This window comes from Brachybacterium phenoliresistens (assembly GCF_000576425.1).
GTDB lineage: Bacteria > Actinomycetota > Actinomycetes > Actinomycetales > Dermabacteraceae > Brachybacterium > Brachybacterium phenoliresistens.
This window is the reverse complement of record NZ_KK069995.1, coordinates 1-109,367: the sequence shown is the minus strand read 5'-3', so window position 1 is coordinate 109,367 and position 109,367 is coordinate 1. Positions and strand designations below refer to the sequence as shown.

The following is a 109,367-nucleotide window of genomic DNA, read 5'->3' as shown; positions in this document are numbered from 1 at the left end:
CGGCGCTGAAGGCGGGGGCGAAGTCCGAGGTGCGGCCGCTGGTCAGCGGGCGCACCGCCGTCTCCGCATCGGCCTCCGTGTCCAGCAGCATCAGCCGGCCCAGCTGCCAGCTGTTGGGCTCGGTCCACACCAGGTGGCGGCCGTCCGGCGACCAGGCCAGGTGGCGGATCTCGCCGCCCTCGCTGCGCGAGACCTCGCGCACGGAGGCGAGCACCGGAGGCGTCGGCTCTGCGGTGCCCGGCGCGGGCGCGGTGTCCGCCGCCGGCGCGCCCGACGTCTCCGCGGCCGATGCTCCGGACGCCGATGCTCCGGACGCCGATGTCCCGGACCCCGATGCCCCGGAGTCCGGCGCCCCGGCTGTCGTCGTTCCGGCGGCCGATGCCCCGGCGGGGTCGGCCACGCCGGTGAGCTCGGCGAGCCAGAGACGGTTGTCGTGCGTGGACAGGGCGACCCGGGACCCGTCGGGGGAGGGCACGGCATGCAGGATCCGGCCGATCCCGCCGTCGGCGAGATCGGCGATGCCGAGAGCGATCTCCTCGCCGCCGGCGTCCAGGCGCCGCACGTGCAGGTCATCGGAGCCGACGCCGCCGTCGGTGCGATCGGACTGCGCCGCCGCATCGGAGACCAGCAGGGCGAAGGGCGACCGGCCCAGCGGGCGCACCTCGCGGATGCGCAGGCCGGAGCGCCCGGCCAGCAGCCGCGCCGGGCCCCCGCGGTGGGTCAGCAGGTGCGCGGTGCCGCGCCATTCGACGAGGCTCGCCCGGGCGTCGTGCGTGGGCCGCATCGCCAGCAGCGTGTCCGAGGGGTCGATGCGGCGCGGCCGGCGGTGGGCGGCGACGCCGGCGGTGCGCACCTCGACCTCGCGGGGAGCGGCGTCCAGGGAGTCCATCGCGAAGAGCCGGCCGCGGGAGGTGAACACGATGGTGCGGCCATCGGTCGCGGGCTCGCGCAGGTAGCCCTGCGCGCTGGTGAGGTCGGTGTGCCGGCGCAGGTCGGTGCCGGAGGCGTCGACCGACCACAGGTTCCCGCTCGCGCGGTCGGTGCGCTCCGCGCCGGGGCCGGGGGTGTCGGAGGCGAAGATCAGGCGGTCCCCGTACCAGGCCACGCGGGTCTTCCCGGCGAGGATCTCGTCCAGCAGCGGCTCCCAGCGGCGCGCGGCGTGCTGCTCGCGCGGGGCGTCCAGGGCCAGCGGCTCGCGGGAGATCCACAGCTTGGGGGCGGTGCCGCCCTGGTAATGCTTCCAGGCCGCGGGCTCGCGGCGCCACATCGTCACCACCACGGTGGTGCCGTCCTCGTGGATCGCGGCCTCGCTCGAGCGGCCCAGGGGCAGCAGCTCCGCGGTGCCCTCGAGGTCGATCGCCCACAGCTGGGCGTCGCGCAGGGACAGCGGGGCGCCGTGCGGGGTGGTCACCAGCACCCGGCCGTCGTCCAGCCAGCCGGCGACGCGGGTGTTGCGGTTGCCGGTGACGGTCAGCCGCACGGGGGAGCCGGAGCCGTCGGTGCGCACGACGAACACCTCCGGGCTGCCGGTGCTCAGCGAGACGTAGGCGACGTGCTCGCCGTCGGGGGAGAAGCGCGGGTAGCGGACGGGGGCGCCGTCGTCCGTGAGGCGCCAGCCCTGGCCGCCGGCCAGCGGGGCGAGCCAGATGTCGTCCGCGGCGGTGAACACCACCAGGTCGCCGTGCACGTCGGGGTGGCGCAGGTAGCTGAGGGCCGGGGCGGTTGCAGGGGTCGCGGAAGGCAGCGATGTCATGCGCCTCACCCTAGGACGTGAGGCGGACAGCGCTCACCCGCTTTTCCCAGAAGGCGGCCGATGCTCAGGAGCGCATCAGCTCTCAGGAGCGCAGCAGCCCTCAGGAGCGCAGCAGCTCCTGCATCGCGTGCAGCGCCACCGCGAGCTCGGCGCGGGTCGTGCCGCGCTGGGGGACGAGCAGGTTCTCGCCCGGGCCCGTCGCGTCGGCCAGCGCCGTGCCGTCGGCGGCGACGGTGCTGCGCTCCAGCGCCCCGGCGGCGGTGGCCCAGCGCAGCGGGACGGTCGAGGCGGCCGCGTCGTCGACGTCGGAGAACGGCGTCGAGGCCGCCGGCTGCACGGCGCGGCCGGTGGCGGCCAGGCCCCCCGCGAAGGCGGCCATCAGCGCGGCGGCCAGGTCCGAGCGGGTGAGCGGGGCCCCCGCTCGCACGGCCATGTCCCCGTCGCCCCACAGGATCCCTCGGGCCCCGGCCCACTGCAGGGCGGCGGCGAGGTCCGCGTCCCCGGGCAGGTCGGTGAAGACGGGGGAGTCCGTCGCGGTCTCGGGCGCGCCGGCGTAGCGGTGCAGGGCCAGCGCGAACCCGCCGCGGGACATGGTCTCGTCCGGGCCGAAGGTGCCGTCCTCACGGCCGGGGAGCACCCCGGCCCCGGCCGCCCATTCGACCGCGTCGCGGGCGGGGTGGGCGGCGCCGACGTCGGAGAACATCGGCGGATCGGGCGTGGGCACCGGGGAGGACGCCGCCGGGGCGGCCGAGGGCGCCCGGCCGGTGCTCGGCGCGGCGTCGGGGGCGCGGGAGGTGCCGTTCAGGGCGGCGGCGACCATGCCGCCCAGGGGCACGAGCGCCACCGCGCCGATGCCGGCGGCGGCCACGCGGCGGCTGATGCGGCGTCCGCCGCGCCCCGTGCTGCGGACGGCCGGGGCGGCGGCATCGGCCGCGATGCCGCGGGCGCCCGGGACGGCATCGGCCGCGATGCCGCGGGGGCCCGGGCCGCGGACGCCGGGGATCCGCGGCGGGACGGGCCGGCGCATCACAGCCACCTCAGCTCCTTCATCCGCTGCAGCAGCAGGTCCAGCACGAACAGGTTCCCCCACCCGTTGAGGTGGATGTCGTCGGAGCCCATCAGCTCCGGGGGCGCGATGCCCTGGGCGATGGCGTCGTGCGTGCCGCCCTGCTCCATGAGCCGCAGCGCGGCGACGGGGCCGCGGGAGAGGGCCTCCGGATCGGCCAGGGCGCCGGCGATGTCGAGGAAGCGGTCGCCGTAGCGGGAGGCCTGCTCCGCGTTGACCGCGCGCAGGGCGTCGCCGGTGTCCGAGCCGTGCGGGTCCGAGGGGGTGGGCCACTGGCCGAGGACCAGCGTGTCCTCCGCCGGGGAGTCGGCCGCGTCCCACATGGCCTGGGTGTGGGCGAGGACGCCCTGCACGTCGCGGATGTTGTTCTTGCCGATCCACAGCAGGTGGCGGCTGCCGGCGGATTCCGCCCCGAGGTGCGAGGTGAGGATGCCGGTCGGCGTGGCGGCCGCGGGATCCTCCGGGGTGAAGGACCAGGCCGATGCCGAGCAGGTGACGCGCCCGGCGACACCGGCGATGTCCGCCGGGAACTCGATGCCCGCGCGCGGCGGGATCTCGGGGTCCAGGGCGATGCGCACGGTGCCGGCCCCGCTGCTGGCCGGCGTGGCCGTCGGCGTCTCCAGGCCGCGCTGCAGCAGGGAGTGGATGCTCAGCGTGGCGCCCACGGCGTGGTTGGCCACCGGCGCGGGGGCGAGGGCCAGGGCGAGGCGGTCCGAGAGGCGCGCTGTCAGCGGCGTGCCCTCGTCGGCGCGGCCGAAGGCCATCGAGGAGGAGCCCCAGCAGGTCAGGGCGCGGGTGTCGCGCGGGAGGGAGAAGAAGTCCGATGCCGCCGAGGTCCCGATCGAGGTGCCGCCCTCCGAGGGGACGGGACCCGCGGGGTTGGGCGGCATGCTCTTCCTTCGACGTGGGGAGGGGCGGGGCGGGAGCGCCGGGGTGCGGCGTCTCGACGGTGCCACCGTACGGAATCGGCCCCCGCCGATCGCGGTGCCACGCCGCATCCACCGGGAAGTTCACCGAGATCACACGCCTGCGTCGCTCTCGCGCCGCCCGGCCCTGCGGGCTCAGGCGCCGCGGCTCCGCGAGCTCCGGCGGATCGGGCCCGGGCGGGCGCGGGTCGCTGCCGACCGCGGGCTCAGGCGCCCAGCAGGCGTCGCAGCAGCCGAGCCACCTCCGCGGCGTCCAGGGGGACGGGCTCGGCCTGGGCCAGGGCCCATTCGTCCAGGCCCCGCAGCAGGCCCATCGCCGCGGCCGCCTGGACCGCCGGGTCGGGCCGATCCTCCACGGCGCCGGCCCGGCGGCCCGCCGCGATGACCGCGGCGATCCATCGGCCCACGTCGTCGAGGACCGCGGAGCGGGCGTCGTCGCCCTCCGCGGCGGGCAGGTAGAGGATCCGACCCAGCAGCGCGGCCTCCCGCGAGCCCGCCACGAGGCCGGCGAAGCCCTCCAGCGCGTCCTGGACCTGCTGCCAGAAGTCGCCGTCGGCGAAGCTCTCCGCGGGAGGCGGGGACCACTGCGCCCGGATCTCGTCGACGAGCGCGCGGACCACGACGTCCAGGAGCTCGGCCTTCGAGCCCGCCGCGTGGTAGAAGCTGCTCTTGCTGATCCCCGCGGCCCGGATGATCCGGTTCAGCGACGCGCCCTGATAGCCGGCGGCCGCGAACTCCTCGACGGTCGCCTCGAGGAGCGCCTGGCGATGGGGGCCGGCGAGGTCGCGGGATGTCATGGACCGACTCTACTGGACCAGGTGGTCCACACGGCGTACGGTGGAGTGGACCAGGTGGTCCACTCCGGAGGTTCCCATGATCCACGACGTCCCGCTCGACACCCAGCTCGCCGACCAGGCCGAGGATCGCCTGCGCGTCCTCGTGGTGGGGGCCGGGATCGCGGGGCTCACCATCGCCCAGATGCTGCGACGCGACGGACTGCACCCCGTGCTCATCGACCGCTCGCCGATCCAGGAGCATCCCGGCTACATGCTCGCGCTGATGCCCGCCGTCGACCAGGCCTTCGAGGACCTCGGGGTGCGCGCGCAGTACCGCGCCGCCGGCGTCCCGCTGACGCGCTTCCGGTTCCGCTCCCACCGCGGGGCGGTGCTGCGCACCGACGACGTGGGCGAGCTGATGCGCGTGCACGGCGACTACCAGGGCATCTCCCGCGGAGCGCTGATGGACGTGCTCGCCGCGCCGGGCTGCCCGATGACCACCGGGCTGACCGTCGCCGCGGTGGCCCGCACCGCCACCGGCTCCCGGGTCGAGCTGGTGACCCGGGACGGCGAGGCGGTCGCCCAGGAGACCTTCGACCTGGTCATCGGGGCCGACGGCATCGGCTCGCGGATGCGCGGCCTCCTGGATGCGCCGCAGGCGCAGACCCTCCGCACCGGGTGGTCGGGCTGGGTGGCCTGGGCGCCCCTGCACGGCGACCCGGGCCTGGCCGAGGAGACCTGGGGAGACGGGTTCTTCCTGGGCGCCTACCCCGTCCGGGACCGGCTCGGCGTCTTCCTCGGCGGGCCCGATGCGGATCTCGACCGCGGGCGCGAGGAGTTCTGCCGCACGGTGCGCGCGCGACTGCCCCGGATCGACGCGCGGCTGACCGGCGCCCTCGACGCCATCGCCGCGCAGGAGGACCCCTACCGGTGGCGGCTGGACGATGCCCGCTGCCCCCGCTGGGTGATGCCGGCCGGGATCCTGCTGGGCGACGCCGCCGCCGGATTCTTGCCCACGGCCGGCATCGGCGCGGGCATGGCCCTCGAATCCGCGTGGATGCTGGGGCGGATCCTCGCCCACGCCGACCGGGAGGAGCTGCCCGCGCTGCTGGAGGCGTGGGAGGCCGTCCAGCGCCCCCGCGTCGAGGCCGCGCACCGCAACTCCCGATCCCTGGCCCGCCTGATGTTCCGGCGCAGCCGGCTGGTGGCCCTGGCGCGCGAGGAGATCACCCGGAGGCTGAGCATGCGCGCGGCGCTCGGGCCGATCCTGGGCCTGCTGGAATCGCGCCCGGATCCGGACGAGGTCGCCCGTGCGGCCCTCGCGCGCCGGGACCTGCCTGCGGCCCGCCCTTGACCTCAAGCTCACCTGAGGTCCTAGCCTCAGCGCCATGACCCTCGATCCTGCCGGACCTCCGGAGCAGACCCCCGGCGCCGCCGTGCGCACCGATCCCTCCCGGGCCGCGGAGCCCACCGGCAGCTGGCGCGAGCTGCTGGGCCCCGAGCACCTGGCCGCCTCCCTCGTCCTCGCCGGCGGCGTCGCCGTCTACGCCATGAGCGCCTTCGTGACGGCGGCGCTGCTGCCCTCGGTGATCGCGGACATCGGCGGCGGCGCCTACTTCGCGTGGGTGACCACCTCCTACATGGTCGCCAGCGTGCTGACCTCGACGCTGGTCGCCCGCACGGCCGCGCTGCTGGGCCCCTCCCGCGCCTACCTGCTGGCGTTCCTCCTGTTCGCCGCCGGATCCGTCGGCGCGGCGATGGCGCCGTCGATGACGGCCCTGCTGGGCGGCCGCGTGATCCAGGGGATGGGCGGTGGCCTGCTGGCGGGACTGGGCTACGCGGTGATCCGCGACGCCCTGCCGACGCACCTGTGGACCCGCGCCACCGGGCTCGTCTCGGCGATGTGGGGCGTGAGCACCCTCATCGGCCCCGTCCTCGGCGGGGCCTTCGCGCAGCTGCAGATGTGGCGCGGGGCGTTCTGGCTGCTCGCCCTCGTGGCCCTCGCCCTGGGCCTGACGTCCCTGCGCAGCCTCCCCGGGCGCGGTGATCGCACGCGCGGCGTCGGCCCGCTCCCGGTGCCGTCCCTGATCACGATCGTCCTGGCCGCCGCGGCGTTCAGCATCGCCGCGGTGGCGCCGTCGGGCGGGCCGATGCTGCTGTGGCTGCTGGCCGGGGCGCTGCTGCTGGTCGGCTTCGTCGTGGTGGAGCGGGCGGCGCCCTCCTCCGTGCTGCCGCGCATGACCTACCGGCGCGGCAACCCCCTGAAGTGGCTGTACATCCTGCTGGGGATCCTCAGCGCCACCGCGATGGTCGAGATCTTCCTGCCCCGCTTCGGCCAGGAGCTCGCGGGGATGACGCCGCTGCTGGCCGGGATCTTCGGCGCCACCGTGTCCATCGGCTGGAGCTTCTCGCAGATCTTCAGCGTCGGCGCGGAGCGCGAGCGCAGCCGGCGGATCCTCATGATCCTCGGGCCGGTGCTGGTGACCGGCGGGCTGCTCGTGTTCACCGCGACCCAGCACGCCGCGCCCGCGGGATGGGCGATCGGCCTGTGGGTGGTGGGCCTGGTGCTGGCCGGCACCGGCGTGGGGCTCGCCTTCCCCCACCTCAGCGTCGCCGCGATGCGCAGCAGCGACGACCCGGTCGAGGGGGCCAAGGCCGCGGCCGGCGTGAACACCGCCGAGCTGATCGCCACCACGATCGCCTCCGCGCTCGTGGGGCTGCTGGTCGCCGTCGGCGGCTCGGCGCTGATGGGTGCGGGCATCGCGGCGCTCGGCGCGGTGGGCATCGGCGTCGCCGTGCTCGCCCTGCGACGCCGGCGGTCGTGAGGACGGGATGCCGGGGTCATGGGATGGTCCTCAGGTCCCGGTGCGTGGGGGCGGGAGTCCCGCCCGTGGTCCTCAGGTCCCGAAGAATGCCCGAGAAGCTCGTTTCTCCGTGGAATTCTTCCTCGATCGTGCCGATGCTCACGACCTCTATGGCTTCAGCCCGCGGCTCGTCGTCGACGACGGCGGGTCCATCTCGAGAGTCCCCCTGCCCCCGATCCTCGTCGGGTACATGGACATGTCGATGGACGTCGCGCGTCGAATCCTGGATCGTCGATAGTCCGGCCGATGAACCGCGCAGAGATCACCATCGGAAACCGCAGCACGACCGTGGGAGATAGGCACATATGGTCACAGAGGGAGCAGGAGAGGTCAGGGACGGGGAGCGTGGATCGCCACCGCCCGGGTGGGCGGTCCAGGCGAACCGATCGACGCCCTGGCTACTCATCATGCTCGGCGTATGGATGATCGTGACGAACTTCCTCAGCGCCGGGTCCCGGTTCGAGCCGAGCGCGATCATCCCCTTCCTCCTCAGCGCGGGACTGTATGCGGCGTCTGCCGTCGTACTGCGCCGACATCGAGGAGAGCGGCCGGGCTGACGCGATCCGGCCTCTCCGGCGGCCCGCACCCGTGGAGGGACCGCATCGATGACCGCTGGGGCGGTCATCCCCAGTCGTAGTCGACGACCACCGGCGCATGATCCGACAGCCGCTGCCCGCGGAACTCCCGGTCCACCTCGGCGCGCACGGCGGTGCGTGCGAGGCGGGGCGTGGCGAGGTGGTAGTCCAGGCGCCATCCCGCGTCCTTGGCGAAGGCCTGCCCCAGCCACGACCACCACGAGTAGGGGCCGTCCAGATCGGGGTGCAGGTGCCGCACCACGTCCACGAGCGTGCGCGGGGAGAGCTGCTGCCCGAACCATTCGCGCTCCTCGGGCAGGAAGCCGTCGCTGCCCTGGTTGCGGCGCCATGCCGCGAGGTCCTGGCGCGTATGGGCGATGTTGAGGTCGCCCATCAGCAGGTACTCTCGGCCGGCCGCCGCGGCGGCCCGGCGGGTGCGGGTGAGGTAGCGGGAGAACGCCGCCATGAACGCCATCTTCCGCAGGTACCGGGCGCCGCCGTCGGGTGCCTCGCGCATCCGCTCGGGGCGCTGCATCTCCGCCGGCAGGCCGCCCTTGGGCAGGTAGAGGCAGGCGATGGTCAGCGGAGCCTCGGCGAGGTCGACCTCGAGATAGCGGCCCTGGGCGGCGAAGGGCCCCAGGCCCCGCGCGAGAGGGATCCGATCGGGCGCCGGGACCGCGGCGAGCTCGCCGGCACCCGGCAGGCCCGTCGCCTCGGGCGGGCCGCCCACCAGCGCCGTCCCGCTCCACGTGCGCACCGCGGCGGGCGGCGTGCGGGTCAGCACCGCGACGCCGTTGCGCCCGGGGAGGGTGCCGGTGTCCAGGGCGACGTGCAGGTGCCCGAAGGCGCCCTCGGGGAGCTTGTCCGCCTGCGCCCGCACCTCCTGCAGCGCGACCACGTCCGCGTCGCGCCCCGCGAGCCAGTCGCCGAAGCCCCGGCGGTGCGCGGCGCGGATCCCGTTGACGTTCGCGGTGGCGATGCGGAGCATGCCCTGAGGTTATGCCCTCGCGCCGCCGATCGGGTCCGGGCCCTCTCCCGGGGCGGGACGGCTCAGGCGCGGATCTCGAGATGCAGGAGCGGATAGGGGCGGCCGTCCCCGTCGAGCGCGCTCCGGCCCACCTGCACGAACCCGCGGCGGAGGTAGAAGCCGAGCGCAGCCGGATTCTGCTCGTTGACATCCACCCGGGTCACGCCGTGCCGGGTGACGGCCTCCTCGAGCAGCGCCGTCCCCACGCCGGTGCCGCGGGCCGCGTCCGCGACGAAGAGCATCTCCAGGCACCCCTCGGCGACCCCCGCGAAGCCCACCGGTTCTCCCCGGCTCTCGGCGACGAGCATCGAGACGGCCGGGAAGTACACGGGGATCAGGCTGGCCTCGATGCGCTCGAGATCGGACTCCTCGAGGAAGTCGTGGGTCGCGTGCACGGCGCTGCGCCAGATCTCGACGAGCTGCGGATGCTCCGCCGCGCCGCCCGATGGACGGATGACGACAGAAGGAGCAGGCTTGTTCACCGGTCCATCATCGCATCGCGCTCAGGAGACCGGCTGCCCTGCGACCGGCCCTTCCGTGTTCGGCTTCCAGCCCAGGGCCGGGGCGACGTGCTCGGCCACGTTCTGCAGGATGCGCAGGTTCAGCTCGACGCCCATCTGCGAGGGGATCGTGAGCATGACCGTGTCCGCGGCCTGCACGGCGGCATCGGCCTGCAGCTGGGCGATGAGCTCGTCGGGCTCGCCGGTGTAGGTGCGGCCGAAGGTCGAGCGGAGCCCGTCGATGATGCCGATCTGGTCCGAGCCCTCGCCGGGGCGCATGCCGAACAGCATGCGGTCCTCGCCCGTGACCACGGGGAAGATGCTGCGGGAGACCGAGACGCGCGGCGCACCGGTGTGGCCGGCCTCGCGGTAGGCGGCGCGGAAGCGGTCGATCTGCTCGCGCTGGAGGTCGCCGAAGGACTCGCCGGTGGCCTCGGTGAGCAGGGTCGAGCTCATGAGGTTCAGGCCCTGGCGGCCCACCGACTCCGCGCTCTCGCGCGAGCCGGCGCCCCACCAGATCCGGTCGATGAGGCCGGGGGAGTGCGGCTCCACCCGCAGGCCGGCGCCGGGGGCGACCGGAGCGCCGTAGGGGGACTGCGCCGCCCGGGCCATCGGCCGGCCCCGGACCGCGTCGAGGAAGATCTCGAACTTCTCGCGGGCGATGTCCGCGCCGCGCGGGTCGGTCGAGCCGGTGTACCCGAAGGCCTCCCAGCCGCGCTCGGCGGGCTCGGGGCTGCCCCGGGAGACGCCGAGCGCCACCCGGCCGTCGGCGATGAGGTCCAGTGCGGCGGCCTCCTCGGCGAGGTAGAGGGGGTTCTCGTAGCGCATGTCGATGACGCCGGTGCCGACCTCGATGTGCCGGGTGCGGGCGGCGACGGCCGCGAGCAGGGGCATCGGCGAGGCGGACTGGGTGGCGAAGTGGTGGACGCGGAAGTAGGCGCCGTTGACACCGAGGTCGTCCGCCCCCTGGGCGATGTCGATGGCGTCGTGCAGCATGCGGCGGGCGTCGACGCCGTGCACGCCGCCGCCGTTGCCGTAATGGCCGAAGCTGAGGAATCCGAAGGCTCTCATGATGGGTCCAACCCTAGCCGGTCGTTGAATATTCCACCAGTGACTGCGGCGGAGTCGGCGCGCGGAGCCGAAGTGTGGCCGATGCCCGAGAGGACGCGGCCCCGCGCCCACACGATGTCGTCCCGGCCGGCGCGCTCCCGGCTGGTGCCCGCGGCACGGATCTCGCCGGGCAGATGGTCCGCGACGCCGAAGGCGGTCATGGAGGTGGCCTCCCAATGGGTCGGGACGGCGAACTCCGCCTCGATCGCCTGCCGGTCGAAGGCACGGAACTGGTGCGCTTCCAGGCCGATGGACAGTCCCTGCACGGTCATGTGCGCGACGGCCTGGCCCAGGTCGTAGCGGGCGAACTCCGAGTACTCCCATTCCGGCTCCCCCTCGACCTGGACCTGGGCGAGGTTCACCATCAGCAGCGAGGCCGACGGCGCCCACTGCGAGGAGCTGCGGGCGAGGTGCGGCAGGAGCCGTGCGTGGACATCGTCGCCGCGGATGCCGGCGATGAACATCCACGGCTGGGAACTGCCGGCCGAGGGTGCCCTCCGTGCCGCCTCCAGGAGCGTGTCGACATGCTCGGAGGTCACCGCCGCTTCGAGGTCGAAGCGGACCGGGCTGAATCTGCGCTCCAGGGCGGGATGCAGCTCGGGCACGGCAGGAACCTCGCAGGTCGACATGGGCTCACCATAGATCCCGCAGGAGATCGCGAGAATCGCTCCAGGGGGCGCGGTGCCTGCCCCTTGACGCGTGCCCCGGCCCGCCGGATAGTCGAGGTGCGCGCTGGGCGCGACGCGCCGCCGCGGCCGCGGCAGGCGCCCCGATCGGGAGAGGCCGCCCCATGGGACTTCTGACCTTCAGCATCAACGTCACCCTGGACGGATGCGTCGACCACCGGGAGGGCGTCGCCGATGACGAGTCGCACGCCTTCTACACCCGCCTGATCGAGGCGGCCGGCGCGATGCTCTGGGGTCGCGTGACCTACGAGATGATGGAGAGCTACTGGCCCCTGGTCGCCCGCGGCGAGGTCGAGGCCCCGCAGGCGATGCGCGACTGGGCGCTGACGCTCGAGGACATGCCGAAGTACGTCGTCTCCTCGACGCGGTCCGACTTCCCGTGGACCGGGAGCCACCACCTCCAGGGGGACCTGCGCACGGCGGTGCAGGAGCTCAAGGACCGCACGCCGGAGGGCGTGCTCCTGGGCAGCGGGGCGCTGGCGACGCAGCTGGACCGGATGGACCTCATCGACGAGTACCGGCTCATGGTCCACCCGATGATCGCCGGCCACGGCCCCACCCTGTACGGCGCCGGGCTGCCCTCGACGCGGCGCCTGGAGCTGATCTCGGCGCAGCCGCTGAGCAGCGGGGCGGTCGCCCTGCACTACCGACGGGCGCGGTGACCGGAGCGGCGGGCCCCGCAGGATCACCCGTCGATCGGTGAGAAGCCGTGCCCGGCGTCCGTGCCGCCGGCGATGCGGGCGGCGACCTCCGCCGCGCGGTCCAGGCTCTCCGGGTCGCCGCCGATCGCCGCGCACATCTGCGCCCCCTCGTACAGCTGATGGACCAGCTCGCCGCGCCGCGCATCCCCGGCGAGGGCGACGAACAGGCGGCGCATCCACGCCTTCTCCGCCTGCACGACCTGCGCGGCCTCACCCGGCAGCGCGCTGACCTCCGCCCACGCGCCCAGGAAGGTGCAGCCGCGCCGCGGATCCCGCGTCCACTCCCGGGCCGCGGCGAACACGAGACGCACGGCCTGGTCGGGAGGCACGGCCGGGGCGGCGTCGAGCTCCTCGAGGAGGTGGACCTGCCAGTCGTGCGCCCGCTGCGCCAGGCAGGCCGCGACGAGCGCCTCCTTCGCCCCGAAGCGCTGGTACAGGGTCCGCTTCGTGATCCCGGCGTGCTGGGCGATGAGGTCGACCCCGGTCGCCGTGATCCCGCGCTGGGCGAACAGGGACGAGGCCGCCTCCAGCAGCGCCGCGCCGGCCGGGGTGGTGCGCGGGGCGGGCAGCGGCATCAGGTCCTCGAGAGCAGCGGGCATCGCGCTCCTGCCTTCCCAGTCCTTACGCCGGTATACCGATCGGTGAGTATACGTCAGATGGGACGCAAGGGTGCAGGTCAGCGCACGACGAGCGCCCCATGTCCCGAGCGTCGGGACATGGGGCGCTGCGATGCGGGCCGATGGGGCCCGGGACGGCTCAGGCCTCCTGGCCGGGCGCGCCCTCCGGGCCGGAGCCGCCGACGACGAGGGCCCAGAGCACGCCGTAGCGGTCCTTGACCTGGCCGTAGTGGTCGCCCCAGGGGGCGAGCTCGAAGGGCATGGCCACCTCGGCGCCGGAGGAGGTCATCGCCTCGATGAGGGCCTCGGCCTGCTCGACCGTGTCCAGACCGATGAGGTAGGAGTACACGTCGCTCTCCAGGCCCGGCAGCGCCTGGCCCTCCATGGCCATGCCGTCACCGCCGGCGAGCGTGACCAGCCCGCCGTGCAGCTGGGCGTGGGCCACCGATCCGGGCGGCGGGGTGAAGGGGAACCCGGACATGTCGGGGAAGTCGTCGTACTTCGAGAGCTCGAGCTCGCCGCCGAAGATCTCGGCGTAGTAGGCGAAGGCCTCAGCGGCGTTGCCGGGGAAGCTGATGTAGGGGCTGAACTGCGGAGCGGGCATGGTCGTCTCCCTCGGGATCGGTGCAGGGTCCCGGGCCTGTCCCCGGGGTCGGCACCTCGTCGCACGCGGCGGGTCGCCGCGCGCCCAGTGTGGCACGGGCCACCCCCGGACGGAACCGTCCCCCGAGGATCTCCCGGGGCGGCGGGGCCCGGAGCCGCGCGCCGCTCCGGGCCCGGCCCGCGACGGATCAGGCCTCGTGCAGGCCCGGCTCCCCGGCGGGCACGAGGTAGCTGCGGTCGATGCTCACCTCCGCATCGGGAACGGTCACCGCGGAGACGGTCTTGTAGTCCACGCGCAGCGCGTCGGTCGAGTACTCCGAGAGGACGTAGCCGCGCCGACCGCGGATGTACCGGATGTGCGGGTTCTCGGCGTAGACCGTCTCCTCGCCGCGCACCACGTCGGAGCCGTCCCCGCCGGAGGTGATCGAGCTGGTCACCAGCTCGACGCCGACGGTGGGGGAGTCCGGCTCCCAGAAGTCGGCCTTGAGCTCGTTGGCGAAGTGGACGTGGACGTCGCCGGTGAGGACCACCGGGTTGGCGATGCCGCGCTCGCTCCAGGCGCTGACGAGGGCGTCCCGGGAGGCGCGGTAGCCGTCCCAGCCGTCGGAGCTGAGCGTCGTGGTCGGGCCGTCGGCGTTGTCCCGCTTGGCGAAGAAGACGCTCTGCGCGAGCAGCTGCCAGGTCGCCGAGGACTGCGTCATGCCGTCGATCAGCCACTGCTGCTGGGCCTGCCCCAGGAGCGTGCGGGACGGGTCGGCCTGCTCGGCGCAGTCCGTGAACCACCAGGTCTTCCCGCCGTCGTGGCAGGCCTGCAGGTCCCGGTACTGGCGGGTGTCCAGGACATGGAAGGTCGCCAGGTCGCCCCAGCTCAGGCGGCGGAACAGCTGGATGCTGCCGCCGGAGGGCGCACTGCTGCGGCGCAGCGGCATGTTCTCGTAGTAGGCCTGCTCCGCCGCGATCTTCCGGGCGACCCAGGCGTCGGTGGGCACGCCGTCCTTGGGGTACACGCCGGCCCAGTTGTCCTGGATCTCGTGGTCGTCCCAGGTGACGATCCACGGGGCGGTCGCGTGCAGCAGCTGCAGGTCGGGGTCGGTCTTGTAGGTCGCGTAGCGCAGCCGGTAGTCCTCGAGGGTCGTGCAGGTGGACCCGGGGTGCCGGCGCACGCGCCCGTCGACGCCGCGGCCCTCGTAGATGTAGTCGCCCAGCCCGAACACCAGGTCGGGCCGGTCCTCGGCGGCGCGGCGGTAGGCGGTGAAGTAGCCGCCCTCCCAGTGCGAGCAGGACACGTGGATCATGCGCAGGCTGCGGGTGTCGCCGTCGGCCGGGGTGGTCAGGGTGCGGCCGACGGCCGAGACGTGCTTGCCCGTGCGGAAGCGGTAGTACAGCTCGGTGCCCGCGGGCAGTCCCTCGAGCTCGACGTGGACGCTGTGCGCGGCCTCGGGCAGCGCCTGCTCGGTGCCGCGACGGAGGATCACCGCGAACCGCTCGTCGCGCGAGAGCTCCCAGTGCACGGGGATCACCTGGTCGGGCATGCCGCCGCGGCCGTCGGTCGCGTGCGGGTCCACGGCCAGACGCGTCCACAGCACCACGGAGCTGCTGGTCGGGTCGCCGGAGGCGATGCCGAGGGTGAAGGGGTCCTTCGCCTTCCAGGTGGCATCGGCCGCCGCGGGCAGGACGCCCAGCACGCCCGAGGCGGCGAGGGTGGTGAGGCCCGCGGCCGTGAAGTGCCGTCGGGTCAGGCGACGCTGCGCGGCGAGGTTCGCGCGGCGGTCGGGGGCGATGAAGCGGGTGGGCTCGTGCGGGTCGTGGCCGAGGAGGCCGCCGGAGAGGTCGCTCATGGGTGGGGTCCTGTCTGCGATGCGGGGGAGGGGGCGGGACCCCAGCCTGGACGCGACCGCGCCGTCGCGGGGTGCGCCGCCCGGCGCCGCCCGCGCATCGTCATCGGATGTTCACCCCGAGGTGGGGTGCTCCTCCCGCGCTCGTCATGGGCGTCCGGGCACGAGGAAGGGCCCCGGAACCGTCCGCACGGTTCCGGGGCCCTTCGCGATGGTGGGGGAGGTCAGTCCTCCTCGCCCTCCCCGCGGCTGCCGAGCTCGGCGTCGATCCGCAGGAGGCCGGAGCCGTCCTCGCCGACCAGCCGCAGGCGGCCGATGATCTCGGAGACGGTGGACTCCTCCTCGACCTGCTCGTCGACGAACCAGTTCAGCAGCGGGCGGGAGTCGTAGTCGCCCTCCTTGTCGGCGCTGCGGTACAGCTCGCGGATCGACTCGGAGACCTTCTGCTCGTGCGCGAGCGCGGCCTCGAAGATCTCGAGGACGGTCAGGCCCGGGGCGACGTGCGGGGCGTTGATGGTGCCGATCGCGGCGTGGTTGCCGCGGTCGATCACGTGCTGGATGAACTTGTCGGCGTGCTCGAGCTCCTCCGCCGCCTGGTTGCGCAGCCACGCGGCGATGCCGGTGAGGTCCTGCTCCTCCGCTTCGATGGCGAGCTGGCGGTAGGTCACGGAGGCCGCGTACTCGAGGGTGATCTGGTCCTGGAACTTCTTCTCAAGGTCGTTGCTGAGCTTCATGACCTCGACAGTAGACCCGCTTCCGCGCGCTGTCACCCATGGTGAGGCTTCCCTGGTTCTCGCAGGTCACGCAAGGAAAGCCTTCCCTGGGCGGGGCGCGGGGCGCGGGGCGCGGGGCGCGGTGAGGGGGATTCATTCCCCGGCGGCTCCCGGCTCCCCGCGGGCCCTGGTCTCCTCGCGGGCCCCGGTCTCCTCGGCGGCCTCCGGCTCCCCGGCGGCCTCCGGCTCCCCGGCGCTCCCGGCGGCCTCCGGGTCTCCGGCGGCCTCCGGGTCTCGGGCGGCCTCCGGCCCTCCGGCGGGGATCGACTGGCGCACGCCCGCGTAGTGGGCCGAGAGCCGGCGGTACTGCGGGGAGGCGAAGGCGACCAGCACCGCCCCGAGCATCACCACCGAGCCGCCCAGGAAGATCAGCGCGATGCCGCGGGCGGAGCCCTCGCCCAGCAGCCAGCCGAGGGTCTCCTGCCCGGAGCCCTCGCGCATCCACGGGATCACCCAGAACTCCGCGAGCGGGGCGACGACGAAGGCGGAGACCGGTGTCGCCGCGGATTCGATGCTCTGCGCGAAGCCGAACACGCGGCCCTGCCGGGAGAAGGGGACCACGCGCTGGAGGATCGTCTGCTCGGCGGCCTCCGCGGCGGGCATCATCGTCATGAACACGAGGATGCCCACCGCGAACAGGACCCACGACTCGCGGATCGCGAAGGTCCCGCCGATCACGGCCACCCCCACGTTCACCAGCAGCAGGGTGCGCACGGGATTGCGGCCCAGGCCCGTCCTCGCGATGATCGCGCCGCCGATGAGGAATCCCGTGCTCGTCACCCCCAGGACGATGCCCCAGGCCTGCGGGCTCAGCAGCTCCAGGCCGTAGGGGTCCATCAGCGCCATGTAGATGCCGCCGACCAGGTTGTTGAAGCAGGTGAAGGCGATCAGGGCGGTCAGCCCGGGCACGCTGCGCACCACCGCGACCGACCCGGCCAGGTCCACGCGGCCGCGCAGGGCCGCGAGCATCGAGACCTGCGCGGGCGCCGCGGCCGCGGCCTCCGCGCCGACCGGCGCCCCCGGAGCCGCAGGCGTCCCGCCGGCACCCGGAGCCGCGGGCGTCCCGCCGGCACCCGGAGCCGCGGGCGTCCCGCCGGCCGCCGGGGCCGCGGCGCCGTGGGGCTGCTCGGCGGCGGCGGCGACCCGGTCCTCGGGGATGCGCACCGAGGTCAGGTGGATCAGCGCCCCGCCGGTGGCGAGGATCGCGATGAGCAGCGTCGGCCCCATGCCCAGCAGGCCGATCGCGAGCCCCGAGAACACGGAGGTCACCATGAAGGCGATGCCCTGCACCGCGCCGACCAGGCCGTTGGCTCGGTCGCGCTCGCCGTCGGGCACCAGCAGCGTGACCGTGGTCGACAGCGCGATGTTGCGCATGTTCTCGACCACGCTGCCGCCGAGGATCACCAGGATGAACAGCCAGAAGGCGGGGGAGTCCACGCGCAGCAGCGACTCGCGGGGCAGGGCGACGAAGATCCCGCCCGCCAGCAGGTAGGCGCCGAAGGTGATGACGGAGCTCAGCATCATCACGTTCTTCTTGCGCATGTGGTCGACCACCACGCCGAAGCCCAGCGAGCAAAGCGCGACCAGCGCCATGTACGAGCCGCCGATGATGCCGGTGGCCAGCACCGAGCGCGTCTCGATGTAGATCCAGAAGGTCAGTGCGAACCACAGGAAGCTCGTGGTCACGTTGGCGAGGAGAGTGTTGACAAGGACGTGATGGAAGGACTTCACGGCGGCCTCGGCTGTCGGGTCGGAGGGGTCCGATGCGCCCGCCCCGGGATGACGGTGCGGACGGACAGTGTCCCGCGAGATGCGGACGGATCCCGTCCGCAGGGCGAGGGGTGGAGGCGGCCGATCGCGCGGCCGCCGGACGCTCAGGGCGGCGGCGCGTCCCAGGCGCGGGCGACGAGCTCGCGCAGGACGGTCTCGTCGACGTCCTTCAGGCCGTTGACGTAGACGCAGCCCGCGCCGAGGCGATGCTTCCCCAGCCTCGCGAGCAGCTCCCCTGCGGCGGGGGAGTCCTGCAGGCCGTAGAAGGAGAGGGCGGCCCTGCGCGGGCTGAAGCCGACGCGGAACCAGGTGCCGCCGTGGCCGGAGGCGTACCGGTACTCCTGGCTGCCGTAGCCGATCATGCTGGGTCCCCACATCACGGGCGCCTCGCCGGTGACCTCGCCGAACAGGGCCAGCAGCCGCGCTCCCTCCTCGCGCCGGCGGGCGGTGGGCAGGGCGGCGCAGTACGCGGCCGGGTCCTCCCCGGTGGGGGCGGTCTTCACCTCGTGGGCCATGGCAGGAGCCTACGGCGCCGGGTCCCGCGCGTCACCGTCGATTAATCCCTTGCCCCGGCCGCGGGGACGGTCCTAGCGTGGAGGCACACAGAGAGGAGGTGATCCGAGGAGTGATTTCCCATCGGACGCGTGAGGTGGCTCGCCGCTGAGGCGACCATCGGTTCTGAAGAATCGACGGACGCGCAGCGAATACCACCGAGCTGCCCGGACCCGCAGGCGTCGGCCTCGTCCTCCGACACGCGCATCGCGCAGCCTGCGGGTCTGCCCATGCCCGGGCCCCGGTCCTGCGCGGTCAGGCGGTGCCGAGGGTGCGCCCGGGCACGAAGGTCCCCGCGTGCAGCGCGTGGCGCACCGGCAGCGGCGCCGGGGCCGCGAGGATCTCGCCCATCCGCCCCATGGCATCGGCCGCGAGCGCGGCCACGGGAAGGCGCACGGTCGCCAGGCCGATGATGTCCAGGCCGTCGGCCAGCCCGTCGAAGCTCACCACGCTCACGTCCTCGCCGATGTCGGTCCCGCGCACGGCCGCGGCCCGCAGCAGGTCCAGCGCCACGAAGTCCACCGGGCAGACGATGCAGGTCAGGCCCTGGTCCCAGGCCGCGTCGAGCGCGCGGACCACTCCCTCCTCCACCGGCAGCAGGTCCAGCGGCACGGCATGGACGCTCCGCTCCCGGGCCCGCTCGAGCACCGCGCGCGAGCGCAGGTCGAACACCCGCGAATACAGCAGGGGCGCGGTGAGCACCCCGATCCGGCGGTGGCCGCGCGCGGCGACCTCGTCGAGGACCATCCGCCCGTGGGCGCGCTCGTCGTAGCTGACCGACTCCAGGCGCGGATCCTCGTTGGGGCGGCCCAGGACCATGGTGGGCACGGCCGCGGTGGCGCGGTGCAGATCCTCCGGGCCGGTCACGCCGGTGCCCACGAACACGCCGCCCACCCGCAGGCCGATCAGCCGGCGCAGCCCCTCGACCTCCGCGCTGCCGTACTCGTGGCGGAACGCGGTGACCGAGACCAGGGTGCGCCCCGAGCGGGTCGCGGCGCGGTGCATCTCGGCGTGGAGGTGCCCGTAGGCCGGGTTGGTGGCGTCGCGGATCAGCAGGCCCAGCTGCTGGCGGCTGCCGCCGGCGAGGCCGGAGGCGACGAGGTTGGGGACGTATCCCAGGGAGGCGGCGGCCTCGCGCACGGCGATCTGCGCATCGGGGGAGACGCTCCCGCCGTCCTGGAACACGCGCGAGACCGTCGAGCGGGAGACGCCGGCGGCCCGCGCGACGTCCTCCATGGTGGGCTCGCGTGCGGCGACCATCGGACTCCTCTCCGCCTGCTGGTGCCGGAAGCATAGCCACCTGCGGCGCCCGCGCATGCCGAGGCATCCGAGGGCGGACGGCGGGTGACGTCGAGATGAATGTCCGATGCCGTATCGCGTCCGGGACCCGACGGGCCGGGCGAGCGGCCGATGAACGTCCCGGGGCGAGCTGGCGACGCCCGGGCGAACATCGGGTGGACCGGCCCCCGGAAACGGGGAGGACGGGCGGCGGGCCGCGACGTCGCGGCATGCTGGGAGCGCTCCCACCAGCGGGGTTCCGTGCTGTTCAACCCCCGTTCACTGAGCAGCGAGCGCGCTGGTCAGAGCCGGATCCCGGGCCTAGCGTGGGCTCCGGCCGCGGGCAGGACCCCGCGGCGGACCCATCGGAGGAGGCGAATGGCGTGCCCGTCACGATCACCCAGGACCCCGGGACCGCTCCCGGGGCCGTGAGCGCGAAGCCCGTCCCCGCGGCGGCCGCGACCCGGCCCCCGTCCCGGCCCGTCGTCACCGCCGAGCAGCGACGCCGCTCCCCGCAGCGCCGCCGCCGCGTGCGCCGGGACGCGATGCTGTTCCTCGCGCTGATCGCCCCGAACTTCCTGGCGATCCTCGTCTTCTCGTACTACCCGGCGCTGTACAACATCGGCCTCAGCTTCTTCGACTGGGACTTCGTGGCCCCGCGCCCCGAGTTCGTCGGGCTGGAGAACTACCTCAGCCTGCTCACGGACCCGAGCTTCGGCGAGGTCCTGCGGAACACGCTGGTCTTCTCCGGGGTGAGCGTGGTCGTCTCGATCGCCGGCGGCCTGCTCCTGGGCAGCCTGATGGCCACCAAGGTCCCGCTGACCGGCTTCGCGCAGACCATGGCCTTCGCCCCGCACATGCTGCCCGGCGCCGCCGTCGGCACCCTGTGGCTGTTCATGTTCGACCCCAACTACGGCCTCTCCCGCTGGCTGTTCTCGCAGCTGGGCCTGGCCTCCCCGGACTGGACCACCACCTCGGACTGGTCCCTGTGGGCGATCACCATCGCCTACACCTGGCAGCGCCTGGGCTTCGTCACGGTGATCTGCTACACCGCGATCCTCGACCTCCCGAAGGACCTCTACGAGGCCGCGGCCCTGGACGGCGCGCACGGCTGGAGCCTGTTCCGCCACATGACGCTGCCGCTGCTGAGCCCGATCACGTTCTTCCTCTCGATCACCGGGATCATCTCCGCCGCGCAGGCCTTCGACATCATCTCGATCATGACCAACGGCGGGCCCGGCACCTCCTCCTCGACCCTGAGCTGGATGGTCTACGAGGAGGCGTTCAAGACGTTCGACATCGGCACGGCGTCCTCCGCCGCGACGATCCTGCTGATCATCCTGCTGGTGATCACCTGGATCCAGGTCCGTGCCGGGGAGAGGACCGTGAACTACGCATGAGCACCCTGCCCGCCCCCGCCCCCTCCCCCTCCGCCGCGCCGGCCGCCGCCGAGGCGACCCCCGCCCCCGCCGCCCGCAACCGCGGCCGCGCCCGCGGCCCGCGCCGGCCCCTGTGGCGCACCGCCCTGCTCATGGCGGGCGTCCTCGCCACCATCGCCGTCTTCCTGGTGCCGATCTACTGGCTGTTCTCCTCCGCGCTGAAGCCGCGCCCGGACATCTACACCTGGCCGCTGCAGTGGATCCCCACCCGGCTGACCCTCGACAACTTCGTCGAGGCGTGGACCTCCGCCCCCTTCGGGCGCTTCTTCCTGAACTCGATCATCACCACCGGGGTCGGCACCGTCCTCGAGATCACCCTCGCGGTGATGTGCGCCTACGCCTTCGTCTTCGTCGACTTCCGGTACAAGAAGATCTTCTTCGGCCTCATCGTCGCCTCGCTCATGCTGCCCGGCCACGTGACGCTGATCGTCAACTACATGACCGTCGCCAACCTGGGCTGGCTGAACACCTACCAGGGCATCATCCTGCCGGGGATCGCCAGCGCCTTCGCGATGTTCCTGCTGTACCAGTTCATGCGCACCATCGACAAGGACATCCTGCAGGCCGCGGAGATCGACGGCGCGGGCCACCTGCGCCGCATGCTCACCATCGTGGTGCCGCTGTCCAGCCCGATGATCCTCACCTCCACGCTGATCGTCATGGTCGGCAAGTGGAACGAGTACGTGTGGCCGCTGATCGTCACCAGCACCGCCGACATGCGCACCCTGCCCATCGGCCTGCAGTTCCTGCGCCAGCAGGAGGGCATGTCGAACTGGGGCGCCATCATGGCCGGCGCCGTGTTCGTCTCCCTGCCGATGCTGATCCTGTTCTTCCTCGCCCAGAAGCGCATCATCGGCGGCCTCGCCGCCGGCGCCCTCAAGTGACCCGACCCCTCTGCAGCGGTCCCGCCCCGATCGGGGAGACCGCCGGGCACCCCTGCCCGAGACCTGCCGACCCTCCCACCACAAGGAGCATCACCATGACCCGCAGCCCCCTGGATCTCAGCGCCCTGGATCTCTCCCGACGCCGCGTCCTGGCCGGCCTCGGCCTCGGCGCCACCGCCGCGGGCCTGGCCGCCTGCGGCGCCCCCGCCGGAGGCGCCGGCGACGCCGGCAGCCCCGTGCGCGACGGCTTCTCCCAGGCCGACCTCAAGATCCCCTCCGGCTACGAGGGCCGCACCCCCGTGCTGTTCTGGGCCCCGTGGACCGCGGAGCTCTTCGCGGCGCTGCAGGGCCTGATCACCGAGTTCAACGAGTCCCAGGAGGACATCGTCGTGGTCGCCGAGTCGGTGGGCGGCTACGCGGACCTCAACCAGAAGTTCACCGCCGCGCTGCAGGCCCGCGCCGTCCCGGACATCGTCTGCTTCCCCGAGATGCAGTGGCTCCAGTTCTACTTCTCCGACGCGCTCGCCCCGCTGGACGACTACTTCGACGACTCCTGGAACCTGGACGTCTACCTGCAGAACTACGTCGCCGAGGGCAAGGCCGCCGGGAAGACCTTCGTCGTCCCCTTCGCCCGCTCCAACCCGCTGTTCTACTACAACAAGACCCGCTACCTCGAGGCCGGTCTGCCCGAGGAGGGACCCTCCACCTGGGAGGACCTCGCCTCCTTCGCGCCGGAGCTCGCCAAGATCCAGGTCGACGGCCGGCCGCTGGCGGCGATGGCCTTCGGCTCCGACGACGCCTGGTTCGCGCAGGCCGACATCTGGGGCTTCGGCGGCGCGAACTCCAACGCGGACTTCGAGGTCACCATCAACGAGGCGCCCGGCGTCGAGTGGCTCGAGTTCCAGCGGAAGTTCATCCACGACGACAAGTTCGGCTACCTGGCCCAGTCCGCCGGCACTGACTTCACCTCCGGCATCACCGCCGGCATGCGCGGCTCCACCGCCAGCCTGACGGGCCTGACCGCCGCCTCCGAGGGCGTGTTCGAGGTCGGCGCCGCGTTCATGCTCGCCAAGGAGGGCCAGGAGAAGGCCGTCCCCACCGGCGGCTCCGGCCTGTCCATCGTCCGCGCGGACTCGAAGGACCGCCAGGACGCGGCCGCCGCCTTCTTCCGCTTCCTCGCCGGTCCGGAGCAGTCCGCGACCTGGCACGCCGCCACCGGCTACGTGCCGATCGTCCAGGCGGCCGCCGAGACGAAGACGGTCACCGACCTCGTCGCCGCGAACCCGAACTACGGCGTCGCCCTCGCGCAGCTCGACAACGCCCGCACGGCCGACTACACCAACTGGAACCAGGGCTCGGTCACCCAGATCGGCGCCGCCCAGGCGACCGTCTACGGCGACAACACCCCGGCCCAGGAGGCCCTGGACGCTCTCGCCCCGAAGCTGCAGGAGGCCCTGGACGACAACCGGGAGGACTACGAGTCGGTGCAGTTCGAGGGCTGGAAGTGACCTCGACCCCGCCGAGGCCCCCGCGCTCCGCGATGCCCGACCGGCCCCTGGTGGTCGGGCATCGCGGGGCCGCCGCGGTGGCCCCCGAGAACACCCTCGCCTCCTTCCGCCGCGGCGTGGCCGACGGCGCCCAGCTGCTCGAGTGCGATGTCCATCTGAGCGCCGACGGGCACGACGTGGTCATCCACGACGGCACCCTGGACCGGACCGCGCAGGCGGACTCCCCGCTGCGCACCGGCGCCGTCTCCACCTTCTCCCGCGCCTCCCTGGACACCGTGCTGGTGGGCGAGGGGGAGGGCATCCCCGACCTCTCCGGGGTGCTGGACGCCGCGGTCCGCGAGGACGGGACCCGCATCCCGCTGCTGGTCGAGGTCAAGGCCGCCGCGGCCGCGGCAGTCGTCGCGCAGGTGCTGCGCGAGCGCTTCGGGGCCGATGCCCTGGCCGACGAGCAGACCTCCCCGGCCTGGGTCATCTCCTTCGACGCGGAGGCGCTGCGCACCGTCCGGGAGCTCCTGCCCGAGGTCCCGCTGCTGCTCACCTGCACCCGCACCACCCCGGAGCTGTTCGCCGCGGCCGAGGAGCTGGGCGTCGCCCAGATCGGCATCGGCATCGCCGAGGCCCGCCAGGCCGATGTCGCGCGCTGCCTCGCCCTGGGCGTGCAGCTGAACCTGTGGACGGCGCGCTCCGAGGTCGAGCTGGACCGGGCCCTGGAGCTGGGCTGCGACACCCTCACCGTCGACGATCCGGCCTGGGCCCTCGCCCAGCTGGACGCCCGCCGCTGAGCGCCCTCCCCGCACCGGTCCCCCGCCCTCCCCGAACCGCTCCGCGCCGGCACCGCCGGCCGCTAGCCTGACCGGACGACCCCATCCCAGGAGAATCGATGTCCCAGGTCCTCGCCCCGCCGACCGCCCGCCCCCGTATCGTCGGCCACCGCGGCGCCGCCACCCACGCCCCGGAGAACACCCTGGCCTCCTTCCGCCGGGCGATCGCCGACGGCGCCCAGCTGCTCGAGTGCGACGTGCACCTGAGCGCCGACGGCCATGTGGTGGTGCTCCACGACGAGACCGTCGACCGCACCGCGCAGCCGGACTCGCCGCGGCGCGGCGGCGCCGTCGCCGAGCTCACCCGGGCCGAGCTGGACGACGTCCTCGTCGGCGACGGCGAGCGGATCCCCTCCCTCGAGGAGCTGCTCGAGCTCACCACGGTGCCGGTGTTCATCGAGGTCAAGGCCGCCGCGGCGGCGGAGGCCGTGGCCGCGCAGCTCGCGGCGCTGCCGGAGGGCTCCCCGGCGAAGGCCTCCAGCGTGATCACCTTCCACCCCGAGGCGATCGCGCCGATCCGCCGCCTGTCCCCGTCCACGCCGATCTCCTACCTCGTCACGCGCGTGGACGAGGACGCGCTGCGCACGGCGGCGGAGCTCGGCGCCGTCGGCATCGGGCCCTGGATCGGCGGGCTGTCCCTCGCGGCCGCGAGGGCGGTCCGGGAGGCCGGCCTCGCGCTGAACCCCTGGACCATCAACCGGGCCGATGAGCTCGCCGTGGCCCTGGCCTGCGGCGCGGACACCATCACCACCGACGACCCGGCCTGGGTCGCCGCGCAGCTCGACGCCCGCGGCCTCTGAGGCCGTCCCCGTCCTCCGGCGCGGCCGCGGACGCGGGCGGTCGCGGCCGGGGACGTCACCCGGCCGTCGGGGGAGCAGCCCGACGGGAGGTCACCCGGCCGCGGGGACGGCGGCCTGACGGGAGGTCACCCGGCGGCGGGGACGGCGGCCTGACGGGCGGCGCGGGCCTCGGACATCACGAGGTCCGCGTTGATCTGCGCCCCGGCCATGCCGCCCGCGGCCGATGCCGGGGCGACCTGCGCCATCGGATTGGTGAGGTTGCCCGCCGCCCAGACGCCGGGGACCGCGGTCGCCCCGGTCATCGGATCCGCGGCGAGGTACGTGCCCATGCCGGAGGGGTGCTCCTCCAGCGCCAGGCCCAGGCCCGGAAGGATCGCCTCGCCCATGGCCGGCAGCGGGGCCAGGCGCGTCTGCACGGCCAGAGCCGTGCGGGGCAGCACGCGCCCGTCCTCGAGCTCGACGCCGGTGATCGCATCAACGGCCGTGAGCACGCGCCGCACCCGGCCCGGCTCGACCCGCACGCCCCGGGCCGTCAGCAGCGCGAGGCCCTCCGCGTCCAGCCCCTCGTAGCCGTTCTCCAGCAGCACGACGTCGGCGCTCAGCTGGCGGAACATGAGGGCGGAGTGGACGGCCATGGGGGAGGAGGCGATCACGCCGATGGCCTGGTCGCGCACCTCGTAGCCGTGGCAGTAGGGGCAGTGGACGACGTCCCGGCCGAAGCGCTCGGCGAGCCCGTCGATCGCGGGCAGCTCGTCGCGCACCCCGGAGGCCAGCAGCAGGCGGCGCGCCCGGTGCTCGGCGCCGGAGGCGGCGGTGACGGTGAAGGTGCCGTCCTCCTCGCGGCGGGCGGCGACCGCCGGATCCTCGAGGACGCGGCCGCCGTAGCGGCGCACGTCCTCGCGGCCGCGGGCCAGCAGCTCCGCCGGGGCGATCCCGTCCAGGGCGAGCAGGGCGTGGACGCCGGGGGAGGGGGCGTTGCGCGGGGCGCCGGCGTCGAGCACGAGGACGTCGCGGCGGGAGCGGGCGAGCATCAGCGCGCCGGCCAGGCCCGCGGCGCCGCCGCCGATCACGAGGGCGTCCAGCACGGGGGCAGAGGCGGAGGCGGAGACGGCGGTGGGGGCTGAGGTGTCGGTCATCGGGAGTCCTTCCGAGAGAGGCGGGAGCATCCCGAGTGTGCGCCGCATCCCCGGTACTGGCAAGCATGCTTGCAGCTATGGCAAACTGCCGGCATGACACCGCGCAGCACCGACCACGCCGGCCACGCCCCGCGGCGGCGCACCCCGGCACCGCCCTTCCCGGCGACCGCGACCGCGGCGACGGCCGCAGTGGCCGGCGACGGGGACCCCCTGGCCGCCCTCGGCCCGCATCTGCGCGCCCTGCGCACCCGCCGCGAGGCGACCCTGCGCGAGGTGTCCGAGGCGACCGGGATCTCCGTGAGCACGCTGTCCCGGCTCGAGTCCGGCGGGCGCCGCCCCAGCCTCGAGCTGCTCATGCCGCTGGCGAAGGTCTACGGAGTGAGCCTGGACGAGCTGGTGGACGCCCCCACCACCGGTGATCCGCGCATCCACATGCGCCCCGTGCGCCACGAGGGGATGACGATGATCCCGCTGACGCATCGGCCCGGCGGCATCCAGGCCGTGAAGATGATCTACGAGCCCGGCCCGGATCCCACCCCGGAGGACCTGCGCGTCCACGACGGGTACGAGTGGTTCTACGTGCTCAGCGGCTCGCTGCGGGTGATCCTCGGCGGGCACGACCTGGTGCTCGGCGCCGGGGAGGCGGCGGAGTTCGACTGCCGCACCCCGCACTGGTTCGGCGCCACGGGCGGCGAGAGCGTCGAGGTGCTCAGCCTGTTCGGCCCGCAGGGCGAGAAGGCGCATCTGCGGGCCCGCCCGCGCCGCGCCGGGGCGTGATCGGCGACGTCAAGGAATCTTGACTTTTCTGGTCAAGGACCCTTGACCTTCATGTCAAGGTCGCCTTACATTCGAGGCATGGACACCACGCAGCTCCCCACCGCTCCCGAGACCCGCACCCCTCCTGATGCCCCCCTCGTCCCCGTGCTCCGCGTCGTCAGCGTCCTGGCCGTCCGCCCCGTGCTGATCCTCGCCCTCGGGCTCGGCCTCCTGGCCGCGCACGCCTCGCTGCTGTACGCCAACGCCCTGGTGGTCCTCGTGGACCTGGCCGCGCTCGCCGTCCTCGCCGCGGCGCTGCGGGCCGAGGGTCGCAGCCTGCTGGACCTGCTGCGCCCGTGGCGCTGGGTCGATCTCGCCTGGGGTGCGCTGATGCTGGTCATCCTGCTGATCGGCTTCCTGGCCTCCAGCTTCGTCGCCAACCTCCTCGTGTACGGCGGTGCGCCGCCGATGCCGCGCAGCATGCCCGACATCCCGCTGTGGGTGGGACTGGTCGCCGTGCTCGTGGCGCCCCTGACCATCGCCGTCGCCGAGGAGGCCGTCTACCGCGGCTACGCCCAGCCCCGCCTCGCCCGCCGCACCGGGACCCTGCTGGCCGTCCTCGCCGTCGCCGTGGTCTTCGCCCTCCAGCACGCGGGCTTCGCCCTCACCTCCCCGGCCGATGTCGCCGCGAAGCTCCTGGCGACCCTCTTCGCCGGACTGATCCTCGGCGCCCTCATGCTGTGGACGCGGCGCATCGCCCCGCTGATCCTGGGCCACTGGGGCCTGGACCTCCTGCTGCTGGGCCTGCCGACCCTCGCCATCGCCCTGTCCTGACCCGTCCTGCCCCGAGCCGTCCCGTCCTGTCCCGATCCGGCCTGGCCCGTCCTGTCCTGTCCCGTCCCGTCCCGACCCGCCCTCTCCCGAGCCGCCCGGCGGCATCGTCTCCGAAAGGCACCCTCATGAGCACCGACCCCGCCCCCGACCGTCCGACCCGCCGCCGGCAGACGATGACGCCCGGCGCCCGCTACGGCATGCGCTTCGGCTGGGGGATGGGCCTGTACGCCGTGACCCTCGTGCTCGCGCTGATCCTGCGCAATCACGGCGTCGAGGGATGGCTGCCGATGCTGCTGACCCTCCCCTCGGTCGGCATCATCACCTGGGCGCTGGTGGCCTACTACCGGGAGTCCGACGAGTTCGCGCAGCGCAAGCTGGGGGAGTCCTTCGTCTTCGCCTTCGCCATCGGCGTGCCGATCCTGCTGGTCCTCGGGCTGCTGGAGGCCTTCGGCGGCCCGCACCTGAGCGGCATGATCGCCTTCGTGGTCATGATGGCCGCGTGGATGATCGGCTCCATCGTCTCCGCGATCCGCTACCGCTGAGGGGCCGAGCATGCGCAACGACATCAAGGCGCGCCGCACCGAGCTGCGCTGGTCTCAGGCCGAGCTCGCCGGCCGGCTCGGGGTCTCCCGGCAGACGGTCATCGCCATCGAGAACGGGAAGTACGACCCCTCGCTGCCGCTGGCCTTCAAGCTCGCCACCACCTTCGGCGTCCCCCTCGAGGAGCTGTTCCACCCCGACCCCGAGTGACCGCGGCGCCGCGGCCGCGGTCGACGGAGTGCGCCGGACGTGCAACGATGCGAGAGCCCCCACCGACCCCCGCAAGGAGTCGCCCGATGACCGCCCCGCGCCCCGACCGCCCGAACATCGTCCTCATCCAGGCCGACCAGATGGCCCCGCAGATGCTGGGCTGCTACGGCGACGCGGCGGCGCTCACCCCGCGCATCGATGCCCTCGCCGCCGGCGGCGCCGTCTTCGACCGGGCCTACTGCACCACCCCGCTGTGCGCCCCGTCCCGGGCCTCGATGATGACGGGCCGGATGCCCTCCGCGCTGGGCTGCGTCGACAACGGCGACGACTTCGCCGCCTCCACCCCCACCTTCGCGCACCGCCTGCGCATGGCGGGCTACCACACGGCGCTCGTGGGGCGGATGCACTTCATCGGCCCCGACCAGCATCACGGCTTCGAGCAGCGGCTGACCACGGACGTGTATCCCGCCGATCTCGACATGGTCCCCGACTGGGGTCGCGACCTGCACGACCGCCTGCAGTGGTACCACGATGCCGATGCCGTCCTCACGGCCGGGGTCTCCACGGCGACCGTGCAGCAGGACTTCGACGACGAGGTCGGGTTCCGCGCCCTGCGCCACCTCAACGACCGGGTCCGCGCCAACCGGGCGGCGGGGGAGGAGATCCCCTTCCTCATGGTCGCCTCCTTCATCCACCCCCACGACCCCTACGAGCCCCCGCGCGAGCACTGGGACCGGTTCGACGGGGTGGACATCCCGCCGCCCGCGCACCCCGAGGTGCCCGATCCGGCGCGGGACCCGCACTCCCATCGGCTGCGCGCCATGAGCGGCTTCGACCGCCGCGAGCCGACGGCCGAGCAGACCGCCCGCGCCCGCCGCGCCTACTACGCGGCCGTGAGCTACATCGACGACCACGTCGGGCGGATCCTCGACCGCCTCGAGCTGCTGGGCCTGGCCGAGAGCACCGTCGTGATCGTGACCAGCGACCACGGCGACATGCTCGGCGAGAAGGGCCTGTGGTACAAGATGTCGCCCTACGAGCAGTCCGCGCGGGTGCCCCTGATCCTGTCCGGCCCCGAGCACCTGGTGCCGCGCGGACGCTTCGCGAACCCGGTGTCCCTGCTGGACATCGCCCCGACGCTGTGCGACCTCGCCGGCGCTCCGGGCCCCGCCGCGGACGCCTCGGCCTCCGGGCCGACGGCCGAGGTCGAGGGTCTGTCCCTGCGCGAGAGCGCGGCGCGCGAACGCCGCGACGACGCCGCCCCGGAGGACCGCGACCTGTATCTCGAGTACCTCGCCGAGGGGACGTACCACCCGCAGGTCACGCTGGTGCGCGGCCGATGGAAGCTGGTGGTGTGCCCGGGCGACCCGGACCAGCTCTTCGACCTCGAGGCCGATCCGGACGAGCTGGTGAACCTCGCCCAGGACCCGGCCTGCGCCGAGCAGCTCGCCGCGCTGCGCGAGGCGGTCGATGCCCGGTACGACCTCGTGGCCCTCGAGCGCAGCGTCACCGACAGCCAGGCACGCCGGCGCCTGGTCGCCGGGGCCCTCGGCCGCGGCCGGCGCCGCCCCTGGGACCTCGTGCCCGAGGAGGAGCAGCGCTACGTGCGCGGAGACTTCTGGGGCGCCCTCGAGCACGGGAAGATCCCCGACCCCCAGCGCTGACACCGCCGGGCGCCTCCGCTCGGCGCGCCTCCGCTGGGCGCGCCTCCGCTGGGTGCGCTTCCGCTGGGCGCGGCGTGAGGCGGCCCGGCCGAGACGCACGGGACTAATACGGGGACATGGGCTCTATAGGGGCCTGTGTCCCCGTATTGGTCCCGCGAGCATCTGCGTGGCCCCGCGAGGGGAGCCTGCTGGACACGTCCCCCAGACGAACGCGGCCTGCAGCACCGGACGTCCCATCCCGCTCGGTACTCACTATTGCCAAGTACCGGTACTCAGTGTTACGGTCTAGCGGTAGTCAACGTCACCGAGTAGCGACCGCTGCTCGGGCCGGCCGCAGCGCACGCAGAGGAGGGCCGCCCATGCCCAGCCCCATGACCGAGATGCTCAAGGGCACGCTCGAAGGGATCGTGCTGGCGATCCTCGCCGCAGGCCCCGCCTACGGGTACGAGATCACCGCTCGCCTGCGGGAGCAGGGCTTCGAGGACCTCGCCGAGGGCACCATCTACGCCCTGCTGGTGCGCATCGAGCAGAAGGGCCTGGTGGACGTCGAGAAGGTCCCCTCCCAGAAGGGCCCGCCCCGCAAGGTCTTCACCCTCAACCCCCAGGGCTCCGCCTCGCTCGCGGAGTTCTGGACCACCTGGGACTTCCTCGCCGGCAGCATCGAGCGCCTGCGAGAGCCCGCCCCGGCCCCCATCGGTCCCGAGACCCCCCTCGGCTCCGAGACCGCCATCGGCCCCAAGGCCGCCCTCGGCGGGGCCTCCGAGAACCCGCAGGCCCCTCACCCCCGCGACGACAGGACACGATCATGACCGCCAAGTGGATCGAAGCGATCACCGGCTCCCTCGAGCAGAAGAAGCAGTACCGCCAGGACATGGCGCGCATCGCGGCCCTCCCGCCCGCCTATCGGGAGGCCGCCACGGCCGTCAACCGCTACCTCACCTACTCCAGCGGCTTCACCGACGGGGAGACGCTGGCCCGCATGGTCACCGACCACGCCGACCTGTGGGAGCGCGCCGCGCTGGACGGCACCCCCGTGCGCGACGTCGTGGGGGAGGACCCCGTGGCCTTCGCCGAGGACTTCGCCCGCGCCTACGCCGGCAAGGAGTGGATCGACAAGGAGCGCGCCCGCCTGCGCGCCGCCATCGACGACGCCTCCCGCAGGGACGGCGCGTCATGACCGCGGCGCCCGCCCTCGCGCCTGCGGCCCTCCGCGTGCGCGGGGTGACCAAGTCCTTCGGGGACCTCGCGGTGCTGCGCGGGGTCGACCTCGAGGTCGCCCGCGGCAGCATCCTCGCCCTGCTCGGCTCCAACGGCGCCGGCAAGACGACGCTGGTGCGGATCCTCGCCACCCTGCTCGCGGCCGATGCCGGCACCGCCGAGGTCGACGGCCACGACGTCGCGGCCGAGGCCCCGCAGGTGCGGGAGTCCCTCAGCCTGACCGGCCAGTTCGCCGCGGTCGACGAGGTGCTCACCGGGCGGGAGAACCTGATCCTCGTGGCGCGGCTGCGGCACCTGCCCCGCCCCGCAGCCGTGGCCGATGCGATGCTCGAGCGCTTCGCGCTGACCGCGGCGGGCCGGCGCCGCGCCGGCACCTACTCCGGCGGCATGCGGCGCCGGCTGGACATCGCCATGAGCCTGGTCGGCGACCCGCCGGTGATCGTCCTGGACGAGCCGACCACGGGACTGGACCCGCAGTCCCGCCTGGAGGTGTGGCGGACCATCCGCGAGCTCGCCACCGGCGGGACGACGGTGCTGCTGACCACCCAGCACCTCGACGAGGCCGAGCAGCTCGCCGACCGCATCGCGATCCTCCACGAGGGCCGCATCGTGCACACCGGCACCCTCGCCGAGCTGCGCGCCCTGCTCCCCGCCGCCCCCGTGGAGATGGTGCAGAAGCAGCCCTCCCTCGAGGACGTGTTCCTCGCCCTCATCGGCCATGACGGCCCGCCCGCCACGGCCCCGTCCGGCCCCACCGCGCAGGAGACCGCGTCATGACCGCCGCCGCCCATGCCCTCGCCGACACCCGCATCCTCACCGGCCGCTCGCTGAAGCACATCCTGCGCAGCCCCGACACCATCATCACCACCGCGATCACCCCGATCGCCCTGCTGCTGCTGTTCGTCTTCGTGCTCGGCGGCGCGATCGACACCGGGTCCGGCGGCTCGTACATCGCGTACATGCTCCCCGGGATCCTGCTGATCACCATCGCCTCCGGGATCGCCTACACGGCCTACCGGCTGTTCATGGACAAGCAGGGCGGCGTCTTCGAGCGGCTGCGCTCGATGCCCATCGCCCGCTCCTCGGTGCTGTGGGCGCACGTGCTCACCTCCGTCGTCGCGAACCTCGCCTCCGTCGCGGTGGTCCTCGCCGTGGCGCTGCTGCTGGGCTTCCGCAGCGGCGCGGGGATCGGGGCATGGCTCGCGGTCGCGGGGATCCTCGCCCTGTTCACCCTGGCCCTGACCTGGGTCGCCGTGATCGCCGGGCTCACCGCCGGCAGCGTCGAGGGGGCCAGCGCCTTCAGCTACCCGCTCATCTTCCTGCCGTTCATCAGCTCCGCCTTCGTGCCCACGCAGTCGATGCCCGGACCGGTCGCCTGGTTCGCGGAGCACCAGCCGGTGACCGCGATCGTCGACACGATCCGCGCGCTGCTGTCCCGGCAGAGCGTGGGCGGGGACATCTGGGTGGCCCTGGCCTGGATGGTGGGCGTGCTGGTCCTCGCCTGGATCGGCGCCGCCGCCGTCCAGCGCCGCGCGGCCCGCTGACGCGGCCGCGATCACCGGCCCGCGCGCCGCCCGCGACCCGGATCCGGCGCGCAGGCCGGCGATCGTCAGGCCCGCTCGGCAATGCCGGGCGATGGCCCGGCCGGTGGGGGAGCGGGGTCGCCGCCTCCCCGGCCGCCGCGCAGCAGCGCGATGCCGAGGCCGATGAACCCGACGTGCACGATCACCTCGAGCCAGAGAGGCGCCGCGTAGTCGCTCATGATGATCGTGAAGTCCGAGGCGGCATGGGTGAGCATGAGGGGCCAGATCCAGGAGAAGCGTGCCTGGTAGGCGGCCATCGCGAAGCCGGCGATCCCCGACAGCAGGACGTTGACCAGCACGTCGTCCACGGTGCGCGAGGTCGTCGCCAGGGCGGAGAGATGCTGCAGCCCGAACAGGGCCGCCGTGCCCAGCACCGCGCCGGTGCGGCCGAAGCCCCGGCGCAGCGTCCCCAGCACCGCGACCCGGCTGGTGAGCTCCTCGTTGATCCCCACCAGCAGCAGGGTCAGGCTCCACAGGCCCACGCCCGGCGGCGGCACCGCGAGCCCGCCCGGGATCAGCGCCCAGATCCCCGCCTCGGCCACGAAGGGGATCAGCCACAGCGCCGCCCAGGGCGAGCGCCACAGCCGGCCGATGCCCGAGGACGACCACATGCGCAGCGCCGTGACCAGGACGATCGCGAAGACGACGCAGGCGAGGTTCGCGAACAGCCCCAGGTACCAGCCGCTGATCCCCAGCAGCGGCCCCAGCGCCAGGGCGCCGAGGATCACGCCGAACCGGGCCGCATGGATCGCTGCGGCGATGGCCAGCGCAGCCGCGGGCGAGAGCGGCGCGGCGGGGTCTCGGGGCACGGCGGGGTGCGGGGATCGGCTCACGCCTCGACCGTAGATCCCGGCCGGCGGCGCCGGAATCGGGAAAACCCGAGAGGCGACCCCCTGCTACCGTCGCAGCCATGGCCACGATCTTCGAGCATCTGCGCAGCGACGACGGCGAGCACGTCGGCTACATCGAGATCACCGAGGACGACGCGTTCATCCCCTACGACCTGCTGCGACGCCGCCGCGGCGAGCCGATGGACCTCGACGAGGCGGAGGCGGTGCTGGACGCCATCGGCCTGCGGCTGCTCGCCGAGGACTGGCTGCTGCTGGTGCCCGGCGAGGGCGAGGTGCCCGTGCGCATCCAGGAGGTCACCCGGGACGCGGTGACGGTGGCCCGCACCCTCGACGGCGGCTCGATCCACGTCGCGAAGACCGTCGACCTCACCACGACCACCCGCCTGGACCTGCCGACGGACCGCCTGCAGCCGCGCCTCTGACGGGGGCCGCTGCAGGCTCGAGGCTCAGCGCCCGCGGTTTCGGGGGTGCTGGCGGGCCTGCCGCTCGTTGCCATGCCGGTAGTTCCCGGTCAGGCGCGCCATCAGCTCCTGCGGATCCTCGGTCTCGACGTCCTCGAGGAAGTCGGCGGCACGGCGCCCGCGCAGGGTGGTGGCGGGGCGGCCGTGATGGGTGATCACCACGGCGTCCCCGCGCTCGACGTACTCGAACCCCTCCGGCGATCGCATGGGGCGAGGCTAGCCCGGCCCTCCCGCCGCCGCACCCGGATTTCCGGGCGGGACCGGACCCTCGCTCGCGTCCGCCGGCTCGACCGGCTGAGCGGGCTCGACGGGGTCGGCCGGGTCGGTGCGGTCGGTGCGACGGGTGGAGTCGCCGGGGGCGGTGAGCTGGGTCGCCGCATTCACGTGCCCGAGCTTCTCGGGGCTCATCACCCAGTGGATCTGCGCGATCCCCTCCTCGGAGGCCGTCACCGTGACCAGGGTCGTCACCCGCCCTCCCTCGCTCAGGGTGGCGGCGGCCTGGCCGTTCACCGTGATCCATCCGATCGTCTTGCCGGTCCAGAAGTGATGGGAGAACGCCGCCACGAACCGGGCGACGCGGGCGCGCCCGTGGACGGGGATCCTCGCGGCGAGCTTCACCCCGTTGCCGTCGGTGCGGCTGGCGACGTCCCGGGCCAGGAGGCCCTCCAGCTCCTGGACGTCGCCGCGGCGGGCCGCGGCGAGGAAGGCGTCGAGCAGCCGCCGCTGCTGCGCCGGCGCGACCGATGCCGGCCGCCCCGACGTCAGGTGCGCGCGGGCCCGGCGCACGAGCTGGCGGGCGTTGACCGCGCTCGAGGAGATGATCTCGGCGATGCGCGCGTAGGGGTAGTCGAACGCCTCCCGCAGGATGTACGCCGCCCTTTCGGTCGGCGTGAGCCGCTCCAGGGTGAGCAGCAGGGCGAGGTCGAGCGCCTCGCCGCGCTCGGCCCCGAGCGCGGGGTCGTCCTGCGTGGACACCGGTTCGGGGAGCCAGGGGCCGATGTACGTCTCCCGGCGGACCCGGGCGGACTGCAGCTGGGTGATCGCGAGCCGGGTGGTGATCGTCGCGAGGAAGGCCGGCGGGTCCTGGACCTGCGTGCGATCCGCGCCCTGCCAGCGGATCCACGTCTCCTGGAGGATGTCCTCGGCATCGGCCGCCGTGCCCAGCATCCGGTAGGCGATGCCGAACAGCCGCCGCCGCTGCGCGGCGAAGACCGCCGCCGCCGTCCCGAGATCGCCGTCCTCGCCCATCGTCGCCGCACCGCCCCTTCCGTGCTGCTGCGAACGTACCAGCATCCTCATCCCCGTCCTTCCTGTCCTCGCGCCCTCCGGCCTCGCCCTCAGGGGGTGACCGGACCGGGCCCCGATCCGTGACAGGACGTGGCCGTTCTCACCGCGCTGTCACGGCAGCGGTCGCCGTCCGGTCCTTCCTCGTGGACGCCACCACCGGCATCCCCTCACGAAAGGCAGGGACATGGCACGGATCATCGTCATCGGAGGCACCGGCCTCATCGGATCGAAGGTCGTCGAGAAGCTGGCCGCGCACGGCCACGAGGCGGTCGCCGCATCGCCGCGCACCGGGGTCGACGCGTTCACCGGCGCGGGGCTGCGCGACGCGCTCGCCGGAGCGGACACCGTCGTGGACGTCTCGAACTCCCCCTCCTTCGCCCCGGCGGACGTGATGGAGTTCTTCACGACCTCGACCCGCCACCTCCTCGAGGCCGAGGCCGATGCGGGAGTGGCGCACCACGTCGCGCTCACCATCGTCGGCACGGACCGGCCGCAGGACATCGCGTACTTTGCGGCGAAGTCCGCGCAGGAGGCGCTGATCCGCGCCTCGGGCATCGGCTTCTCGCTCGTGCACGCCACGCAGTTCTTCGAGTTCGTCGGCGCGATCGCCGACATCGCGACCGAGGGGGACACGGTCACGCTCCCCGGCGCCCTCGTCCAGCCCATCGCCGCGGTGGACGTCGCCACCGCGGTCGCCCGCGCGGCCGCCGGCGCCCCCACGGGAGACCGAGAGATCGCAGGACCGGAGGCCTTCGGGATGGACGAGTTCGCGCGGCGCGCCCTCGCCTTCCGCGGGGACCGCCGCACGGTCGTCCGCGACGACAGCGCCCCGTACTACGGAGCGCAGATCGCCGAGCGCACCCTCGTCCCGGTGGCGGGGGCCGAGATCTTCCCGACCACCCTCGAGGAGTGGCTTCCGCGCAACCCCGCCCGCGCCTGAGGGGGACGGGGCGGGGCGCGGCCGAGCCACCGCGCCCCGCCCTGCCCTGCCCCGCCCGCCCCGACCAGCCCCAGCTCGCCCCGGCCTGCCGCGCCCCGCCCCGCCGGGCGGGAGCATCGGGGCCCGCTACCCTGCCAGGGTGAGCACTCCGCGCCCTCGCCGTCACGACCCGGACCGCCGGGACCGGATCATCGACGCCTGCCTGGACGTGATCGCCGAGCACGGCGTCGCCGGCACCTCGCACCGTCGCGTGGCCGCCGCGGCCGATGTCCCGCTGGGGTCGATGACCTACCACTTCGACGGCATGGACGCGCTGCTGCGGGAGGCGTTCACCCGCTTCGCCGACCAGGTCGCCACCCTCGCCGAGCGGCGCATGGCCGCCGCCGGCTCCCTCGAGGAGGCGCTGGACGCCTTCGCCGCGAACATCGAGGAGGACGTCTTCGGCACCCAGCGCGACCTCGTCATCACCCACGAGCTCTACACGCTGGCCGCACGGCGCCCCGAGTACCGCGACATCACCACCGCCTGGATGGCCCGCACCCGCGCCACCCTCGAGCCCTTCGTCGACAGCACCACCGCGGTGCTGCTGGACGCGATGAACGAGGGCCTCAGCATCCATCGGGCGCTGCATCAGCACAGCCCCCGCCCCGGTCTGGCCCGCGAGGCGATCGCCCGCCTGGTGCGGCCCGCCCTCTGACCTGCAGCCCCGACACCCCGCCCCGTTCCGGCCGGCGCGCCCGATCCACGCGGGTTGCCCGATGCGCCTGATGCGCACGGCGGCACCGGCTCGGCCGCGGCCGACCCGTCCTCTGCACTGCCCAAGGCCGGTCGACACCGGCTACCGTGCGCGGGCTCGCCGGCCCCTCGCCCGCAGGGCCAGGACGAGCGCCGTCGCGGCGAGGTAGACGGATCCCGTGAGCACCCAGTCGGCTGGGCCGAACGAGCCGGAGAGCTCGGCGGGCAGCAGCGCGGAGGCAAGGGCGATGGCGATGTGGAACCCGCCGTGCACACCGGCGGCCACCCACATCGAGCCCGTGACCAGCACGAGCGCGCCCGCGAACGCGCCGAAGCCGAGCGGGATCGTCAGGTACAGGACGAAGTCCAGCGCGCTCTGCTGCCCGCCGGAGGACACGAGGTGGATGATCGTGAAGGCGAGCGTCGTCCACAGCAGCGTCACCATCGGCCGGGCGCGGGTGACCGAGAACAGCCACCCGCGGTACAGCACCTCCTCCGGGATGCCCTGCAGCAGGTAGGCCTGTGCCACGGTGACCAGCACCAGGAGCCACGCGGCCGTGCGGGGCGCCGCGCCGCCGTCGGCGCCGGCCGCGCCGGGGTCGGGGTCGGAGCCGGGCGAGCCGCCCAGGAGCAGCGCGCCGATGCCGAGCACCACGGCCATCACGACCACGCTCGCGAGCGTCCCCGCGGCGAGGCCCCGCACCGCCGCAGCCCATCGCGCACCGCGCCGCGCCCGGGACGCAGGGGCGCCGGCCGCCGCGGGCTCGTCGGGGTCCAGCGGCCGCAGCACAGCGTGCAGCGGGCGGCGCTCGACAGTCCGCATCCACAGCCCGACCAGCAGCACGACGCCGAGGCAGACCAGGGCGCACATCGCGACGGCCAGCAGACCCTGCGGCATGCTGTTCGGCGCGAAGCGCAGGGCGAGCGGGGTCAGCGCCGCCGCGGCGGCGAGGTTGGCGCCCAGCAGGATCGCGAGCGCCGCGACCGCCCGCACGAGCAGACCCCACCAGGCGATCGGGATCCGGGGCGCGGTGCAGCCGGGGCGGGACCCCTGGTCAGGGCCATCCCCGGCCCGTTCGGCGCGCGGCGGGCCGGAGTCGTCGGCGGACGGGGAGCGGGGCGGGGTCGGCGAGGCGGAGCCGGCGGCGGTATCCATGTCCTCGACGCTAGGGTCCGGTCCCGGCGGCCCCCAGCACCCGGGGTCATGACCGCCATGACGCAGGGCATCGGTGGGGCCGCGGGAGTCATGACCCCGGTCACGCGCGGCGGCCGCCGACCGCGGATACGGTGGGCGCATGCCAGTCCCGGCCCCGATCCCGACGCGCGTGCCCGCCGGACCGTCCCGGCCCGAAGCGGCCGTGACCCGGCGGCGCGTGCATCACCCGGCCCTGCTGGACGTGGTCCTCGGGATGGCCGTCGTGCTGTTCCTGAGCCGGTTCCTCCTCGACCTCTCCGGGAGGACGCCTCCGGGGGTGGCGGCGCTCGGGTGCGTGACGGCTGCGGCGATCATCGGCACGTGGATGCTCTGGCGGCGTCGACGCGAAGCGGGCACGGCCTCGTCCCGCCGGGTGGCGATCGCCTTCGCCGTGGTCGCGGCCGCGGCATACCTGCTGTCCAACAGCCTCTCGAGCATCGGCGTGCAGTGGGTCGCCACGCTCGTGCTCACCCTCGAGCTCGGGGTGCTGGCCAGCCTCGCCTACGCCGCGCTGATCGCGACGACGACCGTGGCGATCCACGCCCTCCTCGGCACGGGCCTCGCCCAGGGCATGCTCGAGGGTATCGGGGTGACGCTGCTGCTCGTGGTCGGCATCGAGTTCGCGGTGCTGCTGCGCAGCGCCGAACGGCTGGATGCCGACCGTCTGGCGGCGCTCGATGCCGCCGAGCGGGCCAATGCCGATCTGGCCGCGGCGAACGCCCAGCTGCGGGAGGCCAACGCCGATCTCGAGGACGCCAACATGCAGCTGCGCCGCGAACGGGGGCATGCGCAGGATCTCGCCCTCGCGGAGGAGCGGGCCCGCATCGCGACCGCGCTGCACGACGGCCTGGGCCATCGGCTCACCGCCATCGGGCTGAGCCTGGACTACAGCGCCCGGATGCGCGAGCGCGAGCCCGAGCGGGCGGCTGCCGAGGTCCGCCTCGCCCGGGCGACCGCCTCCGACGCCCTCGAGGAGATGCGGCGCGTCGTGCGTGCCATGCACCCCGTCACGACCGACGCGGACGACGTCGCGGGGTCCCTCGCCGCCCTCGCCCAGTCCTTCGCCTCCACCGGGCTCGAGGTCGCGTTCCGGCGCGAGGGGACCGGGGGCATCGGCCGGGAGCAGGGCCTGCTCCTGCTGCGCGTCGCGCAGGAGGGGCTCACGAACGTCGTACGGCACGCGGGCGCCTCGCGCGCCGAGCTGCGGCTCGAGCACGAGGGTCCTGCCGTGCGGCTCCTCGTGCTCGACGACGGGAGGGGCGCGGACGTCCCCGGCGGCCCGGACGCCCCGCCCGGCATCACCCGGGGGTTCGGCCTGCGCTCGATGGGGGAGCGGGCCCAGCTCCACGGAGGTCAGGTCGGGATCGCCGTCGGCGCGGGCCTGGAGCGGGCCGATGGCGGCGCCGGCGTCGCGCTGCGCCTCGACCTGCCCGCCGCCGCGGACCGCGAGCGCGCGGCATGAGCAGCGCGGAGGGCCCGGCCCCGTGGCGCGTCGTGGTCGTCGACGACCATGAGCTGCTGCGGCGCGGACTGCGTCTCGTGCTCGAGACGATCGACGACCTCGCCGTCGTGGGCGAGGCCGCCGACGGGCACGAGGCGCTCGCCGTCATCGCGGCCCGGGCGCCGGACGTCGTGATCACCGATGCGCGCATGCCGGGTCTCGACGGACTGGGGCTGGTGCGGGCCTGCACGACGGCGCATCCCGGGCTGCCGCTGCTCGTCCTGACGACCTTCGAGGACGCCGCGCTCGTGCGGGCCCTCGTCGACGCCGGCGCCGCCGGGTACCTGCTCAAGGACATCGCCCCGGACCGGCTGGCCGAGTCGGTGCGCGCCGTCGCCGTGGGCGGTCTCGTGCTCGACCCCCGCATCGCCCGGCACGCCCGCTCCCCGGGACCGGAGGACGATGCCGCTGCCGCGCCGCTCGCGATCCTCACCCGCAGCGAGCGCGCGGTCGCCGGCGGCGTCGCGCAGGGTCGCACCAACGGCGAGATCGCGGCGTCCCTGCACCTGGCCGAGGGCACGGTGAAGAACCACGTGTCCGCGCTGCTGCGCAAGCTCGAGGCCCGGGACCGGACGGCGCTCGCGCTGCAGCTGGCGAAGGCGCTCGGCCGCGAGCTGCCCTGACGCCGGGACCGGCACCGTCCCGGTGCCATCCGCCGGGCTGGGGCGGACGGCCGCGCCGGCTCGCGCCGCAGGTGAGCCCCGATACCTGCACGGGTAGCCACATGTTGGGCGGGTGCGTCCCGCGGGGCGGACCCGTCGCTACCGTGGGCGGGCAACCCCCGCCACGGAAAGGGCCCCCTATGTCGGATTCCCATCTCACGTCCACCTTCGAGCAGGTGCTCCGGCGGAACCCCGGCGAGCCCGAGTTCCACCAGGCCGTGCGCGAGGTCTTCGACTCCCTCGAGGTCCTCGAGGAGGCCGGCAGCGAGTACGCCGACCTCAGCATCCTGTCCCGCCTGTGCGAGCCCGAGCGGCAGATCATCTTCCGCGTCCCGTGGGTGGACGACACCGGCACGGTCCGCGTCAACCGCGGCTTCCGCGTCGAGTACAACTCGGCGCTCGGCCCGTACAAGGGCGGCCTGCGCTTCCACCCGAGCGTGAACCTCGGCATCGTGAAGTTCCTCGGCTTCGAGCAGATCTTCAAGAACTCCCTGACCGGCCTGCCCATCGGCGGCGGCAAGGGCGGCTCCGACTTCAACCCGCGCGGTCGCAGCGACGGCGAGGTCATGCGCTTCTGCCAGTCGTTCATGACCGAGCTGCACCGCCACATCGGCGAGTACACCGACGTCCCCGCCGGCGACATCGGCGTGGGCGGCCGCGAGATCGGCTTCCTCTTCGGCCAGTACAAGCGCCTGACCAACCGCTACGAGGCGGGCGTCCTCACCGGCAAGGGCCTCAGCTGGGGCGGCTCCCTGGTGCGCACCGAGGCCACCGGCTACGGCGCGACCATCTTCGCCGACGAGATGCTGAGGGCCCGCGGCTCCTCCCTCGAGGGCCGCCGCGTCGCCGTCTCCGGCTCCGGCAACGTCGCGATCTACGCGATCGAGAAGACCCACCAGCTGGGCGGCACCGCGATCACCGCCTCCGACTCGAGCGGCTACGTCGTGGACGAGGCCGGCATCGACCTGGAGCTGCTCAAGCAGATCAAGGAGGTCGAGCGCGGCCGCATCGCCGAGTACGCCGAGCGCCGCGGCGACTCCGCGCGCTTCGTGGCCGGCGGCAGCGTCTGGGACGTGCCGGTGGACATCGCCCTGCCCTCGGCCACCCAGAACGAGCTCGACGCCGAGGCCGCGCGCACCCTCGTGCGCAACGGCGTCCAGGCGGTCTCCGAGGGCGCCAACATGCCCGCGACCCCCGAGGCGATCGGCATCTTCCGCGAGGCCGGCGTCGCCTTCGGCCCGGGCAAGGCGGCCAACGCCGGCGGCGTGGCGACCTCCGCGCTGGAGATGCAGCAGAACGCCGCCCGCGACGCGTGGAGCTTCGAGCACACCGAGGAGCGCCTCACGCAGATCATGCGCGACATCCACGCCACCTGCCTGGAGACCGCCGAGCTCGTCGGCCGGCCGGGCGACTACGTCGTCGGCGCCAACGTCGCCGGCTTCAAGAAGGTGGCCGATGCGATGGCCGCCTTCGGCGTGATCTGATCCGCTGCCGGCCCGAGGGCCGATGACGCGAAGGGCCGATGACCGTGCTGGTCATCGGCCCTTCCGTCGTTCCGCGACGGCGGCTCACGCCACCCCCAGCATCGCGGCGAGCGTGCCGCGCAGCTGCGGCAGCACCCGCGCATGCAGCGCGCTGTGCTCGGCGCGCCCGGCCACGTGCACGAGCATGGCGGTGCGCTCGTAGGCGGTCCAGGCCCGCATCCGCGAGCGCAGGGCCGAGGTCTCCTCCACGAGGCCGCCCAGCTCGGTGCAGCGGGCGCGGTACTCCTGGACGAAGCCGGCCACCTGCTCCTCGGTCATCGGCACGTACCAGGGGCCGGCGTGGACGGGCCCGCCGATGATCGCGAGGTCGCGGGCCGGGTCGTCGGCCATCGCCCATTCGAAGTCGATGTAGGCGCAGCGCCCGTCCTCCCAGACGATGTTGGTCGCGCACAGGTCCCCGTGGCAGAGCGTCCACCGCGGGGCGGCGTCGATCTCCTCCGCGGCGGCGGCGCATTCCTGACCGGCGGCCGCGATCAGCGGGGCCAGGCCGTGCGGATCGCCGGGCGCGAGCTGCGCGGGCCACTGCGCGAACAGCGCCCCGGTCTCCTCGGCCCAGGACGGCGCCCGCCACGGCTCATCGGTGCGGTGCAGCTCCGCCAGGCGCCGGGCGTGGGCGCGCAGGTGCGCCGGCGTCCACGCCTCGGGGGCGAGGATGCGTCCGGGCATGTGGGTGGTGACCAGGCACGGGCGGCCGATGGGGCTGCGGGCGGCGTCCTCGTGCAGCGCCAGCGGCTGGGGGCCGAGGCCCTCGGGGGTGCGCTCGAGGGCGAGGACCTCGCCCGCCATCGCCGGGGCGTGGAGGGCCTCGTCCTGCCAGGGGATGCGGACGGTGAGCACGGGCCCGGCCTCGGGGCGGATCTCCCAGGCCTCGAAGGACTCGCCCCGTCCCATCCGGGTGACGTGGACGACGGCGGCGGGGTCAGGGGCTGGTGCGGCGGGGACGAGGGCGCCGCAGCGCCAGGCCTCCGCGAGGCGGTGCCCGAGCGCGGCATGCTCGGCGTCGGTCGCCGCTGCGGTGCTGATCACCGGCTCATCCTACGGCCGGCGGGGCGGATGTTGCAGTGGTCACATCTGCCGCGTCGAGGACCGTCGGCGCGGTCGGTGGCGGCCGGCAAATGGTCTGTGACCTGCGATGACGTGCAGCGAACGCTTAATGCAGATGATTCTCAGTACATGCTAGGTTCTTCCTATGCATCTGATGAGAACCGTTGTCACCAAACGATCGGCCCTGATCCTCACGGGCGTCCTCGCGCTCGCCGCCTGCGGAGGGCCCTCGACCGACGCGGGGACCACCACGGGAGCCTCCGACGCGGGCGGCGCCACGGCGACCGCCGAGCGCGCGGATCCCGTCGAGGTCGGCGCCCTCACCCCCCGCATCACGCTCGCCCACGACGGCGGCGTGACCACCATCGACTCCGCCGACGGCGCGGTCCTCGGCAGCGCCGAGCTCGAGGGCTACCTGCGCCTGGGCCCGGCCGGCGACGGCCGCCACGTCATGGTCGCCGGCAGCGGAGGCTTCAGCGCCTTCGACACCGGCCTGTACGAGCAGGCCCACGGCGACCACTCGCACTTCTACACCGTGGAGCCGGCGCTGACCGGGCTCCAGGTCGAGGCCTCCGAGCCCGGCCACGTCGTCCCCCACGGCGACCGCACCGCCCTGTTCGCCGACGGCACCGGCGAGATCACGATCTTCGACCCGGCGGGCCTGGCCGAGGGCACCCTCGGCGACGTCGTCACCGTCGAGTCCGACGCCCCGCACCACGGCGTCGCCGTGCCGCTGTCCGACGGCGGCGTGCTGCGCACCGAGGGCACCGCCGACGCCCGCACCACCGTCCTCGTCGAGGACGCCGACGGCCACGAGATCGCCCGCACCGACGACTGCCCCGGCGTCCACGGCGAGGCCACCGCCCAGCCCACCGCCTCCGGCGACGTCGTCACCCTGGGCTGCGAGAACGGGCCGGTCGTCTACCGCGACGGCGCCTTCCACAAGGTCCCGGTCACCACCGACTACCAGCGCTCGGGCAACCAGAAGGGCTCCGAGGCCTCGCCGATCGTCCTGGCCGACAACAAGGTCGAGGCCGAGCCCGCCGGCGGCACCGAGCACCCCACCTCGATCGCCCTGATCGACACCCGCACCGACACCATGAAGACCGTCGAGCTCGGCTCGACCTACTGGTTCCGGTCCATCGACCGCGGCGAGAACGGCGAGGCCCTGGTCCTCACCGCCGACGGCGAGCTCAACATCATCGACCCCGAGTCCGGCGAGATGCTGCACGAGGTCCCCGTGATCGGCGAGTGGTCCGAGCCGGAGGAGTGGCAGACCGCCGGCCCGATGATGGCCGTCGCCGACGGCACCGCCTTCGTCGTGGACCCGCAGGCCAAGAAGCTGCACATGGTCGACATCGCCAGCGGCGAGATCTACCGCGAGCTGGACCTGCCCGTCATCCCCCACGAGATCCAGGTGACCACCGGAACCCCCTCCGGCGAGGTCCACGTCGCCGGGGCCGGCTCCGAGGACTCCCATGAGGGCCACGACCACGCCGAGGGCGAGCACGAGGACCACGCCTCCGACGCCGGCGGCGCCGAGGACTCCCACGAGGGTCACGACCACGCCGAGGGCGAGGGCCACTGATCCGGTCCGCCTGACGCGCTGCGTCCCACCCCGCACCGCCGCCCCGGTCCTGAGCCGGGCAGCACTCCCTGCCCGCCGCCCCGGTCCCCATCGGGGCGGCGCGTGCAGGGAAGGGCCTGTGAGGGCCGCCGACATGGTCCGCCCAGTCGGCGGCCCTCACAGGCCCTCTTCTGCATGCCCGGGCCCTTCTGCATGCCCAGGCCGCGCCCGTCAGGCGGTGCGGACCTCCCACTCCTCGACGTCCCCGGGCACCACCGTCAGCAGCGGATGCGTCGGGATCGCGCCGCCGCCCGCGTCCTCGCCGGGCGGCAGCTGCGGCAGCCATTCCGGGGCCCGCGCCGCGACCTTCCTCCGCAGGTGCTCGAGCTCGTAGGCGAGCTGGCCTGCGGTGACGGGGATAGGATCGAGATCCGAGGCGGGGATGGGCCGCAGGATCCGGCTCGCATCGAAGCGGTAGCCGCGCGCCGTCGCCTCCTCCTGCAGGCCGCGCAGGTACGCCCCGATCGCCGACTCCGGATCCGGGTGCGCCCGCAGCCGCGTCAGCTGCGGGTGCCGGGTGTAGCCGCGGGTGCCGCCGGCCAGCACCTTCTGCGCGAGCAGCCCCTCGCGCCAGCACGCGACCAGGGCAGCGCGGTCGAGGATCGAGGGGTGCAGGCTCCACAGTCGCATGCGCCGATCATGCCCGATGGCGCCGCCGCGGGCGTCGTCGATGTCGCCTCCATCGCTCGCGTCCTTCCGGATCACGCCTCCATCGCTCGCGTCCTTCCGGATCACGCCTCCATCGCTCCCGCTCTCGAGGCCGAGTCCTCTCGCCGTCGCCCCCCGTCGGCGGCGCTGTGACCTGCATCGCGGCCTGGGCGCTTCGGCATCGGATGCCGCCGGAGGTTCATGACGAGTTCATCGGACCTGTCTAGGCTGTGGGAAAGCCCTATCCGCCGTCGGTCCGTCCCCTGGGCCGACCCCTTCCCGAAAGGCTGCGATGTCCCCTCGCACCCGCCTGTACTCCGTGCTGACCAGCGGCACCCTCCTCGGCGTCTCCTGCATGGGTGCGGCGATGCCCGCCCTGGCCGATCCCGGACGGAACCTCCTGGACGAGTCCGCGATCGCCCCGCACGCCGGCGCCTACGGCTACTACGTCGACGTGTGGGACACCAACACCGACGCGGACCTGGACCCCACCCGCAACGCCGCCGTCGGGGTGCTCTCGCCGATGCTCGAGGTGTGGCAGCCGGGCACGGAGTGGGACAACGGCACCAAGATCGCCCCGGGGATCGCCGACTCCAACATCGCCCAGGCCATCGAGATCTCCCAGGACGCCAGCGACCCCGAGCAGCAGCGGGCGTACGTGATCGACCGCCGCCACCAGAACTACACGGCCACCGAGGGCCTGGGCCCGTACACCGAGGCCTACCGCGAGAGCGTCAACGCTGGCACCACCATCCCCGACGAGATCCCGGCCGATGCCACCACGGTCAAGTACTCCGACGGCAGCAACGAGAACGGCGTCTGGGCGGATCGCGACGGAGAGCTGGGGGCGACGGTCCAGCTCGTCGACGACATCCGCAACCATTCGGCGACCTCGAACAACGCCAAGAAGTACTACCAGTACCCGCGCCCCTACCGCTGGTCCGACGAGGTCGACGTGCCCGAGTACGCGGATCCGCTGCGCAAGCCCGTCGAGGAGGCCGCCAATGACGGCGGGTTCCCCTCGGGGCACACCAACGCCGGCGGCATGGCCACGCTCGGCCTGGCGTACTCCTTCCCGCAGGAGTACGACGACATGCTGCTGACCGCGAGCGAGATCGGGACCAGCCGGATCCAGCTGGGCATGCATTCGCCGCTGGACGTGATGGGCGGGCGCACCCTGTCCACCGCGATCACGGCCGGCGCGCTGAACGACCCCGCGCTCGCGGACGTGAAGCAGGAGGCCTCGGAGCAGGGCACCGCATGGCTCTCCCAGCAGCAGGAGGCCGGGGTCCTCGACGAGGACGACGACTACGACGCGGACCTCGCGCAGTACACGGAGTACATGACCTTCGGCTTCGAGCAGACGGGGGACCCGGACCAGGCGATGCGCGTGCCCAAGGGCGCCGAGGTCCTCCTCGAGACCCGCTTCCCCTACCTCGACGCCGAGCAGCGCCGCTGGGTCCTGCACTCCACCGGCCTCGCCTCCGGCTACCCGGTGCTGGACGATGCGGAGGGCTGGGGCCGCCTGAACCTGTTCGCCGCCCAGGGCGGCTACGGCGCCTTCGATACCGACGTGGCCGTGAGCATGGACGCCACGACCGGAGGGTTCTCCGCCGAGGACGACTGGCGCAACGACATCGCGGGCGCCGGGGCGCTGACCCTCTCCGGCTCCGGCGAGCTGACCCTGTCCGGGGACAACGCCTACACCGGCGGCACCCGGATCGAGGGCGGCACGCTCCGGGCCGCGACGGACAGCGCCCTCGGCACGGGCGACGTCGTGCTCACGAGCGGAACCCTGGCCGTGCCGGAGAAGCTCGAGATCGGCGGCGGCTTCGTGCAGGAGGACGGCGGCGTCCTCGCCCTGCAGGCCGGCGACTCCGGCCGGCCGGTCCTCGAGGTGCAGGGCACCGCGGTGCTGGGCGGGACCCTGCAGGTCACGCTGCCCGAGGGCACGCAGCTGGGCGAGGGGCTGACCCTGCTCGAGGCAGGATCGATCTCCGGCGGATTCTCCACGGTGCAGGTCGAGGGCCTGCCGGCGGGCGTCGAGGCCGAGGTCCAGGTCGAGGGCGGCGAGCTCCGGCTCGTCCCCGCCGAGCAGGACGCGCCCGCCCCCTCCGAGCCCACCGCCCCGGCCGAGCCGACCGCTCCGGCGGAGCCGGGTGCGCCCGCGGAGCCGACGGTCCCCGCCGAGCCCAGCGCCCCCGCGGCACAGCCGGAGCCCAGCTCAGCTCCCACCGCAGGAGCTCCCGGGGATCCGGCAGACTCGCAGGTCACGGGCGCGGGCGGCCCCGGCTCGGACGGCAGCGGCGCGCTGGCGCGGACCGGAGTGGAGGCCACCACGATCGCCGTGGTCGCCGCCGGCTTCCTGGCGCTGGGTCTGGCCGCGCTGCAGGTAGCACGCCGCCGCGGCTGAGCCCGCCGTGGGCCCCGCACCCGGCTGGCCCCGCGGCAGATCCGCCGATCATCCTGTCGGCCCCGAGGCAGGTCGAACGATCCTCCTGCCGAACCTTCAACTGATCGGTCGATAGCCCCGGGGCCCGTTTGTGCCGGGCGGGGGCGTGCACGAACGGCTGTCCCACGTCCTCGAGCCAGGCAATCGCCTGGCTCGAGGCTCTCAGGCAGCCGTTCGTGCTCGCCCCGCCGACGTCGGCGCCCGGAGATCCCGAGTCCCAGCCCCGCCGGCGTCGGCGCCCGGAGATCCCGGGGCTCGGCCCCGCCGGGGTCCGCTCCTCGGGGCTGCCCGGGGAGTCCTCAGAGCGCCGGTGTCGCGTATCCGCCGTTGGAGTAGAGCAGCTGCCCGCGGATCCAGGCGCCCTGCGCGGAGACGAGGAACCGCACCAGGTCGGCGACGGTCTCGGTGCCGCCGAGACGGCCGCCAGGGGTCTGCGCCGCGCCGGCCTCCCGGATCGCGTCGTCCATCCAGCCGGTGTCGATGGGGCCGGGGTTGATGACGTTGGTGCGGACGCCGCGGCCGGCGAGCTCGTGCGTGCCGGCCAGGACGAGGCGGTCCAGGGCGCCCTTCGTCGCGCCGTAGGGCAGGTTGTGCACGGTGTGGTCGCTGGTCAGTGCGATGGCGCTGCCGCCGGGGGTGTCCGTGCCCTCCTCCACCTGCTCGGCGAAGGCCTTCAGCAGCAGCCAGGTCGCGCGCACGTTCACGGCGTAGTGCGCATCGAAGCTCTCGACGGTGGTGTCCAGGATCGAGGAGTCCACCGATTCGCAGTGTGCCATCACCAGCGCGCCGAGCGGGCCGAGGGCCTCGCGGGCCCGGGCGGTCAGCCGGGCGGGGACGGCGGGGTCGGCGAGGTCCCCGGGCAGCAGCTCGACGCGGCGGCCCAGGCCGCGCAGCTCCTCGGCGAGCTGCTCGACGTCGGAGGTCTCCCCGTTGACCCGCTCGTCGTAGGCGGGGGAGTAGGACAGGGCGAGGTCGAAGCCGTCCTCGGCGAGGCCGCGGGCGATCGCGGCGCCGATCCCGCGACGTCGGCCCACGCCGGTGAGCAGGGCGGCGCGGGGCAGGGTGGTGTCAGGGTGCATGGCCTCGACCGTAGGCGGCGCCCTCCCGGCGGGCAACGGAATTCTCCGGCGCCCTCGCCCGGCGGCCCGTCCGGGCGAGGGCGCTACCCTGCCGGGGGCGGCGGCGCATCGGGCGCGGACCGCCGCAGAGAAGGAGTCCGTGATGCCGAGCGCCCCCGCCCCCCTCTGGTCCGGCCCGCTGGACGTCGACGGCCTCGCCCAGGGATCGGTCCGGGCCGCGGCCGATGCCGTCGTGCGCCTCGCCGCCGCCCGCGGCGCCCGCATCGCGGTGACGACATCGCCGCGCGCGGTGGGCCTGGCCTTCGCCGCGGTCGACCATCTGCGCATCGACGGGGAGCCCACGCACCCATGGGCGCCGCTGTCGGGGTTCTTCGCGGCGGCCGACGGATGGGTGCGCCTGCACGGCAACTACCCCCATCACGCCGCGGCGATCCGGGGCGTCTTCGACCTGCCCGGTGCCGAGGGCGACGCCCAGCAGGAGCGGCAGCGGATCGCGGAGCGGATCGGCGCCCTCCCGGCGCACGAGGTCGAGGACCGCGTCGTCACCGCCGGCGGGATCGCCGCGGCGGTGCGCACCCCGCAGCAGTGGCGCGCGCACCCGCAGGCCCGCGCCATGGCGGGCACGCCCTGGGTGGGCGTCGAGCCCGGAGGCCCCGCCCGGCCCCTGCCGTCGCTGCCCGTCCCCGCCGGCGACCGCCCGCTCGCGGGACTGCGCGTGCTGGATCTGACCCGCGTGATCGCCGGCCCCACCGCCTCCCAGCTGCTGGGCTGCCTCGGGGCCGATGTGCTGCGCCTGGACCCGCCGCATCGGCCCGAGCTGCTGGATGCGCACCTGTCCACCGGCATGGGCAAGCGCTCGGGGCTGCTGGACCTGCGCCGCGATGCCGCCGTCCTCCACGAGGAGCTGCTGCCGGCGGCCGATGTGCTGCTGCTGGGCTATCGGCCCGGCGCCCTGGACCGCTTCGGGCTCGAGCCTGCGGCGCTCGCCGCCGCGCATCCGGGGCTCGTGGTCGGGTCGCTGTCGGCATGGGGGAGCGTCGGCCCGTGGGGCAGGCGCGCCGGATTCGACTCGATCGTGCAGGCCGCGACGGGCATCGCCGTCGCCTCGGCCGCAGATCCGGCGCGGCCCGGCGCCCTGCCCGTCCAGGCGCTCGACCATGCCACCGGGTTCCGGCTGGCCGCCGCGGTGATGGACCTGCTCGCCCAGCGCCGTGGCGGCCTGGTCCGCGCCAGCCTGCTGGGCGCCGCGCACGAGCTGCTGGGCGCCCCTGCAGCCGATGACCGGCCCGGCTCGCCGTCCGGCCCTGCGGCCGATGACCGGGCCGGCTCGCCGTCCGGCACCGCGGCCGATGGCCCGCTCGGCACCCCGGCCGCGGCCGGGTCGCCGTCCGGCTCGACCGCCGCACCGGTCTTCGCGCCCGGCCCCGAGCCGGTCGAGGACGATCTGATCGAGCAGGACACCCCGCACGGCCGAGTCCGCGCGGTCCCGCCGCCGCTGCGGGTCGACGGCGCCCGCGTGCACGGGCCCATCGGCCGCAGCGGAGGGGCGGATATTCGCTGGTCGCAGGGCTGAGCGGCGGGCACACTGGCCCGATGGACACCACTACGCCCGTGCTCGCGCACCACGAGGACACCCGCCCGATGGGCCCGATGGTCGCCTCAGAGCGCGCCACCTGCGAGCGCTGGCTCGAGACGTACCGCGAGAGCGTGCTGCTGAAGGTCGCCGGTCTCACCGCCGAGCAGCTGTGCAGCCGCCCCATCCCGCCGTCGACCCTGAGCCTGATGGGCATCGTCCGTCACCTCACCGAGGTCGAGGCGTACTGGCTGCGCGAGGTCCTGCTCGCGCAGGACGTGCCGGAGTACTACTGCACGCCGGAGAGCCGCGACGGCGACTTCGACGACGCCTCCCCGCAGACGGCCGCGGCCGAGCTCGCCGCCTACCGTGCCGAGATCGCCGTGACGCGGGAGGCCGTCGCGAGCTGGAGCGACCTCGACGGCCCGGTGCGCGGCCTGCGCCGCGGCGAACCGGTGAACCTGCGCTGGATCCTCACCCACCTCATCGAGGAGTACGCCCGCCACCTCGGGCACATGGACCTGCTGCGCGAGGCGATCGACGGGCGCACCGGGTACTGACATCCGGTCCCGCCCGGCAGCTCCGCGCCGTCGCACCGGCCGATGCCGTTGCGCCGGCCGGTGCCGCTGCGCGAGGGGCGGCGGGAACGTCCTGAGCTGGACCGCGCAGCAGCCGGAGGGCTGAGGGAGCGCCGTCAGCCGGGCTCGCCGCGTCGCGCGGCGGCCTCGCGGGCCCGTTCGCCGAGGACGCCCGGCAGCTCCGCGACCGGCACCCAGCGGGGATCGGAGACCTCGTCCTCCTGCGGCCGGATCTCCAGCGGGCCCGCGGCGACTGCCGCGAACCGCAGGTCGTAGTGGAAGTGCGCGGGCTCGTGCCGCTCGGGCCGCGCCGCGATGTCGTGCACGTCCACGTGGAGGATCCGGAACCGGCCGGGCAGCAGCCGCACGGACCGGGGCGGGACGCCGACCTCCTCGTGCAGCTCGCGCAGGGCGGCCGCCTGGAGGCTCTGGTCCTCGGCGTCGATGTGGCCCCCGGGGAAGAGGTACCGCTGGTGCACCCGGTGGTGGATCTGCAGGACGTTCCTCCAGTCGGCGTCGAAGAGGACGACGCTGCCGGTGAGGTGCCCGGCGAGGGTCCCGCGGCTGGTCGGGTCGCCGTCCAGGGCGAGGCCGCGCAGCAGGGGGAGCAGATGGCGCTCGCCGTCCCACGCCGCGGAGTATTCCGCGATGGCCTGCTCGATGCGGGGGAGGGGGATGGTCATGCGCGGGCGTCCTCTGCTCGGGGCGTCGGCGTCGTCGCGACGCCGGCGCCCATCATCCCTCGCGCACGGCGAGGATCGCCGCATGAGGGCGCGCGCCGGGATCGGTGCGCTGCTCGGAATGCTCGAGGGTGAAGCCGGCCCGCTGCAGCAGGTCGGCCATCGTCTCGGCAGGCCAGCGGTATGCCGTCGCGACCGCATGGGGGAACGGCTCGGGGCCCGGGGTTTCCGGGTCGTGCGCCGCTCCATCCGCGGCGCGCTCGGGTCGGGCCGCTCCGCCATTGACGCGCTCGGCCTTGGCCGCTCGGTCCGCGGCGCGTTCGGGCTGCGCCCGCGGGCTGTCATCGGCCGCGAAGAACCCGATCAGCGCCCGGCCGCCCGGCACCAGGCAGGCGTGCATCCGTGCCAGGGCCGCCGGCACATCGGCCGGGTCCAGATGGATCAGCGAGTACCAGGCGAGGATCCCGCCCCAGGGCTCGGCGGGGTCGAGGTCCTCGACGCCCCCGTCGCGGAAGCGCACCGCAGGGTGCGCCCGCCGGGCGATCTCCAGGAACCCCGCCGCCGGGTCCATGCCCACCACGTCGTGGCCGCGCCCGGCCAGGTGCGCCGTCCACTGGCCGGGGCCGCAGCCCAGGTCCAGCAGGGGCCCGGCCGTCTGCGCCGCCCAGCGCTCCACGAGCGCCCGATCCTGCGGGGCGGTGGCCTCCATGGTGCCGACGGCCTGCACGTACTCGGCGGCGCGGGCCCCGTAGGCCGCGGCCGCCCGCGCTGTTCCCCGCCATGGCGCTCCCGGACCTGTCGTTCCCTGCCCCGCCCTTCCCTGCCCTGCGCTTCCCTGCCCTGCCGTCATGCGATCTCCTCCGCGCGGCGCACGATCCGCTGCGCGGTGCGGATCGCATCGGCCGCATAGCCGGTGCCGAACAGGTCCACGTGCGCGAGCAGCGCGAAGAACAGGTGCGCGGGCAGGTCCTCGCGCCAGCCCTCGGGCATCGGATGCGCCTGCTCGTAGCCGGCGAGGATCTCCTCGAGGTGCGGCGCCCCGAACAGGGTCAGCAGCGCCAGGTCCTCGAGCCGATGCCCGCCATGGGCGGCCGGGTCGATGAGGGTCCCGCCCGCCGCCGTCCACAGGACGTTGCCCGACCACAGGTCCCCGTGCACCCGCGCCGGCTCCTCGCGGCCCTGGCCGGCGATGCCGTCGAAGACCCCGGCCGCGATCACCGCGATCGCCCCTTCGACGGCGCCGGCGCCCTCATCGCCCAGCAGCGGGGCGGTCCGCTGGGCCAGCGGGCGCAGCCGGTCCTCCGCCCAGAAGACGGAGAACTCCGCGCGCGGCGCGGTCGGCACCGGGAACGGCGCCTCCAGCGGCCCGAACCAGGCCCGCGGCGCGGGCGCCCAGCCGAAGGCCGGCGCCCCGGCATCGTGCAGCCGCGCGAGCTGGCCGCCCAGACGGCGGGCCGCGGCGGCATCGGCCGGAACGGGCTCGAGGCGCTCGAGGTCCAGGCCGTGATCATCGGCCGCGAGCACGCGGACCACCGGGACGGCGTCCGGCTCCGCCAGCCAGGCCAGCCCCGCGGCCTCCGCGGCGAAGAATCCGGGCGGGGCGCCGGGGCGGGACTTGCGGTGGGTGCGCATGCCCCCACCGTCTCATCCCGCCCCGGCCGCTCCGCTCAGCGCACGCCGGCGGGGAAGGCGGCGGGCTCGCCGGGCTGGTAGCCGTCGGTGAGGTCGATGCCGTAGTCCCCGGCGAACACGGGCGCGGTGTCGACGGTGACGTCGCCGTCCGCCTCGGCCAGGCGGAACACGCGGGCGCCGCGCAGGCGGTGGTTCTCCGCACCGCCCAGGCCGTAGGTGCCGAAGCCCGTGCCCGGGCCGTAGCCCAGCGTGATGCCGTAGTAGTCGCCCTGGTAGGTGTTCGTGTGGTCGTGGCCGACGAACAGCCCGCGGATGTCCCCGCGGTGCAGCATCGCGCTGAACAGGCCGGAGTTGAACGGCCCCGGGCACTCGTCCTCATTGCGCTCGCCGATGATCCCGTGCTTCGCGACCGCCCGCTCGTGGTCGGCGTCGGTGCGCGAGTCGACGCTCGCGAACCACATGAAGCGGTGCTCCCACAGGGCGATGTGCTGGAACACCAGGCCGGGGACCAGGCCCTTGTTCTTCTTCTCGAGCTCCCGGGAGGTGCGGGCGTACCACTCGACCTGGTCGAAGCGCAGCCAGTCCCAGTGCGGGTAGCCCTCGAAGTCCTGGCCGGCGATCTCTGCCGGCGCGTAGCGGCCCGAGTCCAGCAGCCACAGGGCGAAGGCGTCGCGCTTCCCATCGGCCGAGCGCACGGGCAGGACCTGGTTGGCGGTGCCGGTGACGTCCGCCCCGAGGGTGGTGATCGAGTGCTCGTACTGGGACAGGAAGGCGACGTAGTCCGCCTCGGCCATGCCGGTCTTCTCGGTGGAGTCCTCGTCGTGGTTGCCGAAGGTGACCGCGAAGGGGATGCCGCGCTGCTCCATCGGCAGCACCACGTTGTTCAGGGCCTGCTTGACCTCGAGCTCGGTGGAGGGGCCGCCGTTGATGACGTCGCCGTTGATGATGACGACGTCCGGGGAGGCGTCGTCCAGGACGGCCTCCTGCAGGGCGGTGGTGCGGACGTCGGTGGTGTGGCTGTCCTGCGTGTCGTTGAACTGCACGACGGTGAACGAGCCGTCGTCGCGGAAGGCGAGCGGGTTCTTCACGATGCCGTCCTTCGTGGTGGGGGTGGGGCCGGCCTGGGCGGGCGCGGGGCCGAGGCCGACCGCGGCGAGCCCTGCGGCGGCGGCTCCGGAGGCGGCGAGGACGCCGCGGCGGCTGGGGGCAGGGGTGTCGGAGGAGGGGAACATGGGGAGCTCCTGTCGTCGGGGGCGCCGGGAGGCGCGGGTCGGCGATGACCCTAGGCGGCGGTCGCGACCGCCAGGAGCACGCTATGCCAACACCGGTCGACGAGCAGGTCAACACGCCGTGAATGGATTTGCAACGCGCTCGTGGCCGACGCCGGCCGGGGCGCCCGGGTCACCGGTCCCGGGCGGTGTTGACGGTGTCGCCGTCCCACGTCAGGTCGGCATCGGCGTCCACCTCGAAGGCCTCGACGCGGTCGTCGGCGAGCACCGCGTCCACGAGCGCCCGCGAGCCCGCGACGATCGTCGAGTCCCAGTCGATCTCCGAGGCGAGCACCCATTCGTGCCCGGCGGGCCACAGAAGCTGCGGTGTGACCGGCGCCGGGTCGCCCTCCCATCCGCCGAGTCCGGAGGTCTCGCCCCAGCCGGGGTCGGACAGCTCGGTGGCCCCGGTTTCCAGCAGGACCATCTCCCGTCCGGGCCAGAGGAAGTACGGGCCCCGATCCACCAGCGCGCGGACCGCCGCGCTGACCGGGCGCTGTCGCGGGGGCCGCGGCGGCGCCTCCCACCCCTCGCCGGATTCCTCTTCGGAGGTCAGCAGGATGTATCCGTTGCTGCTGTCGTTCAGCTCCCCGTGGCCGACCCAGAACGCGGCGACGAGATCCTCCGGCGTCGCGGTCGCCGCGGCCAGATGCCCGGTCAGGGCCGCCAGGAGGTCCGGGGCGAGCCGCCCCTCCTCCGACTGGCCGGCCTGCCAGCCGTCCGCGAACTCCAGGGACCGCTCCTGATCGGTGATCGCCTGCCACTGCACCAGCGGGTGCATCACGCGGTCGTTGCGCCGGGCGACCTCGGCCCAGGGCCAGCTCGCGGTCTCCCGCTCCGGGTGGATCCCCCACCGGTCCTGGACCGAGAGGTCCACCCGGCGGGCGGCGACGGGATGCAGGATCCGGGCGTAGGCCTCGAACCCGGTCCCGGCGACGCCGCCCACCCGCGCCCACGCGCCGGCGCGGCGCAGCAGCCAGTCGCCGCACGCGACGTCGTGCAGGGGCCTCACGCGCGCGCGGTCGGGAACATCGCGGCGCGGGCGTCGTCGGAGGAGACGACCTCCTTGCCGAAGGGGAAGCAGGTCACGGGGATCAGCTTGAGGTTCGCCCACGCCAGCGGGAGGCCGATGATCGTGACCGCCTGGGCGAGCGCGGTGACCACATGGCCCAGCGCCAGCCACCAGCCCGCGACCACGAACCAGATGACGTTGCCGATCGTGCCCACGGCGGTGGGCCGGCCCACGTCGATGACCTCGCGGCCGAAGGGCCACAGCACGAAGCCGGCGATGCGGAAGGAGGCCACTCCGAAGGGGATCGTGACGATGAAGATGCAGGCCAGGATGCCGGCGATGACGTAGGCCAGGAACAGCGACCAGCCCGCGGTCACCAGCCAGATGATGTTCAGGATCAGGGTGATGAGGGAGCGCATGCCTCGATGCTAGGACGGTGCGCGCGCCGGCTCCATGCAGGTTTCCCCCGGATCCGGCCCGGGGAGGGCACCCGCACGCGTCCGTCCGAGATTCCTCCGCCCGGCTGTCGATCCGGCGGGGCGGGGTTCGTCATAGTGGTGACCGGGCGCTTCGGCCCGGTCGCCACCGAGAAGCTGGACGAGGAGCTGAGGACGATGAAGTACGTGCTGCTGATGATGGGGGCCGTGGACGGCCCGAGCTGCGGGGAGGACGACGCGCCCGGCGTGGAGGACTTCATGGCCTTCGATGCCGAGCTGGAGAAGGCGGGGGTGCTCGCCGGCGGGTTCGCGCTCGAGGACCCGGAGACCGGCACCAGCGTCACCCGCGCCGGCCGGGACGCCGAGCCGGTGGTGACCGCGGGCCCGTACGCGGAGAGCCGGGAGTTCGTGGGCGGGACGATCGTGATCGACGTGCCGGACATCGACGAGGCCATCCGCTGGGCGGGCCGCTGCCCGGGGGCGATCGGCGGCCGCGTCGAGGTGCGGCCGATCGCGGAGTTCTGATCCGCCATGTCCGCCTCCGACGCCGGGGCCGCTCCCGCGGGCGCGGCCCCGGCCGACGAGCTCCTCGCCCGCCTGCACCGCGAGGAGCACACCCGCCTGATCGCGATCCTGGTGCGGCGCTTCGGGGACCTGGACCTCGCCGAGGACGCGGCCCAGGAGGCGATGGAGGCGGCGCTGCGCACCTGGCCGCGCGACGGCGTGCCGGATCGGCCGCTGGCCTGGCTGGTCCAGGCCGCGAAGAACCGCGCCCTGGACCGGGTGCGCGGCGATGCGGCCGCGGCGCGGCGCCTGGCCCGGCTGCGCATCGAGGAGGGGGAGCGCACCGCGCCTCCGGCCGATGCCGCCGCGCTCGAGGGCGGCGACCTGCCCGACGACCGCCTGGCCATGCTCATGGGCACCTGCCATCCGGCGATCGCCCCGGCGGACCGGATCGCGCTCATGCTGCGCTTCGTCGGCGGGCTGAGCAGCGCGGAGGTCGCCGAGGCCCTGCTGCTGCCCCTGCCCACGCTGCAGGCGCGCATCACCCGCGCCAAGAAGCGGATCCGCGTCAGCGGGATCCCGCTGCGCGTCCCCGAGGACGAGGGCGAGCGCCGCGCCCGCCTGCCGCTCGTGCTCACGGCGATCTCCCTGGTGTTCACCGAGGGCTACGCCGCGACCTCCGGCGCGTCGCCGCTGCGGGCCGAGCTCACCGCGGAGGCGATCCGCCTGGGCCGTATCCTGCACCGGCTGGACCCGGCATCGGCCGAGGCCACCGGCCTGCTGGCGCTCATGCTGCTGACCCAGTCCCGGGCCCCGGCGCGCCTGGAGGACGGTGTGCCCGTCCCGCTCGAGCAGCAGGACCGCGGCCGATGGGACGCGGATCTGCGCGCCGAGGGCATCGCCCTGGCCGAGCAGGCGGCCGCCGCGCCCGGCGCGGGCCGATGGGCGATCCAGGCCGCGATCGCCGCCGTCCACGCCGAGGCCCCCGTCTTCGAGGCCACCGACTGGCCGCAGATCGTCGCGCTGTACGACCTGCTGCTGCGCCACGATCCGGGGCCGGTGGTGCGGATGAACCGCGCCATCGCCGTGGGGCGCCGTGACGGCCTCGAGCACGGCCTCGCGCTGCTGGACGGCCTCGCCGGGGAGGCGGAGCTCGCCGCGCACCAGCCGTACCATCTGGCGCGGGCGATCACCCTCGAGGAGCTGGGCCGTCCGGCCGAGGCCCGCGCCGCCTACGCCCGGGCGCTCGAGCTCACCGGCACGGAGGGGGAGAGGCGGTTCGTCGCGCGGCGCCTGCGCGGCGTCGAGGGCGCCTGAGCGATGAGACGCTGGTCACATCGGCCGCGGAGTGGGATCATCGGGAGGTATGAGACCACGGCTGCGATGGAGCGACCTGCCCGAGTCCATCCGCCTGCGCGTCCAGCACCGGCTGGGCGCGGAGGTGTCCTGGACCATCCCCTGCACGGGGGGATTCTCCCCGTCCACCGCGGAGATCGTCGCCGCGGACACCGGCAGACGCCTGTTCGTGAAGGCGGTCCGCGCCGAGGACAATCCCGACTCCCCGCGCATGAACCGCGCCGAGGCCCACGCCCTCGCGCACATCCCCAGCAGCGCCCCGGTGCCCGCCTTCGTCGACGCCTTCACGGACGGCGACTGGTTCGTGCTGGTCACCGAGGTCGGGCCGGGGCAGACCCCCGCCCAGCCCTGGACGGGCGATGACCTCGACCATGTGCTCGACGCCCTGGATCACCTGCAGTCGGTCTGCACCCCGAACCCGGTGCCGGACCTCCCGCGGGCGGCCGATGCGCTCGCCGAGGACTTCCTGGGCTTCTCCCGCATCGCCGAGGACCGGCCGCCGGGGCTGGACCCATGGATCCTCGAGCACCTGCGCGACCTCGAGCTGGCCGAGGAGCGGGGCCTGGCGGCCATCGACGGGGAGACCCTGTGCCACCTCGACGTGCGGGCCGACAACCTCCTCATCGCCCCCGGCGGCGGGGTGAGCGTCGTGGACTGGGCCCATGCCTGCCGCGGGCCGCGCTGGCTGGACGCCCTGCTGTTCCTCGGCACGGTCGAGGACCGGCACGGGGAGCTGGCGGTCTCCGCCCGGATCGACGAGCTGATGACCCATCACGGGCTGCCGCGGCGCACCGGCACCGATGTGCTGTGCGCGTTCCTGGGCTTCTTCGTCGACGCCGCCCGGCGCCCCGACCCGGAGTCCGTCCCGGGCCTGGGGGCGCACCGCGCCCGCTACGCCGAGTGGCTGGTGCCGCTGATCCGCCTGCGCCGGCGCACGGAGATGCGCGCCTGACCCCCAGCCCCGCCTCAGCCCCGCCCGTCGAGTGCCGGTCTACGAGCCAATTTGCTGCGGATTTGGCTCGTAGATCGGCACTCGCCGGGATCGCGCCTCAGCGGTGCTGGTCTGCTGAGCTCGTCGGCACGGGCCTGCTCGGCATCGGCGGATCGCCGGCTTCACCGAACGTGATCACGGTGATCAGGGGGAATTCGTCGCCACCGAAAGCGGGTCACGGTGTGCTGCTTCCCGCGTGAGAGCGCGTCATCGCGTTCAGAATGTCCGGGAGCGACTCGGGGTGGGCGAGCGGGAGGTCAGCGAGTTCGTGGGGCGCGAACCATCGAATCTCATCGTGCTCGTCGGTCGCAGCGTTGCGAGGCTCCGTGGTCCAACGGGTGACGAGGAACGTGTGCATCTCTACGCCGGCTGCGGTGACCGTCATCGGAATCCGCCGTGGATCTGCGATCCGCGTCCCGAGTTCCTCGAAACACTCCCTGCTGACAGCTTGTCGTGGTGTCTCGCCTGGCTCGACGTGTCCGCCCACGAGCCCCCAGCAGTTGGGGTATGCACGACGAGCGCCACCGCGGAGGACGAGAAGCGCACGGCCCTCGCGCATCAGGAGAGCAGTCGCGATCTGTGTCGTCTCCGTCGTCATGGCCGACACCCTAGCCATGGGCTCGGACATGTCCGAGCCGGCGCTGTGCGACATGGCTTGCTCGGTATCCGAACCTGCGAGGTCGTCGCCGCTGGCGAGGAGCACATCGCGATGGTCGGACGCGCGCCCGAGCTCAGCGGAAGCGTGCGACGGCGATCGGGGCGGCGGAGGCGAGCTCCGCGAGCTCGGGGTGCTCGGGATCGCGCAGCACCTCGCGCAGCGGCGCCGCCGGCAGCACCGTGCCGCCGACCAGGGCGTGCACGGTCGGGCACAGGCGCTCGACGAGCTCGAGGTCGTGGGAGGCCAGCAGCACGCCGACGCCCAGACGCTCGATGAGCTCGCGCAGGTGCGCGGTCATGGCGCTGCGGCTGTGCGGGTCCAGGGCGGTCAGCGGCTCGTCCAGCAGCAGGATCTCGGGCCGGGTCGCCAGCGCCGTGGCCAGCGCGACCCGCTGGCGCTCCCCGCCGGACAGCGTGGCCATCGGCCGGGTGCCGGCGCTCATGTCCAGGCCGACGGCGTCGAGCATCGTCTCGATGCTGGTGCCGTGGCTGCGACCGCCCTTGCGCGCCACCTTCAGGGCCTCGCGCAGGCGGATCTGCGCCGTCACCCGCGGATCCGAGATGGTCATGGAGTACTGGGAGACCGCCCGCACCCGCGCCGAGAACTCGCTCTTGGAGCGCAGCCGCAGCCGCGAGACCGGCCGCCCGTCGAAGGTCACCGTGCCGCGCAGCACCTTCTGCGCCCCGGAGAGCACGCCCACCAGCGTCGTCTTGCCGCCGCCGGAGGGGCCGACGAGGCCCACGGGAGCGGAGCCGCTGGTCACCTCGATGTCGACGTCGGAGAGCACATCGGGCCCTCCGTAGGAGAGGGAGACTCCGCTGGCCTTCAGGATCGACACGCTGGCTCCTCGGGGACGATGGGCGGTCCGGGCGGCGGCCCGGGATGCGGGACCACGGTACCGGCGAAGCCTGGGGGATCGCGGCTCAGATCATCCCGAGGCGCTCGAAGGCGGCGACGATGCCGTGGCCCGACGGTCCCGGGACCACGAAGGTCGCGGCCTCGAGCACGGCGGGGGCCGCGCCCTCGATGCCGACCGCGGTGCCGGTCGCCCGCAGCATGCCCACGTCGTTCATGCCGTCGCCGATGCCGACGGTCGCCTCGATCCCGAAGCCCAGGTGCGCCGCGACCTGCCGCACCCCGTCGGCCTTGTCGATCGCGGCCAGGTGCAGCTCCCCGGAGTGCAGGCCATCGGCCGAGATCGAGTTGGGCAGCGCCCCGATCGCCTCGCCCAGCTGCGCGGCCACCTGCTCCACGGGCACCGGCGACTCCCACACGGACACCTTCGCGAACGAGCGCTCCGGCAGGTCGTCGGGGGTGCGGACGGCGTCGAGGATGTCCTGCGGGCCGCGGCCGATGCTCCCGGACGCGGGCGCCTCGGCGGCGCGGACGTGCTCGCGGATGCTCTCGGCGAGGCCGGGCGTGCAGTACATCGCCTCGGGGGCCTCGAGGGCGAAGACCGCCCGGGCCTCCAGCAGCAGCTCCGTGGTGCGGCGGGCGAGGTCCTCGGGGAAGCGGTCATCGCGCAGCACCTCCTCGCCCACCCGCACGTGGGCGCCGGCGGAGGTGACCACGCCGTCGAACAGCGCCGCGACCTCGGGGGCGACGATGGAGGCGGGCCGGCCCGTGCACAGCAGCACCACGTGCCCGTTCTCCCGCGCCCGGCGCACCGCCTCCCCGTGGGCGCCCGGGGCGATCCCGTGGTCGGCGAAGGTGCCGTCGAAGTCGATGAACACGCAGCGGCGGCCGGTCTCGGGGCGAACAGTCACAGGGGCCTCTTTCCTGGGGCGGACGACCGGCCCAGCCTATCGGCCGCGTCGCGTCGCGGCCCGCCGCCGGGTGGGACGATGGGCCGATGAGCGCGCCTTCGTCCCGTCCCCGGCCCGAGTCCGTGTCCCTGCGCCCGCTGCGCCGCGAGGACGCCGCCCGCCTCGCCGAGCTCGAGCTGCGCAACCGGGAGGAGCTGCTGGTCGGGGCCCCGCTGCGGGAGGACGCCTGGTTCACCGAGGAGGCCCAGCGGGCGATGCTCGACGAGGCCCTCGCCGCGGCGGAGGAGGGGCGCGGCGTCCCGCTGGGGATCGTCCTCGGCGGGGAGCAGCTGGTGGGACGCCTCAGCATCAACGGCATCGTCCGCGGGGCCTTCGAATCGGCGTCGCTGGGCTACTGGGTGGATCGCGAGGCGACAGGGCAGGGCGTGGCGACCCGGGCGGTGCGCGCCGCGATCGGCGTCGCCTTCGGGGCGTTGCGCCTGCACCGCCTGCAGGCGGAGGTGCAGGTCGGCAACGACGCCTCCGCGCGCGTGCTCGAGAACTGCGGCTTCGTCGAGTACGGCCTCGCCCCGCAGTACCTGCGCCTGGGCGGAGACTGGCGCGACTGCCGGCTGTTCCAGCTCGTCCACGCCGACTGGACCCCGCCGGGCCCGTGACCGGCGACCCCTGGTCCCGCGCGGCCGATGGGCATAGCGTGGCGGCCATGGACATCGCGGTGCTGGGATCGACGGGGACCATCGGCCGGTCCCTCAGCGGGAAGCTCGAGGAGTCCGGGCACACGGTGCGGCGCCTGAGCCGATCCGCGGGGGTGGATGCGCGCAGCGGCAGGGGACTGGATGCGGCGCTCGAGGGCGCCGAGGTGGTGGTCGATGCCGTGAACGTGCAGGCGATCCGCGGGGACCGGGCCGTCTCCTTCTTCACCCGGGCCGCGCAGAACATCGCCCGCTCGGCGGAGCGCGCCGGGGCGCGGCGGGTGGTGTGCGTGTCGATCGCCGGGGCCGCTCGGCCGGAGGTCCGCGGGGCCTTCGGCTACTACCGGGGCAAGGCCGCGCAGGAGCGCGCCTATCAGGACGCCCGGATCCCGGCGACGATCATCCGGTCCACCCAGTGGTTCGAGCTGGCCGAGCAGATGGCCGCGCAGGCGAGCATCGGCCCGCTGGCCGTGCTGCCGACGATGCGCATGGCGCCGCTCTCGGCGCATCGCGCGGCCCGGCACATCGTCCCCGAGGTCGTGCGCGAGGACGTCGCCGGCGACCGGATCCTGGCGATCCGCGGCCCCGAGGAGATGACCACGGCGCAGCTGGTGCGCCGCATCCTCGCCGCGCGCGGGGAGATCGGCGGGCGCCGCCTGCGCGTCGTCACGGAGCTGCCCTACCTGGGGCGCGGCCTCGCCGGCGGCGGGCTGATCCCCCGCGACGGGATCGTCGACGACCTCACCCTGGGTGCCTGGCTCGACGGCGGCGGGGCGGCGGGATGACGGTGCGGGATCCTCTCGGCGAACGCCTGCGGGAGGCTCCTGGGGGAGCGGGCAGCGGTGCGGGAGCTGTTCCCCGGCGTCAGGGCCTGAGGCGACGGCTCGCGATCTCGCTGATCTGCGGTCTTGCCGTCATGACGCTCGGGATCGGGGAGGTCCTGCTGCGGGGTGGGATCTACGGCCCCGACGAGGTTCCGGCGGAGATCGCATCCCTCCTCGCGGGCGGGGGAGCCGGCATGGCCATCCTCGCGGCAGGTCTCCGGAGCGTTCCGCGCCGCCCGCGCACGGTGGGCGTCGCCGCGATGGCCGTGTCGGCGTGGATGGTCGTCCCGGCGCTGTTCCTGGTCATGGCGACGTCGGCGCCGTTCGGGGAGGCGGTCTCCTTCTTCTTCCTGGCGCTGCTGGTCTCGATGATCGGATCGAGCCGCCTGGTCGCGTGCGTCCTCGCGGCGGTGATCCTCGCCGCGGTGCTGGCGGGAGGATCGGAGTCACCCCTCGGACGCCGAGGTGGCGAGATCTGAGAGATATTCGGGCGGTCCGGGAATCGACGTCCAGCTGCGGGTTCAGCTCGACCACGTCCGGCAGTCCCAGCTTCCCGGTGCCGGCCGCGGGGCGGTGGCCTGAGGGTGCGCGATCCTCTCAGCGATCGTGGACTGGAGGATCCTGGAGCCGGTGCACCCCGCCCCCGAAGAAGACCAGCGGGAGCTGCTCGTCGTCCCGCGCCAGGTCGCGGACGTGGAGGAGGGTGAGGACGTGGTCCCCCGCGTCGATCTCGGCGACGGGTTCGACCGTGAGCACCGCGAGACATCCGAGGACGTCCGGGACACCGCCGCTGCGGTCCATCGGGATGTCCCGGAACCGCTCCGACGCCGGTCGACGCATCGCGGTGAGCAGGTCCACGTCCTCGTCGCCGAGAAGGCTGATCCCCCAGCGACCCGCCTGTCGGAGCGCGGGCCATGTCGTCGAGCTCCTCGCGAACGAGAGCGATACCAGGGGCGGGTCGAGCGAGACGGAGACCAGGGAGTTCGCCGCCAGGCCGACGAGGCTGCCGTCGAGCTCGGCGGCGACCACGGCAACACCGGTCGGGAATCCACCCATGGCGTGTCGCAGGCGCTGCGGGGAGATCGGGTCCTGGCCGTCAGGGCAGGTTCGGTCTGTACGGGTCATGGGAGCATCGTCGAGTCCTGCCAGGGGTGAGAAGGTCAAGGCGCCTCGCAGGGAGATCTCGAGCACCCTGCCTCCTGAGCCTTGACATTGACAGTAGTGTCAATGTTCGAGCCTGACGGGGCGCGTCTATGTCGGGACGCAGCGGAGTCGGCGGCCGCCGGCGGAGACCAAGGAGAGATCGAATGACACGTCTGGGCATCATCGGTAGCGGCTCGATCGGCGCAGGACTCGCGAGTCTCGCGAGTGCGGCGGGGCATGACGTGAGGATCGCGAACTCTCGCGGCCCCGAATCCCTCGCCGGGCTCGTCGCGGAGCTCGGCCCCGGAGTTCAGGCCGCGACCGTGGAGGAGGCGGCTGCCTTCGGCGACCTGACGATCCTCGCCGTCCCGCTCTCCGCCTATGGCTCGCTGCCGATCCAGGAGCTCAGCGGCCGCACGGTGCTCTCGACCGGGAACTACTATCCCAGTCGCGACGGACGGATCCCCGAGCTCGACTCGCTCGACCTCACCACGGCGGAATACGAGTCCACCGTGCTCCCTGGAGCAGTGATCGTGAAGGCGTTCAACAACATCGTCGCCCACCACATCCCCTCCCTCGCCCGTCCCGCCGAGGCGCAGGACCGGTCGGGGATGGCCGTCTTCGGGGACTCCACCGAGGCGAAGCAGCTCGTCGCGCAGGTCATCGGTGATCTCGGATTCGACGCGGTGGACTGCGGCCCGCTCGCGGAGTCCTGGCGGACCGAGCCGGAGTCGGGGGCGTACACCCTGGTCTACGCCGCGGATTCCGAGGGGTTCTCCTCGGACTACACCGCGGACCCCGGAGCCCCCGTGCCCGCGGACCGCCTCCGCGAGCTGGTCGCGGCCTCGACCCGCGCGAAGGTCGCCGAGCGGGAATTCTGAGCACGCCCGCTGCGGTGCTGGTCGGGCGGCCGGAACGCCGCGGCCGCCGCCGCGGCGGATGATGGAGGGCACCGCCGCAGAAGGGAGGACGGATGAGGATCGGGGAGCTGGCGACGCGGACCGGGGTCCCGGCCCGCATGCTCCGCTACTACGAGGAGCAGGGGCTGATCACGCCGCGCAGGCTCGCCAACGGATACCGCGAGTACGACGAGCGCCTCGTGCTGCGGGTGCGCAAGATCCGCGGTCTGCTCGACTCGGGGATCCCGACGCGGATCATCGGGGACATGCTGCCGTGCCTCGACGGCACCCAGGCCACGATCGTCGCGGACCCGGATCCCGAGCTGAGGGCACTCCTGGTCGAGCAGCGGGAGAAGATGACCGAGCGCATCTCCTTCCTCGAGCAGAACCGGGACGCCCTCACCCGCTACATCGAGGCGATGGATGCGGCGCAAGGGCATCGGTGACCGCGGCAGGCGGTAGGGCGGGCCCCCTCGCGCGACCCGACCGCGGTGGGGCGCTTCCCTCGCGCGACCCGACCGCGGTGGGGCGCTTCCCTCGCGCGGCCCGACCGCGGTGGGGCGCTTCCCTCGCGCGGCCCGACCGCGGTGGGGCGCTTCCCTCGCGCGGCCCGACCGCGGTGGGGCGCTTCCCTCGCGCGGCTCGGCGCCGGGACCGGCATCGGGCCGCGCGAGAGGCGCGCTCAGCGGTAGACGGCGCGGTTGAACTGCACCAGGAAGTCGCCGGTGATGGTGTCCCCGCCCTCGGCCCGCTCGGCGATCAGCTCCATGGCGAGGTCGCGGCGCCGCGGGATCCGGTCCTTCTGCGCCGCGGACAGCGCCTCCGACATCTCCGCGGTCGTCAGATCGGTGCAGTAGGCCGGCGCCGCGGGCTGGAAGCGCCAGGAGTCCTCGATCGCTCCGGCGTCGTAGGCGTCGAAGCCGGTCTCCTCGACGAGCCGGATCACCACGGCCCGGTCGGCCTCGCGGTCGGCGGCGACCGGGATCGCGATCCGCTCCGGAGCGCCCTGCGGGGCGGCGCGGTCCGCGAAGGACTGGGCGGTGATGGCGTTCCAGGCCTTGGCGACGGGACGACCGAGCTGCTCGGCGACCCATGCGCTCTCCACCTGGCCGTCGTCGATCGCCGGGATGCCGCCGTCGCGCCGCGGGTAGTAGTTGGACGTGTCGATGACCACCGCGTCGCGCGGGGCGCGGGCGATCAGCGGGGCGATGTCGGCCATGCGATGGAACGGGATCGACGTGATGAGCACGTCGACGTCCACCACCGCCTCCGTCGCCTCCACGGCCCTCGCGCCCGAGGTCAGCAGGCCCGGATCGATCGTCTCCGGCCCGCGGGAGTTGGCGACCTTCACCGCGTGCCCGGCCGTGCTCAGCCGACGTACCAGGGTGGCGCCGATCGCTCCGGCTCCGAGAATTCCGATCCTCATGGGGTGCATCTCCGTCTCCTCGTTCCTCGTCTTCTCGTGTCCCGTCTCCGCGGAGACAAGTGCTGTCGGGGTCACCGTGCGCCGCCTCCGTCCCCGATCCGGGGGTCCAGGCCGTACTGGGCGGGCACGCCGAGGTTCTCCCGGAGCGTGGTGCCGGGGTACTCGCTCGGGTAGATGCCCCTCTCCTGGAGCAGCGGGACGACCTCGTCGACGAAGGCGTCGACGCCGTCCTCGTAGATGTCCGGGGAGATCCAGAAGCCGTCGGCGGCCCCCGCCTCGAACCATTCCTGCATGTGGTCCGCGTGCCGCTCACCCGGGCCGACGACCGTGGGGTGGTAGTCGATCACCCCGTGCGCGAGCACGTCCCGCGGCGACCAGCCCTCGCGGGCGACGGCGAGGGCGATGCCCGATCGGGGATCCGCGGGGGAAGAGTGGGCGGCGGCGAGGACCTCCGGCGTGAGCGGGTCGTCGATCTGCTCCGGGCGCAGCCGCAGGCCCAGCATGGCGTTCAGATGCGGCAGCCGCGCCTCGATGATGCCCCCGCTCAGAGCGATCCGGCGGTCCAGGCCCTCGCGCACGGTCGGGGCGACCGTCGTCATGAGGCCGACGATGTACTTGATCTCGTCGGGGTCGCGCCCGGCGTCGCGGGCGGCCTCGCGGATCATGCGGCGCTGGGCGCGGGCCTCCTCGATGGTCCAGACCTCGGTGATGAACCCGCTGGCATAGCGCCCCGCGATCGTGAGGAGGTGGGGGCTGGGCCCGCCGGAGGTGAAGATCACCGGCTGTCCCTGCTCGGACGGAGGGATCGCCAGCGGGCCGCGGGATGCGACGTGCTCGCCGCCGAGGTTGATGGGCCGCAGCTTCTCCGGGTCCAGGAAGCGACCGGCGTCCTTGTCCCTGATCCAGGCGTCCTTCTCCCAGCTGCCCCAGAGCGCCTGGGTGATCTGGATGGCCTCGTGCGCGCGCTGGTAGCGCTCCTGTCGATCGGCGACGGGCCGGCCGTAGTTGGCCGCGACGGCGGGGTCGCTGGTGGTGACCGCGTTCCAGCCGGCGCGGCCGTGGCTGATCACGTCGAGCGCCTTGAACTGCCGCGCCTGGTTGAAGGGCTCCCGGAAGGTGGTCGAGCCGGTCGCCACGAAGCCGATGCGCTCGGTCGCGCGGGCGATCGCGGTCAGCGACACGATCGGGTCCATGACGTTGCTGAGGGTGTCCCCCTCGATGTCCCCGCGCACAGCAGGGAAATCCGGGGTGAACAGGAACGCGAACTTCCCGCGCTCGGCGGCCCGAGCATGGCGGATGGTGGCCTCGATGTCGGCGTAGGCGTCCGCCGGGACGTGGGGGGCACGCCAGGATCCGTGCAGGGCACCGTAGCCGTCGGTGATGGCGAGGCCGAGCACGATCTGGTGGGCGGTCATGGGCGTTCTCCTTCGCGCAGGGTCGATGAACGCCCATCCTGCAACCCTGACACCGATGAGAAGGTCAAGCGTGGTGTCGAAGCCGCTCCACGCGGTGCCCGCTCGGTCCGGAGGGTCGATCAGGCCCCGGCGCCCAGAGCGACCCGGGCGGCCGTGTCGATGAGCCGGGCGGCGGTGCGGGCGGTGCGGGAATCGACGTCCAGCTGCGGGTTCAGCTCGACCACGTCCAGCAGGCCCAGCTTCCCGGTGCCGGCGGCGGCGCGCACGGCCGCCTCGATCAGCGGCACGGGCACCCCGTAGGCCGCGGGGGCGGAGACCCCGGGGGCGGCCGCGGCGGGCAGCACGTCCAGGTCGATGGTCAGGTACAGCACCTCGAGGTCCGCGGCGAACTCCTCGACGACGGCGCGGATCCCCGCGGCGCCCGCCTCGATGCACTCCACGTCCGTCCACCAGCGCACGCCCAGGCGTCGGGCGCGCTCGAACAGGACTCCCGTGTTGGAGGGCTCGGCGATCCCGAGCACCAGGTAGGCGAGCTCGCGGCCGGCCGCGGCCTCCGCCGCCGCCATCTGCGCGAAGGGCGTGCCGGAGGTGGGGCGCGGCTCCTCGCGCAGGTCGAAGTGCGCATCGAGGTTCAGCACCCCCCAGCGCTTCCCGGACAGGGACTGCGAGGCGACCAGCCCCTGGTAGGAGGCCCAGGCGGTCTCGTGCCCGCCGCCGAGGACCACGCCCAGCGCGCTGCCGGGACGGTCGAGGGCCTCGGCGATCAGCGCCCCGGCCTCGGCCTGCCCGCGCTCGAGGTCCGTGCCCACGGTGACGGCGTCGCCGAGGTCGTGGATGCCGACCTCGCCGCGGGCGAGCGGGCCGTGCAGCGCCATCGGCGCCAGGGCGCGGCGCAGCGCGGCGGGGGCATCGGCCGCCCCGACCCGGCCGCGGTTGCGGCGCACGCCCTCATCGGAGCGGAAGCCCAGCAGGGCCAGGTGCGCGGCGGAGGCATCGGCCTCCCCGGCGGGGCGCACCACCTGGTGCCAGCGAGCATGCTCGGGGCCGTCGCCGTCGTGGCGGCCGGTCCAGGCGGCAGGGGCGGGAGCGGTCATGGGGCACCTCCGAGGAGCGGGCGGGTCTGCATCGGACCCTACGGCTCCACTCTCCCCGATCGGGGCGCGAGGCAGGCCCGCTGTCCGGTGCTCCGGACAGCGGGTGAGCTCAGCCCTCCCGGGCGATCAGCAGCCCGCCCGCGGAGATCGCGATGCAGCAGGTCATGACCAGGACCATGGGCAGGGCGCTGACGCCCCCGCCGAGGCTGACCAGCGGCGAGACCAGTGCGCCGAGGCCGAACTGCAGCGCGCCCAGCAGCGCCGAGGCGGTCCCGGCGGCCTGCGGCACGGCGCCCAGCGCGAGCGCGGTGGCGTTGCCGAAGATCAGCCCCATCGCGCCGACGGTCGTGAAGATCGGCAGCATCAGCCAGATCGCGGGGGCTCCGGCCGCGGCGAGGACCAGGGCGGCGAGGACGGAGACGCCCGCGGCCGCCACGCCGGTCCGCAGCATGCGCTCGGGCGCGACCGTCGCCGCCCGCTGCGCGGAGACGGCGCTGACGACCATGAGCGCCAGGGCGTTCACGCCGAAGGCGATGCCGTAGCCGCCCGCGCCGAAGCCCATCAGCTCCTGGTAGAGGAACGGCGAGGCGGAGATGTACGCCATCATCACCGCGAAGGCGAAGCCGAAGGTCACGGTGCGGCCCACGAACGTGCGCGAGGAGAGCGGCCCGGGGGCGGCCCGGCGGGAGCGGCGCTCGGCGGCGAGCTCGGCGCGGCGCGCCGGGGAGAGGGTCTCGCGGGTCAGCGCGAGGACGGAGACGACCATGACGATCGCGAGGACCAGGATGATGCCGAGCAGGCCGCGCCAGCCCAGCGGGCCGGTGAGCGCGCCGCCGGCGACGGGCGCGATCACCGGGGCGACGCCGCCGACGATCATCATCAGGCTGAAGGCCCGCGCCGCGGCGGGGCCGTGCGCGAGGTCGGAGATCATCGCGCGGCCGATGACCATCCCGGCGGCCCCGGCGAGGCCCTGCAGCATGCGGGCGGCGATGAGCACGCCGATGCTCGGTGCGAGGGCGGCGGCGGCCGATGCCAGCACGAACAGGACCGCGCCGACCAGCAGCGGGCCGCGGCGACCCAGGCGGTCCGAGAGCGGCCCGAAGGCGAGCTGACCGAGGGTCAGGCCGGCGAGGAAGGCGGTCAGCGTCAGCTGCACCTGCGTGGAGCCGGTGCCGAGGTCCGCGGCCATGGCGGGGAAGGCGGGCAGGTAGAGGTCGGTCGCCAGCGGGGCGACGGCGCTCAGCAGGCCCAGCACGAGCAGCAGGGGCACGGTGACGGGGGAGCGGAGGTCCGCGTCGGGCGCAGCGGTCGTGGGGGAGGCGGGGATGCTCATGATGGTTATGCAAACATAACGAAAGCGGCGTGTCGATAGGATCCGTGCGTGACCTCCCCGACGTCGACGCCGCCCTCGGACGCGCAGGATCCCGACGATCCCCTGCTCGCCCAGCTCGGCGACGCCGTCGTGACCCTCGCCCGGGCGCTGCAGCACGGCGTCCACGAACGGGACGACGTGGTCCCTCTGACCGGCACCGAGGTGATGGTGCTGCGCTGGGTGGACCGCCATCCCGGCGCCACGCCCAGCAGCACGGCCGAGGGCGTGGGCCTGCGCCGCTCGAACCTCTCCGCTGCGGTGCGGGGACTCGTCGCCAAGGGGATGCTCACCCGCGAGGCCGATCCCGCCGACTCCCGCAGCGTCCACCTCGCCCCGACCGACCGCGCCCGCGAGTCCAGCCGCGCGATCCGCGCCCACTGGGGCCGCGAGCTCGCCGCCCGCCTCCCGGACCTCACCGCCGCGGACCGCGAGGTCCTCGCCCGGGCCGTCCGGCTCCTCGACCGCGACGAGGGGTCCGCGCCATGAGCGGGCGGGCGAAGGTCCCCGCGGCCGATGCCACGCTGCGCCTGCTCACCTTCCTCGCCGCGCAGCGCGCCCCGGTCGCCGCGGCCCGCATCGCCGAGGCCCTCGAGCTGCCCCGCTCGAGCGTGTACGACCTGCTGGCGACCCTGGTCGCCCACGGCTACGCCCTGCACCTGCCCGAGGAGCGCCGCTACGCGCTGGGCCCGGCGGCCTACGAGCTCGCCGCCGGCTACGCCCGCCACGACCCCCTGGCGCGGATCGGCCGCCGGGCGATCGCCCGGATGGTCGACGCCGTCGGAGAGTCCGGGCATCTCGCCGTGCTGCACGGGCGCGATGCGCTGTACCTCGTCGAGGAGCGCGCCCGCATGCGCCCCAGCCTCGTGACCGATGCGGGCGTGCGCCTGCCCGCGCACCTCACCGCGAGCGGTCGGGCGATGCTCGCCGTGCTCACCCCGGTCCAGCTGCGCAGCCTCTACCCCTCGCGCACCCCGTTCGAGCGCCGCACCGAGGCGCCCTCGGTGACCTCCCGCGCGGACCTCGTGGCCGAGCTCGCCCGGGTGCGCCGCGAGGGCGTGGCCTGGGAGGACGGCGAGGTCACCGAGGGCTTCGCCTCCGTCGCCGCGGCGGTCGTGGACCGCGCCGGGTGGCCCGTCGCCGGGGTGGCGCTGACCTGGTCCGAGGTCGGCTCGACCCCCGAGCTCGCCGAGCGCTGCGCCCGCGCCGTGCGCGAGGTCGCCGCCGAGATCACCCGCGCCCTCCGCTGAGCGGCCCCGGGGAGGCGGGCGGATCCGACCGCAGACGGGCGGATCCGCGGGGCGCGCTGCGGTAGCGTCGAGCGGGTGGACTTCGTGGAGATGAGCGACGGCGCACGCCTGGCGACGCGGACCGTGCCCGGCCCGGCGGGCGCCCCCGCCGTGATCCTCGTGCACGGCGGCCCCGGCCTGTGGGACTACCTGGCACCGCTCGGCGAGCTGCTCTCCGGCCGATGCACGGTGCACCGCTACGACCAGCGCGGATGCGGGGACTCCACCGCTGCGCCCGAGACGCCGGCGGATCTCACCCTCGAACGCTCCGTCGCCGACCTCGAGGAGCTGCGCATCGCCTTCGGGCATGAGCACGTGGTGCTGGTGGGCCATTCCTTCGGGGCGACCCTCGCCCTCGCCTACGCCGGCGCGCACCCGAGTCGGGTGATCGGCCTGGGGTACCTCGACGGGGTCGGCATCGGCGACTGGCGCAGCGCCTACCGGCCCGAGCGGGCCCGGCGCCTGGAGCCCTGGGCGCAGCGGCTCGCCGCCCTCGACGCCCGGGAGCGCACCCGCGAGGAGGAGACGGAGTGGCGCCGCATCCAGTGGGCGGCCGACTACGCCGACCCGGCCGCCGGCTACGACCTGGCGCTGCCGATGGCCTCCAGCCCGCACGCCATCAACCTCGCGGCCAACCGCTCCCTCATGGCCTTCGACGACATGGACCAGATCACCTGGGCCACCGCCGCGCGCTGCCCCATCACCTTCATCCACGGCACCGCCGACCCGCGGCCCGTCGGCCCCGTGATGGCGCTCGCCGCCCACGCCCGAGCTCCCCGCAAGCGCGCCGTCACCGGCGCCGGGCACCTGCCGTGGGTCGAGCAGCCCGAGCAGATGCGCGAGATCCTCGCCGAGATCGTGGTCTCCGCCCGCACGCGCGACTGAGCGCATCGTCCGGTCTGCGCATCGTCCGGTATCCCGGACGCCGATGCGCGGGGGCCCGTTCCCCGCGGCGGACGGGCGTGGTGTCCTGGCATCACGTCGCGGTCATGGCCGAGCGCGACGGACCACCCCAGCAGAGCAGGAGCCCTCGATGACCCTCCCCGGAGCCCGCCCCGTCCGCGCCGCGCGCGGCACCGACCTCAGCGCCAAGTCCTGGCAGACCGAGGCGCCGCTGCGCATGCTCATGAACAACCTCGACCCCGAGGTCGCCGAGCGCCCCGACGACCTCGTCGTCTACGGCGGCACCGGCCGCGCCGCCCGCTCCTGGGAGGCCTTCGACGCGATCGTCGAGACCCTGCAGGACCTCGAGGACGACGAGACGCTGCTGGTGCAGTCCGGCAAGCCCGTCGGCGTGCTGCGCACGAACGAGTGGGCGCCGCGCGTGCTCATCGCCAACTCCAACCTCGTCGGCGACTGGGCGACCTGGCCCGAGTTCCGCAAGCTCGAGGCCGAGGGTCTGACCATGTATGGGCAGATGACCGCCGGCTCCTGGATCTACATCGCCACCCAGGGCATCCTCCAGGGCACCTTCGAGACCTTCGCGGCCGTGGCCCGCAAGCGCTTCGGCGGCACCCTGAAGGGCACCATCACCCTCACCGGCGGCTGCGGCGGCATGGGCGGCGCCCAGCCCCTGGCCGTCACCCTCAACGACGGCGTCTGCCTCATCGCGGACGTGGACCGCACCCGCCTCGAGCGCCGCGTCGCCAAGCGCTACCTCACCGAGATCGCCGAGGACCTCGAGGACGCGATCACCCGCGCCAACGCCGCCAAGGAGGAGGGCCGCGCCGTCTCCATCGGCATCGTCGGCAACGCCGCCGAGGTCTTCCCGGCGCTGCTGGAGCGCCACCGCGCCGGCGACATCCGCATCGACGTCGTCACCGACCAGACCAGCGCCCACGACCCGCTGTCCTACCTCCCGCTCGAGCACACCATGGAGGACTGGCACGCCGAGGCGGAGGCCGACGCCGAGGGCTTCACCAAGAAGTCCCGCGAGTCCATGGCCGCGCAGGTCCGCGCCATGGTCGAGTTCCAGGACGAGGGCGCCGAGGTCTTCGACTACGGCAACTCGATCCGCGACGAGGCCCGCCACGCCGGCTACGAGCGCGCCTTCGCGTTCCCCGGCTTCGTGCCCGCCTACATCCGCCCCCTGTTCTGCGAGGGCCTCGGCCCGTTCCGCTGGGTCGCGCTGTCGGGCGACCCGGAGGACATCGCCGTCACCGACGCCGCGCTGAAGGAGCTCTTCCCCGAGAACGAGCACCTGCACCGCTGGCTGGACGCCGCCGGCGAGCACGTCGAGTTCGAGGGCCTGCCCGCCCGCATCTGCTGGCTCGGCTACGGCGAGCGCCACCAGGCCGGCCTGCTGTTCAACCGCCTCGTCGCCGAGGGCAAGGTCAAGGCCCCCATCGTCATCGGCCGCGACCACCTCGACTCCGGCTCCGTGGCCTCGCCCTACCGCGAGACCGAGGCGATGCTCGACGGCTCCGACGCGATCGCCGACTGGCCGCTGCTGAACGCCCTCACCGCGACCTCCTCCGGCGCGACCTGGGTGTCCATCCACCACGGCGGCGGCGTCGGCATCGGTCGCTCGATCCACGCCGGCCAGGTGGGTCTCGCCGACGGCACCGAGCTCGCGGCCCGCAAGCTCGAGCGCCTGCTCACCAACGACCCGGGCATGGGCGTGATCCGTCACGTCGACGCCGGCTACTCCCGGGCCGATGAGGTCGCGCGCGAGCGCGGCGTCCGGATCCCCGTCGCGCCCACCCTGCGCGACGGTCAGGGCGCATGACGAGCGCCCCGCACGCGGCGGCCGCGGGAGCCCATCCGGCTCCTGCGGCCGCCGCCGCATCCCCCGCGAGCACGCTGATCACCGACATCGGCGAGCTGTGGACGCTGGACCCGGCCCTGGACGACGCCCCCGAGCGGCAGGTGCTGCACGACGCCGCCCTGGTCCTCGAGGGCGGGCGCGTGGCCTGGTACGGCCCGGCCGCCGACGCTCCCGCCGCCGATGAGCGGGTGGACGCCGCCGGCCGCGCCGTGCTGCCCGGCTGGGTCGACTCCCACTCCCACCTCATCTTCGACGGCGACCGCTCCGCCGAGTTCGAGGCCCGCATGGCCGGCCGCGCCTACGCCGCCGGCGGCATCCAGGTCACCACCGACGCCACCCGGGCGGCCCTGGACGCCTCCGGCGGCGACCGCCTCGAGCAGCTGGTCCGCGCCCGCATCGCCGAGGCCGTCGCCGGCGGCACCACCTGCCTGGAGACGAAGACCGGATACGGCCTCACCCTCGAGGACGAGGCCCGCTCCGCCGCGCTCGCCGCCCGCCTCGTCGCCGACGGCACCCTGGACGAGGCCACCTACCTCGGAGCCCACCTGGTGCCGCGCGAGTTCGACGGCGCGCACGGCCGCCCCGGCGCCGGCGCATACGTGGACCTCGCCGCCGGGCCGATGCTCGAGGCCGTCCGCGAGCAGGCCGGCGACCTCCTGCGCTGGGCCGATGTCTTCTGCGAGGACGGCGCCTTCGACGTCGCGCAGTCCCGCCGGGTGCTCCGCGCCGCCCGCGCGGCGGGCCTGGGCCTGCGCGTGCACGGCCACCAGCTGGCCCGCAGCGGGGGAGTGGCCCTCGCCGTCGAGCTGGGCGCCGCGAGCGTGGACCACCTCAACCACATGTCCGCCGAGGACGTCGACGCGCTCGCCGCGACCGCCGCCCTCCCGGTGCGCGAGGACGCCGACGGCCGGCTCGCCATGGACGCCGGCCCCACGGTCGCGACAGTCCTGCCGGCCTGCGACCTGTCCACCCGCGCCCCGCTCGCCCCCGCCCGGGCCCTGCTGGACGCGGGCGCCGTCGTGGCCCTGGCCAGCAACTGCAACCCCGGCACCAGCTACACCAGCTCCATGAGCTTCTGCGTGGCCACCGCCGTGCTGCAGATGCGCCTCAGCCTCGCCGAGGCGATCCGCGCCGCCACCCGCGGCGGGGCGCTCGCCCTGCGCCGCGCGGACGTCGGCCACCTGGCCGTCGGCGCCCGCGCCGACGTGCACCTGCTGGCCGCCCCGGCGGCGATCCACCTGGCCTACCGGCCGGGCATGCCCATGACGGCGGCGGTGTGGCGGCGCGGGCAGCGCCTCCACCCGGCCGCCTGACCGCCGCCCCGACCCCGGGGCGACCCGCCGTCCCACTCCGGCCGGAGGAGCCGCCCGTTCCTCCGGCCGGAGGAGACCTCACCCCTCCGTGCGGCGTCCCGCCGCCCTACCCCTGGAGCGCATCGATGACGACCCGCGCCGACTCCGTCCCCACCACCGCGCCGCACCCGCCGGCCCGCTGGCGCTTCTTCGTGTACAGCGCCATCGGCCTGGCGATGTTCTTCGTCTCCGTCGAGATCGGCGGGAAGAGCACCATCGGCGTGGACCACGTCCTCACCCTGGTGCGCACCCTCCTGGGGCCGGCCGTGCCCTTCGTGGTGCTCGCCCTGGTGGCCTTCGGCACCGCACGGCCCTTCGTCACCGGCACCTGGCGCCGCAGCCCGCTGCGCACCGCCTTCGCGATCCTCAACGTGCTGGGCCTGCTCGTCGCCGCCTGCGCCGCCTTCGGCTATTACCCGGGCCCGCTCGCGAACCCGGACATCGGCCCCTTCCTGTGGGAGAAGCTCGCCATCCCCGTCGGCCTGATCGTGCCCGTCGGCGCGATCTTCCTGGCGCTGCTCATCGGCTACGGGCTGATGGAGTTCATCGGCGTGCTGGTGCGGCCGATCATGCGGCCCGTGTGGCGGGTTCCCGGACGGGCCGCCGTCGACGCCGTCGCGAGCTTCGTGGGCTCCTACTCGCTGGCGCTGCTGATCACCGACCGCGTCTACCGCGAGGGCCGGTACACCGGCCGGGAGGCCGCGATCATCGCGACCGGCTTCTCCACGGTCTCGGCCACCTTCATGGTCATCGTCGCCTCGACGCTGGACCTCATGGACCGCTGGGCGCTCTACTTCGTCGTGACCCTCGTGGTGACGTTCCTGGTCACCGCCATCACCGTGCGGATCCCGCCGCTGCGCGGCATCCCCGAGGAGACCTTCGAGGGCGTGGCCCACCAGCCCGAGCCCACCGGCGGCGGCCGCCTGCTGCCGACCGCCTGGGCCGAGGCGATGCGCGCCCTCGCGGCGGCCCCGGGCCTGGCCCGCGGCACCTGGTCCACGCTCAAGGACGGGGTGCTGATGGCCTCCGCGATCGTCCCCTCGATCCTCTCGGTCGGGCTCATCGGCCTGCTGCTGGCGACCTACACCCCGCTGTTCGACCTGTTCGGCTACGTGTTCGCGCCCGTCGCCCTGCTGGTGGGCCTGCCGGAGCCCCTGCTCGCCGGCAAGGCGTTCTCGATGGGCATCGCCGAGATGTTCCTGCCGGCGACCGTCGTCGCCGGCCACCCCTCGGAGGTGCTGCGCTTCACCGTCGGCGTCACCGCGATCTCGCAGATCGTGTTCTTCTCCGCCCTGGTGCCCTCGATCCTCGCGACCTCGATCCCGATCAGCGTGCCGCGCCTGATCGTGCTCTGGTTCGAGCGGGTCGTCCTCACCGTGCTGATCGCCGCACCGATCGCGCACCTCGTCCTGTGAGCTGCCTCAGCGGACGGTCACGGTGATCTCCACCGGGTCGACCGGCGGCTCGAGGGTGCCCTGGCTCTGATCGCAGTCCTCGGCGATCTCGCTGCGGGTGCAGTACAGGACCCGCACCGTCGTCGTGCCCGGCGCGAGCCCCGTCACCTCCACCGCGTAGGGCATCGTCGCGCCGGGGGCGTCCTCGCCCTGCTCCGTCCCATGGACCTCCTCGTCCATCACGACCTCGGCGGAGGCCACCGCCGAGTCCGTCTCCGAGACGACCCCCCAGGCGTCCCCGACGCCCTGGCTGCCCTCGCCCAGGGAGATCTGGGCGCTCTCGCCGACGGCGAGGTCGACCTCGGTGGTGCCCTGCTCCAGCAGGACGCCGTGCTCGGGCGCGCCGCAGGCGGCCAGCACCGCCGCGAGGGCGAGCCCCGCGAGGACGGCGGTCGGACGGCGGCGGGACGCGCATCGGGTCATCGGAGGTGCTCCTGTCGCAGGCGGTGGGGCCGGTCCAGTCTCGCAGGCCCGGCCCGGTCACCCCCATGGGGAGACCTCCCCATGGCCTGCCCGCGCGGCGACGGCGAGGCGGGGCCCGGCGCGAACGCCGCCACCGCTGGCCGGACCACCGTCGGCCATACCTCGGACCCGGGCTTCTGGGACGGGATGGGCATCGGCGACGGCATCGGCCGGCTCTGACCGGTATACCGGACACCGATCGGGCCGGGGCCCTGGGAGCGCCCCGGCCGGATCCGTAGCCTCGAGGACATGACCACCACCGTCACCCTCTCCAGCTCCGGCCTCTCCCCGGCCGATGTCCTCGCCGTCGCCCGCGGCGGCGCACCGCTGCGCCTGGATCCCGCGGCCCGCGAGGAGATCGCCCGCGTGCGCGCCCACATCGATGCGCTCGCCGGCGGCAGCACCCCGGTCTACGGCGTCTCCACCGGCTTCGGCGCCCTCGCCGACACCTCCATCCCGCCGAGCATGCGCCACGCCCTGCAGCGCTCCCTGATCCGCTCGCACGCCGCCGGCGCGGGCCCCGAGGTCGAGCCCGAGGTGGTGCGCGCCCTCATGCTGCTGCGCGCGAAGACCCTCGCCTCCGGCCGCACGGGCGTGCGCCCCCTGGTCGTCGAGACGATGATCGCGCTGCTGAACGCGGGCATCACCCCGATCGTCCACGAGTTCGGCTCGCTGGGCTGCTCCGGCGACCTCGCGCCGCTGTCCCACTGCGCGATCGTGCTGATGGGCGAGGGCCGGGCCCGCGACCGCGACGGCGTCGAGCGCCCCGTGCCGGAGCTGCTGGCCGAGGCGGGCATCGAGCCCGTGCTGCTGGAGGAGAAGGAGGGCCTGGCCCTCATCAACGGCACCGACGGCATGCTCGGCATGCTGCTCATCGCGCTCGCCGACCTCGAGCAGCTGGTCCGCGTCGCCGACCTCACCACCGCCCTGACGGTGCAGGGCCTGCGCGGCCGCGACAGCGTGTTCCGCCCCGAGCTGCACATGCCGCTGCGCCCGCACCCCGGCCAGGCGGACTCCGCCGCGAACATCTTCGCCCTGCTCGAGGGCTCCGCCATCGTGGCCGATGTCGCCGCGGAGGGCTCCCGCGTCCAGGACGCCTACTCGCTGCGCTGCGCCCCGCAGGTCGCCGGCGGCGTGCGCGACACCATCGCCCACGCCCGCACCGTCGCCGAGCGCGAGCTCGCCGCGGCCATCGACAACCCCGTCGTCCTCGAGGACGGCACCGTCACCTCCAACGGCAACTTCCACGGCGCGCCGGTCGCCTACGTGCTGGACTTCCTCGCGGTCGTCGCCGCGGACCTCGCCTCCATCGCCGAGCGCCGCACCGACCGCATGCTCGACAAGTCCCGCTCCCACGGCCTGCCGCCGTTCCTGGCCGACGACCCGGGCGTCGACTCCGGCTTCATGATCGCCCAATACACCCAGGCCGGCCTCGTCTCGGAGATGAAGCGCCTGGCCGCTCCCGCGAGCGTCGACTCGATCCCCTCGAGCGCCATGCAGGAGGACCACGTGTCCATGGGCTGGCACGCCGCCCGCAAGCTGCGCACCGCCGTGGACTGCCTGCGCCGCGTCCTGGCGATCGAGCTGATCACCTCCACCCGGGCGATCGACCTGCGGGCGCCGCTGGCCCCGTCGGCCGCGAGCGCCGCCGCGATCGCCGTGCTGCGCGAGCGGGTCGAGGGCCCCGGCCCGGACCGCTTCCTGGCCCCGGACATCGCCGCCGCCGAGGAGCTGCTGCGCGACGGCACGATCCTCGCCGCCGCCGAGGAGGTCGCCGGGCCGCTCGCCTGACCCGTCGGCGTCCCCTGACCCGTCGGCGTCCCTCGATCCGTCCGCGTCGGCGGGTGCCCGCGTCGTCTGAGACGCCCGCGACCGGTCCTGCGCCGGGCTCGTAGGCTCGGTGGATGATCCCTCTGAGCACGACGGCCCGGCGCATGACCTCCAGTGCCATCCGCGAGATCCTCAAGGTCACGCAGCAGCCCGAGGTGATCTCCTTCGCCGGCGGGCTGCCCGCCCCGGAGCTGTTCCCCCTCGAGGAGGTCCGTGCCGCGAGCGACCGGATCCTCGCCGCCCGCGGGCGGGAGGCGCTGCAGTACTCCACCACCGAGGGCGACCCGGGGCTGCGGGAGTGGATCGGCGCCCGCGCGGGCATCGGCGCGGACCACGTGCAGATCACCAGCGGCAGCCAGCAGGGCCTGGACCTGCTGGCCCGCGTGCTGCTGGATCCCGGCGACGTGGTGCTCGTCGAGCAGCCCACCTACCTCGGGGCCCTGCAGGCGATGGCGCCGTACGGGGCGCGCTTCGTCGAGGTCCTCACCGACGAGGACGGCATCGTCCCCGAGGCCCTGGCCGAGCAGCTCGCGCACACGGAGGCCCGGGCGCTGTACACCACGCCGTCCTTCCAGAACCCCACGGGCCGCACCCTGCCCCGGGAGCGCCGCCGCGCCCTGCTCGAGGTGACGCGGCGCCACGGCGTCACCGTGATCGAGGACGGCCCCTACAACGACCTGCGCTTCCGCGGCGAGACCCTGCCCACCCTGTTCGACCTGGCCCTGGCGCAGGCCGATGATCCCGAGGAGGTGCACGTCGTCCACCTCGGCAGCTTCTCGAAGGTCCTCGCCCCCGGGCTGCGGGACGCCTGGGTGCAGGCCCCGCGGCACGTCATCGAGCGTCTCGTGCTCGCCAAGCAGGCGGCCGATCTCCACTCCCCGACCCTGAACCAGATGATCGTCCTCGCCCTCGTGGAGGATGTGCTGCCGCGCCAGGTGGAGCGGCTGCGGGAGGTCTACGGCCATCGGGCCGGGGTCATGGGCCGGGCCCTGCAGGAGCATCTGCCCGCGGGGGCGCGCGTGAGCGATCCTGACGGCGGCATGTTCTGCTGGGTCGAGCTGCCCGGCGACGTGGACACCGGCGCCCTGCTGCCGGCGGCCGTCGCGCGGAAGGTCGCCTACGTCCCCGGCCAGCCGTTCTTCGCCCACGGCGACGGGCGCCGCACCCTGCGTCTGAGCTTCACCAGCGCGACCGATGCGCAGATCCGCAGCGGCGTCGCCGCCCTCGGGGAGGTCCTCGCCGCCGCCGTCGGCTGAGGCGTCGGTGCGCCGGCGCATGCTGGGGGCATGGACACCACACGCATGCACGCCGGGATCGTCCCGCCCCATCTGCTCGAGCAGATCGCCCGCGTCGCCTCCGACGGGCCGGCCGATGCGGCGCAGCGCACCCTCGCCATCGGCCGCCGGGTCGTCGGCTCCCGCGAGGTGCGCGCGGCCCGCACCAGCCGCCCCGGGTACTCCGGGACGGCGACCGGACTCATCCCTCCCCACCTGCAGGAACGCGTCCCCGAGACGCGGCCGCCGCGGACCGCCGCGGCGGTGGAGGCGGCCGTCCTGCGCCGCCGGGTCCACGACGCGCAGCACGGCACCGCCCTGCCCGGGGTGCTGGTCCGCGCCGAGGGCGCCCCGGCGACCGGGGACGAGTCCGCGGACGAGGCCTACACCGGCCTCGGCGCCACCTGGACGCTGTTCCGGGAGGTCTTCGGGCGGGACTCGCTGGACGATGCGGGCATGGAGCTGGTGGCCACCGTCCACTACGGCCAGGACTTCGAGAACGCCTTCTGGGACGGCGAGCAGATGATCTTCGGCGACGGGGACGGCGTGTACTTCCAGTCCTTCACCAACGCCGTCGACGTGATCGGCCACGAGCTCACCCACGGGGTGGTCCAGTTCACCGCCGGGTTCGTGTACGTCGGCCAGTCCGGGGCGCTGCACGAGTCCGTCGCCGATGCCTTCGGGTCGATGACGAAGCAGCGCATGCTGGGCCAGAGCGCCGCGGAGGCGGACTGGCTGATCGGTGAGGGCGTCTTCACCGACGCCGTCCGGGGCCGGGCCCTGCGGTCGATGAAGGAGCCCGGCACCGCCTACGACGACCCGGTCCTGGGCCGCGACCCCCAGCCCGGATCGATGGCCGACTACCAGGATCTCCCGCACGACGAGCAGCACGACAACGGCGGCGTCCACATCAACTCCGGCATCCCCAACCGGGCGTTCGTGCTGGCCGCGACCGGGATCGGCGGAGCATCCTGGGAGGGCGCCGGGCCGATCTGGTACCGCGCCCTCACCCGGGGCGGCCTGCCCAAGGACGCCGGCTTCGCGGCGTTCGCCCGGGCCACCCTCGCGGCCGCCGAGCAGCTCCACGGCCCCGGGTCGGCGCAGCGGGCCGCCGTTCAGGAGGCGTGGCGCAGCGTCGGAGTGACCACTGAGCAGGCGTGAGAAGCTGGGGCGATGACGACCTCCGAGGACTATTTCGAGATCCAGGATGCATGGGAGGCCGAGAGGATTCGCGATCTGGTGGCGCGACGGGACTGGGCGACGCTCCTCCCGGAGACGACCGTGCCGGTCTGGATCCACGCCCCCGGGGCGGATCCGGCCCGGGCCGGGGCGGCTCTGGACCGCATCCGCCGCGCGAGCGAGGCCGTGGGCACCGCCCCCGAGCCCGAGCGCGGACTGCTCGTGCGGATCCTCAGCGCCCGGGCGCGCCGTGAGCACCGCGAGCGCATCGCGGCGTGGACGGCCCCGTACACCGAGGCCTGCGAGCAGGCGCGGAGCGTCGTGCGGCCCGTGGCGGAGGCCGACGACCTCGTCACGGCCGCCGTGATCCTCGACCTCGACCCGGCCTGCGAGGCCCGGATCCATGAGCTGCTGTGGCGGATGGCCGACCACGACGACGCCCGCCGGGACCAGGACGGCGGGGAGGGCGACGTGGCGCATTCGCAGTGGCTCGACCTCGCCCTCTCCTACGAGGAGAGCGATCCCGACGCCTTCGACGCGCACGCCGGGCGATGAGCCCCGCACCTGAGGCAGAATGCAGGATGGCCACCTCCGCACGCATCGCCTATCTCCGGGACTCCTCGGCCGGTCTGGACCTCGCCCGTCAGCGCGAGCTGATCGGTCCGGCCGATCGCACCTGGACGGAGCTGCAGCCGCCGGGCACCTCGCACGACCGTCCCGTGCTGCGCGAGGCCCTCGATGCCCTGCGAAGCGGGGACACGCTGGCCGTCGCCTCCGCGGATCGCCTCGCCCGGTCCCTGCGCGACCTGCAGGACCTCGTCGAGCAGATCATCGGCGCCGGGGCGCGCCTCGAGCTGTGCGCGGCCGGCATCACCCTGGGCCCGGAGGACGCGCGCCTGGTCGCCGCCGTCGTCGCGGCCGATGCGGCGATGGCGGCGGAACGGCAGGCCGAGGCCGTCGTGCACGTGCCCGCCTACGCCCGGGTGAGCATCGAGCGCCCCCGCGAGCTGTCCGACGGCGAGCTGCACGACGTCCGCCTGCAGCTCGACGCCGGGATGCCCTCGCGTCAGGTCGCACGGGAGCACGGCGTCCCCTGGGAGATGCTGCGGCGGCTGCTCGAGCAGCCCGAGCTGCCGCTGGACTGACGGCGGACCGACGCCGCTTCAGCGCCGCTTCAGCGCGGCGCGGGCAGACTGGGGCCATGCGGATCCTGCTCGTGGACGATGAGGTGCGGCTGGCCGACGGCGTGCGCCGCGGCCTGGAGGCCGAGGGGATGGTCGTCGACGTCGCCCATGACGGGCTGCGCGGCCTGGCGCTGGCCGAGGACCACGACTACGACGTGATCGTCCTGGACGTCATGATGCCGGGGATGAACGGCTACCGGGTGTGCCGTGAGCTGCGGGCGCACGGCGATGCGACCCCCGTCCTGTTCCTCACCGCGAAGGACGGCGAATGGGACGAGGTCGAGGGGCTGGACACCGGCGGCGACGACTGGATGACCAAGCCGTTCTCCTCCGCGGTGCTCGTGGCGCGGCTGCGGGCGCTGGCGCGCCGCGGCGGCCGGGAACGCCCGGCCCTCCTCGAGGCCGGGGACCTGCGGCTGGACCCGGCCGCGCGCCGCGTCGTGCGCGGCGACACGGAGATCACGCTCACCGCTCGGGAGATGTCCGTGCTCGACTTCCTGCTGCGCCGGCGCGGCGAGGTCGTCACCAAGCGCGAGGTGATCGCGAACGTGTGGGGCGAGGACTTCGAGGGCGACCCCAACATCGTCGAGGTCTACATCGGGCACCTGCGCCGGAAGATCGACCGGCCCTTCGGGCGCGCGGCCCTCGAGACGGTGCGCGGCACCGGCTATCGCCTGTCCGCCACGGGCGGCTGAGATGCCCCGCGCCGTGTTCTCCCGATCGATCCGCGCCCGCATCACCGCCGGAGCGCTGCTCGTCCTGGCCCTCGCCCTGGGCCTCGGCTCCGTGGCCGCCGTGCAGATCCTCTCCCGCACCCTGACCGCCGGGATCGCGACCTCCCTCGGACAGGACCTCGACTTCTACGCCGACCTGGCCGAGTCCGATCCGGCCGCGATCCGCGACGTCGACGACGACGTCCTCGTCCAGCTCGAGGGCTCCGGATCGAACCTCGAGGACGGGACGGCCCTCCCGGCCGTCCCCGAGGACAGCACCGCCCGGATCGTGGTGGACGGCGAGGCCTACCTCGCCGCCTCGGAGAGCACCGATTCCGGCATGCTCACCGTCGCCCGTCCGCTCGAGGGGGCCGATGAGGCGACCCGCGCGGCAGGCGTCCTGCTCGTGGTCGCCGTGCCGATCGTGCTCCTGCTCATCGGCGTCGTCCTCTGGGTCGTGACGGGCCGGGCCCTCGCCCCGGTCGAACGCCTGCGACGGCAGGTCGAGACGGTCGACGCCGCGGATCCCGCCCAGCGGGTCGATGCGGGCCAGGACGAGCTCGGGGACCTCGCCGCGACCATGAACGACCTCCTGGACCGCATCCAGCAGGCGCAGGTCCTGCAGAGGCGCTTCGTCAGCGACGCGTCCCACGAGCTGCGTTCGCCGCTGGCGACCCTGCGCCAGCATGCCGAGCTCGCCCGCGACCACCCGCAGGCGACCTCCCTCGCCGCGCTCGGCGATGTGGTCCTGGGCGAGGGCGCGAGGATGCAGGAGCTGGTCGAGTCGCTGCTGCTGATGGCGCGCCTGGACGAGGGACAGGGCCGCGTCACGGCCGAGGTCGACCTCGACGACCTGGCCCTGGAGGAGGCCGCGCGGCTCCGCGGTCTGGGCGTGGCCGTCGATGCGCGCGGGATCGGCCCGGCGCGGGTGCAGGGGGACCCGGCGATGCTGGCGCGGGCCCTGCGCAACCTCACCGACAACGCCGCCCGCCACGCCGAGGGGACCGTGACCCTGCGCGTGGCCGAGCATGCCGGCCGCGTGCGCGTCCAGGTCGAGGACGACGGCGCGGGGATCCCGGTCGACCAGCGCGAGCTGGTCTTCGAGCGCTTCGCCCGTCTCGACGAGGGCCGTGCCCGGGACGCCGGGGGCAGCGGGCTGGGCCTGGCCATCGTCCGGCAGATCGCCCGGGCTCACGGCGGCACCGTCACCGCCGGGCAGGGGAGCGCAGGGGGCGCGCTGTTCACCCTCGACCTCCCGGCGGCGGACCGCGGCGCGTGAGGCGTCGCGGCTGATCGGACCGGCGCGTCCGCGGCCGGGTCGGCGGGCGGCGGGCGGCGGCTGCCAGCCCGTGCGCCCACAGGCAGATCGGGCGAGGTCGCGGACACGGAAGGCCGCCCCAGGTCCTCGAGTCAGGCGATTGCCTGGTTCGCGGCCCTCCGGCGGCCGTTCATGTCCGCCGCGACCGGCCGACGCACCGCCCCGCACCCGGAACCCTTCGGCTCGCGTGCCTGAAGAAGCTTTCAGCTCGCTTCAGGGCCGCTTCAGCGCCTGCTCAGCATGGTGGATGCATGACCGAGAACATGAACCCCAGCTCCCCCCAGACCCCCGATTCCCCCGAGACTACCGGGGCCGCCGCGTCCGCCGCCGGCACCCGCCCCCGCCGCGCCCGCGCCCTCATGATGGGATCGGCCGCCGCAGCCGTGCTCATCCTGGGCGGCGGCACCGCCTACGCTCTGGGCGGCCCGGGCATGGACGGCGACGACCTCGGCGGCGTCACCGCCGAGAGCGGGTCCGACGACCAGGACCGCGACGCGGACGACCGGGACGATGCGAACGACGCGGACGACCGGGACGATGCGGACAACACGGACGACCGGAACGATACGGACGACCAGGACGCGGACGATGCGGACGACCGGGACGCGGACGATGCGGATGACCGGGACGACGCGGACTCCCGGCTCGCCGACCTTCCCGCGAGCGATGCCGCCTCGATGCGCACCGCCGCTGACCAGGCCATCGCCGGGACCGGCGCCGAGGGCGTCACGACGATCGAGGTCGTCAGCGGCGGCTACGAGATCGAGGTGCGCCTGAGCGACGGCACCGAGAGCGACGTGCACATCGCCGCCGACGGCACCGTCACGGTCCGCGCCGAGGACGACACCGAAGCGGACGACGACGCCGAGCCGCTGCTCGACCTCGCCCAGCTGCCGGCGATCGAGACCGCCGCCCTGGACGCGGCCTCCGCCGAGGGCGTCGCGGACGGCGTCGTCACCGAGATCTCCAGCTCCGACGATCCCGGGACCGCGATCGAGGCCGAGGTCCTGGCCGGGGACGGCACCGGGGCGGACGTCGAGCTCGACGCGGCGCTCACCGTCCTCTCCACGGACATCGACGAGGACTGACACCATCACGAGGACGCGGGGCGCTCGTCGTCGGACGGGCGCCCCGCGCCGCTGCGGTGGCGCCGCACGACGACCCGCTCCCGGTGGCCTTCGCACGACGCAGAACTCGTCGTCACACGACGCAGAACTCGTTGCCCTCCGGGTCCGCCATCACCACGTGGTCGAGGTCCTCGCCGATCCGATGCTCGGAGAGCACCTGCGCGCCCGCGTCGAGGAGACGGGCGACCTCCCCGGTGATCCGTGCGTGGCGGACCTCCGCCGGGACCGCCCGGCCGCCGCTGACCTGGAGGTCCAGGTGCAGGCGGTTCTTGACGGACTTCGGCTCCGGCACCCGCAGGAAGGAGATGCGCGGCGCCGTCCCGGCCGGGTCGACCAGGGCGGCGCCGTCGCCGCGCTCGGCGAGGGGCACCTCGCAGGCGTCGAACCAGTCCTCCCAGGAGGCGAAGCCCGCCGGGGGAGGGGCGTCCTCGTAGCCGAGGGCCGTGCGCCAGAACGCCGCGCAGCGCACGGCGTCCGTGCAGTCGATGGTCATGGTCCATGGTGTCGTCATGGGGCCATCGAAGCATCGGCCTCCGACTACCGGATCGGGGTGCCGGCCGGGTCCAGCACCCACCACACCTCGTTCACGCCCTGGCCGGCGACGTCCCCGGGGGCCTCGTCGCCGATGAAGGTGTACAGCGGCCAGCCGTCCAGGGTCAGCTGGGTGGAGCCGTCGACCCCGGTGATCGTGCCGACCTCCCCGGTGACGCCCTCGACCTCGGGCGCATCGCCGTCGACGGTGACGGCCGGCCAGTTGGTGGCGCAGTCCCCCTCGCAGGCGCTGGCCCCGGAGCCCTGGGTGTCCTTGTCGAACATGTAGACCGTCATGCCCTCGCCGTCGACGACGATCTGGCCGAGATCGGACTCGGCGACGCCGAGCGCGGCGCCCTCCGCGGCGGGGGCCTGCGTGGTCTCCTCCGCGGGGGCCCCGCCGCCGTAGCCGCCTCCGCCGCCGTCGGACCCGCCCTCGCCCGAGGACGTGCATCCGCTGATGCCGAGCACGATCACCGCCGCCGCGCCGAGCGCCGCGTGCCTGATTCCGATGGACATGGCTGCCTCCTGGGTCCGGACCGGGAACCCGGTCACCCAGGACACGAGACCCGCCCGCCCGCGGTTCACCCCGAGCGCATGAGCACGGCCCCGGTGTCCGCCGCGCGGATCTCGAGGGCCTGGATCTCCTCCGCCGGCAGCGCCGTCCCGGCGCTGAGCAGGGCGGTCGATCCGGGCTGCGCATGCCAGGTGGACAGCGAGGTCTCCTGGCCATCGGCCCCGATGGCCACCAGCTCATACTCGCCGCCGCCGGGCCGGCCGTACGCATCGGCCTCGTAGCTGCAGGTCACGTCCAGCTTCGTCCCCCAGGGGACGGTGGTCATGCCGATGCTCGCCCGCAGCGGCGCGGCATCCACCGGCTCCATCGCCACGGTCGTCTCGGGGCCCTGCCCCGTCTCCTCAGCGGGCCGCAGCAGGTCCAGGGCCGATCCCGCGAACAGCAGCGCGACGGCCGCTGCGGCGGCGGCCAGGGCGGTCAGCACCCGCCGCCCGCGCCGGCGCCGGGCGCGGTGCGCGCCGAGGTCCAGCAGGGCCTCCCGCCCGGCATCGGCCGGTGCCAGGAGCTCCTCGGCGCGCTCGGCGGGGACGCGGGCCAGCAGTCCGGGGACGGGGGCCAGCTCCGCGACCGCGTCCCGGCAGGCGGCGCAGTGCTCGAGGTGCTCCTCGAACTCCGCCCGATCGGCGGCGCCGAGGGCCCCCAGGACGTAGGCGGCGTCCCATTCGGCCAGGCGCTGGTGCTCGCTCATCGCGTCACTCCTCTCTCCTGCAGGGCCAGGCGCAGGGCGCGCAGCGCGTAGTGCATGCGGGACTTCACGGTGCCTTCGGGGATGGTGAGCTCCTGGGCGATGCGGGCGGTGGACATGCCGCCGAAGTAGGCGCGCACGACGACGGCGCGGTGGGGCTCCGAGAGGGTCGCGAGGGCCTCCTCGACGAGCATCTGGTCGAAGACGGCGTCGGTCGCATCGCGCATCTCGACCTCGGGGGCCTCCGCCACCGGCTGCTCGCGGCGATGATGGGCGCTGCGGGCCTCGTCGATGACGAGGTGGCGGGCCACGGTGAACATCCAGGACCGGACGGTCTCGGGGTCGTCGGCCAGGATCCTCGGCGTGCGCCAGGCGCGCAGCAGCGTCTCCTGGACCACGTCCTCCGCCGCCGCGGCGTCGCCGGTCAGGCGCGTCGCGTAGCGCCGGATCGGCGCGGCGTGGGCGTCGTACAGCGCGCCCAGCCGTGTCGCGTCCTCCTCGCCCATGCTCACCTCCGTCGGTGACACGGGGCAGGGGCGCCGCAGGTTCATCTGAACCGCGGCGGCCCGTCCCTCGTGGTCCGAGTATGAACCCGATCCTGGACGGCGTCATGGGCCTGCCGATGCACCCGCTGGTGGTGCACGCCGTGGTGGTCCTGGTCCCCCTCAGCGCCCTCGCCCTCGTCCTGGGCACCCTCGTCCCGGCGGCGCGGCGCCGCCTCGGGGCGGTGACCCCCCTGCTGGCCCTGCTGGTGATGCTGCTGGTGCCGGTGACGATCGCCTCCGGCGAGGTGCTCCTGGGCATGGTCGGCCCGACGCCGCGGGTGCTGGAGCATGCCCGCCTCGCCCGGATGCTGCCGCCGTGGACGATCGCGATGGCCGTGGTCGCCGCCGCCCAGTGGGCCTGGTACCGGTGGCGCGAGGAGCCGGGCCGCCTGGTCCCGCGGCTGCTCGGCGCGACGGCGGTCGTCGCCGCCGTCGGCGCGACGACGCTGGTGGTGATGATCGGCGAGGCAGGCGCCCGCTCGGTCTGGGGCGGCTGAGCGGGGACCGGCCGCTACAGTGCTCGGATGCAGCACATCGTGGAGCCGTGGGTGCGGGAGGTGCTCGGCCCGCGCACCCGGATCGCGGCGATCACCCCGCTGACCGGAGGCCTGTCCCAGGCCATGTACCGCCTGGACCTCACGGGGGCCGATGCTCCCGCGGTGGTCCTGCGGCGCTGGCCCGAGGACGGCCCGTGGCCGCGGGAGTGCGCCCGCCGGGAGGCGGCGGCCCTGGAGCTCCTCGCCGGAGGCGGCATCGGCGCACCGGGACTGATCGCCGCCGACCCGGAGGGGGAGCGCACCGGCAGGCCGAGCACGCTGATGACCTGCCTGCCGGGGCGGGGCGTGCTCGACCCCGAGGACGTCCCGGGCTGGCTGGAGGCGCTCGCCGCCCGTCTCGCCGCGATCCACGACCTGCCGCCGGGCCCCGACCTCGAGCCCTGCCCCCGCCACGCGGACATGGCCGATCCCCGCCGCCGCGCCTGGATGGCCGGGCTCCCGGAGGGCGCGGCCGCCCTCGACCTCGCGGTCTCGGCGGACGACCCCCGGCGCCCGGTGCTCGCCCACGGCGACTACCAGCACTTCAACGTGCTGTGGACGGGCAGCGCGCTGACCGGGGTGGTGGACTGGACGGGCTGCGGCGTGGCCGATGCCGGCCGCGACGTGGGCCACTGCATGCTCAACCTGACCGTCCTCCACGACGCCGCGCGGGCATGGTCCTTCCTCGGCCGGTACCAGGCGCTCACGGGCACCCGCGTCGATCCGGCCTGGCTGATGGGCGAGCTGCTGGACTTCTCCCCGGCGTGGGAGGAGTTCATCCCGATCCAGGTCGGCGGGCGCGCCCCGGTGGATCCCGCCGGGATGCGGGCCCGCGTCGAGGAGCTGATCGTGCAGGTGCTGCGCGCCGCCGGGTGAGGCGCCGCGCCCGGGCCACCCTGTCCCGCAGTCACCCCCGTCCCGCAGTCACCACGCCCCAGGCCACGTACCCGGGTCACCCGGCGTCCCCGATCACCGCGTCCCGGATCACCGGCCGTCCCAGATCACCCGCCCGTCGGCGTCGAGGCGGGCGCCCTCGCTGGGCTCGTGCGGGTTCAGCGCGCCGGAGTGCAGCAGGTCGAGGACCTCGATGCCGTGCTCGAGCAGCATCACGTCGGCGATGAGGCGCCGGTGGCAGCGCCACCACACGGCCTCCGAGCAGAGGATCGCGGTGCGCGCGGCCGCGGCATCGGCCGCGAGTTCCTGGGCCCCGGCCCGGAAGTCGGCGCTGCGGGTCCAGGCGGCGTAGGCGCGGAACGCCGCGACCCGCCACCACGTGTCGGGGGTCTCGGCGTCCTCGGCCGCCGTGAGCCGGCGGCGCCCGCCCAGGCGCTCGTCCCAGCGGTAGCCGATGCCGGCCGCGGCGCAGAGGTCGGGGATCGCGCCGCGGGCCGCGGCCTCGTGGGTCCGGCTGCCGGGGAAGCGGCGCACGTCCACGAGATGCTCGACGCCGGCGCCGGTCAGCAGCTCCGTCAGCTGCTCGCGGTCCAGCTGCCCGTGCCCGACGGTGATCAGCGGCGGCGTCATGGCAGCAGATCGGCCGCCCGCGCCAGGCGCACCTGCGGCGGGAACAGGCCCAGGGTGTGCAGGGCGGCCGCGCCGTCCTCCGGCGTGGAGGCGGCGCAGGCGTCGGTGACCACGGTGACGCGGCAGCCGGCATCGGCCGCCGCGAGGACGGTGGTGATCACGCAGCAGTCCGTGGAGACCCCGGTGACCAGCAGCTCCGCTCCCGCGCCGACGATCCCGGCGAGCTGCGGACCCCACTTGCCGAAGGTCGGCTCGTCGATCGTGGGCCGGTCGGACAGCTGCTCTGCGCCGTCGACCAGGGCGTACAGCGGGTCGTCGGCCGGGACGTCCGCGAAGGGCCAGGCCGCGAAGTAGTCGCCCCACGAGGTCGAGCGGTCGGCGGTCGGCAGCCAGCGGGTGACCAGCGTGCGCTGCGGGCCGATGGCCGCGGCCAGGCGCTGGATCTGCGTCATCGCGGCGGGGAACGTCGGGGCCGCCCAGTCGGAGGAGGGGTCCGCGAAGATGCGCTGGGGGTCGATGACCAGGAGCCAGGGGGCTGCGGGCGGGGAGCTGCTCATGCAGGCGACTCTACGGAACCGCCCCGGGCCCCGCTTGACTTCAAGCGCACGTGAAGTCCTAGCGTCGTCGTCATCGACACGAGAGGACGACAGATGCCCGTCTACACCCTGCCCGACCTGCCCTACGACTACTCCGCCCTCGCCCCGCACATCTCGGCGCGGGTCATGGAGCTGCACCACTCCAAGCATCACCAGGCGTACGTGACCGGCGCCAACACGGCCCTCGAGCAGCTCGCCGAGGCCCGCGAGAAGAACGACTTCGCGCACATCAACCAGCTCGAGAAGGACCTCGCCTTCCACCTCGGCGGGCACCGGAACCACAGCGTGTTCTGGGAGAACCTCTCGCCCGACGGCGGCGGCGAGCCCGAGGGCGCCCTGCGTGCGACGCTCGAGGAGCACTTCGGCTCCCTCGACAAGCTCCGGGCCCACTTCTCCGCCACGGCGCTCGGCGTCCAGGGGTCGGGATGGTCGGTGCTGGGATGGGACGGGCTCGGGCAGCGGCCCGTGATCTTCCAGCTCTACGACCAGCAGGGCAACATCCCCGCCGGGATCACCCCGCTGCTGCAGCTGGACGTGTGGGAGCACGCCTACTACCTCGACTACGCGAACGTCCGGGCGGACTACGTCACGGCCTTCTGGAACGTCGTGAACTGGGCCGATGTCGCACGCCGACTGGAGGCCGCCCGCTCGTGACCGCCACGCAGCATCCCTCCGCCCGCCCGGCGCCGGCCCTGTACGACAGCTTCGCGCAGTACGGCAGCGGCGTGACCCTCGTGAGCACGCGGGACGGCGAGGAGGACCTGTTCTTCATCGCCGCCTCCGTGCTGACCGCCTCCGTGGATCCCTTCACGATCGCCGTGTCGATGGGCCGCACCCGGGCGGGCGCCGCCGCGATCGCGGCCGGCGCGCCCTGGGCCGTGTCGATCCTCGCCGCCGATCACCTGGGCCTGGTCCGCACCCTCACCGGCCGCACCGCGCGCGAGGAGCGCCGGGCCGCGCTCGCGGCCGCGGGGGCGCAGCGCACGTAGGAGGGGCCGATGGTCCTGCCCGACGCGCTGGTCGCCCTCGCGTGCACGACGCATGCGGTGACGCCGGTGGCCGACCAGCTGCTGGTCGTCGGCGAGGTGCGTCGCGGCAGCGCCCACCGCGACGCCCCGCCGCTGCTGCGCTGGAACCGCGGCTTCGTCACGGGGGCGCCGATCCCGGCCGAGTGACCCCGGCGGCGAGGGCCGCGGAACGGGGCGATCTGCGAGGGGATCCCGTGCGGGTCCCGGGTCAGGCGTCCCGTTCCTGCTGGCGGATCCTCCCGCGCCGGGCCACCAGGGTGATGAGGAACGAGGCGACCAGCGCGAACAGCACGCCCAGGTTCGCGTAGGCCCAGGTGCCGTCCCAGTAGGCGCCGGCCGGGTCGTCGACGAAGGTGCCCATCCGCAGCGGCTCCAGCAGGTACCCCTGCCAGTTGTTCCACGGGGCGTCCTCGGCGTAGGAGTTCACCACCAGGCCCCAGCCGACGAGGGACGTCGCCGCGAAGGTGACGATCGAGATCCAGTCCACCGACCCGTACCGCCCGGACGGGTCGAACAGGGCGGCCTCGTCGTAGTCGCGGCGACGGGTGAGGACATCGGCGATGAGGATCCCGGCCCAGGAGGCGATCGGCACGCCGAGGGTGATGAGGAAGCTCTGGAACGGCCCGATGAAGCTCGTGGCGAAGAAGACCACCCAGATCGTCCCCGCAGTGAGGATCGCCCCGTCCAGGAAGGCGGCGGCCGGGCGGGGGATCCGGATCCCCAGGCTCAGCAGGGTCAGGCCGGAGGAGTAGATGCCGTTGACCGCGCCGGAGACCAGGGTCAGCACGGCGACGATCCAGAAGGGGATCAGCGCCCACAGCGGCAGCAGCGTGACCAGGGTGCCCACCGGGTCGTCGCCGATCCGCGCCATGACATCGGCATCGGACCCGGCCAGCAGCAGGCCGAAGACCACCAGGATCACCGGCGCGGCCGAGCCGCCGATGGTGTTCCAGGCGACGATCGCGCCGTCGGAGGTGCTGCGCCGCTGGTAGCGCGACCAGTCCGCGGCGATATTGATCCACCCCAGGCCGAATCCCGTCATCACCATCACCAGCGCCCCGACCATCTGCTGCACGCTCCCCGAGGGGGCCGAGGCGACCGCCGCCAGGTCGATGTGCGGGATCGTGAGGACCATGAACACGATCGTCATGGCGCCGGTGGCCCAGGTCAGCACCGACTGGATGCGCATGATGGTGTGGTAGCCCAGCACCGAGGCGGTCACGATGATCGCCGCGATCACCAGCGTGGCGATGACCAGCACCGCGGTGCCGGAGGCGAGGCCCAGCGCCTGGAACACGGTCGCCGTGGCGAGCACCGCGGAGATCGCCAGCATCGTCTCCCAGCCGATCGAGGTCAGCCACGAGACGATGCCGGGGACCTTCTGGCCGTGCACGCCGAAGGCCGCGCGGGAGAGGACCATCGTCGGGGCGCTGCCGCGCTTGCCGGCGATCGCGATCAGCCCGCACAGCGCGAAGCTGATGACGATGCCGATCAGGGACACGACCACCGCCTGGGCGAAGGAGATGCCGAAGCCCAGCCCCCACGAGCCGTAGCTCATGCCGAACACCGAGACGTTCGCGGCGAACCACGGCCAGAACAGGTCCCGCGGCCGGGCGGTGCGCTGCGACTCCTCGACGATCTCGATGCCGGTGGTCTCCACGAGGGGTGCGCTCATGCGCCCTATCCTGGCACCGGTGCGCACGGCGGCGGCGGAAGGCCCGCCGCACGGTCCCGGACGCGCGGAGGAAGCCCCCATGCCCGTCCCCTCGTCCGTCCGGGAGCGCGCCCGCCGCCTGGTCTCGCTCGCGCCGGGCCGGGTCGACCACATCCCGGCCCTCCGGATCGCGGTGGGGCTGGCCGTGCCGCTGGCGCTGCTGCTGGCCACCGACCGGATCGAGTGGGCGATGTTCGCGGCGTTCGGCGCCTTCACCGGCATCTACTCCCGCTACGAGCCCACCGCCCTGCGCTTCCGCCGGCAGAGCCTGATGGGCCTGGTGCTCACGCTGTGCGTGGGGATCGGCGCGAGCCTCGCCGCGCTCGGGCCGATGCTGGGGGATCGCGCCCTGCCGTGGACGGCGATGGTCGTCGGCGCGCTCGTCGCCGCCGGCGCGGCGACCCTCGTCGCGAAGCGCGGCATCAAGCCCGGCGGCGCGCTGTTCCCCCTGTTCGCGGTCGCGGCAATCTCCTCCGCGCCCTCCGTAGCGCCGGTGTGGCTGGCCCTGCTGATCGCCGCCGGCACTGCCTCCTGGTGCGTCCTGCTGGGGCTAGCGGGTCACTACATGGGTGAACGCCACCCCGGAGCGGGCGTGGACCCGCGCCGCGAGATCTTCACCCGCCGGCAGCTGGCCGAGGTCGGCGGGGTGCATCTGGCCGCGGCGCTGGCCGCCGGGGTCATCGGCATCGTCTCCGGGCTGCCGTTCCCGTACTGGGCGCAGATCGCGGCGGTCTCCCCGCTCTCGGCCCCCGGGCACGGCGCCCAGGTCGAGCGGGGCGTGCACCGCCTGCTGGGCACGATCCTCGGCATCGGGGTGACGGCGTTCCTGCTGTCCTTCCCCGCGCAGGCCTGGCAGCTGGTGGTGTGGGTGGTGGTGATGCAGTTCCTCGCGGAGCTGTACGTACTGCGCAACTACGCCTTCGCCCTGTGCTTCATCACACCGCTGGCCCTGCTCATGGTGCAGCTGGCGCACCCGCAGGCGGTGGGGCCGATGCTCCACGCGCGCGTGCTGGAGACCGCCATCGGCGTCGGCGTCGGCATCGTCGTCGTGCTCATCGGAGCGGCGCTGCGCCGGAAGGAGGGTCCCGGTCCGGATCCCCGCAGTTCCGGCGCGGGCCCCTCCCGCTGATCAGGATGGTCGGACGGATCCCCGACGGTCGGACGGATCTCCCGCGGCGCCGGCCCTGGCGCGCCCCGGCGATCGGATCCATCCCGCATCGGTGCGTTCGAGCACGTCTCGGCCTTCCGCGATCATCGTCCGCAGGTAGGCGGTCTCTCGGCGGACGCTCTTCGGCGAGGTCTCCTGCCAGGTCCTGCGGGTCATGCCGCGGCGGGTCTCCCCGTTGAACGGCTCGTATGCGGCGGTGTAGATCCGCTCGAGGGAGGGCACCTGCTCGGCAAGATGCACGAGGGCACGACGGTGATACCACTTGACCACGGCGATCACCGAGTGCACGGGTCCCAAGCGGTCGATGACGGCGCGGGCGTTGACGGCGTTCTCGAGCGTCGTCGCCGATGCCGTCTCGCAGAGGATCCGGTCCTCGGGGACGCCCCGGGCCACCATGAGATCCCTGTGCATCTCGGATTCGCAGAGACGCCCGTCGTGACGCGAGGAGCCGCCTGTCGCGAGGATCCGAGGTGCCAGGTCTCGGGTGAACAGATCCACGGCGACCTCAGCAGGTGTCCAATGAGGGGTGCCGAAGATGATGATGAGGTCAGCGGGGCGGATCAATCCGCTGTCGGTCTCGATGAGGTCTGGATCGGCATCGACGCCGGCGTTCATGTCGGTCCTGTCGTGTTCCCGAAGTCTTCGCATCGGCGCCCCGGGACGCGTGCGATGCGCTGATCATCCCCGAGCCTGCCACAGGGGCCGGATCAGATCGGCCCGTTCGTACCGAGGACGGGTCCTGGACGGCGAGTATGTCCGACATTCGAGCAGATCCAGGTACAGGGCGCGAACGGACGACCGTGAACCAGGCCGGATCGGCTTCTCGTCGACGAAGGGTGCCCGTCGCGCGCGAACCGGGCACGGTGATGTCCGAAGGCACCGCTGCTGTGGCCGTGACCTCGTGGAGCGATGCGTCGACAAGCGCAAGCAATGGCGCAGCATCTCGGGGAGCTACATCTGCTGCGTCACGGTGACGACATTGCCGCTGTGCTCATCGACGAACACGTACAGATGTGCGGTGTCGTGATGGAGAGCGGACACATCGAGCTGTCCGACGAAAACCGCAGCCCGTTGCTCTACCAGCGGCCATTGTGGTGACTGCAGCCATCGCGGCGGTCGTCGCAAGTACCGGTAGCGCTCCTTGATCATGGCTTTCAGCTGAGCTCGTCGTGAGTCCTCGGGGGCGTCTGCAGCAGCGGCGAGCAGCTCCTTCATTTCGTCCCCCGTGACGTCGAGCCAACGAGGCTGGACGTCAAGCAAGAGTTCGTAGTCGGACGCGGCTTTCCGTCCTCGTGTCGTAGGAGCCACAGCGGCGCCATGATCACGCAGATATTCCTCCAGCACGCTCGTGACGGCGTACCGGCCATCTGGAGTGTCGATGTCGGCAAGCAGGAGGTACTGCATCAGGTCACGGTGTGGAACGTACGCCGGCGCATTCGGCCAGTGGCGCAGACCGTCGAGCCGGTCGCCGCAGAGCTCCTCCAGAAAAACGGCATCGCTGATCTCGCCCGACAGGAACCCCTGGATGATGCTGATCACTTCAGGACTCTCCGACGTCATGCGGGTCAGAGTACCCACACCATGCGCAGGCGAGACGAGGGCTGCCCGCTGCAGGCGTCAATCGGCCTGGCAGCGTGCCCTGGCCGGTCCCCGGTCGGCGCCCAGCGGGCGGGGGAGGCCGGCCGCGGCGAGCAGGCGCGCCGTGCACAGGGCGAGGACGGGCATGAGGATCATGGAGGTCAGCACGTCGCTGGGGTGATGCACGCCCAGGGCCATCCGGGACCAGGCGACCGCCAGCACGAGCAGGGCGCCGGCCGCGACGGCGATGCGGCGCCTGCCGCCCGGCGGCAGCGCCAGCACGAGCGTCGTCGCGAGCGCCGCGGCGAAGGCGGTGTGCCCGCTGGGGAAGCTCGCCGAGGCCGGGTGGTCGATCAGCACGTGGTCGAGCACCCCCAGGTCGGGGCGCTCGCGCCGCACCAGCTCCTTGACCAGGCGGGAGGCCGCCCACGGCACGCCCGCGACCAGGCCCGTCCACAGGGCGGCGCGGGAGCCGCGCAGCAGCAGGGCGGCGAGGACCGCGAGGATCCACACGATCGCCGAGCCCATCGGCCCGAACAGCACGTCGATGCCGCGGGCGAGGGCGTCGGTGGCGGGGGAGTGGAGCGTGTTCACGGCGCGTACCCCGAGCATGTCGAGGTCGTCGACCGCCGGGGCGGCGAGGACCCACCATCCCAGAGCGCACGCCGCGAGCACGCTCGCGAGCGCCAGGGCGGCCCAGGGCAGAGGACGGGGAGGCGCAGGGATCATCGCCCCAGCATCCGCCATCATCGCGGCCCCGCGCACCCCAAGTGGTTATGCGATCGTTACTGTCCGTGTGAGCTTCTCGATAACGCAAGCCCTGACTGTCTTAATCGGGCGAGGTGAGGCTAACCTTCGTGACGACAGCCATGCCGACCGAAGGACATCACATGACCGCGATCTCCCGCCGCCGCCTGGGCGCGTTCTCCGCCGCCGGGGCCATCGGCCTGCTCGCCGCCGCCTGCTCCTCCTCCGAGGTCGAGGACCCGGCCCAGGGCGGGGCCAGCGACGCCGGCGGCGACGCCGCCTCGGTGACCATCGAGGACAACGACGGCGAGAAGACCATCTCCCTGCCCGTGCAGTCCGTCGTCGCCACCGACAACCGCACCTTCGAGACCCTCCATGACTGGGGCATCCCGCTGACCGCCGCCGCCGTCTCCCTCATGCCCTCCACCATCGGCTACACCGAGGACGACTCCATCGTCGACCTCGGCACGCACAACGAGCCCGACCTCGAGGCGATCGTGGCCGCGCAGCCCGACGTCGTCGTCAACGGCCAGCGCTTCACCCAGTTCCAGGAGGACATCGAGAAGCTCGTCCCCGGCGCGACCGTCCTCTCCCTGGACCCGCGCGACGGCGAGGACTTCTTCGCCGAGCTCACCCGCCAGGTGGGCGTGCTCGGCGAGGTCTTCTCCAAGCAGTCGGAGGCGCAGGAGCTCGGCGCCGCGCTCGACGCCCAGATCGAGCGGGTCAAGGCCGCCTACGACCCGGCGCAGACCGTGATGGCCGTGATCACCTCCGGCGGCGAGATCGGCTACTCGGCCCCCGGCAACGGCCGCACCTTCGGGCCGATGTTCCCCACGCTCGGCCTCACCCCCGCGCTCGAGGTCCCCGAGTCCAGCGACGACCACCAGGGCGACGACGTCTCCGTCGAGGCGATCGCCCAGTCGAACCCGACCTGGCTGCTGGTGATGGACCGCGATGCCGCCGTCTCGGCCGATGACCCGTCCTACCAGCCCGCCGCGGCGGTGCTCGAGGCCTCCGAGGCGCTCGCCTCGGTGACCGCCGTCGCCGAGGGCAACATCGTCTACATGCCCGCGGACACGTACACCAACGAGGGCATCCAGACCTACACCGAGTTCTTCTCGACCTTCGCCGACGCCCTGGAGGGCACGGCCTGATGAGCGCGACGATCGCGGCCCCTCGAGCGCCGGGCAGGGGCCGCCTGCTGGACCCGGCCCTGCTCCTCGGGGTCGCGGTCGTCGGCCTGCTGCTGGGAGCCTCCCTGTTCACCGGCGTCTACGACATCTTCGGCCAGGACGACGGCGCGCAGATGTTCGCGATCACCCGCATTCCCCGCACCATCGGCCTCGTCCTCGCCGGGGCCGCCATGGCCATGTCGGGGCTGGTCATGCAGCTGCTCACGCAGAACCGCTTCGTCGAGCCGACCACCACCGGCACCACCGAATGGGCCGGCCTGGGCCTGCTCGTGGTGATGATCCTGGCCCCGCAGGCCAGCATCCTCACGAAGATGACCGGGGCGGTGGTCGCCGCCTTCGTCGGCACCATGGTGTTCTTCCTGTTCCTGCGGCGGGTCTCGCTGCGCAGCTCGCTCATCGTGCCGATCATCGGCATCATGCTCGGCGCCGTCGTCGGCTCCCTGTCGACCTTCCTCGCCGTGAAGACGAACATGCTGCAGAGCCTCGGCGTCTGGTTCGCGGGCTCCTTCACCTCGGTGCTGCGCGGGCAGTACGAGCTGCTGTGGATCGTCGCGCTGGTGGGCGTCGCCGTGTTCGTCGTCGCCGACCGCTTCACCGTGGCCGGACTGGGCGAGGAGATCGCCACGACCGTCGGCCTCCACTACGGCCGGATCGTGCTGCTGGGCACCGCGCTGATCGCCGTCGCCACCGGCGTGGTCACGGTCGTGGTGGGGAACCTGCCCTTCCTCGGGCTCATCGTCCCCAACATCGTCTCCCTCATCCGCGGCGACGACCTGCGCAGCAACCTGCCCTGGGTGTGCCTGCTGGGGGTCGGGATCGTGACCGTGTGCGACCTGGTGGGCCGCACCATCATCATGCCCTTCGAGGTGCCCGTCTCCCTGATCCTCGGGGTGGTCGGCGCCGTCGTCTTCGTCGCCCTCCTGCTGAGGAGGCGCCGGCATGGCTGAGCTCACCGCCGCCCCGGCCCCATCCGGGCACCCGGCCCCGGCCGGAACCGCGCCCGCGTCCGGAACCGCGCCCGCGCCGGGGACTGCGCCGCCGTCCGGAACCGCGCCCGCTGCCGGGGCCCGCTCCGATGCCCCGTCCCGTCGACGGGCCGGCTCCGGCGCCCTGCCCACGCCCCGGGCGCGCCGCCGATTCGCGCTCGTGCTCGGCTCGCTGATCGTGCTGTCCCTCGCCTTCGGCCTGGGCTACCTCGCCCTGGACAACCCGATGCCCTTCGGGTCCGAGGGCTTCTGGATCATCGCGAAGCTGCGCGTGACCACGCTCGTGGTGATGGTGCTCGTCGCCTTCTGCCAGGCTCTGGGCACGGTCGCCTTCCAGACCGTCACGAACAACCGCATCATCACGCCGTCGATCATGGGCTTCGAGTCGCTGTACCGGGCGATCCAGACCACGGCGGTGTACGTCCTCGGCGTCGCCGGGCTCACCGCCCTCCAGGGCACCACCCAGTTCGTCCTGCAGATCGCGGCGATGATGGCGCTGTCCGCTCTGCTGTACGGCTGGCTCCTCTCCGGCCGCTCCGCGAACATGCAGGTCATGCTGCTGGTCGGCATCGTCATCGGCGGAGGGCTCGGCGCCGTCTCCACCTTCATGCAGCGCCTGCTCACGCCCAGCGAGTTCGACGTGCTCGCCGCGCGCCTGTTCGGCTCGGTGTCCAACGCCGATGTCGACCAGCTGCCGATCGCGATCCCGCTGGTCGTCCTCGCCGGCACCGTCCTGCTGCTGCGCTCGCGGCGGCTGAACGTCGTGGCGCTCGGGAAGGAGCAGGCCACCAACCTGGGCATCGACCATCGCCGCGAGACGATCCTCGTGCTGCTGCTGGTCTCCCTGCTGATGGCCGTCTCCACCGCGATGATCGGGCCGATGACGTTCTTCGGCTTCCTGGTGGCGACCCTCGCCTACCAGGCGGCCGGCACCCACGACCACCGCCTCGTCCTGCCCGTCGCCTTCCTCACCGCCTTCGTCGTGCTCTCGGGCGCCTACTTCGTCATGAAGCACGTCTTCTACGCGCAGGGGTACGTCTCGATCATCATCGAGCTGATCGGCGGCTCGATCTTCCTCGCGGTCATCCTCCGAAAGGGTCGCCTGTGATCACGCTCCGCACCGTCAGCAAGCAGTACAGCAGCGAGGTCCGCATCGGCCCCGTGGACCTGGAGATCCCGGCCGGCGGCGTCACCGCCCTGGTAGGGCCCAACGGCGCCGGCAAGTCGACGCTGCTGACGATGATCGGCCGCCTGCTGGGCCTGGACGAGGGCACCATCGAGGTCGCCGGGATGGACGTGTCCACCACCCGCTCGAAGGACCTCGCGAAGGTGCTGTCGATCCTGCGGCAGGAGAACCACGTCGTCACCCGGCTGACGGTGCGGCAGCTGGTGGGCTTCGGCCGCTTCCCCCACTCGCAGGGGCGGCTGACCGCGGCCGACGAGGAGCGGATCAGCGAGGCCATCGACTTCCTCCACCTCGGGGAGCTCGAGGGCCGCTACCTCGACGAGCTCTCCGGCGGGCAGCGCCAGCGCGCCTACGTGGCCATGGTCCTCGCCCAGGACACCGAGTACGTGCTGCTGGACGAGCCGCTGAACAACCTGGACATGAAGCACTCGGTGCACATGATGCGCCACCTGCGCCGCGCCGCGGAGGAGCTGGGCCGCACCATCGTCATCGTCCTGCACGACATCAACTTCGCCGGCCGCTACGCCGACCGCATCTGCGCCGTCCAGGGCGGCCGCGTCCTCGAGCACGGGCCGAGCGCGCAGATCATGACCTCCGAGGTCCTCACCCGCGTCTTCGACACCCCGGTCCAGGTGATCGACGGCCCCGACGGGCCCCTCGCGGTCTACTACTGACAGTGATGATGGAGGTAGTGGTTCCCAGGTGGGTCTGACTCACCTACTGACCGACGCTCCAGCTGTCTTGTTTGGGATTTGTCGGCCCACTTCGGGGATCGCTGCGCACGCGACCGGACGGGAGTCTGTGACCTCATAGGAGCTTGGTTCAGAAGCCCCGCCACTGTCTTGTCCGCCCGCCCGGCCGGCGCGTGCTGCCCACCGGGATCAGCGAGAGGGACAGCAATGACCATGATGACCGATCAGCTTCGCGAAGTCATCGCCGGCGTCGACACCCACGGCGAAACCCACCACGCTGCGGTGATCGATCCTCTTGGCCGGCACCTGGCCGATGAAGAGTTCCCGGCCAGCGGTGCCGGCTACCGAGACCTGCTGTCCTGGCTCGGCTCCCATGGGACCGTGGCCGCGGTCGGCGTCGAGGGCACCGGTGCCTACGGGGCCGAGCTGGCCCGGGTGCTGGCCCGCGGCGGGCTGAGGGTGGTCGAGGTCGACCGACCGGACCGAAAGACCCGCCGTCTCAAGGGCAAGTCCGACCCGATCGACGCCTATGCCGCCGCCACCGCCGTGGCTTCCGGTCGCGCCACCGGGGTCCCGAAGGCCCGTGACGGGATCGTCGAGGCCATCCGCGCCCTGCGTGTGCCGCGACGCTCGGCGGTCAAGGCCCGGACCCAGGCCATCAACCAGGCCCGGCAGCTGTTGATCACCGCCCCCGAGGCGCTCCGAGCCCAGCTGCGCGGTCTATCGGCCATCGAGCTGGCCACGGCCTGCGTCCGCCTACGCCCCGGAGGTGACTGCAGTGCCCCGCTCGGGGCGACCAAGGCTGCACTGCGCCGGCTGGGTCGTCGGATCCTGATCTTGAGCGAGGAGATCACTGAGCTTGATGCCGAGCTGAAGACCCTGACCGCCCAGGCGGCCCCCACGCTCCTGGGTCGTATGGGCGTCGGCCCGGACGTCGCCGGCCAGCTCCTGGCCACGGCCGGGGACAACCCCGACCGGCTGCGCTCCGAGGCCGCGTTTGCCCACCTGTGCGGTGTCGCCCCGATCCCCGCCTCCTCCGGACGTCGGGACCGTCACCGGCTCAATCGCGGCGGAGACCGGGCGGCCAACCACGCGCTGCACACCATCGTGCTGTCTCGCATGCGTTGGGATGATCGAACTCGGGTCTACGTCCAGCGGCGCACCGAGCAAGGCCTCTCGAAGAAGGACATCATGCGCTGCCTGAAACGACACATCGCACGCGAGATCTACCGAGCCCTCACCGACGACCTCTACGCCAGGCAACACCCGACCCTAACCACCCTCACCGACCTCGCCCCGGCCGCTTGACATCCATAGGAGCATCCCCGGCCGACCTGCCGGCACGGCCCCGGCGCTGCGCCAGATGTCATTCTGCGTCGCTTGAACGGGTGTTCAAGCGACGGAGAATGACATCTCGCGGGGCGGCTCAGGCGCCGGGCAGGGGGCGCTGGGCCGGGTCCATGCCGCCGCGGCCGTCGGGGCGGTCCAGGGCGTCGATCGCCGCGACCTCCTCCGAGGTGAGCGCCAGGTCCTTCGCGCCGAGGTTCTCCTCGATGCGGGAGGGCGTCACCGACTTGGGGATCACGACGTGCCCGTGCGCGAGCTGCCAGGCGATCGCGACCTGCGCGGGCGTCGCCGAACGGGCGGCCGCGATGTCGGCGAGCACCGGGTTCTCCAGCAGGTCGCTCTTGCCCTGGCCCAGCGGCCCCCAGGCCTCGGTGAGGATGCCGTGGCGCTCGTGCACGGCGCGCAGCTCGCGCTGCTGGAAGTAGGGGTGCAGCTCGATCTGGTGGATGACGGGGACCACGCCGGTGGCCTCGATGATCTCCTCCAGCTGCGGCACGGGGTGGTTGGAGACGCCGATGGAGCGGACCTTCCCGCGACGCTGCAGCTCGATCAGCGCCTTCCACGCGTCGACGTACAGGCCCTGCGCGGGCACTGCCCAGTGCGTGAGGTACAGGTCCACGTACTCCAGGCCCAGCCGCTCGAGGGAGGCATCGGCCGCGGCGAGGGCGTCGTCGTAGGCGTGGGCGTCGTCCCACAGCTTGGTGGTCACGAACAGCTCGTCGCGGGGGATGCCGGACTCGCGGATCGCCTGCCCGACGCCCTCCTCGTTGCCGTAGGCGGCGGCGGTGTCGATGTGGCGGTAGCCGGCCCGCAGGGCCTGCCCGGTGACGTCGGCCGCGACGGCCGGATCGACCTTGAACACGCCGTAGCCGAGCTGGGGGATGGCGTGGTCGTCGTGGAAGCGGAGCGTGGGAACAGTGGCCATGTCCTCCACCCTACGTGCGCCCGGCGGACGGTCCCAGAGGGCTCGGACGCGCGCCCTCTACGATGGATCCATGCCCACCCAGCGCCCGCCGCGGATGGTGCCGCTGGACCGTCCCGTCCCCACGCGGCCGCCGGTCTACGATCACCCTCCGGGACACGTCGAGCGCGGCCGCCGCGGCGAGATCTACCAGGTCCTCGACGCGCTGTTCGTCGTCGCCGGCCTCGTCATCAGCATCTGGCTGGCGCTGCTGTACCTGTTCCAGGGCTTCTCGCTGACGCCGGTGCGCCTGCTGTACCTGCTGGTGTTCTGGGTGCTGTTCACCTACATCACCCTGCCGCGGCTGCACCAGCTGCTGACGTGGATCTACCTGCCGGACTACTTCTTCGGCCGCACCCGCAGCACCGAGGGGGTGCTCTCGGACCCCATCAACATCGCCTTCGACGGCGAGGAGAAGGACCTGCACGTGGCGATGCGCCGTGCCGGCTGGGTCCTCGCCGAGGAGCGCACCCTGGGCTCGGCCTGGTCGATGGTGGTCGCGACCCTGCTGCGCCGCTCCTACCCCGCGGCGCCGGTGTCCGATCTGTACCTGCTGGGGCGGCGCCACGACTTCACGTACCAGCAGGAGGTCGGCGGCAGCACCTCCAAGCGCCATCATGTGCGCTTCTGGCGGCTGCCGGAGAGCTTCGTGCTGCCCGGCGGGTACCGCGCGGACTGGCTGGCCGCCGGCACCTACGACCGGGCCGTCGGCTTCTCGATGTTCACCCTGCAGTTCACGCATCGCATCGATGAGGACATCGACATCGAGCGGGACTACATCGTCGACACCGTCCGCTACGCCGATCCGGCCGTCGAGGTCGAGGTCATCGAGGACTTCTCCACCGCCTACCACCATCGCAACGGGCAGGGCGACCGCCTGCGCACCGACGGCGACCTGCCGGTCGTCGACGTCACCGGCGCCGCGCAGCGCTCGCCGGGGGCGACCGCGGTGATGCTGCCGCGGCATCGGCCCACCGGCATCAGCGTGCTCAAGCCGCGCGCGGCCGCCGCCACCCAGGCGGCCCTGCACGCCGCCGCCCAGGGCGACGCCCACGAGCTCGCCGACCAGTGGCACGACGTCCTCACCGACTTCCGGGACGCCGTCGCGGGCGCCGCCGACCACCATCTGCCGCCGCCGACGGTCATCCTGACCGGCCTGATCATCCTGGTCCAGACCATCGCCGTGGTGATCCAGTGGGTCGCCCTCGGGCTCGGCGCGGACCTCACGGGCCGGATCGCCGAGGCCGGGCTGCTCCTGCCCGGTCGCGAGCAGATCCTCGCCGGCACCGCCTTCAGCGTGCTGGCGATCGTGTTCCTCGCCGGGGTGCTGCGCCGCAGCCGCTGGGCCCGCCTGGGGCTGATCGCGCTGTTCACGGCCGATGCCTCCAGCCAGCTGCTGGTGGCGACCTCGACCTCCGGGAGCATCGCGCACTCCACGCTGGTGGCCGTCGGGCTGTCCGCCCTGGGCGTCATGTCGATGACGTCCGAGGCCACGAGGCTATGGGTGGGCACGCGCCGGGTCCACGTCACGCGGGCCCAGCGCACCGACTGAGGGGCCGGGTGACGGGGGTCACCGTGGTATAGAGTGCGGGCACTGCGGGGCCCCTCGGCCCTGCGACGCATTCCCTTCCCCAGGAGTACCGCATGACCCAGGCACCCGCGCCGGCTGCCGGCTCGTCCGCACCGCAGACCGAGCTGAAGAAGGCCATCACCCCCAAGCTCCTCCTCCTGTTCATCGTCGGCGACATCCTCGGCACCGGCGTCTACTCGCTGACCGGCAAGGTCGCCGGCGAGGTGGGCGGCGCCGGCTGGCTGCCGATCATCATCGCCTTCGCGGTCGCCCTGGTGACCGCGCTGTCCTACCTCGAGATGGTCACCAAGTACCCGCAGGCCGCGGGCGCCGCCCTGTACGTGCACAAGGCGTTCGGCATCCACTTCCTCACGTTCATGGTCACCTTCGCGGTGCTGTCCTCGGGCATCACCTCGGCGGCGACCAGCTCGGTGTTCCTCGCCGAGAACGTGCTGAAGGTCTTCCACCTGGACGAGTCGATGGGCGAGTCCGGCTCCAAGCTCCTGGCCACCATGATCGCCGTGGTGTTCATCTGCATCATCGCCTGCGTGAACATGTACGGGGTCAGCGAGTCGGTGAAGCTCAACGTCGGCCTCACCCTCATCGAGCTGAGCGGCCTCGCGATCGTGCTGATCGTCGGGTTCATCGCCATCGGCGAGGGGAAGGCGGACTTCTCGCGCGTCATCCTGTTCGAGACGCAGGGCGACAAGAGCCTGTTCATCGCGGTGATCGGCGCGACGGCCCTCGCCTTCTTCTCCATGGTCGGCTTCGAGGACTCGGTGAACATGGCCGAGGAGGTCGTCGACCCGCTCAAGAACTTCCCGAAGATGCTGCTGACGGGCCTGTCGATCACGGGCGTGGTCTACGTGCTGGTCTCCGTCACCGCCGTCGCCGTCGTGCCGATCGGCGAGCTGACCAGCGCCACCACCCCGCTGCTGAGCGTGGTGGAGAAGGCGGACCTCGACATCCCCATCGAGACGATCTTCCCGATCATCTCCATCTTCGCGGTCGCCAACACCGTGCTCATCAACATGATGATGGCCTCCCGCCTGCTGTACGGCATGGCGAAGCAGGGCGTCGTCCCCGCGTTCATGAAGGCCGTGCTGCCGCACCGCCGCTCCCCGTGGACGGCGATCATCTTCTCGACGGCGCTCGGCGTGCTGCTGATCCTCACCGTCCGCTTCGTGCTCGGCGAGGAGACCATCGGCGCCCTCGGCGGCACCACCGCCATGCTGCTGCTGGCCGTGTTCTGCCTGGTCAACATCTCCGTGCTGGTGCTGCGCAAGGACCACGTGGACGCCGACCACTTCGTGACCCCGACGGTGCTGCCGTACATCGGCGCGACCACCGCGTTCATCCTCATCACGCCCATCGCCCAGACGGGGCGGAACTATGCGATCGGCGGGGCGCTGCTGGGCATCGGGCTGCTGCTGTACCTGGTCACCTATCTGTACAACGGCGCGGTCAAGGCCCGCCGGACCCGCTTCCACCACCCCGACGACATCGGCCGCGACTGAGCCGTCCCGTCCCAGCCAGCAGGGAGCCAGAAGCATGAAGAAGATCCTCGTCGCCTACGTCCCCAGCGCCACCAGCGAGGCCGCCCTCGGCTTCGCGATCGCCGAGGCCGAGCAGCATTCCGCCTCGCTGCTCGTGCTCGCCTCGGAGAAGGCCGTCAACCCGAGCAAGGCCAAGGCCGTCACCGACGAGCGCTCCCTCGAGCAGCGGCTCGAGGAGTCCGGGGTGCCCTACGAGCTGCGCACCGTCCCGCGCCGCGACGACCCGGCCGATGACATCCTCGAGGCGATCGAGTCCGAGGGCATCGACCTGGTCGTCCTGGGCATCCGCAAGCGCACCCCGATCGGGAAGATCCTGCTGGGCTCCACCTCCCAGCGCGTCGCGATCGAGTCGCCGGCGCCGGTCGTGCTGGTCAAGCCGAAGGGGTTCGTGCCGCCGGCGCGGTTCTGAGGTCTGCGGGCGGAATGGGCGGTGCGCGGCGAGACCTCCCGCGCTGTTCACCTGCCGGCTTCCTGGCCGTGCGGGTCGCGCCACCTGAGGGGGCGAGTGTGGTCGGGCCCCTGCCGCGCGGGCCGTGCTGCCGTGCGTGCGACCGACCTTCCCGAAGGGATCCCGCATGCCCCCGATCCAGCTGCCCCTCCTCATGCAGGGCCACACGCGCGGCAAGCGCTCCGCCGTGACCTGTGCCCTGAAGTGCAACAACGCCTGCGTGGGCGAGACCTGCAACACCTCGTCGAACGGCTACTTCCGCGACATCGCCTCCCGCGCGCTGTCCCGCCGCGCCCTGCTGGGCGGTGGGACGAGCGCCCTGGCCATCGCGCTGACAGGTACGCAGGGTGCTCTGGCCGCCGGTGCGCCCGCGACCGGCGGCTCCGCCTTCGGCCCGATTCCTGCGCTCGCCCCGAACGGCACCAAGCTCGACTTCGAGGCGATCGCCCCGGTGCAGTTCGAGGTCGACGAGTTCACGGTCCCCGAGGGCTTCGACTGGCATCCCGTGATCCGCTGGGGCGACCCGCTGTTCGACGAAGCCCCCGACTTCGACTGGAACGCCCAGAGCGCCGAGGCGCAGAAGCTGCAGTTCGGCTACAACAACGACTACACGGAGATCCAGGAGATCCCGGAGTCCGGCGGCAAGCGCGCCGTGATGTTCGTGAACCACGAGTACACGAACGAGAACATCATGCTGCCGGCGGACACCGACGCCGAGGACGCGATCGAGATCGGGATGGCGGCCCACGGCCTCACCGTCGTCGAGCTCGAGCGCGAGGACGCCGCCTCGCCGTACCGCTACGTGAAGGGCGCAGAGCTGAACCGCCGCATCCTCCTGGACGCGGAGTTCGAGCTCACCGGTCCTGCGGCCGGTTCCGACCTCGTCACCACGGTCGATGACCCCGAGGGGCGCATCATCCTCGGGACTCTGGGCAACTGCGCGGGCGGCCTGACGCCGTGGGGCACGCTGCTCAGCGGCGAGGAGAACTTCAACGGCTACTTCCGCGCTCCCGGCGACTCCCCGGAGCAGCAGCGCTACGGGCTGGCCGATGAGGCGACCGCCCGCGGCTGGGAGACCGTGCACGAGCGCTTCGACGCCCGCACCCCTGGATTCGAGAACGAGATCAACCGCTTCGGCTACATCGTCGAGGTGGACCCCTGGGATCCGACGTCGACCCCGAAGAAGCACTCGTCCCTGGGGCGTTTCAAGCATGAGGGCGCCAACGTGATCATCGCCGAGGACGGCCGCGCGGTCGCGTACTCGGGCGATGATGAGCGGTTCGACTATCTGTACAAGTTCGTCTCGCGCGACACGTACATCGAGGGCGATCGGGAGCACAACAAGACGCTGCTGGAGAACGGCGACCTGTTCGTCGCGAAGTTCACCGGCAACTCGCCGGCCGCGGAGATCGACGGCTCCGGTGCGCTGCCGTCCGACGGCGCCTTCGACGGCGCAGGGGAGTGGCTGCCGCTGGTGCTGGACGGCGAGAGCGCCGTCGAGGGGTTCACCCTCGAGGAGGTCCTGGTGCACACCCGCCTCGCGGCCGATGCGGTGGGCCCGACGAAGATGGACCGCTGCGAGGACGTCGAGCCGTCCCTGCACAGCCGCCGCGTGTACGTGGCCTGCACGAACAACTCCAACCGCGGCGTCGAGGATCACGCCGCGCCGGACGAGGCCAACCCCCGCACGGAGAACCGGGACGGGCACATCGTCGAGATCGACGAGCAGGGCGACCAGACCTCCACGACCTTCGCGTGGAACCTGCTGCTGGTGGCGGGCGACCCGGCGCAGGGCGACCAGACCTACTTCTCCGGCTTCCCGGTCGAGCAGGTCTCGCCGATCTCCTGCCCGGACAACCTGGCCTTCGACTCCGTCGGCAACCTGTGGATCTCGACCGACGGCGCGCCGTCGGGCATCGGCTACAACGACGGCCTGTTCCGCGTGACCCTCGAGGGCGACGCCCGCGGCCGGGTGGAGCAGTTCCTGTCGGTGCCGATCGATGCCGAGACCTGCGGCCCGATCATCCGCGACCAGGACCGCACCGCCTTCGTCTCCGTCCAGCACCCGGGCGAGGACGGCGAGTTCGGCGCCCAGCGCTCCT

Annotated in this window: 112 protein-coding genes and 2 pseudogenes (1 of these 114 running past the window's edge); 65 read left to right on the top strand and 49 right to left on the bottom strand. The window is 73.6% G+C overall.

All coding sequences use genetic code 11. The features are described 5' to 3' along the window. The 4 genes from BF93_RS11315 to BF93_RS19035 form a co-directional block, all read right to left on the bottom strand. A protein-coding gene (locus BF93_RS11315; protein WP_038372725.1) for a S41 family peptidase crosses the window boundary here: on the bottom strand, positions 1-1,753 show its 5' end (the start). 1,946 nt of this gene lie to the left of the window's left edge; the window shows 1,753 of its 3,699 coding nt (coding positions 1-1,753); the start codon lies at positions 1,751-1,753; the stop codon falls past the left edge of the window. Between the two features lie 100 nt (positions 1,754-1,853). After that, complete coding sequence (locus BF93_RS11310; protein ID WP_038372724.1) at positions 1,854-2,780, bottom strand: S-layer homology domain-containing protein; 927 nt, start codon at positions 2,778-2,780, stop codon at positions 1,854-1,856. After that, complete coding sequence (locus BF93_RS11305) at positions 2,780-3,709, bottom strand: hypothetical protein (protein WP_084148489.1); 930 nt, start codon at positions 3,707-3,709, stop codon at positions 2,780-2,782. Before BF93_RS11305 ends, BF93_RS11310 begins: the two co-directional genes overlap by 1 nt. 242 nt (positions 3,710-3,951) lie before the next feature. Beyond that, positions 3,952-4,542 carry a TetR/AcrR family transcriptional regulator gene (locus BF93_RS19035; protein WP_051486864.1) on the bottom strand — a complete coding sequence of 197 codons (591 nt, stop codon included), beginning with the start codon at positions 4,540-4,542 and terminating at the stop codon, positions 3,952-3,954. Positions 4,543-4,618: 76 nt separating this feature from the next. Between BF93_RS19035 and BF93_RS11295 the strand changes: the two genes are divergently transcribed. The 3 genes from BF93_RS11295 (at position 4,619) to BF93_RS19610 (ending at position 7,623) form a co-directional block, all read left to right on the top strand. Further along, positions 4,619-5,875 carry an FAD-dependent oxidoreductase gene (locus tag BF93_RS11295; RefSeq protein WP_051486863.1) on the top strand — a complete coding sequence of 419 codons (1,257 nt, stop codon included), beginning with the start codon at positions 4,619-4,621 and terminating at the stop codon, positions 5,873-5,875. Between the two features lie 34 nt (positions 5,876-5,909). Next, positions 5,910-7,346 carry an MFS transporter gene (locus BF93_RS11290; protein WP_084148487.1) on the top strand — a complete coding sequence of 479 codons (1,437 nt, stop codon included), beginning with the start codon at positions 5,910-5,912 and terminating at the stop codon, positions 7,344-7,346. A gap of 109 nt (positions 7,347-7,455) precedes the next feature. After that, the gene (locus BF93_RS19610) at positions 7,456-7,623 is read left to right on the top strand and encodes a hypothetical protein (protein WP_156954129.1); all 168 of its coding nucleotides are present in this window, start codon (positions 7,456-7,458) and stop codon (positions 7,621-7,623) included. Positions 7,624-8,006: 383 nt separating this feature from the next. Here the strand turns inward: BF93_RS19610 and BF93_RS11285 are convergent, their stop codons facing one another. The 4 genes from BF93_RS11285 to BF93_RS11270 all read right to left on the bottom strand — a co-directional run bounded on the left by BF93_RS11285 (position 8,007) and on the right by BF93_RS11270 (position 11,226). Beyond that, complete coding sequence (locus BF93_RS11285; RefSeq protein ID WP_038372722.1) at positions 8,007-8,948, bottom strand: exodeoxyribonuclease III; 942 nt, start codon at positions 8,946-8,948, stop codon at positions 8,007-8,009. A 62-nt stretch (positions 8,949-9,010) separates the two neighbouring features. Beyond that, positions 9,011-9,469 (bottom strand): GNAT family N-acetyltransferase, encoded by a 459-nt coding sequence (locus tag BF93_RS11280; RefSeq protein WP_038372721.1) that lies wholly within the window; start codon positions 9,467-9,469, stop codon positions 9,011-9,013. 21 nt (positions 9,470-9,490) lie between these two features. Next, entirely contained in the window at positions 9,491-10,558 is a 1,068-nt protein-coding gene (locus tag BF93_RS11275; RefSeq protein WP_038372719.1) for an LLM class flavin-dependent oxidoreductase, read from the bottom strand. Continuing rightward, on the bottom strand, positions 10,555-11,226 hold the full coding sequence (locus tag BF93_RS11270; RefSeq protein ID WP_084148486.1) for a nitroreductase family protein: 672 nt from the start codon (positions 11,224-11,226) through the stop codon (positions 10,555-10,557). Before BF93_RS11270 ends, BF93_RS11275 begins: the two co-directional genes overlap by 4 nt. A gap of 161 nt (positions 11,227-11,387) precedes the next feature. Between BF93_RS11270 and BF93_RS11265 the strand changes: the two genes are divergently transcribed. After that, entirely contained in the window at positions 11,388-11,945 is a 558-nt protein-coding gene (locus BF93_RS11265) for a dihydrofolate reductase family protein (RefSeq protein ID WP_038372718.1), read from the top strand. A gap of 23 nt (positions 11,946-11,968) precedes the next feature. Here BF93_RS11265 and BF93_RS11260 read toward each other — a convergent pair whose 3' ends face one another. From BF93_RS11260 to BF93_RS11230, 7 genes are all read right to left on the bottom strand, one after another. Continuing rightward, positions 11,969-12,583: a TetR/AcrR family transcriptional regulator gene (locus BF93_RS11260; RefSeq protein WP_084148485.1), complete on the bottom strand. Its 615-nt coding sequence runs from the start codon at positions 12,581-12,583 to the stop codon at positions 11,969-11,971. Positions 12,584-12,740: 157 nt separating this feature from the next. After that, the gene (locus BF93_RS11255) at positions 12,741-13,205 is read right to left on the bottom strand and encodes a VOC family protein (protein WP_038372716.1); all 465 of its coding nucleotides are present in this window, start codon (positions 13,203-13,205) and stop codon (positions 12,741-12,743) included. Positions 13,206-13,392: 187 nt separating this feature from the next. Continuing rightward, entirely contained in the window at positions 13,393-15,042 is a 1,650-nt protein-coding gene (locus BF93_RS11250) for an alkaline phosphatase D family protein (protein ID WP_084148484.1), read from the bottom strand. A gap of 221 nt (positions 15,043-15,263) precedes the next feature. After that, complete coding sequence (locus tag BF93_RS11245) at positions 15,264-15,773, bottom strand: ferritin (protein ID WP_038372715.1); 510 nt, start codon at positions 15,771-15,773, stop codon at positions 15,264-15,266. A 132-nt stretch (positions 15,774-15,905) separates the two neighbouring features. Next, positions 15,906-17,543 (bottom strand): MFS transporter, encoded by a 1,638-nt coding sequence (locus BF93_RS11240; RefSeq protein WP_084148483.1) that lies wholly within the window; start codon positions 17,541-17,543, stop codon positions 15,906-15,908. Between the two features lie 143 nt (positions 17,544-17,686). Next, the gene (locus BF93_RS11235; RefSeq protein ID WP_038372712.1) at positions 17,687-18,097 is read right to left on the bottom strand and encodes a DUF1801 domain-containing protein; all 411 of its coding nucleotides are present in this window, start codon (positions 18,095-18,097) and stop codon (positions 17,687-17,689) included. Between the two features lie 292 nt (positions 18,098-18,389). Then, a complete protein-coding gene (locus tag BF93_RS11230) occupies positions 18,390-19,394 on the bottom strand; it encodes a LacI family DNA-binding transcriptional regulator (protein WP_038372711.1) in 1,005 nt (334 codons plus the stop codon). Positions 19,395-19,795: 401 nt separating this feature from the next. Between BF93_RS11230 and BF93_RS11225 the strand changes: the two genes are divergently transcribed. The 5 genes from BF93_RS11225 to BF93_RS11205 all read left to right on the top strand — a co-directional run bounded on the left by BF93_RS11225 (position 19,796) and on the right by BF93_RS11205 (position 24,864). Continuing rightward, complete coding sequence (locus tag BF93_RS11225; RefSeq protein ID WP_232226339.1) at positions 19,796-20,812, top strand: carbohydrate ABC transporter permease; 1,017 nt, start codon at positions 19,796-19,798, stop codon at positions 20,810-20,812. Further along, positions 20,809-21,735 (top strand): carbohydrate ABC transporter permease, encoded by a 927-nt coding sequence (locus BF93_RS11220; RefSeq protein ID WP_038372710.1) that lies wholly within the window; start codon positions 20,809-20,811, stop codon positions 21,733-21,735. Before BF93_RS11225 ends, BF93_RS11220 begins: the two co-directional genes overlap by 4 nt. Positions 21,736-21,830: 95 nt before the next feature. Beyond that, entirely contained in the window at positions 21,831-23,243 is a 1,413-nt protein-coding gene (locus BF93_RS11215; protein WP_038372708.1) for an ABC transporter substrate-binding protein, read from the top strand. Positions 23,244-23,275: 32 nt separating this feature from the next. Continuing rightward, positions 23,276-24,025 (top strand): glycerophosphodiester phosphodiesterase, encoded by a 750-nt coding sequence (locus BF93_RS11210; protein ID WP_038372778.1) that lies wholly within the window; start codon positions 23,276-23,278, stop codon positions 24,023-24,025. Between the two features lie 98 nt (positions 24,026-24,123). Then, the gene (locus BF93_RS11205) at positions 24,124-24,864 is read left to right on the top strand and encodes a glycerophosphodiester phosphodiesterase (protein WP_051486862.1); all 741 of its coding nucleotides are present in this window, start codon (positions 24,124-24,126) and stop codon (positions 24,862-24,864) included. 125 nt (positions 24,865-24,989) lie between these two features. Here the strand turns inward: BF93_RS11205 and BF93_RS11200 are convergent, their stop codons facing one another. After that, positions 24,990-26,000 carry an NAD(P)/FAD-dependent oxidoreductase gene (locus tag BF93_RS11200; protein WP_051486861.1) on the bottom strand — a complete coding sequence of 337 codons (1,011 nt, stop codon included), beginning with the start codon at positions 25,998-26,000 and terminating at the stop codon, positions 24,990-24,992. Positions 26,001-26,093: 93 nt separating this feature from the next. On the opposite strand from BF93_RS11200, the gene BF93_RS11195 reads away from it, so the two are divergent. From BF93_RS11195 to BF93_RS11155, 9 genes and pseudogenes are all read left to right on the top strand, one after another. Beyond that, positions 26,094-26,777 carry a helix-turn-helix domain-containing protein gene (locus tag BF93_RS11195; RefSeq protein WP_084148482.1) on the top strand — a complete coding sequence of 228 codons (684 nt, stop codon included), beginning with the start codon at positions 26,094-26,096 and terminating at the stop codon, positions 26,775-26,777. Positions 26,778-26,855: 78 nt separating this feature from the next. Then, positions 26,856-27,590, top strand: coding sequence for a CPBP family intramembrane glutamic endopeptidase (locus BF93_RS11190; protein ID WP_051486860.1), 735 nt, complete (start codon positions 26,856-26,858; stop codon positions 27,588-27,590). Between the two features lie 125 nt (positions 27,591-27,715). Then, a complete protein-coding gene (locus BF93_RS11185) occupies positions 27,716-28,132 on the top strand; it encodes a hypothetical protein (protein WP_051486859.1) in 417 nt (138 codons plus the stop codon). Positions 28,133-28,142: 10 nt separating this feature from the next. Then, complete coding sequence (locus tag BF93_RS11180; RefSeq protein WP_038372707.1) at positions 28,143-28,340, top strand: helix-turn-helix transcriptional regulator; 198 nt, start codon at positions 28,143-28,145, stop codon at positions 28,338-28,340. Between the two features lie 86 nt (positions 28,341-28,426). Continuing rightward, positions 28,427-30,004: a choline-sulfatase gene (gene betC, locus BF93_RS11175; RefSeq protein ID WP_038372706.1), complete on the top strand. Its 1,578-nt coding sequence runs from the start codon at positions 28,427-28,429 to the stop codon at positions 30,002-30,004. Between the two features lie 359 nt (positions 30,005-30,363). Further along, positions 30,364-30,681 (top strand): annotated as a pseudogene (locus tag BF93_RS11170) (PadR family transcriptional regulator); the annotation flags it as partial. 128 nt (positions 30,682-30,809) lie between these two features. After that, positions 30,810-31,181 carry a DUF1048 domain-containing protein gene (locus tag BF93_RS11165; protein ID WP_038372705.1) on the top strand — a complete coding sequence of 124 codons (372 nt, stop codon included), beginning with the start codon at positions 30,810-30,812 and terminating at the stop codon, positions 31,179-31,181. Beyond that, the gene (locus BF93_RS11160) at positions 31,178-31,999 is read left to right on the top strand and encodes an ABC transporter ATP-binding protein (RefSeq protein ID WP_038372704.1); all 822 of its coding nucleotides are present in this window, start codon (positions 31,178-31,180) and stop codon (positions 31,997-31,999) included. Before BF93_RS11165 ends, BF93_RS11160 begins: the two co-directional genes overlap by 4 nt. Then, on the top strand, positions 31,996-32,766 hold the full coding sequence (locus BF93_RS11155; protein ID WP_038372703.1) for an ABC transporter permease: 771 nt from the start codon (positions 31,996-31,998) through the stop codon (positions 32,764-32,766). Before BF93_RS11160 ends, BF93_RS11155 begins: the two co-directional genes overlap by 4 nt. A 65-nt stretch (positions 32,767-32,831) precedes the next feature. Here the strand turns inward: BF93_RS11155 and BF93_RS11150 are convergent, their stop codons facing one another. Continuing rightward, positions 32,832-33,638 carry a CPBP family intramembrane glutamic endopeptidase gene (locus BF93_RS11150; RefSeq protein ID WP_038372702.1) on the bottom strand — a complete coding sequence of 269 codons (807 nt, stop codon included), beginning with the start codon at positions 33,636-33,638 and terminating at the stop codon, positions 32,832-32,834. Positions 33,639-33,715: 77 nt separating this feature from the next. Between BF93_RS11150 and BF93_RS11145 the strand changes: the two genes are divergently transcribed. Further along, positions 33,716-34,078, top strand: a complete 363-nt coding sequence (locus tag BF93_RS11145) for a hypothetical protein (protein WP_038372700.1) — start codon at positions 33,716-33,718, stop codon at positions 34,076-34,078. A gap of 24 nt (positions 34,079-34,102) precedes the next feature. Here the strand turns inward: BF93_RS11145 and BF93_RS11140 are convergent, their stop codons facing one another. Together BF93_RS11140 and BF93_RS11135 are read right to left on the bottom strand one after the other, a co-directional pair. Continuing rightward, entirely contained in the window at positions 34,103-34,324 is a 222-nt protein-coding gene (locus BF93_RS11140; protein WP_038372699.1) for a hypothetical protein, read from the bottom strand. A 9-nt stretch (positions 34,325-34,333) separates the two neighbouring features. Beyond that, positions 34,334-35,410, bottom strand: coding sequence for an RNA polymerase sigma-70 factor (locus BF93_RS11135; protein ID WP_232226337.1), 1,077 nt, complete (start codon positions 35,408-35,410; stop codon positions 34,334-34,336). A 178-nt stretch (positions 35,411-35,588) separates the two neighbouring features. Here BF93_RS11135 and BF93_RS11130 point away from each other — a divergent pair, with 178 nt between their 5' ends. Beyond that, entirely contained in the window at positions 35,589-36,344 is a 756-nt protein-coding gene (locus BF93_RS11130; protein ID WP_038372698.1) for an SDR family oxidoreductase, read from the top strand. 139 nt (positions 36,345-36,483) lie between these two features. Then, positions 36,484-37,041 carry a TetR/AcrR family transcriptional regulator gene (locus tag BF93_RS11125; RefSeq protein ID WP_038372696.1) on the top strand — a complete coding sequence of 186 codons (558 nt, stop codon included), beginning with the start codon at positions 36,484-36,486 and terminating at the stop codon, positions 37,039-37,041. 141 nt (positions 37,042-37,182) lie between these two features. On the opposite strand, the gene BF93_RS19030 is transcribed toward BF93_RS11125, so the two are convergent. Next, positions 37,183-38,235 (bottom strand): CPBP family intramembrane glutamic endopeptidase, encoded by a 1,053-nt coding sequence (locus BF93_RS19030; protein ID WP_051486858.1) that lies wholly within the window; start codon positions 38,233-38,235, stop codon positions 37,183-37,185. Between the two features lie 139 nt (positions 38,236-38,374). On the opposite strand from BF93_RS19030, the gene BF93_RS11115 reads away from it, so the two are divergent. The 3 genes from BF93_RS11115 to gdhA all read left to right on the top strand — a co-directional run bounded on the left by BF93_RS11115 (position 38,375) and on the right by gdhA (position 41,921). Then, positions 38,375-39,736, top strand: coding sequence for a sensor histidine kinase (locus tag BF93_RS11115; RefSeq protein WP_084148479.1), 1,362 nt, complete (start codon positions 38,375-38,377; stop codon positions 39,734-39,736). After that, a complete protein-coding gene (locus BF93_RS11110) occupies positions 39,733-40,398 on the top strand; it encodes a response regulator transcription factor (protein ID WP_038372765.1) in 666 nt (221 codons plus the stop codon). Before BF93_RS11115 ends, BF93_RS11110 begins: the two co-directional genes overlap by 4 nt. Positions 40,399-40,577: 179 nt before the next feature. Further along, complete coding sequence (gene gdhA, locus BF93_RS11105; RefSeq protein ID WP_038372692.1) at positions 40,578-41,921, top strand: NADP-specific glutamate dehydrogenase; 1,344 nt, start codon at positions 40,578-40,580, stop codon at positions 41,919-41,921. A gap of 84 nt (positions 41,922-42,005) precedes the next feature. Here gdhA and BF93_RS11100 read toward each other — a convergent pair whose 3' ends face one another. Beyond that, a complete protein-coding gene (locus BF93_RS11100; RefSeq protein WP_038372690.1) occupies positions 42,006-43,007 on the bottom strand; it encodes an aminoglycoside phosphotransferase family protein in 1,002 nt (333 codons plus the stop codon). A 172-nt stretch (positions 43,008-43,179) separates the two neighbouring features. Here BF93_RS11100 and BF93_RS11095 point away from each other — a divergent pair, with 172 nt between their 5' ends. Further along, positions 43,180-44,613, top strand: a complete 1,434-nt coding sequence (locus BF93_RS11095; RefSeq protein ID WP_084148492.1) for a hypothetical protein — start codon at positions 43,180-43,182, stop codon at positions 44,611-44,613. 210 nt (positions 44,614-44,823) lie between these two features. Here BF93_RS11095 and BF93_RS11090 read toward each other — a convergent pair whose 3' ends face one another. Beyond that, positions 44,824-45,282, bottom strand: a complete 459-nt coding sequence (locus BF93_RS11090; RefSeq protein ID WP_038372764.1) for a pyrimidine dimer DNA glycosylase/endonuclease V — start codon at positions 45,280-45,282, stop codon at positions 44,824-44,826. Between the two features lie 310 nt (positions 45,283-45,592). On the opposite strand from BF93_RS11090, the gene BF93_RS20225 reads away from it, so the two are divergent. Then, entirely contained in the window at positions 45,593-47,713 is a 2,121-nt protein-coding gene (locus BF93_RS20225) for a phosphatase PAP2 family protein (protein ID WP_084148478.1), read from the top strand. 338 nt (positions 47,714-48,051) lie between these two features. On the opposite strand, the gene BF93_RS11080 is transcribed toward BF93_RS20225, so the two are convergent. Then, positions 48,052-48,831, bottom strand: coding sequence for an SDR family oxidoreductase (locus BF93_RS11080; protein WP_038372687.1), 780 nt, complete (start codon positions 48,829-48,831; stop codon positions 48,052-48,054). A 142-nt stretch (positions 48,832-48,973) separates the two neighbouring features. On the opposite strand from BF93_RS11080, the gene BF93_RS11075 reads away from it, so the two are divergent. Beyond that, a complete protein-coding gene (locus BF93_RS11075; RefSeq protein WP_038372686.1) occupies positions 48,974-50,404 on the top strand; it encodes a CoA transferase in 1,431 nt (476 codons plus the stop codon). A gap of 20 nt (positions 50,405-50,424) precedes the next feature. Next, positions 50,425-50,964: a DinB family protein gene (locus BF93_RS11070; RefSeq protein WP_038372685.1), complete on the top strand. Its 540-nt coding sequence runs from the start codon at positions 50,425-50,427 to the stop codon at positions 50,962-50,964. 134 nt (positions 50,965-51,098) lie between these two features. On the opposite strand, the gene BF93_RS11065 is transcribed toward BF93_RS11070, so the two are convergent. From BF93_RS11065 to BF93_RS11040, 6 genes are all read right to left on the bottom strand, one after another. Further along, entirely contained in the window at positions 51,099-51,665 is a 567-nt protein-coding gene (locus BF93_RS11065) for an NUDIX hydrolase (RefSeq protein WP_038372683.1), read from the bottom strand. 52 nt (positions 51,666-51,717) lie between these two features. Beyond that, positions 51,718-52,512, bottom strand: a complete 795-nt coding sequence (locus BF93_RS11060) for a class I SAM-dependent methyltransferase (RefSeq protein ID WP_084148476.1) — start codon at positions 52,510-52,512, stop codon at positions 51,718-51,720. Then, the gene (locus BF93_RS11055; protein WP_038372679.1) at positions 52,509-53,294 is read right to left on the bottom strand and encodes a fructosamine kinase family protein; all 786 of its coding nucleotides are present in this window, start codon (positions 53,292-53,294) and stop codon (positions 52,509-52,511) included. Before BF93_RS11055 ends, BF93_RS11060 begins: the two co-directional genes overlap by 4 nt. A gap of 35 nt (positions 53,295-53,329) precedes the next feature. Further along, positions 53,330-54,526 carry a metallophosphoesterase family protein gene (locus BF93_RS11050; protein WP_038372677.1) on the bottom strand — a complete coding sequence of 399 codons (1,197 nt, stop codon included), beginning with the start codon at positions 54,524-54,526 and terminating at the stop codon, positions 53,330-53,332. A gap of 169 nt (positions 54,527-54,695) precedes the next feature. Next, positions 54,696-55,574 (bottom strand): hypothetical protein, encoded by an 879-nt coding sequence (locus BF93_RS19025; RefSeq protein ID WP_051486857.1) that lies wholly within the window; start codon positions 55,572-55,574, stop codon positions 54,696-54,698. Continuing rightward, complete coding sequence (locus tag BF93_RS11040; protein WP_038372676.1) at positions 55,571-55,993, bottom strand: YccF domain-containing protein; 423 nt, start codon at positions 55,991-55,993, stop codon at positions 55,571-55,573. Before BF93_RS11040 ends, BF93_RS19025 begins: the two co-directional genes overlap by 4 nt. 138 nt (positions 55,994-56,131) lie before the next feature. Between BF93_RS11040 and BF93_RS11035 the strand changes: the two genes are divergently transcribed. The 3 genes from BF93_RS11035 to BF93_RS11025 are packed head-to-tail and all read left to right on the top strand — an operon-like array spanning position 56,132 to position 58,823. After that, positions 56,132-56,536, top strand: a complete 405-nt coding sequence (locus BF93_RS11035; RefSeq protein WP_232226336.1) for a YciI family protein — start codon at positions 56,132-56,134, stop codon at positions 56,534-56,536. A gap of 6 nt (positions 56,537-56,542) precedes the next feature. Continuing rightward, positions 56,543-57,832: an RNA polymerase sigma factor gene (locus tag BF93_RS11030; RefSeq protein WP_038372675.1), complete on the top strand. Its 1,290-nt coding sequence runs from the start codon at positions 56,543-56,545 to the stop codon at positions 57,830-57,832. 49 nt (positions 57,833-57,881) lie between these two features. Further along, a complete protein-coding gene (locus BF93_RS11025; RefSeq protein WP_038372673.1) occupies positions 57,882-58,823 on the top strand; it encodes an aminoglycoside phosphotransferase family protein in 942 nt (313 codons plus the stop codon). A 214-nt stretch (positions 58,824-59,037) separates the two neighbouring features. Here the strand turns inward: BF93_RS11025 and BF93_RS11020 are convergent, their stop codons facing one another. The 3 genes from BF93_RS11020 to BF93_RS11010 all read right to left on the bottom strand — a co-directional run bounded on the left by BF93_RS11020 (position 59,038) and on the right by BF93_RS11010 (position 61,286). Then, the gene (locus BF93_RS11020; RefSeq protein WP_232226332.1) at positions 59,038-59,565 is read right to left on the bottom strand and encodes an NUDIX domain-containing protein; all 528 of its coding nucleotides are present in this window, start codon (positions 59,563-59,565) and stop codon (positions 59,038-59,040) included. 28 nt (positions 59,566-59,593) lie between these two features. Beyond that, positions 59,594-60,358: an ABC transporter ATP-binding protein gene (locus BF93_RS11015; protein WP_051486856.1), complete on the bottom strand. Its 765-nt coding sequence runs from the start codon at positions 60,356-60,358 to the stop codon at positions 59,594-59,596. Between the two features lie 85 nt (positions 60,359-60,443). After that, positions 60,444-61,286, bottom strand: coding sequence for an HAD-IIB family hydrolase (locus BF93_RS11010; RefSeq protein ID WP_038372671.1), 843 nt, complete (start codon positions 61,284-61,286; stop codon positions 60,444-60,446). Positions 61,287-61,372: 86 nt separating this feature from the next. On the opposite strand from BF93_RS11010, the gene BF93_RS11005 reads away from it, so the two are divergent. The 3 genes from BF93_RS11005 to BF93_RS10995 all read left to right on the top strand — a co-directional run bounded on the left by BF93_RS11005 (position 61,373) and on the right by BF93_RS10995 (position 63,281). Then, positions 61,373-61,942, top strand: coding sequence for a GNAT family N-acetyltransferase (locus BF93_RS11005; RefSeq protein ID WP_084148475.1), 570 nt, complete (start codon positions 61,373-61,375; stop codon positions 61,940-61,942). 47 nt (positions 61,943-61,989) lie between these two features. Then, positions 61,990-62,763 carry an SDR family oxidoreductase gene (locus BF93_RS11000; protein ID WP_038372757.1) on the top strand — a complete coding sequence of 258 codons (774 nt, stop codon included), beginning with the start codon at positions 61,990-61,992 and terminating at the stop codon, positions 62,761-62,763. 131 nt (positions 62,764-62,894) lie between these two features. Beyond that, positions 62,895-63,281 carry a hypothetical protein gene (locus tag BF93_RS10995; protein ID WP_038372669.1) on the top strand — a complete coding sequence of 129 codons (387 nt, stop codon included), beginning with the start codon at positions 62,895-62,897 and terminating at the stop codon, positions 63,279-63,281. 118 nt (positions 63,282-63,399) lie between these two features. On the opposite strand, the gene BF93_RS10990 is transcribed toward BF93_RS10995, so the two are convergent. Continuing rightward, entirely contained in the window at positions 63,400-63,927 is a 528-nt protein-coding gene (locus BF93_RS10990) for a flavin reductase family protein (protein ID WP_156954127.1), read from the bottom strand. Between the two features lie 128 nt (positions 63,928-64,055). On the opposite strand from BF93_RS10990, the gene BF93_RS10985 reads away from it, so the two are divergent. Continuing rightward, positions 64,056-64,826 carry an NADPH-dependent F420 reductase gene (locus tag BF93_RS10985; RefSeq protein WP_332248917.1) on the top strand — a complete coding sequence of 257 codons (771 nt, stop codon included), beginning with the start codon at positions 64,056-64,058 and terminating at the stop codon, positions 64,824-64,826. 92 nt (positions 64,827-64,918) lie between these two features. Continuing rightward, a complete protein-coding gene (locus BF93_RS10980) occupies positions 64,919-65,290 on the top strand; it encodes a MerR family transcriptional regulator (protein ID WP_038372667.1) in 372 nt (123 codons plus the stop codon). A 236-nt stretch (positions 65,291-65,526) separates the two neighbouring features. On the opposite strand, the gene BF93_RS10975 is transcribed toward BF93_RS10980, so the two are convergent. The 4 genes from BF93_RS10975 to BF93_RS10960 all read right to left on the bottom strand — a co-directional run bounded on the left by BF93_RS10975 (position 65,527) and on the right by BF93_RS10960 (position 70,112). Next, positions 65,527-66,270 (bottom strand): NADPH-dependent F420 reductase, encoded by a 744-nt coding sequence (locus BF93_RS10975; RefSeq protein WP_038372754.1) that lies wholly within the window; start codon positions 66,268-66,270, stop codon positions 65,527-65,529. Between the two features lie 71 nt (positions 66,271-66,341). After that, positions 66,342-67,685, bottom strand: coding sequence for an NtaA/DmoA family FMN-dependent monooxygenase (locus BF93_RS10970; RefSeq protein WP_038372666.1), 1,344 nt, complete (start codon positions 67,683-67,685; stop codon positions 66,342-66,344). Positions 67,686-67,804: 119 nt separating this feature from the next. Continuing rightward, positions 67,805-68,779: a formimidoylglutamase gene (gene hutG / locus BF93_RS10965; RefSeq protein ID WP_038372665.1), complete on the bottom strand. Its 975-nt coding sequence runs from the start codon at positions 68,777-68,779 to the stop codon at positions 67,805-67,807. Between the two features lie 109 nt (positions 68,780-68,888). Continuing rightward, positions 68,889-70,112: a multidrug effflux MFS transporter gene (locus BF93_RS10960; RefSeq protein ID WP_038372663.1), complete on the bottom strand. Its 1,224-nt coding sequence runs from the start codon at positions 70,110-70,112 to the stop codon at positions 68,889-68,891. A 48-nt stretch (positions 70,113-70,160) separates the two neighbouring features. On the opposite strand from BF93_RS10960, the gene BF93_RS10955 reads away from it, so the two are divergent. The 6 genes from BF93_RS10955 (at position 70,161) to BF93_RS10930 (ending at position 76,971) form a co-directional block, all read left to right on the top strand. After that, complete coding sequence (locus tag BF93_RS10955; RefSeq protein WP_051486853.1) at positions 70,161-70,637, top strand: MarR family winged helix-turn-helix transcriptional regulator; 477 nt, start codon at positions 70,161-70,163, stop codon at positions 70,635-70,637. Then, the gene (locus BF93_RS10950) at positions 70,634-71,398 is read left to right on the top strand and encodes an IclR family transcriptional regulator (protein WP_038372661.1); all 765 of its coding nucleotides are present in this window, start codon (positions 70,634-70,636) and stop codon (positions 71,396-71,398) included. Before BF93_RS10955 ends, BF93_RS10950 begins: the two co-directional genes overlap by 4 nt. Positions 71,399-71,473: 75 nt before the next feature. Continuing rightward, positions 71,474-72,322, top strand: a complete 849-nt coding sequence (locus BF93_RS10945) for an alpha/beta fold hydrolase (RefSeq protein WP_051486852.1) — start codon at positions 71,474-71,476, stop codon at positions 72,320-72,322. A gap of 148 nt (positions 72,323-72,470) precedes the next feature. Further along, the gene (gene hutU, locus BF93_RS10940) at positions 72,471-74,165 is read left to right on the top strand and encodes a urocanate hydratase (protein ID WP_038372659.1); all 1,695 of its coding nucleotides are present in this window, start codon (positions 72,471-72,473) and stop codon (positions 74,163-74,165) included. Beyond that, on the top strand, positions 74,162-75,517 hold the full coding sequence (locus BF93_RS10935; RefSeq protein WP_084148474.1) for an amidohydrolase family protein: 1,356 nt from the start codon (positions 74,162-74,164) through the stop codon (positions 75,515-75,517). Before hutU ends, BF93_RS10935 begins: the two co-directional genes overlap by 4 nt. A 125-nt stretch (positions 75,518-75,642) precedes the next feature. After that, complete coding sequence (locus tag BF93_RS10930) at positions 75,643-76,971, top strand: YjiH family protein (protein ID WP_038372657.1); 1,329 nt, start codon at positions 75,643-75,645, stop codon at positions 76,969-76,971. Between the two features lie 6 nt (positions 76,972-76,977). On the opposite strand, the gene BF93_RS19605 is transcribed toward BF93_RS10930, so the two are convergent. Further along, entirely contained in the window at positions 76,978-77,433 is a 456-nt protein-coding gene (locus tag BF93_RS19605; protein WP_038372656.1) for a hypothetical protein, read from the bottom strand. Positions 77,434-77,514: 81 nt separating this feature from the next. On the opposite strand from BF93_RS19605, the gene BF93_RS19600 reads away from it, so the two are divergent. The 9 genes from BF93_RS19600 to BF93_RS19020 all read left to right on the top strand — a co-directional run bounded on the left by BF93_RS19600 (position 77,515) and on the right by BF93_RS19020 (position 86,058). Further along, on the top strand, positions 77,515-77,652 hold the full coding sequence (locus BF93_RS19600) for a hypothetical protein (RefSeq protein WP_156954125.1): 138 nt from the start codon (positions 77,515-77,517) through the stop codon (positions 77,650-77,652). Between the two features lie 69 nt (positions 77,653-77,721). Then, positions 77,722-79,263, top strand: coding sequence for a histidine ammonia-lyase (hutH, locus tag BF93_RS10920; RefSeq protein WP_038372655.1), 1,542 nt, complete (start codon positions 77,722-77,724; stop codon positions 79,261-79,263). A gap of 113 nt (positions 79,264-79,376) precedes the next feature. Continuing rightward, positions 79,377-80,558: an aminotransferase-like domain-containing protein gene (locus BF93_RS10915; RefSeq protein ID WP_038372654.1), complete on the top strand. Its 1,182-nt coding sequence runs from the start codon at positions 79,377-79,379 to the stop codon at positions 80,556-80,558. A gap of 30 nt (positions 80,559-80,588) precedes the next feature. After that, positions 80,589-81,737, top strand: coding sequence for a M4 family metallopeptidase (locus BF93_RS10910; protein ID WP_038372653.1), 1,149 nt, complete (start codon positions 80,589-80,591; stop codon positions 81,735-81,737). Between the two features lie 12 nt (positions 81,738-81,749). After that, complete coding sequence (locus BF93_RS10905) at positions 81,750-82,310, top strand: hypothetical protein (RefSeq protein WP_038372652.1); 561 nt, start codon at positions 81,750-81,752, stop codon at positions 82,308-82,310. 26 nt (positions 82,311-82,336) lie between these two features. Further along, positions 82,337-82,900 (top strand): recombinase family protein, encoded by a 564-nt coding sequence (locus BF93_RS10900; protein WP_038372651.1) that lies wholly within the window; start codon positions 82,337-82,339, stop codon positions 82,898-82,900. 56 nt (positions 82,901-82,956) lie between these two features. Then, the gene (locus BF93_RS10895) at positions 82,957-83,634 is read left to right on the top strand and encodes a response regulator transcription factor (protein WP_038372650.1); all 678 of its coding nucleotides are present in this window, start codon (positions 82,957-82,959) and stop codon (positions 83,632-83,634) included. Between the two features lies 1 nt (position 83,635). Beyond that, positions 83,636-84,931 (top strand): sensor histidine kinase, encoded by a 1,296-nt coding sequence (locus tag BF93_RS10890; RefSeq protein WP_038372649.1) that lies wholly within the window; start codon positions 83,636-83,638, stop codon positions 84,929-84,931. A 290-nt stretch (positions 84,932-85,221) separates the two neighbouring features. Further along, positions 85,222-86,058 carry a hypothetical protein gene (locus tag BF93_RS19020; protein ID WP_051486851.1) on the top strand — a complete coding sequence of 279 codons (837 nt, stop codon included), beginning with the start codon at positions 85,222-85,224 and terminating at the stop codon, positions 86,056-86,058. Positions 86,059-86,170: 112 nt separating this feature from the next. Here BF93_RS19020 and BF93_RS10880 read toward each other — a convergent pair whose 3' ends face one another. The 4 genes from BF93_RS10880 to BF93_RS10865 all read right to left on the bottom strand — a co-directional run bounded on the left by BF93_RS10880 (position 86,171) and on the right by BF93_RS10865 (position 88,396). Next, positions 86,171-86,608, bottom strand: coding sequence for a VOC family protein (locus BF93_RS10880; RefSeq protein WP_038372647.1), 438 nt, complete (start codon positions 86,606-86,608; stop codon positions 86,171-86,173). 26 nt (positions 86,609-86,634) lie between these two features. Next, the gene (locus BF93_RS10875) at positions 86,635-87,147 is read right to left on the bottom strand and encodes a COG4315 family predicted lipoprotein (protein ID WP_038372645.1); all 513 of its coding nucleotides are present in this window, start codon (positions 87,145-87,147) and stop codon (positions 86,635-86,637) included. A 65-nt stretch (positions 87,148-87,212) separates the two neighbouring features. Then, positions 87,213-87,893, bottom strand: coding sequence for an anti-sigma factor family protein (locus BF93_RS10870; protein ID WP_038372644.1), 681 nt, complete (start codon positions 87,891-87,893; stop codon positions 87,213-87,215). Further along, complete coding sequence (locus tag BF93_RS10865; RefSeq protein ID WP_038372643.1) at positions 87,890-88,396, bottom strand: sigma-70 family RNA polymerase sigma factor; 507 nt, start codon at positions 88,394-88,396, stop codon at positions 87,890-87,892. The genes BF93_RS10870 and BF93_RS10865 overlap by 4 nt, the downstream gene beginning before the upstream one ends. A gap of 80 nt (positions 88,397-88,476) precedes the next feature. Between BF93_RS10865 and BF93_RS10860 the strand changes: the two genes are divergently transcribed. Next, complete coding sequence (locus BF93_RS10860) at positions 88,477-88,932, top strand: DUF2231 domain-containing protein (protein ID WP_038372641.1); 456 nt, start codon at positions 88,477-88,479, stop codon at positions 88,930-88,932. 27 nt (positions 88,933-88,959) lie between these two features. Continuing rightward, on the top strand, positions 88,960-89,847 hold the full coding sequence (locus BF93_RS10855; RefSeq protein WP_038372640.1) for a phosphotransferase family protein: 888 nt from the start codon (positions 88,960-88,962) through the stop codon (positions 89,845-89,847). A 108-nt stretch (positions 89,848-89,955) separates the two neighbouring features. On the opposite strand, the gene BF93_RS10850 is transcribed toward BF93_RS10855, so the two are convergent. Together BF93_RS10850 and BF93_RS10845 are read right to left on the bottom strand one after the other, a co-directional pair. Beyond that, positions 89,956-90,495: a DUF488 domain-containing protein gene (locus tag BF93_RS10850; protein WP_038372639.1), complete on the bottom strand. Its 540-nt coding sequence runs from the start codon at positions 90,493-90,495 to the stop codon at positions 89,956-89,958. Continuing rightward, the gene (locus BF93_RS10845) at positions 90,492-91,052 is read right to left on the bottom strand and encodes a cysteine hydrolase family protein (protein WP_038372637.1); all 561 of its coding nucleotides are present in this window, start codon (positions 91,050-91,052) and stop codon (positions 90,492-90,494) included. The genes BF93_RS10850 and BF93_RS10845 overlap by 4 nt, the downstream gene beginning before the upstream one ends. Positions 91,053-91,145: 93 nt before the next feature. Here BF93_RS10845 and BF93_RS10840 point away from each other — a divergent pair, with 93 nt between their 5' ends. Together BF93_RS10840 and BF93_RS20060 are read left to right on the top strand one after the other, a co-directional pair. Further along, a complete protein-coding gene (locus tag BF93_RS10840) occupies positions 91,146-91,745 on the top strand; it encodes a superoxide dismutase (RefSeq protein ID WP_038372635.1) in 600 nt (199 codons plus the stop codon). Next, positions 91,628-92,266: pseudogene (locus BF93_RS20060) on the top strand (flavin reductase family protein). The gene BF93_RS10840 and the pseudogene BF93_RS20060 overlap by 118 nt, the downstream one beginning before the upstream one ends. A 61-nt stretch (positions 92,267-92,327) precedes the next feature. Here BF93_RS20060 and BF93_RS10830 read toward each other — a convergent pair. Beyond that, positions 92,328-93,794: a purine-cytosine permease family protein gene (locus BF93_RS10830; RefSeq protein WP_038372634.1), complete on the bottom strand. Its 1,467-nt coding sequence runs from the start codon at positions 93,792-93,794 to the stop codon at positions 92,328-92,330. Between the two features lie 79 nt (positions 93,795-93,873). Here BF93_RS10830 and BF93_RS10825 point away from each other — a divergent pair, with 79 nt between their 5' ends. Further along, positions 93,874-94,962: an FUSC family protein gene (locus BF93_RS10825; RefSeq protein WP_084148468.1), complete on the top strand. Its 1,089-nt coding sequence runs from the start codon at positions 93,874-93,876 to the stop codon at positions 94,960-94,962. Here the strand turns inward: BF93_RS10825 and BF93_RS10820 are convergent, their stop codons facing one another. The 3 genes from BF93_RS10820 to BF93_RS10810 form a co-directional block, all read right to left on the bottom strand. Continuing rightward, a complete protein-coding gene (locus tag BF93_RS10820) occupies positions 94,963-95,616 on the bottom strand; it encodes a YdcF family protein (RefSeq protein WP_038372633.1) in 654 nt (217 codons plus the stop codon). It lies immediately after the preceding gene. A gap of 336 nt (positions 95,617-95,952) precedes the next feature. Continuing rightward, a complete protein-coding gene (locus BF93_RS19015) occupies positions 95,953-96,540 on the bottom strand; it encodes a hypothetical protein (RefSeq protein ID WP_051486849.1) in 588 nt (195 codons plus the stop codon). A gap of 78 nt (positions 96,541-96,618) precedes the next feature. Then, a complete protein-coding gene (locus BF93_RS10810; protein ID WP_051486848.1) occupies positions 96,619-97,308 on the bottom strand; it encodes a phosphatase PAP2 family protein in 690 nt (229 codons plus the stop codon). A gap of 161 nt (positions 97,309-97,469) precedes the next feature. Between BF93_RS10810 and BF93_RS10805 the strand changes: the two genes are divergently transcribed. The 5 genes from BF93_RS10805 to BF93_RS10785 all read left to right on the top strand — a co-directional run bounded on the left by BF93_RS10805 (position 97,470) and on the right by BF93_RS10785 (position 102,691). After that, positions 97,470-98,480 carry a siderophore ABC transporter substrate-binding protein gene (locus BF93_RS10805; protein ID WP_198025414.1) on the top strand — a complete coding sequence of 337 codons (1,011 nt, stop codon included), beginning with the start codon at positions 97,470-97,472 and terminating at the stop codon, positions 98,478-98,480. Further along, positions 98,480-99,466, top strand: a complete 987-nt coding sequence (locus BF93_RS10800) for an ABC transporter permease (RefSeq protein ID WP_051486847.1) — start codon at positions 98,480-98,482, stop codon at positions 99,464-99,466. The genes BF93_RS10805 and BF93_RS10800 overlap by 1 nt, the downstream gene beginning before the upstream one ends. Beyond that, complete coding sequence (locus BF93_RS10795) at positions 99,459-100,613, top strand: iron chelate uptake ABC transporter family permease subunit (RefSeq protein ID WP_084148466.1); 1,155 nt, start codon at positions 99,459-99,461, stop codon at positions 100,611-100,613. Before BF93_RS10800 ends, BF93_RS10795 begins: the two co-directional genes overlap by 8 nt. Continuing rightward, a complete protein-coding gene (locus BF93_RS10790) occupies positions 100,610-101,365 on the top strand; it encodes an iron ABC transporter ATP-binding protein (RefSeq protein WP_038372630.1) in 756 nt (251 codons plus the stop codon). The genes BF93_RS10795 and BF93_RS10790 overlap by 4 nt, the downstream gene beginning before the upstream one ends. A gap of 231 nt (positions 101,366-101,596) precedes the next feature. Beyond that, positions 101,597-102,691, top strand: a complete 1,095-nt coding sequence (locus BF93_RS10785) for an IS110 family RNA-guided transposase (protein ID WP_462934460.1) — start codon at positions 101,597-101,599, stop codon at positions 102,689-102,691. A gap of 118 nt (positions 102,692-102,809) precedes the next feature. On the opposite strand, the gene BF93_RS10780 is transcribed toward BF93_RS10785, so the two are convergent. After that, a complete protein-coding gene (locus BF93_RS10780) occupies positions 102,810-103,655 on the bottom strand; it encodes an aldo/keto reductase (protein WP_038372628.1) in 846 nt (281 codons plus the stop codon). 70 nt (positions 103,656-103,725) lie between these two features. Between BF93_RS10780 and BF93_RS10775 the strand changes: the two genes are divergently transcribed. From BF93_RS10775 to BF93_RS10760, 4 genes are all read left to right on the top strand, one after another. Next, the gene (locus BF93_RS10775; protein WP_038372626.1) at positions 103,726-105,243 is read left to right on the top strand and encodes an LssY C-terminal domain-containing protein; all 1,518 of its coding nucleotides are present in this window, start codon (positions 103,726-103,728) and stop codon (positions 105,241-105,243) included. 92 nt (positions 105,244-105,335) lie between these two features. Beyond that, positions 105,336-106,778 (top strand): APC family permease, encoded by a 1,443-nt coding sequence (locus BF93_RS10770; RefSeq protein ID WP_038372625.1) that lies wholly within the window; start codon positions 105,336-105,338, stop codon positions 106,776-106,778. A 34-nt stretch (positions 106,779-106,812) separates the two neighbouring features. Then, positions 106,813-107,226: a universal stress protein gene (locus BF93_RS10765; RefSeq protein WP_038372624.1), complete on the top strand. Its 414-nt coding sequence runs from the start codon at positions 106,813-106,815 to the stop codon at positions 107,224-107,226. 166 nt (positions 107,227-107,392) lie between these two features. Continuing rightward, on the top strand, positions 107,393-109,367 hold a 1,975-nt coding region (locus tag BF93_RS10760; protein ID WP_038372623.1), incomplete at its 3' end, for a PhoX family protein.

What these genes read in the sequence shown, in the direction of transcription:
- BF93_RS11310 (WP_038372724.1), bottom strand. Translation starts at nt 2,780, where the DNA reads ATGCGCCGGCCCGTCCCGCCGCGGATCCCCGGCGTCCGCGGCCCGGGC.
- BF93_RS11305 (WP_084148489.1), bottom strand. Translation starts at nt 3,709, where the DNA reads ATGCCGCCCAACCCCGCGGGTCCCGTCCCCTCGGAGGGCGGCACCTCG.
- BF93_RS19035 (WP_051486864.1), bottom strand. Translation starts at nt 4,542, where the DNA reads ATGACATCCCGCGACCTCGCCGGCCCCCATCGCCAGGCGCTCCTCGAG.
- BF93_RS11295 (WP_051486863.1), top strand. Translation starts at nt 4,619, where the DNA reads ATGATCCACGACGTCCCGCTCGACACCCAGCTCGCCGACCAGGCCGAG.
- BF93_RS11290 (WP_084148487.1), top strand. Translation starts at nt 5,910, where the DNA reads ATGACCCTCGATCCTGCCGGACCTCCGGAGCAGACCCCCGGCGCCGCC.
- BF93_RS11285 (WP_038372722.1), bottom strand. Translation starts at nt 8,948, where the DNA reads ATGCTCCGCATCGCCACCGCGAACGTCAACGGGATCCGCGCCGCGCAC.
- BF93_RS11275 (WP_038372719.1), bottom strand. Translation starts at nt 10,558, where the DNA reads ATGAGAGCCTTCGGATTCCTCAGCTTCGGCCATTACGGCAACGGCGGC.
- BF93_RS11270 (WP_084148486.1), bottom strand. Translation starts at nt 11,226, where the DNA reads ATGTCGACCTGCGAGGTTCCTGCCGTGCCCGAGCTGCATCCCGCCCTG.
- BF93_RS11265 (WP_038372718.1), top strand. Translation starts at nt 11,388, where the DNA reads ATGGGACTTCTGACCTTCAGCATCAACGTCACCCTGGACGGATGCGTC.
- BF93_RS11260 (WP_084148485.1), bottom strand. Translation starts at nt 12,583, where the DNA reads ATGCCCGCTGCTCTCGAGGACCTGATGCCGCTGCCCGCCCCGCGCACC.
- BF93_RS11255 (WP_038372716.1), bottom strand. Translation starts at nt 13,205, where the DNA reads ATGCCCGCTCCGCAGTTCAGCCCCTACATCAGCTTCCCCGGCAACGCC.
- BF93_RS11250 (WP_084148484.1), bottom strand. Translation starts at nt 15,042, where the DNA reads ATGAGCGACCTCTCCGGCGGCCTCCTCGGCCACGACCCGCACGAGCCC.
- BF93_RS11245 (WP_038372715.1), bottom strand. Translation starts at nt 15,773, where the DNA reads ATGAAGCTCAGCAACGACCTTGAGAAGAAGTTCCAGGACCAGATCACC.
- BF93_RS11235 (WP_038372712.1), bottom strand. Translation starts at nt 18,097, where the DNA reads ATGGCCCACGAGGTGAAGACCGCCCCCACCGGGGAGGACCCGGCCGCG.
- BF93_RS11230 (WP_038372711.1), bottom strand. Translation starts at nt 19,394, where the DNA reads ATGGTCGCCGCACGCGAGCCCACCATGGAGGACGTCGCGCGGGCCGCC.
- BF93_RS11220 (WP_038372710.1), top strand. Translation starts at nt 20,809, where the DNA reads ATGAGCACCCTGCCCGCCCCCGCCCCCTCCCCCTCCGCCGCGCCGGCC.
- BF93_RS11215 (WP_038372708.1), top strand. Translation starts at nt 21,831, where the DNA reads ATGACCCGCAGCCCCCTGGATCTCAGCGCCCTGGATCTCTCCCGACGC.
- BF93_RS11210 (WP_038372778.1), top strand. Translation starts at nt 23,276, where the DNA reads ATGCCCGACCGGCCCCTGGTGGTCGGGCATCGCGGGGCCGCCGCGGTG.
- BF93_RS11205 (WP_051486862.1), top strand. Translation starts at nt 24,124, where the DNA reads ATGTCCCAGGTCCTCGCCCCGCCGACCGCCCGCCCCCGTATCGTCGGC.
- BF93_RS11200 (WP_051486861.1), bottom strand. Translation starts at nt 26,000, where the DNA reads ATGACCGACACCTCAGCCCCCACCGCCGTCTCCGCCTCCGCCTCTGCC.
- BF93_RS11195 (WP_084148482.1), top strand. Translation starts at nt 26,094, where the DNA reads ATGACACCGCGCAGCACCGACCACGCCGGCCACGCCCCGCGGCGGCGC.
- BF93_RS11190 (WP_051486860.1), top strand. Translation starts at nt 26,856, where the DNA reads ATGGACACCACGCAGCTCCCCACCGCTCCCGAGACCCGCACCCCTCCT.
- BF93_RS11185 (WP_051486859.1), top strand. Translation starts at nt 27,716, where the DNA reads ATGAGCACCGACCCCGCCCCCGACCGTCCGACCCGCCGCCGGCAGACG.
- BF93_RS11180 (WP_038372707.1), top strand. Translation starts at nt 28,143, where the DNA reads ATGCGCAACGACATCAAGGCGCGCCGCACCGAGCTGCGCTGGTCTCAG.
- betC (WP_038372706.1), top strand. Translation starts at nt 28,427, where the DNA reads ATGACCGCCCCGCGCCCCGACCGCCCGAACATCGTCCTCATCCAGGCC.
- BF93_RS11165 (WP_038372705.1), top strand. Translation starts at nt 30,810, where the DNA reads ATGACCGCCAAGTGGATCGAAGCGATCACCGGCTCCCTCGAGCAGAAG.
- BF93_RS11160 (WP_038372704.1), top strand. Translation starts at nt 31,178, where the DNA reads ATGACCGCGGCGCCCGCCCTCGCGCCTGCGGCCCTCCGCGTGCGCGGG.
- BF93_RS11155 (WP_038372703.1), top strand. Translation starts at nt 31,996, where the DNA reads ATGACCGCCGCCGCCCATGCCCTCGCCGACACCCGCATCCTCACCGGC.
- BF93_RS11145 (WP_038372700.1), top strand. Translation starts at nt 33,716, where the DNA reads ATGGCCACGATCTTCGAGCATCTGCGCAGCGACGACGGCGAGCACGTC.
- BF93_RS11140 (WP_038372699.1), bottom strand. Translation starts at nt 34,324, where the DNA reads ATGCGATCGCCGGAGGGGTTCGAGTACGTCGAGCGCGGGGACGCCGTG.
- BF93_RS11135 (WP_232226337.1), bottom strand. Translation starts at nt 35,410, where the DNA reads ATGCTGGTACGTTCGCAGCAGCACGGAAGGGGCGGTGCGGCGACGATG.
- BF93_RS11130 (WP_038372698.1), top strand. Translation starts at nt 35,589, where the DNA reads ATGGCACGGATCATCGTCATCGGAGGCACCGGCCTCATCGGATCGAAG.
- BF93_RS19030 (WP_051486858.1), bottom strand. Translation starts at nt 38,235, where the DNA reads ATGGATACCGCCGCCGGCTCCGCCTCGCCGACCCCGCCCCGCTCCCCG.
- BF93_RS11115 (WP_084148479.1), top strand. Translation starts at nt 38,375, where the DNA reads ATGCCAGTCCCGGCCCCGATCCCGACGCGCGTGCCCGCCGGACCGTCC.
- BF93_RS11110 (WP_038372765.1), top strand. Translation starts at nt 39,733, where the DNA reads ATGAGCAGCGCGGAGGGCCCGGCCCCGTGGCGCGTCGTGGTCGTCGAC.
- gdhA (WP_038372692.1), top strand. Translation starts at nt 40,578, where the DNA reads ATGTCGGATTCCCATCTCACGTCCACCTTCGAGCAGGTGCTCCGGCGG.
- BF93_RS11095 (WP_084148492.1), top strand. Translation starts at nt 43,180, where the DNA reads ATGAGAACCGTTGTCACCAAACGATCGGCCCTGATCCTCACGGGCGTC.
- BF93_RS11090 (WP_038372764.1), bottom strand. Translation starts at nt 45,282, where the DNA reads ATGCGACTGTGGAGCCTGCACCCCTCGATCCTCGACCGCGCTGCCCTG.
- BF93_RS20225 (WP_084148478.1), top strand. Translation starts at nt 45,593, where the DNA reads ATGTCCCCTCGCACCCGCCTGTACTCCGTGCTGACCAGCGGCACCCTC.
- BF93_RS11080 (WP_038372687.1), bottom strand. Translation starts at nt 48,831, where the DNA reads ATGCACCCTGACACCACCCTGCCCCGCGCCGCCCTGCTCACCGGCGTG.
- BF93_RS11075 (WP_038372686.1), top strand. Translation starts at nt 48,974, where the DNA reads ATGCCGAGCGCCCCCGCCCCCCTCTGGTCCGGCCCGCTGGACGTCGAC.
- BF93_RS11070 (WP_038372685.1), top strand. Translation starts at nt 50,425, where the DNA reads ATGGACACCACTACGCCCGTGCTCGCGCACCACGAGGACACCCGCCCG.
- BF93_RS11065 (WP_038372683.1), bottom strand. Translation starts at nt 51,665, where the DNA reads ATGACCATCCCCCTCCCCCGCATCGAGCAGGCCATCGCGGAATACTCC.
- BF93_RS11060 (WP_084148476.1), bottom strand. Translation starts at nt 52,512, where the DNA reads ATGACGGCAGGGCAGGGAAGCGCAGGGCAGGGAAGGGCGGGGCAGGGA.
- BF93_RS11055 (WP_038372679.1), bottom strand. Translation starts at nt 53,294, where the DNA reads ATGCGCACCCACCGCAAGTCCCGCCCCGGCGCCCCGCCCGGATTCTTC.
- BF93_RS11050 (WP_038372677.1), bottom strand. Translation starts at nt 54,526, where the DNA reads ATGTTCCCCTCCTCCGACACCCCTGCCCCCAGCCGCCGCGGCGTCCTC.
- BF93_RS11040 (WP_038372676.1), bottom strand. Translation starts at nt 55,993, where the DNA reads ATGCGCTCCCTCATCACCCTGATCCTGAACATCATCTGGCTGGTGACC.
- BF93_RS11030 (WP_038372675.1), top strand. Translation starts at nt 56,543, where the DNA reads ATGTCCGCCTCCGACGCCGGGGCCGCTCCCGCGGGCGCGGCCCCGGCC.
- BF93_RS11025 (WP_038372673.1), top strand. Translation starts at nt 57,882, where the DNA reads ATGAGACCACGGCTGCGATGGAGCGACCTGCCCGAGTCCATCCGCCTG.
- BF93_RS11005 (WP_084148475.1), top strand. Translation starts at nt 61,373, where the DNA reads ATGAGCGCGCCTTCGTCCCGTCCCCGGCCCGAGTCCGTGTCCCTGCGC.
- BF93_RS11000 (WP_038372757.1), top strand. Translation starts at nt 61,990, where the DNA reads ATGGACATCGCGGTGCTGGGATCGACGGGGACCATCGGCCGGTCCCTC.
- BF93_RS10995 (WP_038372669.1), top strand. Translation starts at nt 62,895, where the DNA reads ATGACGCTCGGGATCGGGGAGGTCCTGCTGCGGGGTGGGATCTACGGC.
- BF93_RS10990 (WP_156954127.1), bottom strand. Translation starts at nt 63,927, where the DNA reads ATGACCCGTACAGACCGAACCTGCCCTGACGGCCAGGACCCGATCTCC.
- BF93_RS10985 (WP_332248917.1), top strand. Translation starts at nt 64,056, where the DNA reads ATGTCGGGACGCAGCGGAGTCGGCGGCCGCCGGCGGAGACCAAGGAGA.
- BF93_RS10980 (WP_038372667.1), top strand. Translation starts at nt 64,919, where the DNA reads ATGAGGATCGGGGAGCTGGCGACGCGGACCGGGGTCCCGGCCCGCATG.
- BF93_RS10975 (WP_038372754.1), bottom strand. Translation starts at nt 66,270, where the DNA reads ATGAGGATCGGAATTCTCGGAGCCGGAGCGATCGGCGCCACCCTGGTA.
- BF93_RS10970 (WP_038372666.1), bottom strand. Translation starts at nt 67,685, where the DNA reads ATGACCGCCCACCAGATCGTGCTCGGCCTCGCCATCACCGACGGCTAC.
- hutG (WP_038372665.1), bottom strand. Translation starts at nt 68,779, where the DNA reads ATGACCGCTCCCGCCCCTGCCGCCTGGACCGGCCGCCACGACGGCGAC.
- BF93_RS10960 (WP_038372663.1), bottom strand. Translation starts at nt 70,112, where the DNA reads ATGAGCATCCCCGCCTCCCCCACGACCGCTGCGCCCGACGCGGACCTC.
- BF93_RS10950 (WP_038372661.1), top strand. Translation starts at nt 70,634, where the DNA reads ATGAGCGGGCGGGCGAAGGTCCCCGCGGCCGATGCCACGCTGCGCCTG.
- hutU (WP_038372659.1), top strand. Translation starts at nt 72,471, where the DNA reads ATGACCCTCCCCGGAGCCCGCCCCGTCCGCGCCGCGCGCGGCACCGAC.
- BF93_RS10935 (WP_084148474.1), top strand. Translation starts at nt 74,162, where the DNA reads ATGACGAGCGCCCCGCACGCGGCGGCCGCGGGAGCCCATCCGGCTCCT.
- BF93_RS10930 (WP_038372657.1), top strand. Translation starts at nt 75,643, where the DNA reads ATGACGACCCGCGCCGACTCCGTCCCCACCACCGCGCCGCACCCGCCG.
- BF93_RS19605 (WP_038372656.1), bottom strand. Translation starts at nt 77,433, where the DNA reads ATGACCCGATGCGCGTCCCGCCGCCGTCCGACCGCCGTCCTCGCGGGG.
- BF93_RS19600 (WP_156954125.1), top strand. Translation starts at nt 77,515, where the DNA reads ATGGCCTGCCCGCGCGGCGACGGCGAGGCGGGGCCCGGCGCGAACGCC.
- hutH (WP_038372655.1), top strand. Translation starts at nt 77,722, where the DNA reads ATGACCACCACCGTCACCCTCTCCAGCTCCGGCCTCTCCCCGGCCGAT.
- BF93_RS10915 (WP_038372654.1), top strand. Translation starts at nt 79,377, where the DNA reads ATGATCCCTCTGAGCACGACGGCCCGGCGCATGACCTCCAGTGCCATC.
- BF93_RS10910 (WP_038372653.1), top strand. Translation starts at nt 80,589, where the DNA reads ATGGACACCACACGCATGCACGCCGGGATCGTCCCGCCCCATCTGCTC.
- BF93_RS10905 (WP_038372652.1), top strand. Translation starts at nt 81,750, where the DNA reads ATGACGACCTCCGAGGACTATTTCGAGATCCAGGATGCATGGGAGGCC.
- BF93_RS10900 (WP_038372651.1), top strand. Translation starts at nt 82,337, where the DNA reads ATGGCCACCTCCGCACGCATCGCCTATCTCCGGGACTCCTCGGCCGGT.
- BF93_RS10895 (WP_038372650.1), top strand. Translation starts at nt 82,957, where the DNA reads ATGCGGATCCTGCTCGTGGACGATGAGGTGCGGCTGGCCGACGGCGTG.
- BF93_RS10890 (WP_038372649.1), top strand. Translation starts at nt 83,636, where the DNA reads ATGCCCCGCGCCGTGTTCTCCCGATCGATCCGCGCCCGCATCACCGCC.
- BF93_RS19020 (WP_051486851.1), top strand. Translation starts at nt 85,222, where the DNA reads ATGACCGAGAACATGAACCCCAGCTCCCCCCAGACCCCCGATTCCCCC.
- BF93_RS10880 (WP_038372647.1), bottom strand. Translation starts at nt 86,608, where the DNA reads ATGACGACACCATGGACCATGACCATCGACTGCACGGACGCCGTGCGC.
- BF93_RS10875 (WP_038372645.1), bottom strand. Translation starts at nt 87,147, where the DNA reads ATGTCCATCGGAATCAGGCACGCGGCGCTCGGCGCGGCGGCGGTGATC.
- BF93_RS10870 (WP_038372644.1), bottom strand. Translation starts at nt 87,893, where the DNA reads ATGAGCGAGCACCAGCGCCTGGCCGAATGGGACGCCGCCTACGTCCTG.
- BF93_RS10865 (WP_038372643.1), bottom strand. Translation starts at nt 88,396, where the DNA reads ATGGGCGAGGAGGACGCGACACGGCTGGGCGCGCTGTACGACGCCCAC.
- BF93_RS10860 (WP_038372641.1), top strand. Translation starts at nt 88,477, where the DNA reads ATGAACCCGATCCTGGACGGCGTCATGGGCCTGCCGATGCACCCGCTG.
- BF93_RS10855 (WP_038372640.1), top strand. Translation starts at nt 88,960, where the DNA reads ATGCAGCACATCGTGGAGCCGTGGGTGCGGGAGGTGCTCGGCCCGCGC.
- BF93_RS10850 (WP_038372639.1), bottom strand. Translation starts at nt 90,495, where the DNA reads ATGACGCCGCCGCTGATCACCGTCGGGCACGGGCAGCTGGACCGCGAG.
- BF93_RS10845 (WP_038372637.1), bottom strand. Translation starts at nt 91,052, where the DNA reads ATGAGCAGCTCCCCGCCCGCAGCCCCCTGGCTCCTGGTCATCGACCCC.
- BF93_RS10840 (WP_038372635.1), top strand. Translation starts at nt 91,146, where the DNA reads ATGCCCGTCTACACCCTGCCCGACCTGCCCTACGACTACTCCGCCCTC.
- BF93_RS10830 (WP_038372634.1), bottom strand. Translation starts at nt 93,794, where the DNA reads ATGAGCGCACCCCTCGTGGAGACCACCGGCATCGAGATCGTCGAGGAG.
- BF93_RS10825 (WP_084148468.1), top strand. Translation starts at nt 93,874, where the DNA reads ATGCCCGTCCCCTCGTCCGTCCGGGAGCGCGCCCGCCGCCTGGTCTCG.
- BF93_RS10820 (WP_038372633.1), bottom strand. Translation starts at nt 95,616, where the DNA reads ATGAACGCCGGCGTCGATGCCGATCCAGACCTCATCGAGACCGACAGC.
- BF93_RS10810 (WP_051486848.1), bottom strand. Translation starts at nt 97,308, where the DNA reads ATGATCCCTGCGCCTCCCCGTCCTCTGCCCTGGGCCGCCCTGGCGCTC.
- BF93_RS10805 (WP_198025414.1), top strand. Translation starts at nt 97,470, where the DNA reads ATGACCGCGATCTCCCGCCGCCGCCTGGGCGCGTTCTCCGCCGCCGGG.
- BF93_RS10800 (WP_051486847.1), top strand. Translation starts at nt 98,480, where the DNA reads ATGAGCGCGACGATCGCGGCCCCTCGAGCGCCGGGCAGGGGCCGCCTG.
- BF93_RS10795 (WP_084148466.1), top strand. Translation starts at nt 99,459, where the DNA reads ATGGCTGAGCTCACCGCCGCCCCGGCCCCATCCGGGCACCCGGCCCCG.
- BF93_RS10785 (WP_462934460.1), top strand. Translation starts at nt 101,597, where the DNA reads ATGATGACCGATCAGCTTCGCGAAGTCATCGCCGGCGTCGACACCCAC.
- BF93_RS10780 (WP_038372628.1), bottom strand. Translation starts at nt 103,655, where the DNA reads ATGGCCACTGTTCCCACGCTCCGCTTCCACGACGACCACGCCATCCCC.
- BF93_RS10775 (WP_038372626.1), top strand. Translation starts at nt 103,726, where the DNA reads ATGCCCACCCAGCGCCCGCCGCGGATGGTGCCGCTGGACCGTCCCGTC.
- BF93_RS10770 (WP_038372625.1), top strand. Translation starts at nt 105,336, where the DNA reads ATGACCCAGGCACCCGCGCCGGCTGCCGGCTCGTCCGCACCGCAGACC.
- BF93_RS10765 (WP_038372624.1), top strand. Translation starts at nt 106,813, where the DNA reads ATGAAGAAGATCCTCGTCGCCTACGTCCCCAGCGCCACCAGCGAGGCC.